Origin of the sequence: Cellulosimicrobium sp. NPDC057862 (assembly GCF_042797035.1) — a bacterium.
Classification (GTDB): domain Bacteria; phylum Actinomycetota; class Actinomycetes; order Actinomycetales; family Cellulomonadaceae; genus Cellulosimicrobium.
Map to the genome: position 1 here is coordinate 38,408 of NZ_JBHVMH010000013.1, position 97,122 is coordinate 135,529.

A 97,122-nucleotide genomic window follows, 5' to 3' on the forward strand; every position below is an offset into this window, starting at 1 on the left:
CACATCCGCGGGGGGCGCGGCGGGCTCACCCCCTCGGACCGGGGGGGGGGGGGGGCCTCGGGCCCCCCCCGCCCCTGATCCGCGACATCGTCCGCGACCCAGACCTCACGCAGCAGGACCGCATGCACCGGGAGCACGAGTGACCACCACAGCCCCACCCACGACGCCGGGCCCCGCGCCGGGCGGCCCGTCCGGCGCCTCGCGCCCGGGCGCCCCGCGCCGTCGTGCGCGGAACACCGACCGCGGCGTGAACCGTGCGTTCCGCTGGACGGCGACCGGCGCCGGGGGGCTCATCCTCGCCGTCCTCGCCGCGGTCGCGATCTTCCTCGTGATCCGCGCGTGGCCCGCGCTCACCGCGGGTGGGGACGTGCTGTCCGAGGAGGTGTCCTGGTTCCCGGAGGGCGCGTCGCTCGTGTCCTTCGTGGGGCCGCTGATCTTCGGCACGCTCCTCGCGGCAGCGCTCTCGCTCCTGCTCGCGACACCTGTCGCCATGGGGATCGCGCTCTTCATCTCGCACTACGCGCCGCGCCGGCTCGCGTCGACCCTCGGGTACGTCGTCGACCTGCTCGCGGCGATCCCCAGCGTCGTCTACGGCTTGTGGGGCTCGCTCGTGCTCCCGCCGATCGTCGTCCCGGTGTGGTCGTGGCTCGCCGACACGTTCGGCTGGTTCCCGCTCTTCGCCGGCCCGGCCTCGCCGACCGGCCGCGTCCTGCTCACCGTCGCGCTCGTGCTCGCCGTGATGATCCTGCCGATCATCACCGCCGTGAGCCGCGAGGTGTTCCTCCAGACGCCGAAGCTCCACGAGGAGGCGGCGCTCGCGCTCGGCGCGACGCGCTGGGAGATGATCCGCACGGCGGTCATCCCGTTCGGCCGCTCGGGCGTCATCTCGGCCGCGATGCTCGGCCTCGGTCGCGCGCTCGGCGAGACGATGGCCGTGCTGATGATCCTCTCGCCCGGGCTCCTCTACTCGTTCAAGATCCTGCAGGCCGGGCAGCAGCAGACGATCGCCGCGAACATCGCGGCCGACTTCCCCGAGGCCAACCCGCTCGGAGTGAGCGCGCTCATCGCGACCGGCCTCGCGCTGTTCCTCATCACCCTGCTCGTCAACATGGGCGCCCGCGCGATCGTCGCGCGGCGCAAGGACTTCTCGGGAGCCAACTGATGAGCGCCCTCAGCACCAGCCCCGCGCGCGGGGCCTCCGCCCCCGACCCGGAGCGCACCGCGTCCGTCCGGGCGCTCCTGCGCGGCGCGGACGCCCGCCGCCGCCGCAAGGACCGCACGATGACGGTCCTCATGTGGAGCGCGTTCGGTCTCGCGATGGTTCCGCTCGTGTCCGTGGCGTGGACCGTCGTCGTGCACGGCATGGAGCGGTTCGACGTCTACTTCCTCACGCACTCCATGCGCGGCGTGTTCGGCGGCATGGACGCGGGCGGCATCTACCACGCGATCCTCGGCACGCTGCTCATCACGCTGGGCGCCGCGGTGATCTCGGTCCCGATCGGCCTGCTCGCCGCGATCTACCTCGTCGAGTACGGGCGCGGGCCCCTGGCCCGTGCGGTGACGTTCTTCGTCGACGTCATGACGGGCATCCCGTCGATCGTCGCCGGCCTCTTCGCGTACGCGCTCTTCGCGGTGATCTTCGGGCCGGGGGTGCGCATGGGCATCGTCGGCTCGGTGGCGCTGTCCGTCCTCATGATCCCGGTCGTCGTCCGCTCGTGCGAGGAGATGCTCCGCCTCGTGCCCAACGAGCTGCGCGAGGCGGCCTACGCGCTCGGCGTGCCCAAGTGGCTCACCGTGGTGCGGGTCGTGCTGCGCACGTCGATCGCGGGCATCACGACGGGCGTCATGCTCGCGGTCGCGCGCGTGATCGGCGAGACCGCGCCGCTCCTCATCACCGTCGGCGTCGTCGACTCCATCAACGGCAACCTCTTCGAGGGCCGCATGATGACGCTGCCCGTGTACGTGTACCGGCAGTACAGCCAGGGCCTGGTGCCCTGCAGCAACGTCACCGACGTCGTGTGCATCCCCGACATCAACTACGACCGGGCCTGGGCGGCCGCCCTGACGCTGATCCTCATCGTCATGCTGCTCAACCTCGTCGGGCGACTCGTCACCCGCTGGTTCGCCCCCAAGACCCTCCGCTAGAACAGGACACTCCGATGGCACAGCGCATCGACGTCAAGGACCTCAACATCTACTACGGCGACTTCCTCGCCGTGCAGGACGTCGGCATGACGATCGACCCCAAGTCCGTGACGGCCTTCATCGGCCCGTCCGGCTGCGGCAAGTCGACGTTCCTGCGGACCCTCAACCGCATGCACGAGGTCATCCCCGGCGCGCGCGTCGAGGGGACGGTCGCGATGGAGGGCGTCGACCTCTACGGGGACGACGTCGACCCGGTCGCCGTCCGTCGTCAGGTCGGCATGGTCTTCCAGCGGCCCAACCCGTTCCCGACGATGTCCATCAAGGAGAACGTCCTCGCCGGGGTGAAGCTCAACAACAAGCGGATCTCGAAGTCCGCGGCGGAGGAGCTCGTCGAGACCTCGCTGCGCGGCGCGAACCTGTGGAACGAGGTGAAGGACCGCCTCGACCGCCCGGGCTCGGGCCTCTCCGGCGGGCAGCAGCAGCGGCTGTGCATCGCGCGCGCCATCGCGGTCAAGCCGCAGGTGCTCCTCATGGACGAGCCCTGCTCGGCGCTCGACCCGATCTCCACGCTCGCGATCGAGGACCTCATCGCGGAGCTGAAGGACGAGTACACGATCGTCATCGTCACGCACAACATGCAGCAGGCCGCGCGCGTGAGCGACCGCACGGCGTTCTTCAACATCGCGGGCACCGGCAAGCCCGGGCGCCTCATCGAGATGGACGACACCGCGACGATGTTCTCCTCGCCCAGCCAGCAGGCCACGGAGGACTACATCTCCGGCCGCTTCGGATGACCTGAGCCCCTCCAGGCGACGGCGCCCCTTCCCGCACGCGGGGGAGGGGCGCCGTCGTCTGGAGGGTGCACTGGTCGTCAGGACGCGGATCCCTGGAGCGAACCCGTCACGTCGGTGCCGTTGGTGTCGATGACGCACTGGACGACCCGGTCGTCGCGGGTGTTCCACCCGTCCTTCACCGGCGTGAAGTACCAGTACACGTGGGCCGACTCCTCGTACGGCAGACCGACGAACGGTTCGAACTCCCCGGCGCAGAACTCCTCGGCGCTCGCCGTGACGGCCTCGTCGCCGGGATAGTCACCCTCAGGGAGCTCGGTCTCGGCGTAGATCTCGAGGTCGTGCGGCTCGGAGCAGGGGACGACGGGGACCGAGTCGATCTCCGTGGCCTGGTCGAGGCGCGAGGAGACGAGGCAGTCTCCGACCTGGATCGAGAACACGTCGGCGTCCGACGACTCGGTCACCTCACCGCTGGGTTCGTCGCGCTGGGCCTCGGAGGGTCCGGAGATCTCGTCGAGGACCGAGCCGCACCCCGACGCGGTCACGGCGAGTGCGACGGCGCTCACGACGAGGAGCTCCGGTCGGCGGGTCGTGCGGGCGGCGTTCATGGAAGCACCTCCACGGATGGTGCCCTGTCGGCGGTCAGGGCGGGATACCGCCGAGGCTAGCGCCGACCGTCGAGGTGCTCCAGGCTTTTGCGGACCTGCGGCGTCACGGCAGCAGGTGCGCGTACTCCTCGAGGGTGCCGTCGAGGACGGGCAGGGACATGGTCTGCTCCTCGCCCGAGGTCACGCTGACCGTCACGGGCAGCACGCCGCCGGGCGCCGCGTCGACGCGGCCGATCTGCGCGTCGAACCCGTCCTCGGTGCCGAGGTAGACGGTCTCGCCGGCGGCGACGGGGATGGTCACGGGGTCGCCGCCCTCGGGCGTCACGTCGAACTCCACGTCCTCGGTCGAGTCGTTCGCGAAGGCTCCGACGAGCGCGCCGGCATCGCCCTCGGCCGCGCTCACGACGAGGAGGTTGAGGCCGCGCAGGTCGTCGGTGAGGTTGACGCGCAGGCCGTCCGACGGCGAGTAGGGGCGGTTCGTCTCGATGGGGGAGCAGGCGGCGGCGACGGCCACGCTCGCGACCACGAGAGGGACGGCCCAGTAGCGCGCGCGGCCGGTCGCTCGGGACGCCGCACGGGTCGCTGCTCGGGGGGTCGGGATGCGGGTCACGTGCACTCCAGGGCTGCGAGAGGGGGGACTGGATTCCGCGCCCAGCCTAGTGCGTCGGGCGAGGCGGGGCGGCCGGAACCGGCGCTGCGGGGCGTGGGCGTGAGCGGTGTCACGCGGCGTCGCGCGGGCGTCGGGAGCGCCCGGCGGCCGCCGACGGGGCCCTGTGGCCCTCCCCGCGAGGTTCGTGAGGCGCGCTGACACGGCGCTGACCTGGGAAAACGTCGTCCGGCGGGGCTTGTCAAGTGGCGCAGGGGCTCGGATTTCCGCCCTTCCGCGTGGTAAGGTGGACCACCGCGAAAGGGGACATCTGCAGATGACGTTCACAGTAGGCGAGACCGTTGTCTACCCGCACCACGGAGCCGCACTGATCGAGGAGATCAAGACGCGCACCATCCGCGGAGAGGACAAGATCTACCTCAAGCTCAAGGTCGCGCAGGGCGACCTGACCATCGAAGTCCCAGCCGAGAACGTCGACCTCGTCGGCGTGCGTGACGTCGTCGGCCAGGAGGGTCTCGACCGCGTTTTCGAGGTGCTTCGTGCACCCTACACCGAGGAGCCGACCAACTGGTCGCGTCGGTACAAGGCGAACCTCGAGAAGCTGGCGTCGGGCGACGTGATCAAGGTCGCGGAGGTCGTGCGCGACCTGTCGCGCCGGGACGCCGACCGTGGCCTGTCGGCGGGGGAGAAGCGCATGCTCTCCAAGGCGCGCCAGATCCTCGTCTCGGAGCTCGCGCTGGCCGAGCACACCGAGGAGGACAAGGCCGAGGCGATCCTCGACGAGGTGCTGGCCTCCTGACGCCCCGGGCGCACGCCCGCGACGATCAGCACGCAGACACCGGGGAGGGTGCCGTCCGCACGGACGGCGCCCTCCCCGTCGTCGTGCCCGGTAGCGTGTGCCCGTGCCGACTCTTGCCGTCCTCACCGCCGCGGGCTCCGGGACCCGTCTGGGGCTCGACCTGCCCAAGGCCCTCGTCGAGCTCGACGGCCTGCCGCTCGTCGTGCAGGCTGCGCGGCGGCTGTGCGCGTCCGGCGCGGTCGACGCGATCGTCGTCACGGCACCGCCCGGCCTGCGGGAGCACGTCGCGACGGTGCTCCGGGACGATCCCGGCGTGAACCGTCCCGTGCGCGTCGTCGAGGGCGCAGGGACGCGCCAGGCCTCCGTCGCCGCGGGACTGCGCGCGGGACTGGTCGAGGGGCCGGACGCAGGGCTGGTCCCAGAGCGGGTCTCGGGGCTGGTCCCAGGGCCGGTCGACGTCGTGCTCGTCCACGACGCGGCGCGGCCGCTCGCGCCGCCCGCCCTCGTCCGCCGCGTCGTCGAGGCCGTGCGTGCGGGCCACGCCGCGGTGGTGCCGGGGCTGCCGGTCACGGACACGATCAAGCGCGTGACGCCCGCGCGGGCCGACGACCCGTCGCGCGCGGAGCCGGTGGCCGAGACCGTGGACCGGGCGGCGCTGCGCGCCGTGCAGACCCCGCAGGGCTTCGACCGGGCGCTCCTCGTCCGGGCGCACGAGGCCGCGGCCCACCGCGCCGACGACGAGCGGTCCGCCGCGACCGACGACGCCGGCCTCGTCGAGGCGCTCGGGCTCCCCGTCCACGTCGTGCCCGGCGACGCCGCGGCGGCCAAGATCACCACTGCCCACGACCTGCGCGCCGCCGCGCTGACCCTCCGGGAGGAACGATGACGAGCCCCGCCGAGGGCGCGCCGCCGCGCGCCGCCGTGCCCCCGTTGCCGCGCACCGGCGTCGGCGTCGACGTGCACGCGTACGCCCCCGAGGGCGAGGCGCGGGAGCTGTGGCTCGGCGGGCTGCTCTGGCCGGGCGAGCGTGGTCTCGCCGGGCACTCGGACGCGGACGTCGCGGCGCACGCCGCCGCGGACGCGCTGTTCTCGGCGACGGGGCTCGGGGACCTGGGATCGAACTTCGGCACGAGCGCACCCGAGTGGGCCGGGGCCAGCGGGTCGCGGCTGCTCGCCGAGGCGGCGCGCCGGGTGCGTGCGGCAGGCTTCGAGATCGGGAACGTGGCCGTCCAGGTCATCGGTAACCGTCCGCGCCTCGGGACCCGCCGGGCGGAGGCCGAGGCGGCCCTCGGGGCCGCCGCAGGGGCCCCGGTGACGCTCACGGCCACGACGACCGACGGGCTGGGCCTCACGGGCCGTGGAGAGGGCGTCGCGGCCGTCGCGACGGCGCTCGTCGTCGCGGTCGGGACGCCCTCCGCGTGACCTCAGCCCGCGGGGGCGATCTGCACGCTCTCGAGGATCGTGCGCGTCTGCGCCGCGTCGTCGGCGTCGCCGTCGGCGTACGAGGCCGTGAGGTCGACGACCCAGTCGTCCGGCGCGTCGCCCGTCCGGACCGCCAGGATCTCCTGCACGACGACCGCCCCGGCCGTCTCGTACGTTCCCGCGACCCGGAAGGCGGGGAGCTCGCCGAGTGTGGTCGTGCCCTGGCCGTCGGCGTCCAGGATCCAACCGGGGATCGCGTCGACGGACGTGGCGGTCCTCGCGCCGACCTGCTCGAGCGTGGACGCGGACTGCGTGCCCGTCACGACGACGTTCGCCCGGAAGTCCTCGGACCCCGACCCGCTCGGCGCGCGCAGGACGAACGCCCCGTCGCGGGTGACGCGCTCCCAGCCCGGGGGAGCGGTGACCCGGACGGGGACCTCGGGGACGTCGTACGTGACCGGCGCGTCGCCGGCCCCGGTGTCCGCGGGACCGCCACAGCCCGCGAGGGCGAGCGCCGCGGTCGCGAGGGTCACGAGGGTCCAGGAGGTGCGAGGGTGGCGCGGTCGGGGCACGGTCGTCCTTCGTCGGGGGCACGGGGCATGACGGGCTCAGCGGGCTCGGCTCGCCATTCTCGCCTCCCGGCGTCCCGGGTGCCAGGCCCACGAGCAGACACTACGATCGCTGGGAGCGCATCGATGTGTTTGACTTTCCCAAGAACGACACATGGGATGAATCGCACATGAACCGAATGTCCGTCGAAGAACGCCGGGCCCAGCTCGTCGACGCAGCGATGACCATCGCCGTCCGCGAGGGCGTCGAGGCCGTCACGATCCGTGGCGTCGCGGCCGAGGCCGGCGTGTCGCTCGGCGTCGTGCACTACTGCTTCGAGGACAAGGACGAGCTCCTCCAGGCGATGGGCAACAGCCTCGCCCTGGTCGCGTCCGAGCCGGTGCGCGCCGCCCTCGACGTCGACGGCGACGTCGTGGAGCTCGCCCACGCGGCGGCTGACGGGCTCTGGAGCGGGCTGACCCCGCGCCGGCACATGCGCCTCCTCACGTTCGAGTTCGCGACGGCGGGCGTGCGCAGCCGCGCGCTGCGGTCCGTCGCGCACACGCACCTGGAGCAGACGTGGGCGATGACCCGCGGCTTCCTCGAGAACGTCGCCGAGCGCGGCAACGTCACGTACTCGATGGACATGGGCTTCCTGTCGCGCATCGTCGCCGGGTACATCGACGGCATCGAGATCGCGTGGCTCGTCGAGCAGGACGACGAGACCGCGGTCCGCAGCTTCCACGCGCTCGCCGAGTACGTGCTGTCGCTCATGGTCCGCCCCGACGGCTCGCCCGTGCGCGAGCACGGCCCGGAGCCCGTCTCCTGACCGACGCGCGCGCGGACCGGACCGGTGTCGGTCAGCCGCGCGCGGCCGCTCCCGGCGCACGCCCGAGCACCCGGTCCGTGTACGCGTTCGCGAACACCCCGTCGGGGTCCGCCGCGTCGCGGACCGCCACGGCGTCGTCGAACCGGGGGTAGAGCTCGCGGAACCGGTCGGCACCGAGCCCGTGCAGCTTGCCCCAGTGGGGACGCCCGCCGACCTCGGCGACGATGCGCTCGACGGCGTCGAAGTACCGGTCGTGCGGCAGGCGCGCGTACTGGTGCACCGCGACGTACGCGGTCTCGCGTCCGTGCGCGGTGGAGAGCCAGACGTCGTCGGGTGCCGCGAACCGGACCTCGACCGGGAAGGGCACGTGCTCGCCGGACCGGTTCAGCCAGTCGTCGATGCTCGCGAGGACGTCCACCAGGCGCTCGCGCGGCACGGCGTACTCCATCTCGCGGAACCGGACGCGGCGCGACGTGACGAAGACCTGGTGCGACGGCGCGACGTACGTCCGCGGCGCGAGCGCCCGTGCCGAGACGGCGTTGAGCCGCGGCGTGACGCGCGGGACCGCCGTGGCGAGCCGGTTGACGAGCTCGAACGCGCCGTTGGACAGCAGCTCCTCGTCGACCCACGTGCGCGCCCGCGCGACCGGCCCGGGCCCGGTGGTCCGCAGGCGCTCGAGCTCCGCCGCCTCCTCGTCGGGAGCGAGCCGGTTGTTGCGCTTGGTCAGCGCGCGGCGCGTGTGGGGGAACCAGTAGAACTCGAAGTGGTCGTTGCCCCCGACGAGCCCGTCCGGGTCGTCCGGCGTGCCGAGACCCTCGAGCACGCGGTCCAGCGGCCACGGCTCCTCCTGCGCGCGGAGCAGGAACGCGGGGACGACCTCGAGCGTGACGGCGGACAGGACGCCCGTGACGCCGAGCCCGAGGCGGCTCACCTCGAACAGGTCACGGTCCTGCGTCGCCGACGCCTCCCGCGCCTCGCCGTCGGGGCCGACGACGCGCACGCCGCGCACCTGCGTGGCGAGCCCGCCGAGGCGCGCGCCGGTCCCGTGCGTGCCCGTCGAGATCGCGCCAGCGATCGACTGCCGGTCGATGTCGCCGAGGTTGCGCATCGCGAGGCCCGCGGCGGCGAGCGCCTCGTTGAGCCGGTGCAGGCGGATGCCCGCCCCGACGGTCACGAGGATCGCGTCGGCGTCGGCCTCACCCGGTGCGCCCGTGCCGCGCGTGATGCGCTCGACGAGGCCGATGCGGTCAAGGTCGAGCAGGAGCCCATCAGTGACGGCCGCGGGGGTGAACGAGTGGCCCGCGCCGACGGCGCGCACCGCCGTCCCGTCCGCGGCGGCACGGGCGACGAGCTCGCCCAGCTCCGCCTCGTCGCGCGGGGAGGCCCGACGGCGCGGGGTCGCGGAGGCCGTGCGGGCCCAGTTGGTCCAGGAGAGGGCGTCGTCGCTGCTCACAGGTCGTACTGTCTCACGCTCCCCGGGTGGCGTACGTTCTCCCCATGACGAGCGACGCGGCACCCGGGACGACGGTGGGGACGGCCGACCGGGCCGCCGACGAGCGCGGCGCGACGCCGTCGCTGCTGGCCCGGCTGACCCGTGCGACCGCGGACCTCGACGGGCCGCTCGCCGTCGTCGACCTCGACCGGTTCGACGCCAACGCCGACGAGCTCCTAGCACGCGCGGGCGGGGTGCCCGTGCGCGTCGCGTCGAAGTCGGTCCGCGTCCGGTCGCTCGTGACCCGGGCAGGGGAGCGCGGCTTCCAGGGCGTCATGGCCTTCTCGGTGCGCGAGGCGCTGTGGCTCGTCGAGACGGGCGCCCGCGACGTCCTCGTGGGCTACCCGTCCGTGGACCGCGGCGCGCTCGCCGCGCTCGCGCGGCACGAGGCCGGGCGGCGCGAGATCACGCTCATGGTCGACGACGCCGCGCACCTCGAGCTCGTCCGGCACGCGCTCGCGGAGGCCGGCACCGGCGACGAGCCGCCCGTGCGCGTGTGCCTCGACGTCGACGCGTCGCTGCGCGTCGGCCTCGGGCTCGTCACGGTCCACCTGGGCACGCGGCGCTCGCCCCTGCACGACCCCCCGGACGTCGCGTCGCTCGCGGCGCGCGTGGTCTCGACGCCCGGCCTCGCGCTGCGCGGCCTCATGTTCTACGAGGCCCAGGTCGCCGGGATGCCCGACTCGAGCCTCGCCGTCCGCGCGGTCAAGCGGCTCTCGGTGCTCGAGCTGGGCGAGCGCCGCGGCGAGGTCGTCGCGGCGGTGCGCGACGTCGTCGGGCACGACCTCGAGCTCGTGAACTCGGGCGGCACGGGCTCGCTCGAGACGTCGTCGGCGGACGACGTGGTCACGGAGGTGACCGCGGGGTCGGGGCTGTACGTCCCCGGGCTCTTCGACGAGTACCGGTCCTTCCGCCCGCGGCCGTCCGCGTTCTTCGGGCTCGACGTGGTGCGCGTGCCCGCCCCGGGGTGGGCGACGGCGTTCGGCGGCGGGTACGTCGCGTCCGGCCCGGCGTCGCGCAGCCGCCTGCCGCGCGTCGCGACGCCCGGCTGGTCGCTCACGGGCCGCGAGGGCGCGGGCGAGGTCCAGACGCCGCTGCACCGGGCCCGGGGCGCCGTGGGCGCTCCCGACCTCGCCGTGGGCGACCGCGTCTGGTTCCGCCACGGCAAGGCGGGCGAGGCGATGGAGCGGTTCGACCAGGTGCACCTCGTGCGGGGCGACGAGGTCGTCGACGTGGTCCCGACGTACCGCGGCGAGGGCAAGAGCTTCGGCTGACGCGGTCGGCCCGGGCGGCGCCGAGACCTCGGTCGGGCGGGCGCGTCCCGCTTCGGTCACGACGGCGCCTCCCCGGTACCCTTGCGGACGTGACTCTTCGCCTGTTCGACACCGCCACGCGGGACGTGCGCGACTTCGTGCCCCTGACTCCGGGCGAGGTCGGCATCTACCTGTGTGGCGCGACCGTCCAGGCGGCCCCCCACATCGGCCACATGCGCTCCGCCGTCGCGTTCGACGTGCTCGTGCGCTGGCTGCGGCGCGGCGGGTCGCGCGTGACGCTCATCCGCAACGTCACCGACATCGACGACAAGATCCTCGTGAAGTCCGCCGACGCCGGCGAGCCGTGGTGGGCCTGGGCCGCGACGTATGAGCGCGCGTTCACCGCCGCGTACGACGCGCTCGGTGTCCTGCCGCCCACGTACGAGCCGCGCGCGACCGGGCACGTGCCGGACATGGTCGAGCTCATGGAGCGGCTCGTGGAGCGTGGGCACGCGTACACGACCGGCCCCGGCGACGTGTGGTTCGACGTGCGGTCCTGGTCCGAGTACGGCTCGCTGACCAACCAGCGCCTCGAGGACCTCAACCCCGTGCCCGACGACGTCCCCGCGGACGCGGAGGAGGCCGCCGCCAAGCGCGACCCGCGCGACTTCGCGCTGTGGAAGGCGCCCAAGGAGGGCGAGCCGGAGACCGCGTCGTGGCCCACGCCGTTCGGCCGCGGCCGTCCCGGCTGGCACCTCGAGTGCTCCGCGATGGCGCGCCGGTACCTCGGCGACACGTTCGACATCCACGGCGGCGGGCTCGACCTGCGCTTCCCGCACCACGAGAACGAGCAGGCGCAGTCCCGCGCCGCGGGCTACGGGTTCGCGCAGCACTGGCTGCACAGCGCGTGGGTCACGCAGGGCGGCGCCAAGATGAGCAAGTCGCTCGGCAACGGTCTGCTCGTGCGCGAGGTCCTCGCGACCACCAGCCCGGCCGTGCTGCGCTACGCCCTCGGGTCCGTGCAGTACCGCTCGATGCTCGAGTGGACGCCCGCGACGGTCACCGAGGCCGAGGCCACGTGGGAGCGGCTCGCCGGGTTCGTCGAGCGCGCCACCGAGCGCGTGGGCGACGTCGGCGACGTGACCGAGGCCGAGCTGCCGACGGCGTTCACCGCGGCGATGGACGACGACCTCAACGTCCCGGCGGCCCTCGCCGTCGTGCACGAGCACCTGCGCGCGGGCAACGCGGCGCTCGCGGACCGCACGACCGCCGCCGACGCCGTCGCGCGGCACCACCTCGTCGCGGTCCGGGCCATGCTCGACGTCCTCGGGCTCGACCCGGGCGACGCGCAGTGGGCCGACCGCGGGGACTCGCGGTACGCGTCGGTGCTCGACGCTGTCGTGGGCGCGGAGCTCGCGGCCCGCGCCGGGGCCCGCGCGGCGCGCGACTTCGCGGCCGCCGACGCGATCCGCGACCGCCTCGCCGCGGCGGGCGTCGCGGTCGAGGACTCGGCCGACGGCGCGCGCTGGACCCTCGCCTGACGACCTCTCCGCGAGGTAGAGCTCTGGTACCGCGAGGTAGAGGCCTGGTACCGCGAGGTAGAGGCGTGGTCGCGACCATGTCTCTACCTCGGTGGACCACGGCTCTACCTCGGCTCGGTGTCTGAGGGACACTGGACTCGGTAGCGCACCTGCGCCCGCTCGCACGAACCGACCGACCTGACCGACCGGACCGGTGCCGATCCACCTGACCGACACCGACCGACCTGACCACGACACGACGGGTACACCCATGGCTGGCAACTCACAACGACGCGGCGCGACCCGCAAGCCCGGAAGCAAGAAGGGCGCGACCGTCGGCTCCGGCGGGCAGCGGCGCAAGGGCCTCGAGGGCCGCGGGCCGACCCCGAAGGCCGAGGACCGCGTCTATCACGCGGCGCACAAGCGCAAGGTCGCGGACGAGAAGCGCGCCACGACGCCGACCGGGCGCGGGAGCGCCACGCGGGGCGGCCCCGCCAAGGGCGGCGCCTCGCGCGGTGGCGGCCCGAAGGGCCGCGGCTCGGTGCAGGAGGTCGTGGCGGGCCGCAACTCCGTGCTCGAGGCGCTGCGGGCACGAATCCCCGTCGAGGTCGTCTACCTCGCGTCGCGCCTCGACGCCGACGACCGCACGCGCGAGATCGTCGACATCGTCGCGGGCCGCGGCTACGACCTCCTCGAGGTCGGCAAGCCGGAGCTCGACCGCCTCACCGACGGTGCCGTGCACCAGGGCGTCGCGATCAAGGTGCCGCCGTACGAGTACGCCGACGTCGACGACCTGCTCGACGCGGCCGAGGCGACGGGTCGTCCGCCGCTGATCGTCGCGCTCGACGGTGTGACGGACCCCCGCAACCTGGGCGCGGTGCTGCGCTCGGCGGGCGCGTTCGGGGCGCACGGCGTGCTCGTCCCCGAGCGGCGCGCCGCGGGCGTCACGGCCTCCGCCTGGAAGGTCTCGGCCGGCGCCGCCGCCCGGGTGCCCGTCGCGCGCGCGACCAACCTGGTCCGCGCTCTCGGCGAGCTCAAGAAGGCGGGCTGCTTCGTCGTCGGGCTCGACGCCGGCGGCGACACCGCGATCGGCGACCTCCAGCTCGCGACCGAGCCGCTCGTCGTCGTCGCCGGGTCCGAGGGCAAGGGTCTCTCGCGCCTCGTGCGCGAGGCGTGCGACGTCGTCGCGTCCATCCCCATCGGGTCGGACACCGAGTCGCTCAACGCCGCCGTCGCGACGGGCATCTCGCTCTACGAGGTCGCGCGCCTGCGCCGCGAGGCCTGAGGCCCTTCGACCTGTCGGCGCCCCGCCGGTCCCCGGACCCGTGGGGCGCTGACACGTCTCCCCGCGAGCGACGTGCCATCGGCGCGGGAGTTCCCAGGTCCGTCGGGCGCCGACAGCGTCCGGGTGCTAGCCGTAGTACTCGGGGTCCTTCTCGCCCGGAGCGAGGCCGAGGATCGCCTTCTCGTCCGGGCGGTGGCGCAGCACGTTCTCGACGTACGACTGCGTCGCCTCCGCCATGGGGACGTCGCGGCCCGCGCGCTCGGAGATGAACCAGCGGTGGTCGAGGATCTCGTGGAAGAGCTGCGCCGGCTCGAGCTTGCGGCGCAGGTTGCGGGGCACGGCCTGGATCGTGGGCTCGAACACGCCGCTCAGCCAGTCGTGCGCGACGAACTCCTCGTCGTCGTTCTGGCGCTCGGCCGCCGCCCGGAACGAGTCGAGGTCGTTGAGCAGGCGGCGGGCCTGGTTCTCCTGCACGTCGAGCCCCGTGAGGCGCAGCAGGCGCCGCGAGTGGTGCCCGGCGTCGACGACCTTGGGCTGGATCTGGACGGTCGTGCCGTCGATGTCGGTCGTGATCGCGAGCTCGTCCACGTCGAACCCGAGGTTGTTGAGGTGCTCGATGCGCGCGGCGACGCGCCACCGCTCGTTCGCGTCGAACGACTCCGACGTGGTCAGCGCCTCCCACAGCTCCTCGTAGCGCGCCACGAGCGCGTCGCCGATCGCGACCTCGTCCACGTCCTCGTCGAGCAACTCGCCCGCGGAGAGGTCCATGAGCTCGCCGATGATGTTGGTGCGCGCGAGGTCGACGTCGTACGAGCGCTGGCCGGGGGAGAGCTCGCGGTGCAGGTCGCCCGTCTCCGCGTCCACGAGGAACGCCGCGAAGGTCTCGGCATCGCGCCGGAACAGGGTGTTCGACAGCGACACGTCGCCCCAGTAGAACCCGACGAGGTGCAGGCGCACGAGCAGCACGGCGAGCGCGTCGATGAGGCGGGTCGCCGTGTCCGGGCGCAGCGCCTGGCTGAACAGCGCGCGGTAGGGGAGCGAGAACTGGAGGTGCTCCGTGATGAGCACCGCCTCCAGCCGCTCGCCGTCCGCGTCCTGGCGCCCGGTGATGACCCCCACCGGGACGACGCTCGGCACCTCGAGCCGACGGAGCTGGCGGAGCAGCTCGTACTCGCGGTACGCGACCGTCTCGCCGATCTCCTTGATGGCGATGACGCGCCCCGAGAGGCGGACGAACCGCACGATGTGCCGGGAGATACCGCGCGGCAGCGCCGCGAGGGTCTCGGCCGGCCACTCCTCGAGCGGGATGTCCCAGGGCAGGTCGAGGAGAGCCGGGTCGGGGGCCGACGCGGTGATCTGCAGGTTGTGCACCGTCACGGGGTCCATTGTCCACGGTCTCCGTCGGGCGGCCGACGCGGGTGCGTCGTCGTCCCTCGGCACGACGACGGCGCCCGCCGACCTCGGGTCGAGGCGGGCGGGCGCCGGGTCCGTGCTCGGGCGGCCCCGGGTGCGGGCCCGTGGGGCCTATGCACCCGGGGGAGCCGTCAGGCGCAGTCGAGCGCGTCGTGCTCGACGTCGAACGTCGAGGTGACGTCCTCACCGTCGATCGTCGCGGTGCCCGTGACGGTCACCGACCCGCTCTCGACCGAGGCCGAGCGCACCGCGAACGACTGGTAGGCGTTCGTGCCCGGGGCGACGTCGGCGAACTCGCGGGTGCCGTAGGCCGTCGCGAGGGTCACGTCGACCGGCGAGCTCTCGCCGTTCGCCGCGCGGACCGCGAGGTACGCCTGGCCGGCGAGGCACCGCGCCTGCACCGTGACGTCGAGGTCGAGCTGCCCGCTCGGCGTGCCGTAGACCTCGAGCTCGTAGAGCGAGAAGCCCCACTGCGTCGCGCGCTCCGTGAGGTAGAGGCGCACGTACCGGCCCGTGGCCGCGACGTCCAGCTCGTCGTAGCCGCCGTCACCGTCGGCGACGGTGTGCACGGTGGTCCAGGTCTCGCCGTCCGGCGAGGTCTGGATCTCATAGCCCGACCCGTATGCGGTCTCCCAGTCGATCACGACCTTGCTGAGGTCGTAGCTCGCGCCGAGGTCCACCGCGATCCACTCCGGGTCGTTCCACGCGCTGCTCCAGCGGGTGCCGGCGTTGCCGTCGACCGCCATCTCGGGCTCGTGACCGGCCTCGTCGATGCTGGAGGCCGTCACCGGGCGGCCCAGGGCGAGCGACTCCTCGTCCTCGCCGCCGCCCCCGCCGTCGGACTCGAAGCAGCGGAGGTAGCGGTAGGACTCCGCGGTGGTCTCGAACGACGGCGCCCAGTCCCACTCGTAGGTGTAGTACTGCACGTACGGCTCGGCCGCGGCGATGATCGCCGGGAGGTCCAGGTCGCCCCGGCCGAGGGCGACCTGCCGCATGTCGCCCGGCGCGTTGACGTTCACGGCGTCCTTGACGTGGAGCAGCTCGATGCGGTCCCCGTGCTCCTCGATCCACGCGGGGACGTCGAGGCCGGCGTCGGCGGCCCACCCGACGTCGAGCTGGAACGTGACGTAGCGCGGGTCGGTGTTCTCCTCGATGACCTCCCAGGCGCTGACCATCTCGCCCGTCACCGGGTCGGGGTACCGCGTGGTGAACTCGCTCTGGTGGTTGTGCAGCACGATCTTGTTCGCGCCGTTCTCGTGCGCGTACTGGCCGAGCTGGTTGACGTAGGCCGCGGTCGCGACCGCCTCGGCGTAGGTGCCGTAGCCACCGCCCATCCCGCCGGTCCCGATGTAGTCCTGACCCAGCGCGACGGCGTACGCGACGGTCTGGGGCCACGAGCCCCAGTCCGTGCTGCCATGGCTGGACGACACCGCGAGGCCGTGCTTGTCGAGGATCGCCTGGTACTCGTCGACGGGCATCGAGTAGGGCTGGTTGTACGGCTCCACGTTGGTGAACCCCGCGTTGGCCACCTCCCCGAGCACGCGGTCGATCGTCTCGGCGGACGGGGTCCCCGAGCCCCCGAGCTCACCGACGTGCGTGTAGAGCTGGATGGAGATCTTGGAGTCGGGAAGCCCGTCTTCCGGGCCGCACGTCTCGGCGGCGGCGAGCGTGGTCGGGGGGTTGGCCGCGACGGACGGGGTCGCGACGGCCGGGGCCGCGGCGAGCGTGACCGCGACGAGCGCGCCGCCCGTCAGTGCCGCGCCGAGGCGCCGAGCGCGGGACGAATGGTGCGATATCTGCATGAGGCTCCAATTGACAGCGTTGTCGATTTGGCTGACGAACATGCGACTTCTGATGTCACGTGTGCAAAAGTAGTCTTGTGGTCGGCCATGACCCTGTCAAGGGCGAGCCACGCTGCCCGCTCCCGGCGCGAGACCCCGCGCAGTGCCGTGCCCAGACGACGAAGGGCGGGTCCTCCCGACCGGGAGGACCCGCCCTGCGGCGGTACGGCGTGTCGGTGTCAGCTGCTGATGCGCTGGCCCGACGCGGCGCCGAAGACGTGCGAGTGACCCGGGCGGATCGTCACGTAGATGCGCTCGCCCTTGGCCGGGACGTTGCGCGGGTCGACGCGGACGATGACCTGGTTGTCGCCGGCGCCCGAGTGGACGTCGGCCTGCGTGGCCAGGTCGCCCTTGAGCGTGCCGTAGACGAACGCGTCGGAGCCGAGCTCCTCGACGATGTTCACCTCGACCGGGAACGCGGCCTCGTTCGCCTGCGACACGACGTCGAGCGACTCGGGGCGGAAGCCGATGGTGACCTTGCCGTTGTCCGCCTCGGTGAGCTTCGCGGCCGTCTCGCGCTCGAGCGTGATGCGGGCCGGGCCCACCTCGGCGACGCCGTTCTTGACCACGAAGGTGCCGATGTTCATGGCCGGCGAGCCGATGAAGCCGGCGACGAAGACGTTGGCCGGCGTGTCGTACATCTCGCGCGGCGTGCCGACCTGCTGGAGCAGGCCGTCCTTGAGGACCGCGATGCGGTCACCCATGGTGAGGGCCTCGGTCTGGTCGTGCGTGACGTAGACCGTCGTGACGCCGAGGCGGCGCTGGAGCGACGCGATCTGCGTACGGGTCTGGACGCGGAGCTTGGCGTCGAGGTTCGACAGCGGCTCGTCCATGAGGAACACCTGCGGCTGGCGCACGATCGCGCGGCCCATGGCGACACGCTGGCGCTGACCACCGGAGAGCGCCTTCGGCTTGCGGTCGAGGTACTCGGTGAGGTCGAGGATCTTCGCGGCCTCCTCGACGCGCTGGCGGATCTCCGCCTTCGGCGTGCCGGCGATCTTCAGCGCGAAGCCCATGTTGTCCGCGACGGACATGTGCGGGTACAGCGCGTAGTTCTGGAACACCATCGCGATGTCGCGGTCCTTCGGCTGGACGTCCGTGACGTCGCGGTCGCCGATGTAGATGTGTCCGCCGTTGACGTCCTCGAGGCCCGCGAGCATGCGGAGCGAGGTCGACTTGCCACAGCCCGAGGGGCCGACGAGGACGAGGAACTCGCCGTCCTCGATGTGCAGGTTGAGCTGGTCCACGGCGGGGCGCTCGGTCCCGGGGTAGATCCGGCTTGCGTGGTCGTAGGTGACCGTAGCCATGACTGGTACATCCCTCCACCGGCAGGTACGTGCCGGACGATCCGTTGTGCAGTGACGTGCCACGTCGACGTAGCTGTTCGCGATGGCGGACGAGCGTGTCTTCGACGACACAGAAGAAGTCGGACCCCCTCTGGTGCGAGCAGGGGACCCGACGTCATCGTGGACCCGATACTACTCCGGCTTCTGAGTGGTTCGTCACAGAGCCGGTCACGATCGGGTAGCGGTTTCGTGGCGACCCGTGACGCGCCCGTCAGCCCTCCGGGCGTCCCAGCAGGTCGGCGAGCAGGTCGAGCGCCGCGGCCAGCCCGTCTGCGTCGGGCACCCGTGCGTTCGCCCGGGTCTCGCCGTCCCCGACCTTCACCCCCAGGTCGCCCGGGCCGAGGACGGCGAACGCGGTCTCGTCCGTGGTGTCGTCCCCGGCGTACAGCACGCGCGTCCGCGAGTCCGGGAGCCCCGCGTCGTGCCCGACGACGTCCCGCAGCCGGTCGACCGCCTCGCCCTTGGAGGTCTCGACGACGGCGACCTCCACCACGTCCTTGCCGTGCATCGCGTGCAGCCCGAGCCGCTCGGCCACGGCGTCCGCGACGTCCTCGGCCGCCCGCGTGTCCGTCGGGGAGGCGAGCCGCGTGTGCAGGACGGCCGCGCTCGGCTTGTCCTGGACCCACGCCCCCTCGCGGCCCGCCACGGCGTCCGCGAGCCCCGCGCGCAGCGCCGCGAGGGCGTCGGCCTGGTCCGCGGTCAGCTCGAGCGGGACGGCCTCGAGGCCCGACGGCGTGACGACGCCGGTCTCGGCGCCGTGGCTGCCCACGAGGAAGGTCCCGGCGGGCGGCACGCTGCGCTCGGCGAGGTCCGCGAGGTGGCGCCCCGAGACCAGGGCGAGGCGCGTCGTCGTCCCCGCGAGCACCTTCCCGAGGCGGTCGACCGCGGCCCGCGCCGAGGGCGCCATGCGCGCCGCGTGCGGGTCGTCGACGAGGGGCGCGAGCGTCCCGTCGAAGTCGAGCGCCACGAGCCGGGCGTGCGGGGAGTCGCTGCCGTCCCCCGCGAACGCGCGGACGGCGTCGGCGACGGGCCGGGGCAGGGACGGAGGCAGCGCGTGACCCGTCCTGGCCGACGTCGTCCGGCCGGCGGTGCGGCACGCGCGACGGCATGGCCGTGAGGACGCCGAGGAACGACTCCGACCACTTCGCGACGTCGTCGCTCAGGACCTTGCGGCGCAGGCGGCGCATGCGCTTGCGCTGCTCGCGGTGGTCCATGTGCGCGGCGGCCACGATGATGTCCTTCATCCCGTCGATGTCGTGCGGGTTGACGAGGAGCGCACCGGAGGAGAGCTCGTCGGCGGCGCCCGTGAACTCCGAGAGCACGAGCACGCCCCGGTCGTCGGAACGCGCGGCGACGTACTCCTTGGCGACGAGGTTCATGCCGTCGCGCAGCGCGGTGACGAGCATGACGTCCGCCGCGAGGTACAGCGCGGCCATCTCTTCCGGAGGGTAGGAGTGGTGCAGGTAGTGGATCGCCGCGTGCCCGATCTCGGCGTACTCCCCGTTGATGCGGCCGACGGCGCCCTCCACGTGCTCGCGCAGCTCCTGGTAGGCGTCGACGTTCTCGCGGCTCGGGCTCGCGACCTGGACGAGCGTCGCGTGCTCGACGTCGAGGCGCCCGTCCTGCAGGAGCTCGCCGTATGCCTTGATGCGGTGCCGGATGCCCTTGGTGTAGTCCAGGCGGTCCACGCCGAGCATCATGATGTCCGGGTCGCCCAGGTCGGCGCGGATCTCCCGCGAGCGCTGCTGCACCTCGGGCGAGCGCGCGAGCTCGTCGAAGCGTCGCGAGTCGATCGAGATGGGGAAGGCCGCGGCGCGCACGTGCCGGTCGCGCCCGTCCTCGCCGGGGACCGTGATGATGGGGCCGCGCGTCGTGTGCGCGCGCAGGCGGCGCACGGCGCGGATGAAGTTCGCGGCGTCGCCCGCGCGCTGGAAGCCGACGAGGTCCGCGCCGAGCAGGCCGTCGAGCACCTGCCGGCGCCAGGGGAGCTGCTGGAACAGCTCGAGGGGCGGGAACGGGATGTGGTTGAAGAACCCGATCCGCACGTCCGGTCGCTGGGCACGGATCATCTGCGGCACGAGCTGGAGCTGGTAGTCGTGCACCCACACGACGCCCCCCGGCGAGACCTGCGCGACGGCGGCGTCCGCGAACCGCTGGTTGACGCGTCGGTACGCCTCCCACCACGTGCGGTGGTACGTGGGCGGGGAGATGACGTCGTGGTACAGCGGCCAGAGCGTGTCGTTGGAGAAGCCCTCGTAGTAGCGCTCGATCTCGTCCGCGGAGAGGGTGACGGGCACGAGGCGCATGTCGTCCGCGTCGAACGGCTCGCTCGCGAGGTCGGGGGCGCCGGACCAGCCGACCCACGCGCCGTCGGACGCCTGCATGACGGGCTCGAGCGCCGTGACGAGACCGCCGGGCGAGCGGTTCCACTCGACGTCGCCGCCGGGACCGACCGTGAAGTCCACGGGCAGCCGGTTGGCCACCACGACGAGATCGAATCCGTCTTTGCCTGTCAATGGACTTCTCCTTGAGCTTCGATGGATCGCGCCTGGGCGGCCCAGGGTAGTCGGCCCGTCCGACGCGCGGACGGGCCGTCCGTCCCGAGCCGACCCGCCCACCAGGCCCGCCGGGCCCGTCCGGAAGGCGATGACCGGCCCGCTGCGGCTACCTTGTCACCATGGAGGAGCCCACGCAGCGCGTCGACGCGCGGACCGCCCCGGGCGGGCGGGCGCACGGGCCTGCACCGGGCAGCGAGGTCGGGGGCTACCTCATCGGCTCACGGCTCGGCTCGGGCGCCATGGGCACCGTCCACAGCGCCCACGACGGCGGCGGGAACCTCGTCGCGATCAAGCTCCTGCACGCGCACGTCGACGTCGACGCCGCGGCCCAGGGGCGCGAGCGGCTGCGTCGCGAGGCGCTCGCCCTCCAGCGCCTCCGGCACCCCGCCGTCGCGCAGATCCTCGACGTCGAGCTCGACGGCCCCGACGCGTTCATCGTCACCGAGCTCGTCGACGGCCCGACCCTCGAGGACGAGGTCGCCGAGGGCGGCCCGCTCGACGCGTGGGACCTCTACGAGCTCGCCGACCAGCTCGCCGCCGCGCTGGAGTCCGTGCACGCGGCCGGCGTGGTGCACCGCGACCTCAAGCCGAGCAACGTCATGGTCTCCTCGCGCGGCCCCGTGCTCATCGACTTCGGCATCGCCCAGGGCCTCGAGGACGCGCGCGTCACGTCGACCGGCCTCGTCATGGGGACGCCCGGCTACCTCGCGCCCGAGCTGCTCGAGGGCGCCGCCCCGAGCGTCGGGAGCGACTGGTGGGGCTGGGCCGCGCTCCTCGCCTACGCCGCGACGGGCCGCGCCCCGTTCGGGGTGCGGCCGACCGACGTCGTCCTGGCCCGCGCGCGGAGCGGGCGACCCGACCTCGCCGGCCTCGGGCCCGTCACCGCGCGCGTCCTCGCCGGGGCACTGCACGCGGACCCCGCACAGCGGCTCGGCCCGACCGAGGTCGTCGCCGCGCTGCGGCACGCCGCCGACACGGGCGACGTCGCCCCCGCGACCCAGGTCGTCGGCCCGCCCACCGGGCCCACGCGGGTCGTGCCCCCCGTCGCCGTCGTGCCGGGCGGTACCGGCGCACAGGCGTGGACCGGCCAGGCGCAGGTCGTGCCGCAGCCCCTGCCCACGTCGCAGTCCCAGGTCAACGACGGCCGCACCATGGCCGTCCCTGCCGGGCAGGACCTCATGGACGACCTCGGCGCGCCGCCCGTGGGGGAGGACGGCGAGCCGCTGTACCTCCGGCCCGTGCCCGCCGCGCGCCGCACCGCGCTGCTCCTCCTCGCGGCCCCGCTCGTCCTGCTCGGCATGCTCCACCCGGGCGTCGCGTTCGTCGTGCTCTCCGTGCTCGTCGTCCTCGCGCGGATCGTCGGCGTGACCACCGAGTCCCTCCACGCGCGCCGCGAACGGCGCGGGGTCTCGCCCCGCGACACCGTGCGGGCCGTCGCGGCGTCGCCCTGGTACGTCGTGCGCGCCGCGGTCGGGGCGCTCCCGTCGTTGCTCGTCGCGGCGTGCGCCGGCGTGCTCGTCGTCGTGGCCGGGTGGTGGCTCCTGGAGTCCGACCGCTGGGTCGTCGTCGAGGGCGCGGACGGCGGCAACTCGCCGGTCGTCACGACCGTGATCCTGGGCCTCGCGTCCCTCGCGGCCGTCGTGCTCGCGTGGGCCGGTCCGCTGACCCACCTCACGCGCTACGGGACGCGGACCGCGCTCGCGCGGCTCGCCCCGGGCCGCACCGGGACACTCGTGCTCGCGGGCGTCGGGCTCGCCCTCACGGTCCTGTGCGTCGTCCTCCTCGCCGGCGACCCCGAGGTGACGTGGTGGCCCTTCCCTGGGCCGCCGTCGTTGCGCTGAGCGGCGGTCCCGGCTCCGGCGACGCCTCGTGGACCCGACCCCGGGCGTTCCCAGCCCGCTACCAGCACGCATGCGTAGGATGGGCGCCGTGCTCCGGACGACGGTGCCGCGCGCGTGGTCGCGCGGCGTGACGCGCACGTCCGTCGTGCCCGTGACCGGCCGGCTCCTCGGCCCCGCCCTCCTGTTCCTCACGCTCCTCGCCGCCCTGGTGACGCAGCTCGCCGACCGCGGGTACGCCGTCGTGCACCAGTGCGTCACGGTGCCGGGCGCGTGGGGCGTCGCCGGGATGCACCTCGCGCTCGTCCACGAGACCCCGGACTGCCCGTCGGGCACCGCGCTCGGCGGCGACCCCGCTGCCATGGTCACCGTGGTCGGCGTGCTCGCGCTCCCGGTCGTCGTCGCGCACGCCGTGGCCGCGGCCGTCGCGTGGGGCGTGTCGGCGTGGGCCCGGCGCGCCCACGACCGCTCCCGGGCGGTCGTGACGGGCGCGGCGCGTGCCCTGCGGGCGGTCGTGCGGGGCGCGGGGCGTCCGGTGGGCGCGCTCGTGGCAGGTGCCCGGCGGGTCGTCCGCCCGGTGCCCGACGCCGTCCCGGTCGCACTGCACCACCTCGCCGACGCGGTGGTGCGCACGCGGCGCGGGCCGCCGCGGCTCGCCCTGGTCTGACGACGCCGTCGGACGCACGGCCCGCGCGACCCCTGTCGGCGCGCACCCCGACACATCCCCAGCTCTCGGAACTCCCTCGGAGGACGACCATGCCCAGCAACGAAGCCCAGACCAAGGCCCAGCGCCGCGAGGCCGCGCGCGCGGAGGCCCTCGCGCTGCGCGAGGCGCAGGCCAAGCGCGACAAGCGGAACCGCCTCATCACGATCGGAGCGCTCGTCGCGGGCGTCCTCGTGCTCGTCGGCGTGTTCCTCGCCGTGTGGATCCCGGCCATGAAGGACCAGAACAAGACGATCGACGCCGTCGCGGCCGGGAACCTCGCCGACGTGACGAGCCCGTCCACGTCGCGCGACGACGGCGGCATCCCGATGGGCGCCGACGGCGCGGCCGGGACGGAGAACGAGGGCGCGGTCGAGGTCGGCGTCTACCTCGACTACATGTGCCCCATCTGCGGCCAGTTCGAGGAGACGAACGGCGCGACGCTCGACCAGCTCCGCGAGTCGGGCGACATCACCGTCGTCCTGCACCCCGTCTCGATCCTCGACCGGATGGCGAACGCGCAGCAGTTCTCGACCCGCTCCGCGGCGGCCGCCGCGTGGATCGCGGACCGCGCTCCGGAGCAGATGAACGCGTTCAACGCGATCATGTTCCAGAACCAGCCCGAGGAGAACGTCTCGACCCTCACCGACGAGCAGATCGCCGACCTCGCGGAGCAGGCCGGCGTCCCGGCCGACGTCGCCGCGGGCATCGCGGACGGGACGGCGACGGAGACGTACGCCGACTGGGCCGCGACCGCGACGAGCCTCGTCACCCAGGACGAGGCGCTCGTGAACCCGCAGTCCGGCGGCTTCGGCACGCCGACGATCACGATCGACGGCGAGCGCTGGGACGGCAACTGGAGCGACCCGACCGCGCTCTCGCAGGCCGTCACGGCCGCGCAGGGCTGACCCGCAGGCCGGCGCCGCGCGCGGCGCCGGCCGCGGTCCCGGGCCGTCGGGCGAGCAGGTAGTCTGTTCGCTCGCCCGGCAGCCCGGGCACGCCGCCTTAGCTCAGCTGGTAGAGCACTCGCCTTGTAAGCGAAAGGTCGTCGGTTCGAACCCGACAGGCGGCTCCACGAACGACGGCACGGGCCTGACGCCGTGCCGTCGGCGACATCCAGGGGTTGACCGTTTCGACGTCGTCTGGCAGCGTCGGCGCTGCCAGCGCTGTCATCCGCGAGCACCGTCGCTCGCCCTCCCCGAAGGACATCGATGTCACTTCACCGAACGCACCCACCCCTGCTCCGGGAGACGGCGGGCCGAGGCATCGCCGCCACCGTCGCGCTGAGCCTGCTGCTCAGCGGGACGGCGCTCGCGGCCGGCTCGGTCACCGCCCAGGCCGCGCCCGCGGCGCAGGCCGCCGCCGGCGACCTCTCGACGTCGTTCGAGCCCGGCGACCAGCCGCTCGACTGGACGAGCACGCCCGAGGAGACGGCGGGCGGCCCGCGGGTCGACGGCGTCGTGGGCACCGCGGTCCTCGAGCGCAGCCCGAGCACACCCAGCGGGGACGACGTGCTGGGCGGCTCGACGGACGAGCTCGGCTGGGAGGGCCCGTTCCAGAACGGGGTGGGCTCTGTGCCCGGGACGCTCGAGGTGACCACCACCCCGGGCGGTGACCCCGCCCAGCGCTGGGCGATGGACGCGAAGGGCGAGACGTGGGTGCAGGTGCCGATGCCCGCGCTCGAGCGCGGCGTGACGATGCGCGCCGAGGCGACCCTGACGGGGTCGGGCAAGGCCTTCCTCAACGTCTACAGCGGGAGCTCCGACGTCGGCGGCACGTACGTGACGCTCTCCGCCGAGCCGCGGACGGTCGTCGTGGACTTCACGCGTCCCTCCTCCGGCGGCGGCACGCCGCAGTTCCAGATCCGCACGCACGACACCGCAGCCGTGGACGCCGTGATCTCGGGGACCTCGGTCCGGCGCCTCGTCCCCGGGGGCGTGGACTTCCCGGGCGACGTGACGGACCGCGTCGCGCACGTCACCGCGAGCGCGGAGAACGCGCCGAACGAGACCGCGGACAAGCTCGCGGACGGCGACGTCGCGACGAAGTGGCTCGCCGGCGCCCGTACCGCCCGGATCACGTACGAGCTCGACGCGGCGACCACGGTCAAGGCGTACGCGCTGTCCTCCGCGAACGACGCGCCGGGCCGCGACCCGCGCGCCTGGACGCTCCAGGGCTCTCCGGACGGCACGAGCTGGACCGCGCTGGACGCGCGGACGAACCAGACCTTCTCGGAGCGGTTCCAGACCCGCGGCTACACGGTCGCGTCGCCCGGCGAGTACCGGTTCTACCGGCTCGACATCACGTCCAACAGCGGGAGCGACGGCACCCAGCTCGCCGAGCTGCAGCTCGCGACCGAGCCGCTCGCCGCGACGGACATGACCGCAGAGGTCGGCTCCGGTCCGAGCAGCGCGTACACCGCGCCGTCGGAGGTCGGATGGACGGGCGTCGCCGCGCTGCACTACGGCGGCAGCCAGACGACGGACGGTCGCGGGTACGCGTACGCGAAGGTGCTCGACGTCGACGTCCCCGTCGGCGAGGACACCGAGCTCTCCTACAAGATCTTCCCCGAGGCGGCGGAGAACGACCTCGCCTACGCGAGCACGTTTGCCGCCGTCGACCTCGCGTTCACCGACGGGACGTACCTCAGCGAGCTCGGTGCCGTCGACCAGCACGGCGGGGGTCTGAGCCCGCAGGGCCAGGGCTCGGCGAAGACCCTCTCCACGAACCAGTGGAACTCGGTCGTCTCTCGGATCGGCGAGGTCGCGGCCGGCCGGACCATCGACCGCGTGCTCGTCGGCTACGACAACCCCGACGGCCCGGGTGACTTCAGCGGCTGGTTCGACGACGTCGCCGTGACCGGCGAGCCCGAGCAGCCGATCGCGGAGCGCCCGTCGGACTACGTCGTCACGACCCGCGGGACCAACGCGAACGGTGACTTCTCGCGCGGGAACACGATCCCCGCGACAGCGGTGCCGCACGGGTTCAACTTCTGGACCCCGGTCACGAACGCCGGCACGAACCGCTGGCTGTACGAGTACCAGAACGGCAACGACGAGCAGAACCGGACGGCGATCCAGGCGTTCTCCCTCAGCCACGAGCCCAGCCCGTGGATGGGCGACCGGCAGACCTTCCAGGTCATGCCGTCCGGGTCTGCCGGGACGCCCACGGCGAACCGGTCCGCGCGCGCCCTGACTTTCAGCCACGACGACGAGGTCGCGCGCGCCCACTACTACGGGGTGACGTTCGACGACGGCCTGCGCACCGAGATCGCGCCGACCGACCACGCGGCCATCTTCCGGTTCACGTTCACGGGTGACGAGTCGCACCTGGTCTTCGACAACGTGACCAGCGCGGGCGGACTGACCCTCGACGCCGAGGACGGCGTCGTCTCCGGCTACACCGACGTGAGCACGCCGGGCAGCTCGGCGGGCATGACGCGCATGTTCGTCTACGGCACGGTCGATCGTCCTGTGACCGGCAGCGGCCCCCTCACGGGCGGGGGCGGCGGCGACGTGACGGGCTACCTGTCGTTCGACACGTCCGACGAGAAGGTCGTGACGCTGCGCCTCGCCACGTCGCTCATGAGCGTGGACCAGGCGAAGCACAACCTGGACCTCGAGATCTCCGACGACACGTTCGACACGGTGAGGGACCGCGCGCAGGAGCTCTGGGACGACACGCTCGGCGTGATCGAGGTCGAGGGCGCGAGCCACGACCAGCTCGTCTCGCTCTACTCGAACCTCTACCGCCTGAGCCTCTACCCGAACTCGGGCCACGAGAACACGGGCACGGCCGAGGACCCGGTCTACCAGCACGTCGTGCAGTCCTCGGCCTCCGGCAACCCCGCGCCCGAGGGCACGACGGCGACCCGGACCGGCGCGCGCATCGTGGACGGCACGGTCTATGTCAACAACGGGTTCTGGGACACCTACCGCACCGCGTGGCCCGCGTACTCGCTGCTGTACCCGAGCAAGGCGGGCGAGCTCGTGAACGGCTTCGTGCAGCAGTACGAGGACGGCGGCTGGATCTCGCGGTGGTCCGCCCCGGGCTACGCCGACAGCATGACGGGCACGAGCTCGGACGTCGCGTTCGCCGACGCCTACCTCAAGGACGTCCCCGGGATCGACGTGCAGGCCGCGTACGACGCCGCGCTCAAGAACGCGTCGACGGTGCCGCCGGACGCGAGCGTGGGTCGCAAGGGCCTCGACCCCGCCACGTTCCTCGGCTACACGCCGACGTCGACGCACGAGAGCGCGTCGTGGTCGCTCGAGGACTACCTCAACGACTACGGCATCGCGACCATGTCGAAGAAGCTCCTCGACACGAGCGGCGACGACGACCCGCGCCACCAGGAGTACGCGGACAACTACGAGTACTACCTGAACCGGGCACTCAACTACTCGACGCTGTTCGACCCCACGACCGGCTTCCTGCGCGGCCGGACCGAGGACGGCTCGTGGGCGCAGTCGGCGGCCGACTTCGACCCCGAGGTCTGGGGCAACGAGTTCACCGAGACCGACGGCTGGAACTTCGCGTTCCACGCCGTGCAGGACGGCCGGGGCCTGGCCAACCTCCTCGGCGGCACCGACGCGCTCGGCGCGAAGCTCGACGAGTTCTTCGCCACGCCGGAGACGGCGTCCAAGCCGGGCTCGTACGGCGGCGTCATCCACGAGATGCGCGAGGCCAAGGCGGTGCGCCAGGGCCAGTGGGGCCTGAGCAACCAGGTCTCGCACCACATCCCGTACATGTACGCCTTCGCGGGCGAGCCGTCGAAGACGGCCGAGGTCGTGCGGACCGCGCTGGCCCGCTCGTTCACCGGCAACGACATGGGCCAGGGCTACCCCGGCGACGAGGACAACGGCGAGATGTCGGCCTGGTGGCTGTTCAGCGCGCTCGGGTTCTACCCGCTGCAGGTCGGCAGCCCGACGTACGCGATCGGCTCGCCCCTGTTCACGCGCGCGACGATCCACCTCGAGAACGGCGAGGACCTCGTCATCGACGCGCCGGACAACAGCGCGCAGAACGTCTACGTGCAGGGCGTGACGGTGAACGGCGTCGAACAGTCCGCGACGTACCTGACGCACGACCAGCTCGCCGACGGCGGCACGATCTTGCTCGACATGGGCCCGACGCCGTCCGCGTGGGGCACCGGCGCGGACGACGCTCCGCCGTCGATCACCCAGGGTGACGACCTTCCCGACCCGCTCGCGGACGTCACGAGCGCCTGGACGGTCACGACCGACGAGGAGGGTGTCGACGGCACCGATCTCGCCGACGACACCGCTGCGGCGGAGGTCGCGTTCGGCTCGGCCACGCCGAGCATGACGTTCGGGGCGACGGGGACGACGGCGCGGGCGGCGATGTACACGCTCACGTCGGCAGGGGGCGACGGGACGGACCCGAGCGCCTGGACGCTCGAGGGATCGACGGACGGGCAGGAGTGGACGGCGCTCGACGAGCGCTCGGGCCAGTCGTTCGCGTCCCGCCTCGAGACGCGGGCCTTCGCGATCGCCGACCCGGGCGTGTACCGCCAGTACCGGCTGCACGTCACGGCCTCGACGGGTGCGACGACGGCGCTCGCGGAGGTCGAGCTCCTCGCGCACACGCCGAAGGTGCGCGAGCTCGCCGCCGCGATCGCTGCGGCGCTCGACGACGGCCGCATCCCGGCGAGCACCGCGGAGCGGCTCGGGGCCGTGGTGGCGGCGGCGCAGGAGGCCGAGGACGCGAAGGACGCGGCCGGGGTGCTGGAGCAGGTCCGCCTGCTGCGTGCCGCCGTCGACACCACCGCGACCGAGCTCCTCGACGACCGGACGCGCGACGAGCTCACCCTGCTCGTCTCGCAGTGGCTCGCGCCGAGCACCGGCCTCGACGAGATCCGCGCCCAGATCGGAGCCCTGCAGCGCAGCGGTGACGTGGACCCCGCGACGGCGCTGGCGCTCGTGAGCCTCGTCGACGACGCGGCCGCGCAGCTCGACGGCGCCCACGCGGCCGGTGTCGCCCAGGCGCTGACCGGGTTGCGGGACGCGATCACGGGCGCGTCCCCCGAGGCGGTGACCGAGGGCGCCCGCGCGGTGCTCCTGCCGCTGGTCGTCGCCCTCATCGAGAACCCGCCCGCCACGCAGCGCGCGGCGAGCGCCGTCCGGACGCTCATGGGCGACTACGACCCGGAGAAGGCGTGGTGGCCGTCGAGCTGGTGGAACTCCGCCGTCGCGACGAACACGGTGATCGACTACATGGAGCGCACGGGCGATCGGAGCTACCTGGCCCAGGTCGACCGTACGTTCGAGCGGAACAAGGCCCCGTTCCCCGCGGGCGAGATGTCGAGCGACGAGATCCTCGGCAACTTCACGAGCCGGGCGATCGACGACGCCGCGTGGTGGGGCCTCACCTGGGCGGCCGCGTACGACCTGACGGGAGACCAGAAGTACCTCGACATGTCGGTCACGATCGCCGAGTACGTGCACGGCTACTGGGACACGGGCACGTGCGACGGCGGCGTGTGGTGGGACGCCGAGAAGACGTACAAGAACGCCGTGACCAACGGGCTGTACGTCCGGCTCGCCGCCGAGCTCCACAACCGCGTCGACGGCGACACGGTGTGGCTGGACCGTGCGCAGACCGGCTGGGACTGGCTCCTCGCCAGCGGGATGATCAACGAGGAGGGCCTCGTCAACGACGGCCTGACTACCGACTGCCGCAACAACGGCGGCACGGTCTGGAGCTACAACCAGGGGCTCGCCGTCGGCGCCGGCCTGGAGCTCCACCGCGCCACGGGCGACGCGCAGCCCCTGGAGACTGCGCAGCGCCTCGCCGACGCCGCGCTGGCCTCGGACGCGCTCGTCGCGGACGGGGTCCTCACCGAGAGCTGCGACGCGCTCGACAGGACCTGCGACGACAACGGCAAGCAGTTCAAGGGCATCTTCATGAGGTACGTCATGGACCTCACCGACACGACGGGCGCCGAGCGGTACCAGGAGTTCGTCGACCGGCAGGCTGCGACGATCTGGTCGCAGGACCGGATCGCGGGCGACAGGCTCGGCGTGCGCTGGGCCGGCGGCGAGTCGGCGCAGCACCCGAACGTGTTCGACTGGCGCACCCAGGCGAGCGCGCTCGGCGCCCTGATCGCCGCGACGCCGCAGGCCCCGCAGGTCGGGATCGAGGCACAGGTCCGCTGCCTCGCCGGCACGGCGTACGTCGCCGTCCGCGCCCACAACGAGGGCGCCGGGCCGCTCGACATCGGTGTCACGACCCCGTTCGGCGAGAAGTCGTTCGCCGCGGTCGCCGGCGGCGCGAACGGCTACCAGTCGTTCTCGGCCCGGTCGAGCGGCCTGGAAGCGGGCAGCGTCACCGTGACGGCCGTCCCGTCCGGCGGTGGCCCGCGCGTCACGCAGGAGGTGGCGTACCCCGCGCGGACCTGCTGACGGCGACGCCCACGACGGCCGGGCCGACGGGTCTCCTCGACCCGTCGGCCCGGCCGCGCTCAGTCCTCCGCGAGCGGGACGGGCAGGAGGTCGGGAGCCTTGGGGAGCCGCCCGTCGCCCGACGACGTCCCCGTGAGGCGACGCTGCGCCCACGGCACGACGTGCGCACGCAGCCACTGCGCGTTCTGGCGCGCGCGGTCGATGGCCGGCGACGGCGGGAGCGGGGTGAGCGGGTCGTCCCACGCCGCGTCGTCGGGAGCGAGTCCCAGTCCGACGAGCGCGGCCTGCGCCACGCGCCGGTGTCCTTCGGGCGTGAGGTGGATGCGGTCCTCGGACCACATGCGCCAGTCCTGCAGCGCGCGCATGCCCCACAGATCGAGCACGTGCGCGCCCTGTCGGCGCGCGATCGACCAGACGTGCGCGTTGTACACCCCCACGCGCGGGCGCGTGAGGCCCACGAGCGGCGAGCTGGAGGCGTCGAAGCCCGTGCCGAGGAGCACGTCGATCCCCGCTGCGCGCAGCCTGGCGACGGCGTGCTCGAGGTTGCGCGCGAGGCGGTCGACGTCGGCCCCCGGCCGCAGGATGTCGTTGCCGCCGCCGATGAGGCTCACGAGGTCGGGCCGCAGCTCGAGCGCCGTCGGGACCTGCTCGGTGAGGATGGAGCGGAGCTTGCGCCCGCGGATCGCCAGGTTGCCGTAGCGCAGCGGATCGGCACCCGCCTCGACCCGCCGGAGGGCGAGATGCTGGGCGAGGAGGTCGGCCCAGCCGCGCTGGTGGTCGTCCTCGCCGGGGTACGGGTCCCACAGCCCTTCGGTGAACGAGTCGCCGATCGCGAGGTAGCTCGTCCACCGGGGCGGTGCGGCGTCGGGGCGGGAGTCGTCGGAGGCGTCACCGGCCAGGGGAGTGGTCGTCGGGTTCTGCGTCACCCGCCCATTCTGCTCCCGCGGTGGCCGTGCACCACCGAGCCAGATCTGTGGTGTGCCGAGCCTCAGGCGTCCGAGGTAGAGCCCTGGTCGCCGAGGTAGAGCCGTGCACCGTGACCCCGCCGCTGTTTCGGGTGACCAGGGCTCTACCTCGACGGTGAGATCACGCGGTCGGGAGGGTCCAGTCGACGGGGGCGGCGCCCTGGGCGACGAGGAGCTCGTTGACGCGGGAGAACGGGCGGGAGCCGAAGAAACCCCTGCGGGCAGAGAGCGGGCTGGGGTGGGCGCTCGCGACGACGGGGGTGTCGCCGAGCATCGGGCGCAGCGTCGCGGCGTCGCGGCCCCACAGGATCGCGACGAGCGGGGCGTCGCGCGCGACGAGCGCCCGGATCGCGGCCTCCGTGACGGCCTCCCACCCCTGGCCGCGGTGGGACCCGGGCTCGCCCGGCCGGACGGTGAGCACCCTGTTGAGCAGCATGACGCCCTGGTCGCTCCACGCGGTGAGGTCGCCGTTCGCGGGCGTCGGGGCGCCGACGTCCTCCGCGAGCTCCGCGAAGATGTTCTGGAGCGATCGCGGCACCGGGCGCACGTGCGGCTGCACGGAGAACGACAGCCCCATCGGGTGCCCCGGCGTCGGGTAGGGGTCCTGCCCGACGACGAGCACGCGCACGTCCGCGAGCGGACGCGAGAAGGCGTTGAGGATCGCCGACGGCGCGGGCAGGTACTCGCGGCCGGCCGCGACCTCCGCGCGCAGGAAGTCCCCCGTCGCGTGGAGCTGGGGCTCGACGGGCGCGAGCGCCTCGGCCCAGTCGGGCGCCATGATGCTCGCGAGCGGGGGGCGGGGGCTCGGCGCCGGATCGGTGACGGCCGGGGTGCTGCCCGGGTCGACGGCGACGGGCTGGACGGGTGCGCTCTCCACGGCCCGAGCCTAACCGGCGCGCGGAGCGCCTCGGCAGGCTCTCGGCAGACCACGGCGAGGACGAATGACACCCGTGTGGTTCGTGCGTACGCTGAGAGGCGTCCGCGCGCACCGCAGTGCGCAGGTCTGGTGACGAGAGAGTGCAGGGAGGGAACGATGAGCGAGGCGGCGTACGTGCTCGACGGACCCGACGCGGTCGGCGACCCGACCGTCCAGGAGGGCTCGGCGTCGGGCCTGAGCGAGCGCGACCAGAAGATCCTGGCGTTCGAGCGGCAGTGGTGGAAGTACTCGGGCGCCAAGGAGCAGGCGGTGCGCGAGCTGTTCGACATGACCGCGACGCGCTACTACCAGGTGCTCAACGCGCTCATCGACTCCCCGGCGGCGCTCGCGCACGACCCGATGCTCGTCAAGCGGCTGCGCCGGATGCGTTCCACCAGGCAGCGGGCTCGCACGGCCCGTCGGCTCGAAGGGCTCTGACGTGCGACGGACCTTCGCCCGTGAAGTCCGGGCGAACTGGGCGTTTAGCCAACGGGCCTGACCGGGCTACCCTGTCGCCGTGACGAAGAGCCGCTACCCCTACGCGCCCGACGAGTTCGACGCGCCCGCGCAGCAGGGCTCCCCCGTGGGGGTGCACCGCACGCCGCGCAGCGGGTGGAGCAAGACGTGGCCGTTCCTGCTGGTCGCCGTCGTCTTCGCCGGCCTCGCGTACGGGGGCGTCGCGCTGCTGTCGGACAACGGCGCGACCGAGAACCCGCCGCAGGCGCAGTCCACGGACCCCGCCGCGGAGGAGACCGAGGCGCCGCCCGCCGAGGAGACGGAAGAGCCCCCCGCGGAGGAAGAGCCGCCGGCGACGGAGGAACCGCCCGTCGAGGAGACGCCCGCGGCTCCGGACCTCGCGACGCTCATGGCCGCTGCCGACCCGAGCGCGTACGTGCGCGTGCTGAACGACGGCGGGCCCGAGGGTGAGTCCCGCGTCGGCAAGGACGCTCTGGAGGCCCAGGGCTTCACGAACGTCGAGTTCGCGGCATACCCCGACGGCGGCTCCGGTCAGGAGGCCAACACCGTCTGGTATGTGCCGAACCGCAACGACACCGCGGCCGCCGTGGCGGCGGCCCTGGGTATCCCGGCCGAGAACGTCGAGGAGGTCCCGTCGCTGCGCGAGGGCGACGTCGTCGTCGTCGTGAAGTCCGCGCTCGCACCGGTCGGCTGACGCCCCGCGCCCCTGTCATCGCAGCCCTGGTCGCGCCGTCGCGCTGACCTGGTGGTTCACTCGTGCGCCACGGGTCGGACACGCGTCCTGTCGACCTTCCGTGCACGCCGTCGGCGGGCTAGGCTCGGGCTACCACGGGGCGGGGGTCGCCTCGCGGGCGACGATGCACGAGGAGACGTAGATGGCTCAGGGCACCGTGAAGTGGTTCAACTCCGAGAAGGGCTACGGGTTCATCACGCCCGCGGCCGGGGGACAGGACCTCTTCGTGCACTTCAGCGCGATCCAGACCGACGGCTACCGCACGCTCGACGAGGGCCAGGAGGTCGAGTTCGAGCTCGGCCAGGGCACCAAGGGCCCGCAGGCCGAGCAGGTGCGGCCGCTCTGACGCCGCTCGCGAGGGTCGCGTGACGGAGAACCTCGACGCCGTCGTCGTCGGTTCGGGCCCCAACGGGCTGGCCGCCGCCGTGACTCTCGCACGTGCCGGCCTCGCCGTGCGCGTCCTCGAGGCGCAGCCGACGATCGGCGGCGGCTCGCGCACGCTCGACCTCGGTCTCGCGGACGGGGTCGTGCACGACGTGTGCTCGGCCGTGCACCCGATGGCGTGGGCGTCGCCGTTCTTCGAGGCGTTCGACCTGGGCGCGCGCGGCGTGGAGCTGCTCGTGCCCGAGGCGTCGTACGCGCAGCCGCTCGACGGCGGTCGCGCGGGCATCGCCTATCACGACCTCGACCGCACGGTGGAGCGTCTCGGCGTCGACGGTGCCGCCTGGCGCGCGCTGCTCGGCCCGCTCGCCGAGGGCTGGCGCGACGTCGTCGCGGTCGCCCTCGGTGACAAGCGGTCGGTGCCGGGGCGCGTGCTGACGCCGAGCGGCGCAGGGGCGGCGGCCCGGTTCGGTGCGGCGGTCCTCGAGCAGGGGAGCGCGGCCTGGGGCCGGCGTTTCCGGACCGAGGAGGCGGGGGCGCTGCTCACGGGCGTCGCGGCGCACGCGATCTCCCGCCTGCCGTCGCTGGCCGCCGCGGGGACGGCGCTCCTGCTCGCCTCGCTCGGCCACGCGCCGGGCGGCTGGCCGCTGCCGAAGGGCGGCTCGGGCACGATCGTCGCGGCTCTCCTGGACGACCTGCGCGCGCACGGCGGCGAGGTCGTCACCGGACACCGGGTCGGTGCCTTCGCCGACCTGCCGCGTGCGCGGGCGTACGTCTTCGACACGACGCCCGGCGTCGTCGCGGACGTGTTCGGCGACCGCCTCTCGCCGCGCGCCGAGTGGGCCCTGCGGCGCTTCCGGCACGGCGACGCGGCCGCGAAGGTCGACCTCGTCCTCTCCGGGCCGGTCCCGTGGGCGGACCCGGAGGTGGGTCGGGCCGGGACTGTGCACGTCGGCGGCACGCGCGCCGAGATGGCGCGTTCGGAGTCGGACGTCGCGGCCGGCCGGCACGCGGTGCGGCCGATGATGCTCGCGAGCGACCCGACCGTCGTCGACCCGGCGCGCGAGGCGGACGGCCTGCGGCCGCTGTGGACGTACGCGCACGTGCCCGCCGGCTCGACGCGCGACGTGACCGAGGACGTCCTCGGCCAGCTCGAACGGTTCGCCCCGGGGGTTCGGGACCTCGTCGTGGCGTCCCGCTGCGTCCCCGCCGCGGAGATGGCCGCGCACGACGAGAGCTACGTCGGCGGGGACATCGCGGGCGGCGCCGTCAGCATGTGGCAGATGGTCGCGCGGCCGACGCCCCGGCTCGACCCGTACGCCGTCGGGCTCGAGGGCGTCTACCTGTGCTCGGCGTCCACACCGCCCGGGCCGGGCGTGCACGGGCTCGGCGGCTGGTACGCGGCGCGGCGCGTGCTGCGCCGAGAGTTCGACGTCCGCGCGGAGCCCGATCTGGCGCCGACGTCGGGAGTGGGCGCCAGGTAGCGCTTCGCGACCACGCCCTCTACCTCACCCGACCACGCCTCTACCTCGCCGGGGCGGCGGTGGTCGTGTCGAGCTCCACGAGCGCGAGCACGACGAGCGCCGAGCTCCACGACAGCGGAGCGACGGCGGCGGGCGAGCCGTCCGCGAGGACCTTCTCCGGGATCGCGCCGGACGCGGTGCGGTGGTCGTCGACCCAGCGGAGCCACTCCTGGGCGTCGGCCCGGTCCTCCGGGTCCGACGACGACGCCGCGGTGAGTGCGTAGAGCGTCGTCTGCGGCGTCCAGGAGATGCCGTCCTCGCGCCAGCCCGCCCCGGGTGCGAGCCCACCGGCGGGGCGCAGCATCTCCGTCACGGACGCGCGCCACGCGACGTCCGCTCCCGCGAGCGGCTCGGGCTGGAACGGGGGCAGGACGAACGCGGTCGATGCGTCCCGCGCGCCGCCGGTCACGTGCCGCGGGTAGCCCTGCGACCCGAACGACCGCTCGACGGCCATGCGCAGCCGGGCGGCAGCGAGCGTCGCGTCGGTCGCCCGGTCGGTCTCGCCCACGGCGGCGTAGACGTCGGCGGCACCCTCGAGCCCGGCGAGCAGGGGTCCGGCGGTGCCGAGGGTCAGGGCCGTCGGCTCGACCTCCCAGTAGTCGCTCGACGGCGGGGGCAGCGGGTCCTCGCCGTCGACGAGCGAGAGCGCGTGGTCGGTCGCGGCGTCGACGAGGGGCCGCAGCTCCGCGGCGGCCCGGCGCCGTTCGGCGGCGGGCGTCTCCTCGAGCACGACGTCGGTCGCCCACAGGACCCAGCCGACGCCGTCGGACTGGTGGCCGCGGTCGTCGGGGACACCCGAGCCGTCGGGCAGGTAGCGGGCGTGGAACGACCCGTCGTCCTCCTGGACGCGGGCGAGGAAGCCGAGGACGTCCCGTGCGTCGTCGACGTGCCCGGTGCGCGCGAACGCCGCCGCGGTGAACGACGCGTCGCGCGGCCACACGTAGCGCCACTTGGGGGAGGCGGCGGCGAGCGCGGCGCCGTCGTCGAGGGTCAGGGCGCGCAGGTCGAGGAGCGCGGCCTCGCCGAGCGCGGCGAACGGGCCGTCCACGCCGGGGACGACGCCGGACGCGAGCCACGTGCGCGACGCGGCGGCGGCGTCCTGCGCCCGTCCGGTGTCGAGGAGCGCCGCCGCGTCGAGCCGGGCCCCGGCGACCTGCGCGAGCCGGTCCGCCTCACCGTCTGCCGGGTCGACTCCTGCGGCGAGCGCGACCGGGTCGAGGGTCGCCGGGTCGAGCACGCGACTGCCGGGAAGGTAGGTCGCCGCGGCACCGGGGGCGAGGCGCAGGAGCGCGGTGCCGCCGCCGGGTGCGGTCGTGACGGCCACGCCGTCCTGGTACAGGTCGATGTGCTCGCCCGTGGGGGCGGCGACGGCGGTCGCGGCGGTGAGGCCGAGGGCAGGGACCAGCACGCAGCCGGCCAGGGCTGCTGCGAGGCGCCACGACGGTGTTGCGCGGATCACACCGCGCATCCTAAGGGGGTCGAGTGGTGCGGCGGGTTTCGCCCGTCGCGATACGGGGACGGGCCGTGACGGGCTGTCTTGCACTCGCCCCCCGCGAGTGCCAATAATGGCGTTAGCACTCTCGTCATGAGAGTGACAGAAGTGACCAGCGCAGGCAGCCGCTCACCGCGGGTGCGGCGCACCACACCAGGTCGACAGGTGAGGCCCGCCCCGGCGGCGTGACATGAACGCCGCCCGTCGCGGGCCGTCCGTCGCGGGCGCCGGCCGACCGCCATACGCCACCAGCGGAGGATCATTCCCCATGGCCAAGATCATCGCCTTCGACGAGGAGGCTCGTCGGAGCATGGAGCGTGGGCTCAACGCCCTCGCCGACACCGTCAAGGTCACCCTCGGCCCCAAGGGCCGCAACGTCGTGCTCGACAAGAAGTGGGGCGCGCCGACCATCACGAACGACGGCGTCTCCATCGCCAAGGAGATCGAGCTCGAGGACCCGTACGAGAAGATCGGTGCGGAGCTCGTCAAGGAGGTCGCCAAGAAGACCGACGACGTCGCGGGTGACGGCACCACCACCGCGACCGTGCTCGCCCAGGCGCTCGTGCGCGAGGGCCTGCGCGTCGTCGCGGCCGGCGCCAACCCGATCGCCGTCAAGCGCGGCATCGAGAAGGCCGTCGACGCGGTGACCGAGCAGCTGCTCAACGCCGCCAAGGAGATCGAGACCAAGGAGGAGATCGCCGCCACGGCCGCCATCTCCGCCGGCGACCCCGCGATCGGCGAGCTCATCGCCGAGGCCCTCGACAAGGTGGGCAAGGAGGGCGTCATCACGGTCGAGGAGTCGAACACGTTCGGCCTCGAGCTCGAGCTCACCGAGGGCATGCGCTTCGACAAGGGCTTCCTCGCGCGCTACTTCGAGACGGACCCCGAGCGCCAGGAGGCTGTGCTCGAGGACCCGTACGTCCTCATCGTCGAGTCCAAGATCTCGAACGTGAAGGACCTGCTCCCGGTCCTCGACCAGGTCATGAAGGCCGGCCGCTCGCTCCTCATCATCGCCGAGGACGTCGAGGGCGAGGCGCTCGCGACCCTGGTGCTCAACAAGATCCGTGGCACGTTCAAGTCCGTCGCCGTCAAGGCCCCGGGCTTCGGCGACCGCCGCAAGGCCATGCTCCAGGACATCGCGATCCTCACCGGCGGCCAGGTCATCACCGAGACGGTGGGCCTCAAGCTCGAGAACGCGACGCTGGACCTGCTCGGCCAGGCGCGCAAGGTCGTCGTCACCAAGGACGAGACCACGATCGTCGAGGGTGCGGGCGACGCCGACCTGATCCAGGGTCGCGTCAACCAGATCCGTGGCGAGATCGAGAAGTCGGACTCCGACTACGACCGCGAGAAGCTCCAGGAGCGCCTCGCGAAGCTCGCCGGCGGCGTGGCCGTCATCAAGGCGGGTGCCGCGACGGAGGTCGAGCTCAAGGAGCGCAAGCACCGCATCGAGGACGCCGTGCGCAACGCGAAGGCGGCCGTCGAGGAGGGCATCGTCGCCGGTGGTGGCGTCGCGCTCATCCAGGCCGGTGCCGTGGCGTTCGAGAAGCTCGAGCTCGAGGGTGACGAGGCGACCGGTGCGCAGATCGTGCGCGCCGCGATCGACGCCCCGCTCAAGCAGATCGCCGTCAACGCGGGCCTCGAGGGCGGCGTCGTCGCGGAGAAGGTGCGCAACCTCCCCGCGGGCCAGGGCCTCAACGCCGCGACCGGCGTGTACGAGGACCTCCTCGCCGCCGGCGTGAACGACCCGGTCAAGGTCACGCGCTCCGCGCTGCAGAACGCCGCCTCCATCGCGGCGCTCTTCCTCACGACCGAGGCCGTCGTCGCCGACAAGCCGGAGAAGGCTCCGGCCATGCCGGGCGGCGACGGTGGCATGGGCGGCATGGACTTCTGATCCACGCCTGACCCTCTCCCGGCCTCGTCCGGGAGGTCGCAGGACATCGAAGGCCGTCGGCCGGGTTCGCCCGGTCGGCGGCCTTCGTCGTGCCCGCGGGAGTCCTCCTCCGGCCACCGGTGGTCCGGGGAAGCAGCGGTACACGCGCGTATAACGCCGTGTATACACGCCGGAAACGAACGCCCGGCAGGATCGCCGCCATGCACCTGACACCCGCGGACACCGAGAAGCTGCTGCTCGCCGTCGCGGGCATGGTCGCGCGCGACCGGCGCGAGCGCGGCGTGCTGCTCAACTACCCGGAGACCGTCGCCCTGCTGACGACGTGGGTGATCGAGCGGGCTCGCGAAGGGGCGGGCGTCGAGGAGCTCATGGTCTCCGGGCGCGCGGTGCTCCGTCGCGACGAGGTGATGGACGGGGTCGCGGAGATGCTGCCCGACGTCCAGGTCGAGGCGACGTTCCCCGACGGGCGCAAGCTCGTCACCATCCACCAGCCCATCGCCTGACCCGGCCCGGTCCGGCGCACGCACGAGGCTCAGCGAGAGCGAGGCGACCCATGGCAGGCATCAGCACGAGCGGACCTGGCGCGATCCGGCTCAAGCGCGGTACCGAGGACGTGCCCGTCGTCCTCAACGCCGACCGCACCGACGACGAGCGCGTGACGCTGGTCGTGACGAACACGGGGGACCGGCCCGTGCAGATCGGCTCCCACCTCCACCTGCCCGACGCCAACGCCGCGCTCTCGTTCGACCGCGCCGCCGCGCACGGGTTCCGGCTCGACGTCCCGTCCGGAACGTCCCGGCGCTTCGAACCGGGCGCGTCCGCCGAGGTCGAGGCCGTCGCGCTCCGCGGCCGCCGGCGCGTGCCCGGCCTCCAGCGCGGCAAGCCCGACGGCGGCGTGCTGGACCGCGCGACCGAGCCTGCCGAACCCGGGAACGCTCCCCAGGATCCGGCGGACGTGGGGACAGACCCCGGGTTCGGCGCGCGGAGCACGACCACTCCTGAGGAGGACTGACGCATGGTCGCGATCTCGCGCGAGCGCTACGTCGCGCTGTACGGCCCGACGACGGGCGACCAGGTGCGCCTCGGCGACACCGACCTGTGGATCGAGGTCGAGGAGGACCGCACGTTCGGCGGCGAGGAGGTCGTCTTCGGCGGCGGCAAGTCGATCCGCGAGTCGATGGCGCAGGGGTCGACGACCCGCGCCGAGGGCGCGCTCGACACGGTGGTCACGAACGCCGTCGTGCTGGACTGGTGGGGGATCGTCAAGGCGGACGTCGGGATCCGGGACGGGCGGATCGTCGCGCTGGGCCGCGCGGGCAACCCCGACGTGGCGGACGGCGTGCACCCGGACCTGCACATCGGACCGTCGACCGACGTCGTCTCCGGCGAGGGCAAGATCCTCACCGCGGGCGGCATCGACTCGCACGTGCACCTCATCTCGCCGTCGCAGGTCGTCGAGGCGCTCGCGACGGGCATCACGACCGTCGCCGGCGGCGGCACCGGGCCGAGCGAGGGCACCAAGGCCACGACCGTCACGCCCGGGGCGTGGCACCTCGAGGCGATCCACCGCTCGCTCGACCGGCTCCCCGTGAACGTCCTGCTGCTCGCTAAGGGCAACACCGTGAGCGCCGAGGGCCTGCGCGAGCAGGCCATGGCGGGCGCGGGCGGCTACAAGGTGCACGAGGACTGGGGCTCGACGCCGGCCGCGATCGACGCCGCGCTGCGCGCCGCCGACGACTGGGGGCTGCAGGTCGCGCTGCACTCCGACTCGCTCAACGAGGCCGGGTTCGTCGAGTCGACGCTGCGCGCGATCGGCGGCCGCTCGATCCACGCGTTCCACGCCGAGGGCGCGGGCGGCGGCCACGCGCCGGACATCCTCACGGTCGCGAGCCACCCGAACGTCATCCCGGGGTCGACCAACCCGACGCTCCCGCACACGGTCAACACCGTCGCCGAGCACCTCGACATGCTCATGGTGTGCCACCACCTCAACCCGCAGGTCGCCGAGGACCTCGCGTTCGCCGAGTCGCGCATCCGTGGCACGACCATCGCCGCCGAGGACGTGCTCCACGACCTCGGCGCCATGTCGATCACGTCGTCCGACGCGCAGGCCATGGGCCGCATCGGCGAGGTCGTCACGCGCACGTGGCAGGTCGCGCACGTCATGAAGGCACGCCGCGGCGCGCACCCGGGCGGCGCGCGCGGGCCGGAGCTGCCGGCGGACAACCTGCGCGCGCGCCGGTACGTCGCCAAGTACACGATCAACCCGGCCGTCGCGCACGGGATCGACGCGTACGTGGGATCGGTCGAGCCGGGCAAGGTCGCGGACCTCGTGCTGTGGGAGCCCAAGCTCTTCGGCGTCCGGCCGAGCGTCGTGATGAAGGGCGGCGCGCTCGTGTGGGGCGCGCTGGGCGACCCGAACGCGTCCATCCCGTCGCCGCAGCCCGTGCTCATGCGGCCGGCGCTCGCCGACGCGATCGGTGCCGACGTGTCGATGTCGTTCGTCTCGCCCGCCGCGCTCGACGACGGCCTGGAGGAGCGGCTCGGACTCGCACGACAGCTCCTCCCGGTGGCGGACACGCGGGGCGTCGGCAAGGCGCAGATGAAGAACAACGACTACCTGCCGCAGATCGACATCGACCCCGAGTCCTTCGCGATCGAGGTCGACGGCGAGCTCGTCGTCCCCGCGCCCGCCGACCGGCTGCCGCTCGCGCAGCTCTACTCGCTGTTCTGAGCCATGAGCGAGATGCGGGAGGTCGACGCGGAGGGGCGCGCGGAGCTCATGCTCGCGCTGCTCGCCGACGCGCGCCTGCCCACCGGCGGGCACACGCAGTCCGCGGGCCTCGAGCCCGCGCTGCGGGCGGGCATGCCCGCGGCGCGCGTGCCCGACTACGTGCGCGCGCGCCTCGCCACGGTCACGCGCGTCGAGGCGGCCACGGCGGTCGTCGCGCGGCACGTGGCGCTCGCGGCCGGTCCCAGGCCCGACGGCGCGGAACCGGCCTCCGCGGATCGCGCGCCGTCCGTCGAAGTGCCCGACGGCGTGGCGTCCGCGGCGCGCGGCCTCGCCGGAACGTGGGTCGCCTGGACGGCCCGGACGCCGTCGCACGCCCTGCGCGAGACGTCGCAGCGGCTCGGCCGCGGCTATCTGCGGCTCCTGCGCCGGCTGTGGGCCGGGCATCCCGCCGTCGTCGCGCTGGACGAGGCGGCGGCGCTCGTCGCCGACGCGCGGCGCGCCGACGGGGTGCCCGACGCGGGCGCGGGCGCTCCGTCGGCCGAGCGGGCGCCGTCGGGCACCGGGCCCGGTCCGGGGGGTCGGGCGGCGGCCGGCCGCAGGGCGCCGCAGCCCCCGCGACCGGTGGTGCTCGGCGTGACCGCCGCGTGCGCGGGGCTGTCCGCGCTCCAGGTCGCGCGCCTCGTCGGGTACGAGGACGTGCAGACCGTCGCGGCCGCGACGCTCAAGCTCGAGCCCGTCGACCCGGTCGTCGCGACGGGCTGGGTCGTCGCCGCCCAGCCCGCGATCGACGCGCTCGCCCACGACGTCGCCCACCTGACCGACCCCCGCGCGATCCCTGCGCACGGCGCACCGCTCGTCGAGCAGTGGGCCGAGCTCCACGCCCGCACCACCGAGAGGCTGTTCAGTGCCTGATCAGACGACCCCCGCCAGTACTCGTTCCCTGCGCCTCGGCGTCGCCGGCCCTGTCGGCACGGGCAAGAGCTCGCTCATCGCGCTCCTGTGCCGCGAGCTGTCCGGCGTGCTGCAGCTCGGCGTCATCACGAACGACATCTACACCGACGAGGACGCGCGCTTCCTGCGCTCCGCGGGCGTGCTCGACCCCGAGCGCATCCGCGCCGTCGAGACCGGCGCGTGCCCGCACACCGCCATCCGCGACGACGTGACCGCCAACCTGCTCGCCGTCGAGGACCTCGAGGAGGACTTCGCGCCGCTCGACGTCGTGCTCGTCGAGTCCGGTGGGGACAACCTCACCGCCACGTTCTCGCCCGCGCTCGTGGACGCGCAGATCTTCGTGCTCGACGTCGCGGGCGGCGGGGACGTCGCACGCAAGGGCGGGCCGGGGATCGCCCGGGCGGACCTGCTCGTCGTCAACAAGACGGACCTCGCGCCCTACGTGGGCGTCGACGTGCCACGCATGGTCCTCGACGCGACGGCCGCGCGCGACGGCGCCCCGGTGCTCGCCCTCTCGCGCCTCGACCGCGAGTCGATCGACGCGCTCACGACGTGGGTGCAGACGCTGCTCGCCGCGCACCGAGCGGGCGCCCACGTGCCGCAGGACCCGGGCCCGATGGCGCCGCACTTCCACGCGGACGAGGAGGGCAACGGCTTCCTCCACACGCACGAGGAGGGCGACGCGTCGCACGCCCACGGGCACGACCACCCCCACGCCGACGAGCACGGCGACGCGGCCGCGGAGCCGGTGGCCGCCGTCGGGCGCGACTGAGGCGCGGGGCGACGAGGCGCTGATGGACGACGTGACGCGCGTCGGCGCGTACCGGGAGGCGGGCCGCGTGCGGTGCGACCTGCGCCCGGGCGCGCTGAGCCCGCGCGTCCTGTCCACCGGTCCCGGCGTGGCCCGGGTCGCGCTCGTCGCGACGCGCGCGCTGCTCCTCGGGGGCGACCGCGTGCGGATCGAGGTGCACGTGGGCGAGGGCGTCGAGCTCGAGCTCGTCGAGGTGTCGGGGACCGTCGCCTACGCCGGGCGCGGCCGGTCGGCCTCGTGGGACGTGGACGTGCGGGTCGACGCCGGCGGGCTCCTCGTGTGGGACGCCCTGCCGTTCGTCGTGGCGGACGGGGCCGACGTCGAGCGCACCACGCGGGTGTCGCTCGCCGACGGCGGAGCGCCGCGTGAGCGGGGTGTCGCGCTGCTGCGCGAGACGCTCGTCCTGGGCCGCTCGGGAGAGGTGGGCGGGCGGCTGCGGTCGCGCACGCACGTCGACCTGTCGACACTCGTCGCCGCCCGGACGCCCGGCGGTGTGGGCGCGACCGGTGAGTCCGCGGCACCGGACGGGTCGAGACCTGCATGGCGGAGCGACCCTGCTCGACCGGAGCACGTGCGCGAGCTCTTCGTCGAGCACCTCGACCTCGACGACGACCGCGCCCTGCCCGGGATCCTCGGCGACGCGCGCGTCGTCGACTCGGTGCTGTGCCTCGGCACGCGGCCGCCGGCCCCGCTCGTCGGTCCGGAGGTGGACCGGCTCGCAGGCAGGACGCCCGCACCGCCCGGACCGCTGCGGCTCGACCTCGACGGCCCCGGCGCGATCGGCCGCCACCTCGGCCCGTGCACCCACGACGCCGGGATCGACGCCGTCGTGGCCGCCTGGACGACGGCGGTGCGCGCTGCCCGGGCCGCCGACCTGCCCGGTTCCGCGCCGCCGCCCGACCCTGCTGCGCCGTCGGACACCGACGTTCCCGAACCCCGCACGACACTGCTGACGACAGGAGCCTGACATGCACGTCCCCGACCACTTCCTCAACGACCCCACGTCGGCGACGACCGCCGTCGTGTCCCTCGCCGCCGTCGGCTACGCGGCGTACCGGGCGCGCGAGGACCTCACTCCGCGCCGCGTCGCGCTCACGGCCGCGACGACCGGCTTCGTCTTCGCCGTCCAGATGCTCAACTACCCCGTCGCGGCCGGGACGAGCGGGCACCTCATGGGCGGGGCGCTCGCGGCCGCGCTCGTCGGGCCGTGGCTCGGTGTGCTGTCCGTGACGCTCGTGCTGCTCGTGCAGGCCCTCGTCTTCGCAGACGGCGGGCTCACCGCGCTGGGCACGAACGTGCTGCTCATGGCGGTGGTCGGGACGCTCGTCGGCTGGGCGGCGACGCGCGGGGTGCTGCGTCTGACGCGCGGCCGGGGCGCGGCCGGCGCCGCCGGCGTCGGGGCGCTCGTGAGCGTGCCCGTCTCGGCCGCGGTGTTCGCCGGGCTCTTCGCCGTCGGCGGGACGGTCCCGGTCCCGGTGGGCGAGCTCGTCGGCCAGATGCTCTCCGTGCACGCGGTCATCGGGCTCGGCGAGGCGCTGATCACCGCGGGCGTCGTCGGGCTCGTGCTCGCCGTCGCTCCGGGCGTCGCGGCGGTCGAGGGGGTGGCGCGCTCCGCCGCGAGCCACGCCGTCGTGCCGGACGCCGTGCGGTCGGCTGCTTCGTCGACCGGAGTCGGAGCCCCGACCGCGACGGCACCGGCCGGTGCGGTGCGACGCGCCGTCCTCGCGCTCGGGTCGGGCGCGCTGCTCGCCGCCGTCGTCGTCTCGTCGTTCGCGGCGGCCACGCCCGACGGGCTCGAGGCGACCGCCGAGTCGGTCGGTTTCGCGGGCGCGGCGCGCGACCACGCGTTCGCGGGGATGCCGCTCGCCGACTACGGCGAGGCCGGCGGGATCTTCGTCGGCGTCGCGGGCCTCGTCGGCGTGGCCCTCGTCGTCGCCCTCGCCGCGGCGCTGACGATCGCGCTCCTGCGTACCCGGGGAAGGGCAGCCACCGCGACCGTCCGACCGTGACCGGCGCGTGACCCGCGGCGCCTACGCTGGCGCCCGTGCACGACGACGTCGCCCCTCGCCGGCCCTGGTACGCCGCGGTAGCGGTCGCGGTCCTCCTCGCGACGGGGTTCGGCGTCGCCGCCGGGCTCGGCGACGTCCTCGCCGTCGAGGCGGAGCAGGCGGTCGCGGCGCCCGAGGACCCGGTCGCCGCGCCGCGGACACCCGCGACGGAGACGCCCCCGGTGTCGGTCGTCGCGCTGCCCGACGACAGCCTCAGGCTGTCGCTCGCGGCCGACGCGCTCGTCGCCGCGCTCGCCGGCCGTGGGCGCGACGCCGAGGCACGGCCCCGCGACGGGGGAGCGGGCGACGGTGGCACGGCGGCCGGCGAGCTGCGCGTCGTGACCGGCGTCGACCTCGGCTCCGCCGACCCCGAGGCGTACCGCGTGAGGGTCGTCGCGGACGGCTGGCTCCTCGAGGCGGCCGATCCCGCAGGTGCCGCGCACGGCCTGTACGAGGTCGCGGACCGCGTGCGCACGGGCCGGGCGGCGCTCCCCGCCGGTGCCGGGGACCCGCAGGACGGCGCGGTGCGGGAGCCCGCGCTCGGCATGCGGCTCGTCGACAAGGGGGCGACCGGCATCGAGCCGGACGCGCAGGGGTGGCGCGAGGGCGATCCTTACTCGCACAACGGGGGGTCGTTCGCCGACGCGATCCTCTCGGAGGCCCCCTACGTGGACGACACCGCGCTCGCCGACGACGCGACGGACCTCCGGGGCTACGTGGCGACCCAGCTCGCGCAGGGGTTCAACGGGGTCGTCGTCCCGGGGTTCCTGGAGTACGTCACGTTCGACGGGGTGGGCGACGGGCACGACGTCTACGCGGTCGGCGACGAGCACCTCGACCGCGCGCTCGCGATGCGCGAGGGGTTCGGCCCGCTGTGGGAGGACACGGACGAGGCGGGCATGGACGTCTACCTCCAGACCGACATGCTCATGCTCAGCACGCCGCTGCGGGACTACCTCGACGGACGCGGGCTGGACGTGCACGACCCCGCGCTCTGGGACGTGTACGCCGCCGGTCTCGACGAGCTGTTCACCGCGATGCCCGCGGTCGACGGGATCATGGTCCGCATCGGGGAGGCCGGCCGGATCTACGACCTGCCCGGCTGGGACTACTGGTCCGAGCTCGCGGTCACGGACGAGGGGGCGGTCCGGGCCATGCTCGGGGCGTTCACGCGTGTGGCCGAGGAGCACGGCAAGGACGTCATCTTCCGGTCGTGGTCGGTCGGTGTCGGCGCCGTCGGCGACCTGCACACGAACCCTGAGTCGTACGAGAGCGTGCTCGCCGGGATCGACTCGCCGTCGCTCGTCGTGTCCACGAAGCACGTCGCCGGCGACTTCTACTCGTGGCTGCCGCTCAACCCGACGCTGGAGGTCGGGACGCAGCGCCGCATCGTCGAGCTCCAGTCGCGGCGCGAGTTCGAGGGATTCGGCGCGCTGCCCAACGACCTCGCGCCCGCCTATGCCGCGGCGCTCGACCACTACCTCGCCGCGAACCCGGGCGTCGAGGGCGTGTGGGCGTGGGCGCAGGACGGCGGTCCCTGGAAGGCCGGGCCCATGAGCCTGTACCGCAAGTCCGGGTTCTGGCAGCTCTACGACCTCAACACGTACGCCGCGGCCCGCCTGGCCGTCGACCCGGGCGCGGATCCCGGGGAGATCACCGCCTCCTGGGCGCGGGCGACGTTCTCCGACGACCCGGCGACCGTCGCGGCGGTCGGGGAGGCGATGGCCCGCTCGCGCGACGCCGTGCGGCAGGGGCTGTACATCGAGCCGTTCGCGGAGAACCGTGTGCGGGCGCTCGGACTCGAGCCCCCGCCGATGATGTGGATCTTCGAGTGGGACATCGTCTCCGGCGACGCCGCGGCGCTCGACTCGATCTCGTCGATCGTGGGCACCGACCCGGAAGACGTCGAGGCGGCCGTCGCCGAGGGGCGCGGCGCGGTGGAGACCGTCGAGGAGATGCGCGCGCTGGTCGACGGCACGGACCCGGCGACGTGGCGCGACGACGGGCTGCGGACACAGCTCCTCGCCGCGATCGACTACGAGGCCGACCTGTTCACCGTGCTCGCCGACTACCGCGAGGTCGTGCTCCAGCACGGGCGGTGGCTCGCGACCGGCGACGGCGCGGCCCGCGGCGCGTGGGACCACGCCCGGGTCCGCTTCGAGGCGTCCCGGTCCGCGCACGTCGAGCAGTACGGGGACGACCTCTACCTGCCCGCGTACACGTTCACCGCCGCCGACCTCGGCCTGGAGCGCGCCGGGCGGGACCTGCCCGCCGCGTGGGCAGCACGGGCGCTCGGCGTCCTGCTCGTCGCCGCGCTGCTCCTGGGCACCGCACCCGGGCAGCGCCTCCTCGCGCGGCTCGGCCGTCGCCGGCCGTCCGGTGACCCAGGCCCGGCCGGGCCGGCCGCCGGCGGTCTCGCCCTGCGCGCGCTGTGGCTCGGCGCGACCCGCCCGTGGCGCGTCGCCGCCGCCGTGACCGGCGCCGGACGAGCCGACCGCGTCGTCCTGCTGGTGCTGCCCGTGGTGGCCGTCGTGCTCAGCCGCGTCGTATACACCTGGGCGCTCTCCTGGGTGCACCTCGCGCTCGTGCTCGGGGCGTGGGCGCTGTTCGTCGGCGTCCTGCGGCTGGTCGCCGGGAGGCGCGGCTCCCTCGCGCTCGCCGGCGCGGTCGGCGGCGCGGCGGTCCTGCGCACGGTCCTGCTGCTCGGGGCGCTCGTGCCGACGGGCCCCGGTGGGTACTGGTACGGGCTCTGGGCGGAGCCCGGTGCGCGGACGGCGTACGTGACGCTCGCGACGGCGGCGTTCGGGTGGGTCCTCGTCGCGGCGTGGTTCGCGCTGCGCTCGCTCGGCGCCGGGGTCCTGGCCGCGACGGGCCGAGTCCTCGTGGCGGTCGCGGCGCCGCTCGTCGTCGGTGGTGCGGTGGTGGCCTGGGTCGGGCTGGAGCACACGCTGACGGCCTGGAACGACCAGATGATGATCCTGCCGTGGGGGCTGTCGAGGATCCTCGGCCTCACCGTCCACCTGGGCATCCCCGCGGACCTCCCGGTCCTGGTCGCCGCGGCGGGCCTGGTGGTCGGCGGCGTCGGGGCACTGGCCTGGTGGCTCGGCCGTCGGGTGCCCGACGCCGCGTGACCGAATCGTGACCCCGTGACACGCGCCGTTAACAGCACGGGCAGATCGGGCGAAACACGGCGTCACTAGCGTCGACATCAGTGGGCACCCCCACGGGCACATGAACGTATACATGCCTGTACCCGGTGCTCGCGGCGAGCGACCGCCTGCCCGGCGGCCGCCGGCCTCCTGCTGAGAAACCTGCGGAGAACTCCGCTGTGCGAACCTCGCTGAAAGGACTCTCGTGACACCTTCACGCGCCACGACCCGTCTCGCCCCGGCCGCCGCTCTCGTCGTCCTCGCGCTCACGCTCACCGCGTGCGGCGCGAAGACGGAGACCGGTGACGGCGCGGGCGCCGCGACCAGCGCCGCAGAGAGCTGCGTCGACACCTCCGGCGACACCGTCAAGATCGGCTTCCTCAACTCGCTCTCCGGCACCATGGCGATCTCCGAGCAGACCGTCGCCGACTCGCTCGCCCTCGCGGCGGAGGAGATCAACGCCGACGGCGGCGTGCTCGGCAAGCAGCTCGAGATCGTCCAGGAGGACGGCCAGTCCGAGCCTACGGTCTTCGCGGAGAAGGCGGAGAAGCTCATCACGAGCGACTGCGTCGCCGCGGTGTTCGGCGGCTGGACGTCCGCGTCGCGCAAGGCGATGCTCCCCGTCTTCGAGGCGCAGGACTCGCTGCTCTTCTACCCGGTCCAGTACGAGGGCCTGGAGTCGTCGCCGAACATCTTCTACACCGGCGCGACGACCAACCAGCAGATCGTCCCCGCGCTCGACTACCTCAAGGAGCAGGGTGTCGAGTCGATCTTCCTCGTCGGCTCCGACTACGTCTTCCCGCGCACCGCGAACAAGATCATCAACGCCTACGCGGAGGCCAACGGCATCGAGGTCCTCGGCGAGGAGTACGCACCCCTCGGCCACACCGACTTCTCCACGATCGTCAACAAGGTGAAGTCCGCCGGGGCCGACGCCGTGTTCAACACGCTCAACGGCGACTCCAACGTCGCGTTCTTCAAGGAGTACAAGAACGCCGGCCTCGGCCCGGACACGATGCCCGTCGTGTCCGTGTCGATCGCCGAGGAGGAGGTCGGCGGCGTCGGCGTCGAGAACGTCGAGGGCCAGCTCACCGCCTGGAACTACTACCAGACCATCGACAGCCCCGAGAACACCACGTTCGTCGAGGCGTTCCAGGCGAAGTACGGCGCCGACCGCGTGACCTCCGACCCCATGGAGGCGGCGTACACGTCGCTCTACCTGTGGAAGGGCATGGTCGAGAAGGCGGAGTCGTTCGACGTCGCCGACGTCCAGGAGGCCGCCGACGGCGTCACGTTCGACGCCCCCGAGGGCTCCGTCACCGTGAACGGCGACAACCACCACATCGCCAAGACCGCGCTCATCGGCAAGATCGGCCCCGACGGCCTCATCTACACCGAGTGGAGCTCGGGCGAGCCGATCGAGCCCGACCCGTACCTCGAGGGCTACGACTGGGCCGAGGGCCTCTCCTGACCCCCTGAGTGCTGGGTATCTGTCGTCGCCGCACGGCCGGGACGACAGATGCCCAGCACTCAGCGGGCTCCTGTTCGCACCCACCGGAAGGCACGACGCCCATGGATGTGCTGTTCTCGCAGCTCTTCGCGGGGCTGAGCCTCGGCTCGGTCCTGCTCCTCGCCGCCCTCGGGCTGGCGCTCACGTTCGGTCAGATGGGCGTCATCAACATGGCGCACGGCGAGTTCATGATGGCGGGCGCCTACACGGCGTTCGTCGTGCAGGGGGTCGTCGGGAACGCCGGCGTCTCGCTGCTCGTGTCGCTGCCGCTCGGGTTCCTCGTCGGCGGTCTGCTCGGCCTGCTGCTCGAGGCGACGCTCATCCACCGCATGTACAAGCGGCCGCTCGACACGCTCCTCGTCACGTGGGGCGTCGCGCTCGTGCTGCAGCAGGTGGCGCGCGACGTGTTCGGCGCCCCGAACGTCGACGTCCGCGCCCCCGCCTGGCTGAGCGGCGCCGTCGACCTGTTCGGCCTCGCCGTCCCGAAGACGCGGGTGTTCATCCTCGCGCTCGCCGTGGTCGCGGTCGTCGCGCTCGCGGTCGTGCTCAAGGTGACGCCGCTCGGGCGCCGGATCCGTGCCGTCGTGCAGAACCGCGACCTCGCCGAGGCGAGCGGCGTCTCCACGCGGACGACGGACCGCCTGACGTTCTTCATCGGCTCGGGCCTCGCCGGGATCGCGGGCGTCGCGCTCACGCTCCTCGGGTCCATCGGCCCGACGCTCGGCACGAGCTACATCGTCGACGCGTTCCTCGTCGTCGTCGCGGGCGGCATCGGCCAGATCAAGGGCACGGTCATCGCGGCGTTCGCGCTCGGGCTGCTCCAGGCGACCTTCGAGTACTCCACGACGGCGAGCATCGCCAAGGTGCTCGTGTTCGTCGTCATCGTCGTCTTCCTCCAGGTGCGACCCCAGGGCCTCGTGTCGGTCCGGACGAGGAGCCTCGCATGAGCGCCGTCACGACCGGGAGCACGTCCCGGCTCTCCGCGCTGTACCGCTCGTCGCGCGCTCGCGTGATCGTCGGGTTCGCCGTCGCGGCGGTCCTGCTGTTCGCGGTCGCCCCCGCGACGCTCTCCACGTTCCGCCTCGGCCTGCTCGGCAAGTTCCTCTGCCTGGCGATGGTCGCCGTCGGCATCGGCCTCGCGTGGGGCCGCGGCGGGATGCTCACGCTCGGCCAGGGTGTGTTCTTCGGCCTCGGCGCCTACATCATGGCGATGCACCTCAAGCTCGCGGACGCCGGACCGGACGGGGTGCCGGACTTCATGATGCTCTACGGCTCGGGCGAGGTGCCGGGCTGGTGGGAGCCGTTCCGGTCGCCCGTCCTGACGATCCTCGCCATCGCGATCGTGCCCGCCGGTGTCGCGGCGCTGCTCGGCTTCGCCGTCTTCACGCGGCGCGTGCGCGGCGCCTACTTCGCGATCCTCTCCCAGGCGCTCGCGGCGGCGTTCGCGATCCTGCTCATCGGGCAGCAGGCGACGACGGGCGGCACCAACGGCCTCAACGGGTTCCGGTCGTTCTTCGGGTACGACCTCGCCGACCCGGTGAACAAGCGCATGCTCTTCTTCATCGCCGCCGGGGCCCTGCTCGTCATGGTCGCCATCGCGCGCCAGCTCATGGTGTCGAGGTTCGGCGAGCTGCTCGTCGCCGTGCGCGACCAGGAGAACCGCGTGCGGTTCCTCGGCTACGACCCCGCGAAGGTCAAGGTCGTCGCGTACGCCGTCGCGGCGTTCATGGCCGCGGTGGGCGGCGCGCTGTTCGTGCCGATCGTCGGGATCATCTCGCCCGCCGACGTCGGCGTCGTCCCGTCGATCGGCTTCCTCATCGGCGTCGCGATCGGTGGCCGGGCGACGCTCCTCGGCCCGGTGCTCGGGTCGATCGCCGTGAGCTGGGCGCAGACGAGCCTGTCCGAGGCGTTCCCGTCCGGCTGGATCTACGCGCAGGGCGCGCTCTTCATCCTCGTCGTCGCGTTCCTGCCCGGCGGGCTCGCCGAGCTGTTCACGCGGTGGCGCCGCTCGCGCCGCGGCTCCGTGCCCGACGGCGGTGCACCCGTCCCGGTGGGCGGCGGCGCCTCGGACGGGGGCCGCCCGGGCGAGCCGGACCCGGGCGACCCGACGGCCGAGGCGCCGACCGCCGTCGACCACGACCCCGCCACCTCCGGGAGGACCGCATGACCACGCAACCCACCGGACCGGCGTCGGGCACGGCGCCGGCGCCCGAGGCGGTCGCCGCCGTCCTCGAGACCGGCGTCGCGGGCGACGGGCTCGACCTCGAGGCCGCGCAGTCCGTCCTCGGCGTCGACGACTCGCGCTTCCGGCACGACTACCTCGAGGTGCGCGGGCTGCGCGTCGAGTTCGACGGGTTCGTCGCCGTCCAGGGCGTCGACCTCACCGTCACGGCGGGGGACCTGCGGTTCCTCATCGGGCCCAACGGTGCGGGCAAGACGACGATCGTGGACGCGATCACCGGTCTCGCCAAGGCGTCGGGGTCCGTGCAGTTCGGCGGGGCCGACCTGCTCGGCAGGAAGACGCACCGCATCGCGCGGGCCGGCGTCGGGCGCACGTTCCAGACCGCGAGCGTGTTCGAGGAGCTCAGCGTGCTGCAGAACCTCGACATCGCGGCGGGTGCCGGACGCGGCCCGCTCACGCTCCTGCGGCGTCGCACGTCGACGCCCGAGGCCGTCGAGCAGGCGCTCGAGACCGTCGGGCTCGCGCACCTGCGCGACGTCCAGGCCGGCATCCTCGCGCACGGGCAGAAGCAGTGGCTCGAGATCGGGATGCTGCTCGTCCAGGACGCCCGGCTGCTGCTGCTCGACGAGCCCGTCGCGGGCATGAGCCAGGCCGAGCGCGAGCAGACGGGCGAGCTGCTCCAGCGCATCGGCGCGCAGCGGACGGTCGTGGTCGTCGAGCACGACATGGAGTTCCTCCGGGCCTTCGCGAGCTCCGTGACCGTGCTGCACCTGGGCCAGGTGCTCGCCGAGGGCACGTACGCCGAGGTCCAGGCCGACCCGCGCGTGCAGGAGGTCTACCTCGGCAGCGCCGGCGCGACGCGCGGCGCCCGCCGCCGCACCCCGGGACGTGCCACGGGAGGTGACGCGGCGAGCGATCCCGCGGCGTCGGGCACGGGGGAGCGCGCGACGAGCCCGGCGACCACCACGAACGACGACGAGGAGGCATGATGCTCGAGCTCACGGGACTGCACGCGGGCTACGGCCGGACCATGGTGCTCCACGGCGTCGACCTCACGGTGCCCGCGGGCGGCGTCGCCGCCGTGCTGGGGCACAACGGCGCCGGCAAGACGACGCTCCTGCGGACCGCGCTCGGGCTGCTCAAGGCCCGGTCAGGGAGCGTCGTGCTCGACGGCGAGGACGTCACCCGGCTGCCGACGCACCAGCGCGTGCGGCGCGGCCTCGCGTACGTGCCGCAGGGGCAGCAGTCGTTCGGCGACCTCACGGCGCGCGAGAACCTGCAGCTCGTCGCGGACACGTCGCGCGAGGGTCCACGACGCCTCGACGAGGCGCTCGACCTCTTCCCGGCGCTGCGCGGGCTGCTCGGCCGGCGCGCCGGTCTGCTGTCCGGCGGCCAGCGCCAGCAGCTCGCCATCGCGCGCGCCCTCATCACCGGCCCGCGCGTGCTCGTGCTCGACGAGCCGACCGAGGGCATCCAGCCGTCGGTCGTCACCGAGATCGAGGACGCGATCCTCGCGCTCACCGACGCGGGCGGGCTGTCGGTCCTGCTCGTCGAGCAGCACGTGGGGTTCGCGCTCGGCGCGGCGCGCGACTACGTCGTGCTCCAGTCCGGCCGCGTGACGAGCCGGGGCTCGGGCGGCGAGGCGGCCGAGGAGAGCGTCCGTGCGGCGATGGCGGTCTAGTCGACGTGGCGTCGACCCTCGCGTCGTGCCCGGCGTCACCGCCGCCGGTTCGCCGTGCGAGATGATGGCAGGGCAGGACCACGACGCACGGGCCGGACGAGCAGGAGACCCCGCATGGACATCGTGACCGCGCCGGAACCCGCCGCGACCTCGTTGCGCGACGCCGTCTACACGCGGTTGCGCGCCGAGATCCTCAACGGCCGGGTCGACCCGCGCGAGCGGCTCACCGAGCCCAAGCTGAGCCGGAGGTTCGAGGTGTCGCGCACCCCCGTGCGCGAGGCCCTGTCCCGGCTCCTGTCCGACGGTCTCATCCAGCGCACCGACTTCGGGTACGCCGTCGTCGTGCCGAGCCTCGCCGAGCTGCGCGACCTCTACGAGCTGCGCGTGACGCTCGAGCTGCGCGGTGTCGAGCGCATCATCGAGAACACCGAGCTGCACTACGACACCGACGCGCTGCGCGACGAGCTCGGCCGTTGGGTCGAGCTCCGCGCCGCGCCGCCCGAGCCTGACCCGAGCTTCGTGCTCCTCGACGAGCGCTTCCACACCGTGCTGTCCCGCGCCGCGGGCAACGACCGCCTCACCGAGGCGCTCGTCGAGGTGAACGAGAAGGTGCGCGCCGTGCGCATGTACGACTTCGTCGAGCCCGAACGCATCCGCATCACCATCGACGAGCACATCGAGATCCTCGAGCTCGCGCTCGCCGACCGCCTCCCCGAGGCCCGCACGGCGCTCCACCTGCACGTCGGCGAGTCGCTCGCCGTCGTCTTGGAACGCGCGGCACGCGCGCTCTCCCGCATGGCGCTCGCCGTCTGACGCACCGACTGCTCGGCCCGCCGGGGCGGTACGGACGGGAACTAGGCTGGGGCCGTTCTGTCCGACGGCGAGGCGTGGCCTCGCGCCCCTACCCCGGGGAGGGCGATGGCCGCCACGCTGCTCGTCGCGAACCGCGGCGAGATCGCCTGCCGCGTGCTGCGCAGCGCCCGGGAGCTCGGGCTGCGTACGGTCGCCGTGCACTCCGACGCGGACCGTGGGGCGCGGCACGTCCGGCTCGCGGACGACGCGGTGCGGATCGGTCCGGCACCCGTCATCGAGTCGTACGACGACGGGCGGCGGCTCCTCGACGCGGCGCTCGGCTCGGGCGCGGACGTCCTGCACCCGGGCTACGGCTTCCGCTCGGAGGACGCGGGCTTCGCCGCGGCCGTCGAGGCGGCGGGGGTGACGTTCGCGGGCCCGACACCCGAGCAGCTCCGCGTCCTCGGTGACAAGGCCCGTGCCCGCGCGCTCGCGCAGGAGTGCGGTCTGCGGGTGCTGCCGGGGTCGCCGGTGCTCGGCGGCCTCGAGGACGCGCTCGGGTGGGCGGAGGAGATCGGCTTCCCGCTCGTGCTCAAGGACGCCGGTGGCGGGGGCGGGACGGGCGTGCACGTGTGCCGCGACGCGGCGGGGCTCGCCGCGGCGTGGCGGCGGGAGTCGTCGCGCCCGGGCTCGTCCGGGCGGTTGTTCGTCGAGCGCCACGTCGACCGGGCACGCCACCTCGAGGTGCAGCTCTTCGGTGACGGGGCGGGCCGGGTCGTCTCGCTCGGCGACCGTGACTGCTCGCTCCAGCGCCGCCACCAGAAGGTCGTCGAGGTCGCGCCTGCGCCCGGCCTCGACCCCGGCGTGCGCAGCGCCCTGCACGACGGCGCCCGTCGCCTCGCGGCGCGGGTCGGGCTGCGCTCGGCCGCGACGCTGGAGGCGCTGCTCGACGTCGGCTCCGGCGAGGTCACGTTCCTCGAGGTGAACCCGCGGATCCAGGTCGAGCACACCGTGACCGAGGAGGTCACCGGCGTCGACCTGGTGGCCTGGATGCTGCGCCTCGCCCTGGGCGACACGACCGTGCTCGACGACGTGCCGCTGTCAGGTCCCGCCGTCCGGGGGGTGGCGGCGCAGGCGCGCGTCTACGCCGAGGACGTTCGCCACGGGCGACCCGTCGCGGGCACGCTCGCGCGGCTCGACCTCCCGGACGTGCGCGTCGAGACGGGCGCGAGCGTCGGTGACGTGCTCGGCCCCGACGCCGACCCCCTGCTCGCGAAGGTCGTCGTGCGTGCGGCGTCGCACGCGCTCGCGGTCGCCGGGCTGCGCTCCGCGCTCGCGGACTTCCGCGTGGACGGCCTCCCCACGAACGTCTCGCTGCTGCGCGCCGCGCTCGCCGACCCCGCCGTCGCCGAGGGGTCGGCGACCACGACCACGCTCGCGACCGTGCGCGACCCGGAGCCCTGGGTGGACGTGCTCGACCCGGGCGTCCTCACGACGGTGCAGGACTGGCCGGGACGCTCCGGATACTGGGGCGTGGGCATCCCGCCCTCGGGCCCGATGGACGACCTGTCGTTCCGCACCGGCAACCGCGCGCTCGGCAACCCCGAGGGCGCGGCGGGGCTCGAGTGCACCCTCGCCGGCCCGACCCTGCGGTTCTCCCACGAGGCGACGGTGTGCGTCACCGGGGCGCCGGCGCCCGTGACGGTCGACGGCGAGCACGTGCGGCAGTGGGAGCCCGTCGTCGTCCCGGCGGGCGGCGTGCTCGCCGTGGGCGCGCCGCACGCCGTGGGGCTGCGGACGTACGTGCTCGTCGCGGGCGGTCTGGACGTCCCGGAGTACCTCGGGTCGGCGGCGACCTTCGTCCTCGGTGCCGTCGGCGGCCCGGCCGGGCGCGCGCTCGTCGCGGGCGACGCGCTGCACCCTCGCGCCCCCGGTCGCGAGACGGCCGGTCGGCCGGGCGAGGCGGTGGCGAACGCTCCCGGGCTCGGCGCGCCGGGCGCGGTGCCGCCCGACGCCCGCCCCCGGATGGGGCACTCGTGGGAGCTCGCCGTGACGACGGGACCCCAGTCCGCGGCGCTCACCGCCGCCGCGCTCGGACGGCTGCGGACGTCGTGGTGGCGGGTCCTGCCGCACGCGGACCGGACGGGCGTGCGGCTCGCCGGGCCGCCGCTGACGTGGGTGCGGCCCGACGGCGGGGACGCGGGGCTCCACCCGTCCAACGTGCTCGACAACCCGTACTCGGTGGGTGCGCTGAACATCAGCGGGGACACGCCCATCCTGCTCGGCCCGGACGGACCGAGCCTCGGCGGCTTCGTGTGCGCGCTCACCGTCGTCGTGGGCTCCCGGTGGAAGCTCGGACAGATGCGGCCGGGCGACGTCGTGCGGTTCGTGACCGTCCACGACGACGGCGCCGACCGGCTGCGTCGCGACGACGCGGCCCGGGCGGCGGCGCGCGTCCCGACGGCGGCGCGCGCAGTCCGGGGCCGGGACGCCGGGGCCTTCGTCGGCGACGACGTCCGCCTCACGGGCGGGCCGACGTCGCGCGCCGACCGGCGACCCGCGGTCCGCTACCTGCGCGGCGCCGACGACGCGCTCCTCGTCGAGTACGACGGCGGAGCGGGGCTCGACCTGCACGACCGGCTGCGCGTCCACGCCCTGGCGAGCGGTCTCGAGGCGGCCGCCCCGCGGGGCGTGCTCGACGTGACGCCCGGTGTCCGCACGCTCCACCTGCACGTCGACCCGGAGACCCTGCCCGTGGCCCGGCTCGTCGGGCTGCTGCGCGAGCTGGAGGAGGACCTGCCGCCCAGCGACGAGATCGAGGTGCCGAGCCGCGTGCTCCGCCTGCCGCTGAGCTGGGACGACCCCGCGATCCGGGACGCCGTCGAGCGGTACGCGGCCGGGGTCCGGTCCGACGCGCCGTGGCTGCCGTCCAACGTCGACTTCGTCCGGAGGGCCAACGGGCTCGCGAGCGTCGAGGACGTGCGGCGCACCGTCCTGGACGCCGAGTACCTCGTGCTCGGGCTCGGGGACGTGTACCTGGGCGCGCCGCTCGCCGTGCCGGTCGACCCGCGGCACCGCCTGCTCACCACGAAGTACACCCCGGCGCGCACCTGGACCCCGTCCGACGCCGTCGGTCTCGGGGGCGCGTTCCTGTGCGTGTACGGCATGGCGAGCCCCGGGGGCTACCAGCTCGTGGGCCGGACCGTCCCTGTCTGGTCGGCACACGCGCAGCGCCCGCCGTTCCGCCCGGGCGTCCCGTGGCTGTTCCGGCACTTCGACCGGATCGCATGGGATCCGGTCGACCCGGACGAGCTCGCCGAGCGTCGCGCGGCGGCCCGCGCGGGAGTCCTGGAGGTCCCGGTCGAGGACGGCGTCTTCTCCGGCAGGGAGCACGCCGCGCTCCTCGCCCGCGACGCCGACGACATCGCCGCGGTCGGGGCGGCGCGTCGCGCGGCGTTCGGACGCGAGGCCTCGGCCTGGGCGGAGGCGGGGGAGCTCGTCGGGTCCGCCGCGCGCGCGACCGCGCGCGGCGGACCCGACCTGGCGTCGGCCGGCACGCGCGACACCGGGCTCGCCTCCGCCGACCTCGACGACCCGGCGCGCGTCGTGCTGCGCGCGCCGCTGGGCGGGGTGGTGTGGCGGGTGGAGGCGCCGCCGGGGCGGCGCGTCGCTGAGGGCACGCCCGTCGTCGTGCTCGAGGCGATGAAGCTCGAGCTGCCCGTCCTGGCGCCGTCCGACGGCGTCGTCGTCGACGTCCGCGTGCGCCCGGGCGACCACGTGCGCGCCGGCGACCGGCTCGCGGTCGTGCACCTCGACGCCTGACGCGCCGAGCGCCGTCCTCGCGGGGGCCTACCGCGTGGCGAACAGCCGCGCGGCCTGGGACTCGGCGTCGGCGTAGGTCTGGGCGGCCGCGCCGAGCGCCGCCGTGATGTCGTCGAGCGCGAGCTCGACCTGGTTCTGCGTGGTCTGCCACTGCGTCATCACACCCGTGAAGGACGTCGCCGCGCCGCCGCGCCACGACGCCTGCAGGTCGGTGAGGTGGCGCATCATGGCCCCGACCTCCGCCCGGATCGCCGTGACCGACCCGTTCACCGCCGCGCTCGCCTGGGCGACCCGTGCGCTGTCGACCTCGTACCGGCTCATGTCGTCCTCCGTCGTCTCGTCGGCCCGCGGGCCGTCCCGCACGCGGCGGGCGCCGGTGCGACGACGACGCTAGCCACGGGACCCGGGCGCCGCGGGGCGCGGCGACGTCCTGTGGACGACGGTTCAGGAAGCGGGGCCTGTGGACGGCGCCGACGACTCTGCCAGCTTGAGCTGCTCCTTGCGCAGCCGCTGGAGCTCCGCGTCGAGGTTCTGCCGCGCGGGCTCCTCCCAGGCCGCGCCGAGCGGGCTCGAGAAGAGCGACCGGCGGTCGAGCAGCTTGGTGAGGATCGCGATGCGGGCCCGCACGTAGTCGGGCTTCGGGATGTGCGCGTACTCGTCGCGCACGTCCTTGAGGTACTCCTTGTAGCGCTGCGGCTCCGCGGCGAGCATCGCGAGGTCGGCGTCGCACAGCACCGCGCAGTCGAAGTCCGACGCGTCCGGCGCGTGCCGCACGAGCGCGTTCACGAGGTACGCGACGCGACGGACCGCCTGCTCCGGGACCCCCAGGCTCGTGAGCTCGGCGCTCGCCAGCGCGGCGCTCGCCGACTCGTCCTCGCCGCCCTTGTTCGCGTAGGTCGCACGGCCCTTCGCGTCGAAGATCGCGCCGTGGTACCAGGCGGCGAGGCGCACCAGGTCGGGGTCGTGCGTCTCCTGGGAGAGCTCGTCGACCCGGCCGAGCACGTCGGCGAGGTGGCGCAGGTTGTGGAAGTGGCGGTCCGGCTGGTCCCAGCGGTCGAGCAGCCCCTGCCCGACGGCGCGGACCTCGTCGTCCGGGGCGGTCGCCCCGGCGCCACGGGCGCTGCGGACGAACGAGGAGAGGAACCACTGCGGTGCGTCGGCGCTGTTGACGCCCATGGACTTTCGCCTTCTTCTACGGACACTTCGACGGACACCTCGACGAACACGAGGAGATGACGGAGACGGTCGTCGCCAGGCACGGTGCCTGGTGCGGAGGCCCCCGGGTCGTCGCGCGGCCTCTCCACCAGCCTAGGTCTCGCGGGACGACCCGCCATCGTAGCCGCACTCGGAGGTGTCTCGGGACCGTGGAGGCCGCTTCCGCGCGGCGCGTCGGGCGCGCCCGAGCAGATCCGCAGGTGGGGTGGGGTGTGCGCCCGTCAGGAGGCGAGCGGGAGGTCCACGCGGACGGTGAGTCCTCCGCCCGTCGTCTCGTGCACCGACACCCGACCCCGGTGCGCGCCCGCGATCGCGGCGACGATCGCCAGGCCCAGCCCGGAGCCGCCCGAGGCGCGGTTGCGCGAGGAGTCCGCGCGGTAGAACCGCTCGAACACCCGGCCGCGCTGCTCGCTGGGGACGCCCGGTCCGTGGTCGCGGACCTCGAGCACGGCGACCGTGCCGGGGGAGCCGCCCTGCGCGTCGTCGGGCGGCGTCGCGGGGCGCACGGCGCCCAGCGCGATCTCGACCGGGGTCCCCGCGGGCGTGTGGCGCGCGACGTTGCCGACGAGGTTCGCGAGCACCTGCCGCAGCCGGTCCTCGTCGCCGACGACGCGCAGCGCCCCGGGTGCCTGCGCACCGGTGCCCAGGCCCACGAGCCGGACGTCCCGGGTCGGGTCGAGCGCGTGCAGGTCCTGCGCGGAGTCGCGCGCGAGCGAGACGAGGTCCACGGGCTCGTGCCGCAGCGGCCGGCCCTCGTCGAGGCGGGCGAGCGCGAGCAGGTCGTTGACGAGCGTCCCCATGCGGGTCGCCGAGTCCTCGATGCGCCCCATCGTGTCGTCGACCTTGTCGGGCGTGTCGAGCGCCCCCATCCGGTACAGCTCGCCGTAGCCGCGGATCGTCGCGAGCGGGGTGCGCAGCTCGTGGCTCGCGTCGGACACGAACCGCCGCATCCGCTCCTCGGACGCCTCCTGGACCGCGAACGCCTCCTCGATCTGCGAGAGCATCGCGTTGAGCGACGCGGCCAGCGAACCCACCTCGGTCGTCGGCGGGGCGGGGCGCACGCGTCGTGACAGGTCGCCCGCCGCGATGTCCGCCGCCGTCTCCTCGATCTCGCGGAGCGGGCGCAATGCGCGGTGCACGGCGAGGTAGGCCACGGCGCCGCCGACGAGCGCGATCCCCAGCGCCGAGAGCGCGAGCGCGCGGCCCAGCACCTTGACCGTCTCGTGGATGCCCGTGAGCGGGAGGGCGACGAACGCCGTGCCGCCGAGCTCGCCGCTGAACTTGTCGTAGAAGAAGAACGTCGTGACACGCCACTCGGCAGGGTCGGTCCCGCCGACGGAGTCCACGGTGAACGGCTCGTTCTGGCTCGCCTCGACCTCGGGGTCGGACATCGCGGGGATGTCCGGGACGCCGTAGAGGTTCACCGTCTGCGGCCACCGGAGCGGGATCTCCTCGCCGCCCTTCGGCCGGACGAGCACGTAGTAGTCGCTGGGCAGCTGCGAGCCGCTGCCGACCCGGTCGTTCAGCGTGATGTTCGCGACCGCCGCCGCGGACCGCTCGAGCTGCACGTCGACCTGCCGCACGAGATAGCTCGAGACGACCGTCGTCGTCACCGCCGACGCCAGCCCGAGACCGGCTGCCAGGAGGAGGACCGTGATCGCGACGAGCCGGGCGCGCAGCGGCACGCGCGCGAACCAGCCCCACCCCTCGGTGGGGACGGGACGGCCGAAGGGTCGCTCCGCCGTCGGATCGCTCTCGCCCTGCGAGGCGGCGGCTCCCGCCCCGGGGGCGTCGCCCGTGCCCGACGGCGCGGGGTCGGCGGGGGGCGTGCCCGAGCCGGGGGGCGGGGGAGGGGGCGGTGGGACCGGTCGGGAACCCGTCGTCGTGCGGTCGGGGCCGGACGTCATGAGGTCGTCGGCGGCTGGCGCAGCAGGTAGCCCACTCCGCGCTTGGTGTGGATGAGCGGCGGGAGCGCGACGGGCTCGCCGTCGGGACCGGGCACCGTGAGGTTGTCGATCTTGCGGCGCAGGTAGGAGATGTAGGACTCGACGATGTTCGCGTCGCCGCCCCAGTCGTACTGCCACACGTGGTCGAGGATCTGCGCCTTCGACAGCACGCGTCCCGCGTTGAGCATGAGGTACCGCAGGAGCTTGAACTCCGTGGGGGAGAGGTCGACGTCGATGCCCGCGCGGCGGACCTCGTGCGAGTCCTCGTCCATCTCGAGGTCGGCGAAGCGCAGCACCGCGTCCTCGACGGGCTCGGCGTGCGTGCGGCGCAGCACCGCGCGGATGCGCGCCACGACCTCCTCCAGGCTGAACGGCTTCGTCACGTAGTCGTCGCCGCCGACGGTGAGGCCGGTGATCTTGTCGCGCGTGTCGTCCTTCGCCGTGAGGAAGACGACGGGCGTGTGCTGCCCCTTCTCCCGCAGGCGGCGCGTGACGGTGAACCCGTCCATGTCGGGGAGCATCACGTCGAGCACGACGAGGTCGGGCTCGACGTCGCGCACGAGCCGCAGGGCGCTCTGCCCGTCCGCGGCGGCGTGGACCTCGAACCCGGCGAAGCGCAGGGACGTGGCCAGCAGCTCGCGGATGTTCGGCTCGTCGTCGACGACGACGAGGCGTGCCTCAGGGGTGGTGCTCATGCCTCCAGTGTCCTCCCGCGGTCTGGGAGTCGCCTGGGAACGGGCTCCACCGCGAGCCGCTCCTGAGGTGGCCCCCGCGCGGTGGGCGTGGGCGGCGTCGGGCAGGATGGCGGGCGTGCGGATCACGGTGGACCAGAGGCGACGGCGGCTCGTCGCGCAACAGCTCGCGCTCGCGACGGACCTGCCCGGACGCCCGGCGGCCCGCACCCCGGAGGACGTCGTGGACAGGCTGCTCGCCCTGCACGCCACCGACGCCCCGAGCGTCTACCTCTCCGTCCTCGCGCGGGTCCCCGGCCTCGTGCTCGACGACGTCCGGGACGCCGTGTTCCGGCGCCGCACCCTGGTCAAGGTGCTCGCCATGCGCCGCACGATGTTCGTCGTGCCGCGCGAGACCGTGCCCGTCGTGCACGCGGCCGCCGCGCTCGCGGTGGCCCGGCGGCTGCGCGCTCGCCTGCTCAAGGAGCTCGCGACGCTGCCGACGGACCCGCCGGTCGACGACGCGGCGACCTTCCTCGCCGCCGTCGAGGCCCAGGTGCACGGCGCGCTCGCGGAGCACGGGCCGATGGACGGCGCGAGCCTGTCGAAGGCCGCGCCGCTCCTGCGCACCGCGTTCCTGCCCACCACCGACAAGTCGTGGGACGTGCGCCGCACGATGACGTCCCAGCTCATGTCGCTGCTCTCCGCGGAGGGCGCGGTCGTGCGCGGCGAGCCGCGCGGGTCGTGGTCGTCCAACCGGCACGTCTGGTCGCCCGTCGAGGACTGGTTCCCGGGCGGCATCCCCGGGATGGAGGAGGCGGCCGCGCGCACGGCGCTGGCCCGCTCCTGGCTCGAGGTGTTCGGGCCGGCGACGGTCAAGGACCTGACGTGGTGGACCGGCTGGAACCAGCGGGACACGCGCGCCGCGCTCGCGCCGCTCGACGTCGTCGAGGTGGAGGTCGAGACCGGGACGCACGACGACCCGGCCCCGCAGGCCGGCGTGATGCTGCGCGGGACCGACGTGCCCGGCCCCGACGACGTCTCGCTCGCGGGGCACGTCGCGCTCCTGCCGTCGCTCGACCCGACGACGATGGGCTGGGCCGCGCGCGACTGGTACCTCGGCCCGCACAAGGCCGCGATCTTCGACACGATCGGCAACGCCGGCGCGACCGTCTGGTGGGAGGGCCGGATCGTCGGCGCGTGGGCCGTCCGCCCGGGCGGGGAGCCGGCGTTCCGCCTGCTCGAGGACGTGGGGTCGGACGCCGAGCGCGCCGTCGCCGCGGAGGCCGAGCGCATCGCGGCGCTCCTGGGCGGCGACGGCGTGACGGCCTCGTTCCCCACGCCCCTGTACCGCGAGCTCCACGCCTGACAGCGAGGCCCTGGCCCGGTCAGAGGTAGCGCAGCGGGTCGAACTCCTCGAGCGGGATGATGCGCACGCGCGGCAGGACGGTCGTGAACGCCCCCGCGTGGTCCTCGAGGTCGAACACCTCGAGCCCGCGCCCGGTGAGCTCCGTGAGCCGCACGTTGACGAACTCGCGGAACGCGAGGACGCCCACCCGGCGGTCCGGGTCGTCGAGCAGCGTCTCGACCTGCGGCAGGAAGTCCCCGTCGTGGCTCGCGAGCAGCACGTCGCCCGGCTGGTCGACGATCGCGTCGAGCATCCGCTGGATACCGATGTCCACGACCTTCTCGCTGCCCGAGCCGGCGAGCGGGATCGGCCGGTAGCCCATCGCGAGGAGCGCCTGCACGAACGACATCGGCATCTGGCCCGACGACGCGTTGAGGAAGAACAGCGGCGTGACGTCCTGGCCCCAGGCCTGGCGCGCGAACTCCACGATGCGGTCCCACCGTGGCCGCTCCTCCGGCGCGGGACGGTGCCCGAGGACGTTCATGCCGAGCGTCGCGTCGATGTTCTCGCCGTCGACGACGAGGTAGGTGCGGCGCGGCGTCGTCAGTGCTCGGCCGTCGGAGGTCTGGAGGTCGGACATGCTGGTCAGCCTATCCGCGCGACGGTCCCCTGCCATGTCCACGACGTGGGTGTTTGCGTCGAGGTACCCCGGAGTGGGTACCGTCGGACCTCGTGACCACGTACGACACCGACGCCACGGCCGCAACCGGAACCGTCCGGCTCACGGTCGTCCAGAACTCTCCGGACGTCACGCTCGACGCCTACGCCGACCAGCTCGCCGCCGACCTGCGGGTCGTGCGCCCGTACGACGGCGACACCATCCCTGCGGCCGACGAGGTCGGCGACGGCCTCGTCGTCCTCGGCGGGCACATGTCCGCGTACGACGACGACCGCGCCCCCTGGCTTCCCGCGCTGCGCGAGACCCTGCTCGCCGCCGCGACGACCGGCGTCCCCGCGCTCGGCATCTGCCTCGGGGCCCAGCTCCTCGCGGTCGCCGGCGGTGGGCAGGTCCAGGTCGCCGCGCCTCCCGGGCGCGAGGTCGGCGCGACCCGCGTGTTCTGGCGCGCCGACGCCGAGGCCGACCCCGTGCTCTCTGCGCTCGCGGTGCCCGCGGCGGGCGACGCGCCGGTCCGGTACGTGACGAGCATGCACGCCGACGCCGTCGTCGACCTCCCCTCCGGCGCCGTCTGGCTCGGGTCGTCCAACATGTACCCCTACCAGGCGTTCCGCCTCGGCTCGGCGCTCGGTGTGCAGTTCCACCCCGAGGCGACGCGTGCGGGCTTCGAGGTGTGGTGCGACGCGTTCGACGACGTCGACACCGCCGCCGCGCTGGCCGGTTTCGACGAGCACGCGCCGGAGATCCTCGACGGCGGCCGTCGTCTCGCCGAGGCCTTCGTGGCCGAGGTCCGCGCGACCGTCGCGCAGCGCGTCCCGGCCTGACCCGACACCGCGACCCTCCGCGAGGCACGACCCTGGTCGGCCGAGGTAGACCGTGGCCGCGCGACGGAGACCTGTGGTCAGGTCTACCGCGCGCGAACCCGGGTCTCCCGCGCCGGGCCTCACCAGTCGGAGGTCGGGGCGTCCTGGGTGGTGGTGCCGGACTCGATCGCGGGCGTGACCTGGGTGGGCGACACCTGCGGGGCGGAGGACGAGCCCTGCTTGAGGGCCGCGAGCCGGGCCTCGATCTCGACGGCCTCGCCGGACGTCTCCAGCTCGGCGAACTGGGAGTCGATGCTCGACGCCGCGACCTCGGCCTGGCCGATCGCCTGCGCCTCCTCGCGGCGGACGATCTCCTCGTAGCGCGAGATCTCGCTCGTGGGGTCGAGCACGTTGATCGAGCTGATCGCGCCCTGGACGGTCTGCTGCGCCTGCGCGCTCTTCTGCCGGGCGACGAGCGAGTCGCGCTTGGACTTCAGCTCGCCGAGCTTGTCCTTCATCATCGCGAGGCCCGACTTGAGCTTCTCGACCGACTCGCGCTGCGAGGCGATGAGGGGCTCGGCCTGACGGACCTCGCCCTCGGCGGAGATCTGCTTGCCGAGCGCGAGCTTGGCGAGGTTGTCGAACTTGTCGGCGTTGGCGGTGTCGCCCTGCTGCCGGTAGCGGTCGGCCTGCGCGGAGGCGGCGACGGCCTTCTGGCCCCACTCCTGCACGGCGGCGACGTCCTCGTTGTAGTCCTGCTCCGCGAGCCGGAGGTTCCCGATGGTCTGCGCGACGGCCTGCTCGGCGTCGGCGATGTTGTTCGTGTAGTCCCGCACGAGCTGGTCCAGCATCTTCTGCGGGTCCTCCGCGTTGTCCAGGAGCGCGTTGATGTTCGCGCGGGCGAGCTGCGCGATCCGTCCGAAGATGCTCTGCTTCTCCGCCATGGTCGTCCCTCTCTGGTGAGCCGGTCTCGTGCTGGTCGGTGCTGCGTGCTGGTCTCGTTCGTGTCTCGTCCGGTCTGGTCGCGGGGGCGCACGGTCCTCGTCAGAAGCGCCCGCCGCGGCCCGAGCGTCCGCCCGAGGACCGGCCGCCGGAGCGTCCGCCCGAGCGGCCGCCGCCGAAGCCGCCGCCCCCGGAACCGCCGCCGAAGCTCCCGCCCCCGAAGCCGCCCGACCGGCCGCCCCCGCCGCCGCGCAGGATCGAGTCGAGCAGGATGCCGCCGAGCACCATGCCCCCCACGTTGCTGCCGCCGCCCCCGCCTCCGCCGAACATCCCCCCGCCCTGCGACGACTGCCAGCTCGCCGCGTCCTGCTGGGCACGCTGTGCGGCGGACTGCGCCTGCGCGTCGGCCTGCTGCGCGCGGTCGAGTGCGGCGACGGGGTCGGTCGGCTGGAGGGCGCGGGCCTCGCCGAGCAGGCGGATCGCCTCCGAGAGCCGGGTGCGCGCCTCGGGGCCGACGGCGCCGCGCCGGGTCTCGATGAAGTCGTTCGTCGCGCGGACCTGCGAGTCGACGCGCGCGAGCGTGTCGCGCAGGAGCGCGTTCGCGCGCGCGGCCTGCTCGGCCCGCTCGCGGAACGGCGTGAGCGCGGTGTCGAGCGCGGCCTCCGCCGCGGTGAGGCGCCGCAGCGCGGCGAGGGGGTCGCCGCCGTCGCGCGCGGCGCTTGCCGTCGTCGCGGCCGCCTGCGCCTCCGCGAGGGCAGGTGCCACGGCGGGGTCCGCGGGGGCGAGCCGTCCGGCGTCGGCGATGTCCGAGGTGATCGAGGCCAGCCCCCTGTCGAGGCGCGGGCCCGACTCGGCGAGGTCCGCGCCCGCCCGGTCGACGGCGTCGAGCAGCGTGACCGCCTGCCCGACGGCGTTCTGCGCGGCACGCGCGAGCGCGACCGCCGTCGCGCGGTCCTTGCCGGCCAGCGCCTCGCGACCCCGCGCGACCGAGTCCCGGGCGTTCGCGACGAGCGCCTGCGCCTGGTCGGGGTTCTGCGCGACGGACGCGAGCGACGTCGGCGGGTACGTGCGGGCGAGGCCCTCGAGGGTCGCGCGCGCGGGCTCGACGCGGGCGAGGACCTCGCTCGCGCGCTGGTCGGTCTCGTCGAGCACCTGCGGGGCGCGCGCCTGGAGGTCCCGCAGCTCGTCGAAGGTGCGCGACTGGGCGTCGAGGGACTCGGCGACGTCGTCGCACAGCGCGACGATGCGGGCCATCGCGTCCCGGGCCTGCGGCTCGGTCTCGGGGCGGTCGTCGTCGAGCTGCTGGCGGAGCGCGAACGCCTCCGAGACCTTCCGCTTGCCGTCGGCGAGCGCGGCGGCGAACTGCTGCGTCGCCTCGAGGCCGAACTGCGCCTGCGCGAAGCCGAGCTCCTGCTCCGAGGTCTTCACGGCGTCGTCGATCGCGACGAGGGCGGCGCTCGCGCGCCGGTTCAGCTCGTCCGTCGGCAGGCTCCCCAGCTCGTCCCCGCCCGCGGACGTCCCGGCCGGGTGGGCGCGGCGTCGCTTCGCGACGGCGCGCACGACCAGCACGACCACGAGGACGAGCACGCCGAGCCCGAGCAGGACCCAGAACCAGGACACGCCCCCGGAGCCCTGGCTCGCGCCGCGCGCGACCTCGGCCGCGGCGATCGCGGCACCGGCCCAGTCGTCGTCCCGCAGCTCGTCCTCCACGGCCGCGGAGACCCGGTCGAGCTCGGCGTCGGTGAGGGACACGTTGTTGTCGTAGGACAGCCCGTAGCGCCGGTCCTCGGTCGCGACGGCGAGGAGCAGGTCGTCCACCCCGAGCCCCGACGTGTTGGCCGTGGCGTTCGCCCAGTCGACGCCGTCCATGCCGTCGAAGCTCGCGACGTACACGACGAAGAGCTGGAGGTCGGTGTCCTGCGCGAGGCGGTCGAGCGCGTCCTGGACCGCGTCGGTCTGGTCGCCGAGCACGCCGTCGGGGTCGGTGATCTCGCCCGCGACGTCCACCGGGGGCACGGCGTGCGCGGTCCCGGCGGGGGCGAGCAGCGCGAGCCCGGTGAGCAGCGCGACGGCCGTCAGGGCGAGGCGGGTCGCGACGTGGGCGTGGAGCGCGCGGGCGCCACGGCCCGCGGCGCCGCGGGGGAGCGAGGGACGGTGGGCCGTGCTCACGCGCCGATCCTTTCCCAGCCACCGGGGTCCCGCAATCGGTACCGGACGCGCCCGCGGCCCGCCTCCCGGGGGAGACGGGCCGCGGGCGCTCAGCGGTGCCGCGTCATCCGCACGCGACGGGGTCGTACGCCGCCGTGACGTCGTACGTGCCCTGGTCGCCGCCCGTGACGCGCGCCGTCGCCTCGCCCGCGGCGACGGACGACGCGCGGGTCGCGAAGGACTGGTACGCGTTCGCGCCCGGGGCGACGCTCGCGACGGTGCGCGACCCGAACGGCGTCGAGAGCGTCACCGCGAGCGGCGCCTCGCCGCCGTTGGTCGCCCGGACCGCGACGTACGCCTTGCCCGCGAGGCAGCGCGTCGTGGCCTCGACCGTGACGTCCGCCTCCGCGGGGAGGTCGGTCGGGTACGCGACGACCTGGGGGGAGGCGAACGAGCCGACGGCGGGAGCGCCCGTGTCGTTGATGACGTGGTCGATGCCGCCCGACCCGTTGAGGAAGACGCTCGTCATCGACCGGAACGTCACGCCCGCGCGGACCGGCGTCTGGATGCCGCTCGCGACGCGCACGTCGACGCCCTGGTTGAAGAACGAGTACACGCCCAGCCCGAGGGCGTCGTGCCGCTGGACGTGGTCGCCCACCCGGTACGACGCGTACCCCTTGCGGTCGCCGTCCATGAACGCGGCCTGGCTCGGCACGTCGTAGGGGATCTCGCTCTGGTAGAACACCGTGCGGCCGCGCTCGCCGTTCCAGATCGTCTGGTTCTTCTGGTAGTGCTCGACGAACAGGCCCGTGGCCGTCACGTCGTCGCCGTTCACGACGACGCCGTGGTCGCCCGTGTTCTGGTCCCAGCCGATGCCGGCGCCGTGGTCCCCGCGCCAGGCCCAGATGTGGTCCATGAGCACGTGGTCGCTGTTGACCTCGATGCTCGTCGTCGCCTTGCCGACCCACGGCCCGCCGACGCGGACGAAGACGTCGGTGAGCGTCGTCGGGTCGGTGGCTTCCGCCACGTGCGCGTCCGCCGGACCGACGCGCACGAGGACGTCCGACTCGACCGGGCCGGCGTCGACCGTGATGCCGGCGACCTTCACGCCCGCGACGTCGCCGATCTCCAGGGCCGCGGTGCCCGACGTCGGCGCGAGCGACGCGTAGCCGAGGCCGAGCACGACCGTGTCGGGGTTCTCGACCCGGATCGCCTCGTCGAGGTGGTAGACGCCGGGCGTCAGCAGGAGGTTCTTGCCGGTCGAGAGGGCCGCGTTGATCTCCGCCGCCGAGTCGCCCTCGTGGGCGACGAAGAACGTGTCGAGGGAGAGCTTCTGGCCCGCGTCCGCGTCGATCGACCAGTCGACGCCGCGCGTCTCGGTCCGCGCGTCCGGCACGAACACGGCGAGGTCCTCGCCGTCGCGGAAGAGGAACGGCGCCTCCCGGCTCAGCGGGGTCGTGTCGAGCGTCGTCTTGTTCCCGGCGGTGCCGTCGGGCTGGGGTCCGAAGTCCGTGGCCGGGGCGCCCTCGACGCCGGAGAAGACCATGTTCCACACGCCGCCGTCCCAGGTGCCGACCTCGGAGTTGCGCGTGTACCACTGCTGCTGCGAGCCGGTCACGAGGCGGCCGGAGACGCGCGAGTTGGCGAGGTAGCCGCCGCTCGCGTACTCGCCGAAGCGGCCGAACACGGTGAGGTCGCCCTGGATGTCGACCCGGCGCAGCGGCGCGGCCTGCGAGACCGCGAAGCGGAGCTGGTGCGGGTCCGTGATCCCGGCCGGGAACGGGCGGTTCACGTCCTCGTCGACCGGGCGCTGGATGGGGTTGATCGCCACGTTGCTCAGCGAGCGCCAGAAGCGCGTCAGCGAGCCCGGGTCCTGGCAGCTCCACGGGTTGTTCGGGCAGCTCACGACCGGCTGCACGCTCAGCGCGCCGTTGATGAGCACGTCGTCGGGCTGCGCGCCCAGGCCGGCGATCGCGGTGTAGTAGCCGACCTCGGCGTTGACGATGCCCGTCGCCGTCGCCGGGTCGTTCGCGCCGGACGCGTCGCCGTAGACGCCGGGCTCGAAGAACACGGCGTGGCGGTCCTGGCTGAACTCCGCCTCGTCGTTGATCGACGCGAGGTAGGTGTTGATCTGGTCCACCGACCACGAGTCGTCGATGAAGACGACGTTCGGTCCGAGGTCGGGGTCGGTGGCCGGGGCGGCCGTCGCGGGCGCGCCGAGCGCCACGCCCGTCGCGGCCACGGCGAGCGCCGCCACGCCCGCGCCGGCGGCACGGGCTCGGCGGGCCGTTCTGCCCGCGCCGGGGATGGTCGTCGAGAGGGTCACGGTGGGTGTTCTCCTTCGAACGGGGAGCCGGCGCACGCGCCGACGCCGACGCGTCGTCGCGCCGACGCGGGAAGCCTAGGGCACGACTGACTGTCTTGTCAGTAACTTCCTGGGAGCGCTCTCACATCGTGGGACGACCCCGTGAGTGCATGAAAAATGTCGCCCCGAATCGGTTCGAGACGACAGATTTCATGCACTCAACGGGGAGCGGTCACTGCACGACGCCCAGGTCCTCGTGTTCTCGGTCGGACTGGGCGTCGTTCCGTGCCGGGCGGGTACCTTGCTTCGCTGCGGTCCCACCCGTCACTGCACGACGCCCAGGTCCTCGTGTTCTCGGTCGGACTGGGCGTCGTTCCGTGCCGGGCGGGTGCCGCGCTCCTGCGTCGCGGGGCCCCCACCCGTCACTGCACGACGCCCAGGTCCTCGGCGTCGACGATGCGGTAGGCGTAACCCTGCTCCGCCAGGAACCGCTGGCGGTGGGCCGCGAAGTCCTGGTCGACCGTGTCGCGCGCGACGACGGCGTAGAAGTGCGCGGTGCGCCCGTCGGACTTGGGGCGCATGACGCGGCCGAGGCGCTGCGCCTCCTCCTGGCGGGACCCGAACGACCCCGACACCTGGATCGCGACCGACGCCTCCGGCAGGTCGATGGAGAAGTTCGCGACCTTCGACACGACGAGCCGCGAGATCTCGCCCGAGCGGAACGCGTCGAACAGGCGCTGGCGCTCGCGGACCGTCGTCGCGCCCGTGATGAGCGGCGCGTCGAGGTGGTTGCTCAGCTCCTCGAGCTGGTCGAGGTACTGGCCGATCACGAGCACCTGGTCGTCCGGGTGCTGCGCGACGATCTGCTCCACCACGCGGTTCTTGCCCGCGGCGGTCGCGGCGAGCCGGTACTTGTCCTCCGGCTCCGCGACGGCGTACGTCATGCGGTCGGACTCGGGCAGCGTGAGGCGCACCTCGACGCAGTCCGCGGGCGCGATGTACCCCTGCGCCTCGATGTCCTTCCACGGGGCGTCGTAGCGCTTGGGCCCGATGAGCGAGAACACCTCGTCCTCCCGGCCGTCCTCGCGCACGAGCGTCGCGGTGAGCCCGAGGCGGCGACGCGCCTGCAGGTCCGCCGTCATGCGGAAGATCGGCGCGGGCAGCAGGTGGACCTCGTCGTAGACCACGAGGCCCCAGTCGCGCGCGTCGAGCAGCTCGAGGTGCGTGTACACGCCCTTCCGCTTGGTCGTCAGCACCTGGTAGGTCGCGATCGTGACGGGCTTGATCTCCTTGCGTGCGCCGGAGTACTCGCCGATCTCGTCCTCGGTGAGGGTCGTGCGCCGCACGAGCTCGTCGCGCCACTGCCGCGCGCTGACCGTGTTCGTCACGAGGATGAGCGTCGTCGTCCCGGACTTCGCCATGGCGCCCGCCCCGACGATCGTCTTGCCGGCGCCGCACGGCAGCACGACGACGCCGCTCCCGCCGTGCCAGAACCCGTCCACCGCCTGCGCCTGGTAGGGGCGCATCTCCCACGGCTTCGGCGCCTCGCCCTCGACGCGCGGGGGCGTCGTCGGGCTGAGCGCGATGGCGTGCTTCTCGCCGTCGACGTACCCCGCGAGGTCCTCGGCGGGCCAGCCGAGCTTCACGAGCACCTGCTTGAGGTGGCCGCGCTCGGACGGGTGCACGACGACGGTCGTGTCGTCGATGCGGTCGCCCACCAGGCCGGCGGTGCGCTTGGACTTGAGGACCTCGGCGAGCACGGCGCGGTCGGTCGCCTCGAGCACGAGGCCGTGCGTCGGGTGCTGCGCGAGCGTGAGCCGCCCGTAGCGCGACATGGTCTCCGCGACGTCCACGAGCAGCGCGTGCGGCACCGGGTAGCGCGAGTACTCGATGAGCGTGTTGACGACCTGCTCCGCGTCGTGGCCGGCTGCGCGCGCGTTCCACAGCCCGAGCGGCGTCAGCCGGTAGGTGTGGACGTGCTCGGGGGCGCGCTCGAGCTCGGCGAACGGCGCGATCGCGCGGCGCGCGTCGTCGGCGCGCGGGTGGTCGACCTCGAGCAGCAGCGACTTGTCGCTCTGGACGATGAGGGGGCCGTCGTTCATGCGTTCTCCTTGCCGTGCGGGCCGCTGGGCGTGGGCGCGGGCGGGGCGTCGGGGGCGACGGAGGCGATGCGGTGGACCGCGACCGTGAGCTCCGCGTCGCGCGCCGGGTCCTGCGCGCGCAGCCGCCCCGCCTCGAGGGTGAGGGGTCGCACGCGGCGCCGGTCCTGCGAGCCCGTCGGCCCGATCACCTCGAGCCAGACCATCGCCCCGTCCGCGATCGCCTCGCGCAGCAGACCCAACGCGGCCACCGGGTCGGATGTTCCCTCCTCGAGGTCGTCCCCGCGGGACCCGGTGCGCCCGTTCGTGCCCGACGAGGTCCGGTCGCCCCTGCCCGACCCGTCGCGCTCCCCGGCCACCCGGTCCGCACGACCGTCGGGCTGCGCGGCGGCGCGCGAGTCGGCGGCTCGCAGCCGCGCCACGAGGTCGGCGAACCGCGCGTCGCTCCGGTCGGCGCCGGAGCCCGGCTCCTCGACGCGCGCACCGGACCCCGGGACGACCCCCGTCCGCGCGCGACCGCGCCGGCCGGCGGCGGCGAGCCGTCCGCGCGAGGGCGGTGCGACGCCGTCGGGCCCGCCCCGCCGCCCGGCCCGGTCCGCGACCAGCACGCGCCCGTCCGGGCCCTCGACGACGGCCGGCACGCCCCGGGCGCGCAGCGCCTCCTGGAGCTCCCCGGCGGGCGCTGCGGACGCGAGCACGGTCGGGGCGAGGAGCACCAGACCGAGCCCGCGCAGCGCGGGATCCTCGGCGATCCCGGCGAGCAGCACCGGGTCCTCGGCGCGCACGTACGACGACGCCGTCCCCACGCGGACCCGGCCGTGGCGGCGGGCGGTGTCGCGCACCAGGTACTCGAGCGGCTGGGGCACGGGCGTGCGCGAGTGCGCCGCGAGCTCGGCGAGCAGCTCGTCGGCCGTCGCGCCGCGGTCGAGGGCGCGCAGGACGGAGTCAGGGGTGAAGCGGACCGTCGTCGCGGCGCCGCGGGACTCGACGTCGGCCGCGACCTCCACGAGCCGCTCGAGCGTCCGCGACGGCCGACCCGGCACGATGCCCGTGAGGTCACCCTGGAGCAGCAGGTCGTCGACCTCGGCCGGGAGCACCGCCTCGAAGGCGGCGCCGGGATCGGTCGGGCCGGTCCCGGGCGACGACGCCGCGTCGTCGGACCGGAGGAGGACACGGCCCGGGGGAGCGAGCGCGCCCGCACCGGTGACCCCCAACAACGCGGCCTCGCGCAGCAGCCCCGCGACGGCCTGCTCCGGCGGCACCGCCCGCGGCGTGCGCCACCGCAGCACCGCGACGACGTCGGCCGCCGCGAGCGGGCGCCCGGGGGCGAGGTCGAGGACGTCCAGGACCGACCGCCGCAGCCGGGGCACCCACGGGCGCCACAGCTCCGGGTCGAGCGCGGCACGCAGGGCCCCCTTCTCGTCGCGGCTGCCCACGAGCCAGGGGGTGCGGCGCGAGCGCCACCAGCCGCGGGCGAGCGTCGCCCAGCGGTCGCCCAGGTCGTCGTCGAGCCAGTCCTCCGCGGCGAGGGTCGGTGCGAACGTGGGCGGGTCGTCGCCGTCGTCGGCCACGAGCCCCGCCGCCGCGGCCAGCTCGACGACCGCGGCCGCCGTCGGGTCGTCCACCTCGAGTGCGAGCGCCGCGCGCCGCAGGTCGCGCACGCCGAGTCCTCCGGCGCGCAGCACGCCCGGCGGGTGCTCGGTCCAGTGCGTCACGAGCCGCGCGACGAGCCGGACGGCCTCCAGCCCGGCGCTCGCGGACTCGGCGTCGATCGTCGCCGCCGGGAGCTCGCGGACCTCCGGGACGGGCGGCGCGGTCCGGACGTCGCGGTGCGTGCGACCGCCGCGCAGGGCGAGCCCGACCTCGCGCGGCAGCACGACGTGCCGCTCGTCCGTCGCGCGCAGGTAGCCGTGCTCGACGAGCCAGCCCGTCGCGCGCCGGGCCGACGCGTCCGCGCGGGGCGCGACCCCGACGGGCGGCCCCCACGTCAGCGCGTCGAGGATCGCCCGGGCGCCCGGTGGGGCGTCGTCGGGCAGGTCGCCCGGCGGCGTCGCGGGCCGGCTCCCGTCGCCGGCGACGGGAGCCGCGACGGGGCCGAGGCCGGCGGGGTGGGGGCCGAGGACCTCCGCGACACCCGGCGCCGGGCGGAACCCGGCCGACCGGGTGCCGGGGCTCCAGACGAGCGCGAGCTCGTCGAGGAGGGCGAGCGCGGCGGTGACGCGCGCCCGCTCGACGCCCGTCGCCCGGGCGACCGCTGCCGCCGTCGCGGACGACCCCACGGAGTCGAGGACCAGAACCGACTCCAGGACGTGGAGCGTCAGCTCGTCCAGCCCCGCGAGCGCGCGCTCCAGGCTCGTCCGGTTCATCGCGCGCGCGGCGAGCGAGAGCAGGGTCGAGGGCGACGGCGTCGCGAGGTCGGGCCGTCGTCCGAGCAGCGCGACCAGGGCGGCGTCGTCGCGCTGGCGCAGCGACTCGCTGTACGTCGGAGCCCGCTCGGGCCGGGAGGTGGCCATCCGTTCGATGTTACGCGCCGGGCGGCCGCGTCCCGCGGACGGTCCGGCCGCTCAGGCGCGGGCCGTGCGCCGGCAGACCTCGTCCCAGGGCGTCGGCTCGATCCCGAAGCGGGTGCGCGCCGCGGTGTCGTCGTGGACGTAGGGGCGCTCCCACTGGTAGGCGAGGTCGCGCAGCTCGCGCAGCAGCGGGGAGAAGAGGCCGGCGGCAGCGAGGCCCGCGCCGCGCAGGGAGCGGACGCGGACGGGCCGGTGCCCGACGCTCGCGAGGACGTCGGTGAGCGCCTCGCGCTGGGTGCGCGGCGGGTTGCTCGGCGTGTGCCACGTGCGGCCGTGCGCGCCGGGGTCGGCGGCGGCTGCGACGAGCGTGCGTGCGGCGTCCTGGACGTCGGTGAACGAGTGCGGCAGGTCGGTGCGCCCGATCATCGTCACGGCCCGCCCGCGCAGGGCGGCCGGGACGACGCGCGAGACGTGCCCGTTGCCCCCGACCCCGGGCCCGACGAAGTCGGAGCTGCGGACCTCGACGACGCGCGCGCGGCCGGCGCGGTGCGCGGCGAGCGCGTCGGCCCAGAGCCGGGCGCGCAGGACGCCCTTGTGGTCGGTCGCGACGTCGGGCAGGTCCTCGGTCATCGGCCCGTCGACGGGACCGTACGGGTAGAGGTTGCCGGTGATCGCGTAGACGGCGCCGGTGCGCTCGACGGCGGTGAGCAGCGCGGTCGCGAGCGGCGGCCAAGCGCGCTCCCACTGCGTGTAGTCGCCGGGGTTGGCGCAGTTGTAGAGCACGTCGGCGCCCTCGGTGACGCGGGCGAGGGCGTCCGCGTCGGAGGCGTCGAGGGCGAGGTGGGTGACGCCCGCGACCCCGGTGTCCCGGCCGCTGCGGGTGACGACGGTGACGTGCGACCCGCGGGCGGCGAGCTCCGCGGCGACGTGCCGGCCGACGGGGCCGGCTCCGACGACGACGTGCCGGTCGGAGGAGGACGGTGCGCTGGACATGAGGTCTCCTTTCCGAGAGCAGTGCTCTCGCTTTGTCGAGGAGCATGGCACGCGGCAGCGGCCGCGCGCAAGAGCGGTGCTCTTGTTTGTGGGCGGCGCTCTCGTCTGCCACGCTGGCGGGATGACGGCACCCCGGACCGCGCGCGCCCTGGCGCGCGAGACCCTCACGCGCGACATCCTCGACGCCGCCCGCGCCCGGCTCGTCGCCGACGGCCCCGCCGCGCTCTCGCTGCGCGCCGTCGCGCGTGACGTCGGCATGGTGTCGTCGGCCGTCTACCGGTACTTCCCGAGCCGCGACGCGCTGCTCACCGCGCTCCTCGTCGAGTGCTACGACGAGCTCGGCGCAGCCGTCGAGGCCGCCGAGGCCGCCGTCGCGCGCGACGACCTGACCGGTCGGTGGCTCGCCGCGTGCCGGGCGCTGCGGTCGTGGTGCGTCCAGCGCCCCGGCGACTTCGCGCTGCTCTACGGCACGCCCGTGCCGGGGTACGCCGCTCCGCAGGACACCGTCGAGCCCGCGACGCGCGTCGTGCGGGCCCTCGTGGGGATCGTCGCCGACTCCTGGGACGGCGGCGAGGGCCCCGTCCCTGGCCCGCGGGACGGTGGCGACGCGGCCGCGCTGGTCGCCCCCGCCGTCGCGTACGTGAGCGCGCGGGGCCTCGTCGCGCCCGACGCCCCGCCGGAGGCCGTCGTGCGCACGCTCATGGCCTGGACCGCCCTGTTCGGCACCGTGTCCTTCGAGCTGTTCGGCCATCTCCACCGTACGGTGGCCGACTATGCCGGCTGGTTCGACGCCGTCGCCCTGCGGGTGGGGGCGGACGCGGGCGTGGTCCCGCGGTCCGCGACGCGCTGACCGGCCCGCCGCCGCGCCGCGCGGACCGGGGTGCGAGGCGCACGCGCGGTACGGATGCGGCTTTGCCGCCGCGTGGCCGGTAGCCTGGGGGTTCTGGTTCCTACGAGCACGAACGAGGTCCACGTGCCCACCGGCAAGGTCAAGTGGTTCGACACCGAACGCGGGTTCGGCTTCATCGCCAACGACGACGGCGGCGAGGTCTTCCTGCACGCCTCCGCGCTGCCCGCGGACGCCCCGGCGCCCAAGCCGGGCGCACGCGTCGACTTCGGCGTCGCGGACGGGCGACGCGGCCCGCAGGCGCTCGCGGTCAAGCTCCTCGACCCGGCCCCGTCCGTGGTCAAGGCGAAGCGCCGCTCGGCGGACGAGATGGCGGTCATCGTCGAGGACCTCATCAAGGAGCTCGACCGGATCCGTGACGGGCTCGGCAAGGGCCGCTACCCGGAGAAGGGCAAGGCCACGATGGTCGCCAAGGTCCTGCGCGTGGTCGCCGACGAGATCGAGGGCTGACATGGTCGCCGTGGCTGCCGCCGAGGAGCGTTCGCGAGGAGTGTCCGCGCGCGCCGCGCGGGACGCCGTGCTCACGGGCGCGGTCGAGCTCGCGCGCGCCGCGGCCCAGGAGGTCGCCGAGAGCCCCGAGGACGTCGGGGAGCACCTCGGCACGTACGCGGAGGCGGACCGCCTCATCTCCCACCGGTTCGCGTGCACGATGCGCGGCTACCGCGGCTGGCACTGGACCGTCACCCTCGCGCGCGTGCCGCGCGGCCGGACGGCCACGGTGTGCGAGGTCGAGCTGCTGCCGGGTGACGGCGCGCTGCTCGCGCCGTCGTGGCTGCCGTGGTCCGAGCGCCTGCGCCCGGGCGACGTGGGGCCGGGCGACGTGCTCCCGTTCCGCGCCGACGACCCGCGCCTCGAGCCCGGCTACGTCTCGACGGGCGACGAGGAGCAGGACGCCGTCGCGATCGACGAGCTCGCCCTCGCGCGCGCCCGTGTCCTGTCCCCGCGGGGCCGGGACGAGGCGGCCGAGCGCTGGTACCGCGGCTCGCGCGGCCCGACGGCGCGCGGCGCCGTCGCGTCGGCCGCCGAGTGCGGGTCGTGCGGCTTCCTCGTCACCCTCCAGGGCAGCCTGGGCCAGGTGTTCGGGGTGTGCGCGAACGAGTGGTCGCCCGACGACGGCAAGGTCGTGAGCCTCGACCACGGCTGCGGCGCGCACTCGGAGACCGACGTCGAGCCGCAGCGGAGCGACTGGCCGGACGCCGACCCCCTCGTCGACGAGCTGCACGTCGAGATCGTCTCGCTGCTCGAGTCGGTCGCCCCGACGGCGGAGCCCGCGACCGAGGCGGAGGGGCTGGCGGACGCCGACCCCGAGCCTGTGCTCGACGGCCCGGAGCCCGGGCTCGCTGCCGAGCCGGACGACGACGCGCCGGGTGAGCCGGCACCGGTCGACGAGGCCCCGGTCGACGCTCAGCCGGACCCTCAGCACGACGCAGTGCCGGCGGCGGACGAGCCGCAGGAGTGACGGACGACGTCTTCGGGACGGCCGCGCTGCGCCGTGCGGTCCTGGAGGCGTGGCGGTCGTCGCCGACGCGTCTGCGCGAGGACGCGAACACCGAGGAGGACCACGCCCACGGGTCCTACCGGGGGCGGGTCGTCGTCGAGCTCGCGCAGAACGCCGCGGACGCCGCGGCCCGTGCGGGGGTCCCGGGGCGGCTGCGCCTGAGCCTGCACGCGCCGTCGGGGCCGCACGGGCCCTGGGTGCTGCGTGCGGCGAACACCGGCGAGCCGCTGGACGCGCCGGGCGTCGCGTCGCTCGTGGCGCTGCGCGCGTCCGCGACGGGGCGGGGTGCGCGCGACGCCGACGGCCGGACGTCCACGGTCGGCCGGTTCGGGGTCGGCTTCGCGGCCGTCCGCTCGGTCTCCGACCAGGTGCGGGTCGGGGCGGGGGAGCGGGCCGTCGAGCTCTCGCTCGTCCGCACGCGCGCCGCGCTCGACGACGTGGTCGCCGACCGCCCTGACCTCGCCGCCGAGGTGGCGCGGCGCGGCGACCGGCTCCCGGTGCTGCGGCTCCCGTTCCCGACCCGCGTCGAGGTGCCGTCGGGCTACGACACGGTCGTCGAGGTCGAGCTGCGCGACGCCGACGCGCTCGCCGCCGTCCGCGCGGAGCTCGCCGACGTGGGGGACCCGCTGCTGCTCGCGCTCCCCGCGCTCACCGAGATCGTCGTGGCCGGGGACGGCGTCCAGGAGCGCCGGGTCGCCGACGTCGCCGACCGGTGGACCGTCCTGCGCCGGGAGGGGGCGATCGACCCGGCCCTGCTCGCGGACCGCCCGGTCGAGGAGCGCGCGACGACGCGGTGGGCGGTCGTGTGGGCGCTGGCCGACGGCGGTGCGCGCACCGACGTCCTGCACGCCCCGACCCCCACCGACGAGCGCCTCACGTTCCCCGCGCTCCTCCTGGCGACCTTCCCGCTGGACCCGGCGCGCCGGCATGTCCCGCCCGGTCCGGTCACCGCGCACGTCGCGCGCGCGGCGGGGCGGGCGTACGCGGAGCTGCTCGGGGGGCTCGCGCGGTCGCGCGGCGCCGACGTGCTCGCCCTCGTCCCGACCGGGCTGCCGGCGAGCGCGGTCGACGCGGAGGTTCGGGCCTCGGCCGAGGCGGAGCTCGCCCGGACCCCGCTCCTCCCGCTCGACGCGCCGCCCACGCGGGGCGCCGAGGAGTCCCCCGGGACGGCCGACGACGACGCGGTCGACGCGGGCCGGCACTCCCTGGTCGCACCCGCCGAGGCGCGCGTCCTCGCGGGCGACGTGGGCGACGCGCGGGTGCGGGCCGAGCTCGGGGTGGCGCACCTGGTGGACGTCCCGGGTCCGCTCCGCGCGGTCGCGCGGGCGCTCGGGGCGCAGGTCGTGGACCTCGCGGACGTGGTGGACGACCTCCCGCTCGTCGCCGACCCGGCGCGCTGGCGGGCGCTGTACGACGCCCTCGCGCCGCACGCCGCCGACCGGTCGGTGCTCGAGGCGCTGGGCGCGCTCCCGGTGCCGCTGCTCGGCGGGCAGGTCGTGCGCGGCGCCCGCGGCCTCCTCCTCCTGGACGCCGGGTCGGGCGATCCCGCGGACGCCGGCGACGGGGTGCTGGACGCTCACGACGCGGCCGACCTCGGGCTGCGTGTCGTCGACCCGCGCGCGGCGCACCCGCTGCTGGAACGCCTCGGGGCGCGCGCGACGGGCCTGCGGACCGTGCTCTCCGACGGGGCCGTCCGTGAGCGCGTCCTCGCGGCGTCGGACGCGGCCGAGGCGGGCGACGACCCGTCCTCGGACGTCGAGCGGCTGCTCGCGCTGGTCGCGGCGGCGGTGCGAGACGTGCCGGACCCGGCGCGGGCGGGGCTGCCGTTCTGGTGGGGCGAGCTGCCCGTCCCGACGGCCGACGGCGACCGCGCGCCCGTGCGGGGCTGCGCGCTGCCCGGGACCTGGGCCGCGGACGCGCTCGGCACGCTCGACCTCGTCGATCCCGCGGTCGTCGACCGCTGGGGCGAGCCGGTGCTGCGCGCGGTGGGGGCGGCCGTCGGGCTCGGCGTGCTGCGCGTGCGCGACGTGCTCACGCCCGCGTCGGCCGACAACGAGCCGGCCCTGGACCCGCACGCGCCGGAGGGGTGGCTGTCCGACTGGGGCGGGTACCTCGCGTACCTCGCGACGACGCTCGGCCCCGAGGCGTACGTGGGTGACGTCGTCGCGGTCGCCGACCTGGACGCCGTCGCCGACGACGCGTGGCCCGACGCCCTCGCGCGCCTCGCCGCGGACCCTGCCGCGCGCGAGGCGCTGCTCGCCCCCGTGCGGGCCGAGGGCGGCCGGACGGCCGCGGCGCGCTCGTACACCGGGTGGTGGCTGCGCGAGGAGCTCGGTGGGGCGTTCGCGCTCGGGACCGGCCCCCGGCGGGTACCGTTCCTGCGCCCGGCACCGCCGGAGGTGGACGGACTCGACGACGAGGCGCTGGTCGCGCTGGGCGGCGTGCGGGACCTCGCGGAGCTCGAGCCGGACGAGTGGGTCGAGCTGCTGGACGACCTGCCCGACGTCGGGCAGGCCGTCGACGCGCAGGCCGCGCTGACGCTCTGGCGTGCGCTCGGCGTCCTCGCGGACCGGGGCGAGCGGCTGGACCCGCCGCCGGACCGGGTGCCCGCGCTGCGCGGCGGCGCAGTGCTCGTGGTCGGCGCGGACGACGTCGCCGTCGCGCCCGACCCGATGTGGTCGCCCGTCCGTGCGGTCCTCCCTGCGCCGCCGGGCCTCGTCGCCGAGGTCGCGGACCTCCTGGACGTCGCGACCGTCCCGCGCGACGCCCCCGCCCCCGACGCCGCCGGTCGTCGTGCGGACGTCCCCGAGGCGGTGCACGCGGTCCTCGACGGACCGGTGCCGCGCACCTGGGAGCGCCACGACGACCTCCGGGTGGGCGGGGTCGCGGTCTCGTGGTGGGTGGAGCGCGACGGGGGCGCGGACGCCGTCGTGCACGCGAGCGGGCCTGCCGGGCTCGCCGCGGGGCTCGCGGTCGTGGCCGGGCGCTACGGCACGCGGCGCGTGCTCGAGGAGGTGCTCCGCGACCCGGACGCGGTGCAGGGCGCGCTGGCGCGGACTGCCTGGGACGACCCTCAGTCGTCCGACGACGCGCGGTAGCGCGTGCGGTTCCGACGCTCCCACGCGAGGCCGAGGACGCCGAGGACGAGGCCCGCCCCGCACGTCGCGACCGCGCGCGGGCCGAGCGTGCCGGTCGCGAGGAGGACCACGCAGACGACGAGCGCGGCGGTCCACAAGGCCATGCCCGCGAGGATCACGGCGCGCAGGTCGACCCGCCAGGGCGCCGGGTCGGGGCGTCGGCGGTCGGGGTGCAGCAGCAGCGTGACGAACGAGGGCACAGGGGCATCGTAGCCACGGCGCGGTTTTCACCCGTACCCGGATGTCACAGCCGTGACCTGCGCCACATCTCCTTCTGGTGTGAGCACACGTCGGGAGCACTCGCAACGGCACGCTAGGATGCATGCGCCGCGCTACGGCCTCCACGTGTGGTCACCTGTCCAGGTGGATCTGGTCGGCGCCGGGCCGAGCATCGCTTCGGGACCTTCGTCCGATGTATCCGGACCTTCGACAGAACGTAGAACCTGGACACCCGTCCAATCTCATTCTTCGAGCGGCTAGCGCAGCGTCAGATCCGCAGGATCCCGCCCCTCAGGACGACTCCGACCGAGACCGTGCGGAACGTCTTCTCACCCGGGTGAAACCCCCTGACAACTCTCGTTCCCGCAGTTTCTGAACCCTAGGATGAGTCGCCATGCAGGGTGTGGAACCGACCGGAGGTGGACGCATGTCCCACAGCGTCACCGAGGACGCCAGGCGGAGCCTGCGCACCCTTCTCGCCACGACTCCCGCAGCCCGGATCCGCGCCGCGCGCGCCGCGTTCGCCGCGCAGGGCTGGGAGGTCGCCTACCGGCGCCGGCTCCTGCTCACCGACACCGCCGTGATCGTCGTCGCCGTGCTCGTCGCGTACTTCCTGCGCTGGGACCAGTTCATCGACGAGCCCGTCCGTGAGGCCCGGGTCCCGTACGTGGTCCTCAGCCTCCTCGTCGGTGTCGCCTGGTCCGTCTCGCTCGTCGCGAGCCGGACCCGCGACCCGCGGGTCATGGGGAGCGGCCCCACCGAGTACCACCGGGTCTTCGACGCGTCGTGGCGGCTCTTCGCCATCCTCGCGGTGCTCGCGTTCCTGCTCCGCTTCCCGGAGGCGCGCGGGTACCTCGCGTTCGCCTTCCCCATCGGGCTCGGCGGGTTGCTCCTCGGGCGGTACGCGTGGCGCCAGTGGCTGCACGGCCAGCGGGCGCACGGGCGCATGCGCTCGGCCGTGCTGGCGATCGGGCACCGCGACCAGGCCGAGCGGCTCATCCGCGACCTGAACGGCCGCGACGAGTCGGGGTACCGCGTCGTCGGTGTGTGCGTCCCGTCGGGTGGCTTCGGTGCGGGCGAGGAGATCCGGGGCGTCCCCGTCCTCGGCGAGCTGCGGAACGCGGGCGAGGTCGCGACGCGGGTCGGCGCGGACGTCGTCGCCGTGTCGGGGTCGGACGCCATCACGGCCGAGGTCGTGCGACGCCTGGGCTGGGAGCTCGAGCCGTACGGCGTCGACCTCATGCTCACGGCCGAGCTCGCGGACGTCGCCGGACCGCGCATCACCATCACGCCCGCGGAGAGCGTCTCGCTCCTGCACGTGGACGCGCCGCGGTTCACGGGCCCCAAGTTCGCCGTGAAGTCGGTCATCGACTGGGCGGGTGCTGCGCTCATCACGCTGGCCGCGCTGCCGGTGCTCGTGATGGTCGCGCTCGCGGTCCGGCTCACGAGCCGCGGTCCGGTGCTCTTCCGTCAGGAGCGCGTCGGTCGCAACGGGCGGACGTTCCCCATGTTCAAGTTCCGGTCGATGCGCGCCGGTGCCGACCGCGAGGTCCAGCACCTCGAGGAGCAGAACGACGGCGCCGGCCCCCTGTTCAAGATGCGCGACGATCCGCGCGTCACGAGCGTCGGCCGCGTGCTGCGCCGCTACTCGCTGGACGAGCTCCCGCAGCTGTTCAACGTCCTGCGCGGCGACATGAGCCTCGTCGGGCCGCGGCCGCCGCTGCCGCGCGAGGTCCAGAAGTACGAGAAGAAGGTGCGTCGTCGGCTCCTGGTCAAGCCCGGCCTCACCGGTCTGTGGCAGGTCGGCGGCAGGTCGGACCTGTCGTGGGAGGAGAGCGTCCGCCTCGACGTCTACTACGTCGAGAACTGGACGATGTTCGGCGACTTCCTCATCCTCGCGCGCACGGCGCGCGCGGTGTTCTCCGGCTCCGGGGCCTACTGAGGCCGGCGGGGTGCAGGGTCGGGCGCGGGAGGTGCGTCGTGCGGGTCTCGGTCTCGGGATGCGGTCGCCGCGGCGTCCTGCACGCGGCCTGCCTCGCGGCGGCGGGCCACGAGGTCGTGCTCCACGACACGGATCCCCGCGCGCTCGACGCGCTCCGGACGGGACCGGTCCGCGCCGCTGAGCCCCGTCTCCACCGGCTCCTCGCGCTCGGCCTCGTGAGCGGTCGGCTGCGCCCGACATCGGACCGCACCGCGGTCGCCGGTGCGCGCGTGCACGTCCTGTGCGTCGGCGCGGGCCCCGACCCCGACCCCGACGGCGTCTCCCGCGTGGTGGCGCTCCGCGACGCGCTCGACGACCTCGCCCCGCACCTCGGCCCGGGGGACCTGGTCGTCGGGCGCGCCCGGGTCCCGGCCGGCACGGCCGAGTGGCTCGCGGCCACCCTCCTCGCCGACGGCGTCAAGGCGACCGTCGCGTGGGTGCCCGACGAGCACCGACCGGGCCACGCCGTCGTCGACCTGTTGCGCCCGGCGCGGCTCGTGCACGGGGTTCCCGACGGACCGGCCGGCGAGCGGGCGGCCGCGATCCTCGACGCGCTCCACGCGGTGCAGCTCGCGACCGACGCTCCCCGGACCGTCACCGACCTCAGGACGGCGGAGGGGCTCGGGCACGGCGCGGGCACGCCGCGCCTCGCGGCCCTCGACGGTCTCCGCGGGGGCGGGAACGACGACGCCGACGTGGCGTCGAGCACACCCGTCGCGGCGCTCGCCGCGGTCGGCGCCGCCTGACGTGCACGGACACCTCCCGGGGGCGATGCCAGACCGTGTCCCGCGTGTTACCGCGCGGTCACAGGGTTCTGGCAGCATTCTCACCATGTCCACACCCACCTCCGTCCGCGAGGACGAGAAGGCGCCGCCCCCTGCGTCCGGCGCGATCGACCGCTTCTTCAAGATCACCGAGCGCGGCTCGACGATCGGCACCGAGATCCGTGGTGGTCTCGTCACGTTCTTCGCGATGGCCTACATCATCGTGCTGAACCCGCTGATCATCGGGACGGTCCAGGACGGCACGGGCCAGTTCCTCGGCGGCGGCAACGCGCCCGACTTCGGCAAGATCGCCGCGGCGACCGCGCTCGTCGCGGGCGTCATGACGATCGCCATGGGCGTCTTCGCGAACTTCCCCCTCGGTCTCGCGGCCGGGCTGGGCCTCAACGCGGTCGTGGCGTACTCGATCGCGTCGCTGCCGGGGGTGACGTGGGCGGACGCGATGGGCCTCGTCGTCATCGAGGGCCTCATCATCCTCGTCCTCGTGCTCACCGGGTTCCGTGAGGCGGTCTTCCGCGCGGTCCCGGTCGAGCTGAAGACCGCCATCAGCGTGGGCATCGGCCTCTTCATCGCGCTCATCGGCCTCGTCAACGCGGGCTTCGTCACCGCCGGCAGCGGCACGCTCCTCGCGCTCGGCAACCTCGGCACGTGGCCGATCCTCGTGTTCGTCGTCGGGCTCGTGCTGACGATCGTGCTGTGGGTCCGCAAGGTCAAGGGCGCCCTGCTCGTCGCGATCCTCACGGCGACCGCGCTCGCCGTCGTGCTGGAGAACACCCTGCACATCGGCGCGAAGGCGCCCGACGGCTCGAACCCGAACGGCTTCAACCTCAACGCGCCCACGTTCGACGGCGTCGCGCAGGTCCCCGACTTCGGCCTCCTCGGCCAGTTCTCGCTCCTGGGCTCGTTCCAGAACATCGCGACCGTCACCGTCATCCTGCTGGTGTTCTCGCTCCTGCTCGCCGACTTCTTCGACACGATGGGCACGATGGTCGCGGTCGGCGCCGAGGCGCGCCTGCTCGACGAGGACGGCACCCCGCCGCGCTCGCGCGCGATCCTCGTCGTCGACTCGCTCGCCGCGGCCGCGGGCGGCGCAGGCTCCGTGTCGTCGAACACGAGCTTCGTCGAGTCCACGACCGGCGCCGGCGAGGGCGCGCGCACCGGCCTCGCGTCCGTCGTCACGGGCGTCGCGTTCCTGCTCGCGACGTTCCTGTCGCCGCTCGTCGCGCTCGTGCCCTACGAGGCGGCCGCGCCCGCGCTGGTCTTCGTCGGGTTCCTCATGATGACGCAGATCGCCGGCATCTCCTGGAAGAACGTCGAGATCGCGATCCCGGCCTTCCTCACGATCATCGTCATGCCGTTCACCTACTCGATCGCGGACGGCATCGGCGCGGGCTTCCTCGCGTTCGTCGTCATCAAGCTCGCGCTCGGCAAGGTCCGCGCGATCCACCCGCTCATGTGGGTCGCGTCGGCGATGTTCCTCGTGTACTTCCTGCTCGGCCCGATCCGTGAGGCGTTGGGCCTCTAGGCTCGGCCTATGACGAGCGCGGCGGACGAGCGGTCGGGGAAGGCGTCGGTCGACGCCCTCCCCGCCGCTCGTCCGCCCGCGTTCTACCGGCTGGAGAACACCGTCCAGCCGTACGACTGGGGCTCGACGTCGGCCATCCAGGACCTCCTGGGGGTGGAGACGGACGGTCGCCCGGCGGCCGAGCTGTGGATGGGCGCGCACCCGCTCGCCCCGTCACGCGTCGTGCCCGACGGCGCGGGGCGCCCGGGCGAGCGACCGCGCCCGGGCGGGGCGGCGGCGTCGGGCACGACGCTCGTGGACCTGGTGCGTTCCGACCCGGTGGGGGCGCTGGGCCAGCGCGTGCTCGACCAGTACGGTCCCCGACTGCCGTTCCTCCTCAAGGTGCTCGCCGCCGAGCGCGCGCTGTCGTTGCAGGTCCACCCGCACCCGCACCGGGCCCGCGCCGGGTTCAACCGCGAGAACCGGGAGGGCGTGGCGCGCGACTCGCCGCTGCGCAGCTTCCACGACGACCAGCACAAACCTGAGATGGTCGTGGCGGTGTCGCGCTTCGAGGGCCTCTCCGGATTCCGACGGCCCGCGCGCATCCTCGAGCTCCTCGACGGACTCGACGGCGACCTCGTCGCCCGCATGCGGGCCGCGCTCGTCGCCCGGCCGACCGAGGCCGGCGTCCGCGAGGCGTTCACGCTCGCGCTCCATGCCCGGTCCGAGCCCGACGTCGCGGCGGACCTCGCGCGGACCGTCGCCTCGGTGCGGGGCCGGGCCGAGCGGGGTGCCGTCCCGGCGCCCGGAAGTCCGCGACGCACGTCACGGCGCGCCGACGCCACGGTGCTGTCGCTCGCCGAGCAGCACCCGGGCGACCCGGGTGCCGTCGTCTCGCTCATGCTCAACCGGGTCACGCTCGCGCCAGGGGAGTCGATGTTCGTCCCGTCAGGGCACGTGCACGCCTACCTGTCCGGCTGCGCGGTCGAGATCATGGCGAGCTCCGACAACGTCCTGCGCGCCGGCCTCACGAGCAAGCTCGTCGACGTCGACGCGCTGCTCGAGTGCGCCACGTGCACGCCCGGGCCCGCCGCGCGCCCGCGCCTGGTCGACGACGGGTCCGGACTCGTTACCTATCGCCCGCCCGTCGCGGAGTTCGCGCTCCGTGCGGGCCGGGTCACCGGTGCGGTGTCCCTGCCCGACGCCGGTCCGCGCGTCGTGCTGTGCCTCGACGGTGCCGTGACGCTCGCCGAGGGCGTCGGCGCGGGAGCCGTCGAGACGCGCGTGGCGCGCGGCGAGTCGGTCTTCGTACCCCACGCGAGCGGCGCGGTCGTCGCACGTGGCGACGGGCGCGTCGCCGTCGCCTACGTGCCCTGATCAGGACACGTACCTTCCCTCCACCGTCGCCCGGGGGTGACGTGCGCCTCTTTATTTACCCTAGGTAATGAGTTAAGGTAACTATCATGCCTGCTGCGGACCCCACTGCCCCCTCCCGGAGCCAGTGCCGGCCCGCCACCCTCGGCGGCGAGCTCCGCGTGGCGCTGACCCGCATCTCGCGTCGGCTGCGCGCACAGCGCGGCGAGGCCGACCTGCCCGAGGGCCGGTTCGGCGTGCTCACTGTGCTGCACAAGCACGGCGCGATGTCGCCGAGCGAGCTCGCCGACCACGAGCGCGTCAGGCCGCCGTCGATGACGCGTGCCGTCAACGCCCTCGTCGAGATGGGGCTCGTCGAGAAGGGCGAGCACCCGAGCGACCGGCGTCAGGTCGTCGTGCGGCTCACCGACGCCGGGGTGCGCGAGGTCAAGGAGACCCGCCGCCGCCGGGACGCGTGGCTCACGCAGCAGCTGTCCTCCCTCACGCCCGACGAAAGAGAGACCTTGGCCCGCGCCAGTGAGCTGTTGACCCGGATCGCCGCCCGATGAGCGCGACGTTCACCTCCCTGAAGTACTACAACTACCGCGTCTGGTTCGGCGCCGCGCTCGTCGCGAACGTCGGCACCTGGATGCAGCGCGTCGCGCAGGACTGGCTCGTCCTCACCGACCTCACCGACAACTCGGGCATCGCCGTCGGCGTCGTGACGGCGCTGCAGTTCGCGCCCGTGCTCGCGCTGTCCGCGTGGGCGGGCCTGCTCGCCGACCGGCTGCCGCGCCGCCGGCTCCTCATGGCCACCCAGGGCGCGATGGGAGTCCTCGCGCTCGGCCTGGGCGCGCTCGTGCTGTCCGGGCACGTCCAGCTCTGGCACGTCTACGTGTTCGCCGGCCTGCTCGGCGTCGTCACCGCGTTCGACAACCCCGTGCGCCAGACGTTCGTCGCGGAGATGGTGCCCGCCGACAAGCTGTCCAACGCCGTCGGGCTCAACAGCGCGTCGTTCAACGCCGCGCGCCTCGTGGGGCCGGGCGTCGCCGGGCTGCTCATCGCGGCCGTCGGCTCGGGCTGGCTGTTCATCATCAACGGCGTGACGTTCGGGGCGACGATCCTCGCGCTCCTGTACATGCGCACGCGCGAGCTCCACGTGCTGCCGAGCGCACCGCGCGAGAAGGGCCAGATCCGCGAGGGCATCCGGTACGTGCGCAAGCGGACGGACATCATCGTCATCATGGTCGTCGTCGGCGTCGTGTCGACGTTCGGGCTCAACTTCCAGCTCACGTCCGCGATGATGGCCAAGGTCGAGTTCGGCAAGGGCCCGGGGGAGTACGGGATCCTCGGCTCGATCCTCGCGATCGGGTCGCTGACCGGCGCGCTGCTCGCCGCGCGGCGCGAGCGACCGCGCGTCCGGCTCGTCATCGGGTCCGCGTTCGGGTTCGCCGTCGCGACGGGCGTCATGGCCCTCATGCCGACGTACCCGAGCTACGCGATCGCGTGCATCCCGGTGGGCCTCGCGTCGCTCACGATGATGACCGCCGCGAACTCCACGATCCAGATGTCCGTCGACCCCGTGATGCGCGGGCGCGTCATGTCGCTCTACATGATCGTGTTCCTCGGCGCGACGCCGGTCGGGTCGCCCCTCGTCGGCTGGATCGCCGAGGCGTGGGGCCCGCGCTGGGCCATCGGCGTCGGGTCGATCACCGCCGGCCTCGTCGCCGTGGGCGCCGCCGTCTGGGCCGTGCGCAACTGGCACCTCGAGGTCCGCTACCGCGTCCTCCAGCGCCCGCACCTCGTGGTGCGCTACCTCGACGCGGGCACCCCGGCGGACCGGTCCGCCCGGGCCGAGACCCGCCGTCGCCTGGGCGTCGAGGACGCGGAGGAGGCGGCGCGCGCCGCATGAGGCACGGGCCCACGGGGCCGGGTTGGGTGGCGGTCGGGGCGCTCGCGCCGGGTCTACCGTCCGCGGCTCGTCCCTCGCCGCTCCCGCCAGACCCGCCACGGCCCGGCGCGAGCGCCCCGACCGCCCTTGTCGTGTCACCTCGTGCGGGCGCCCCGGTCGTGCACGACGGGGGACGTCAGGCGAGGTGGCTGACCACGTGGTCGACGCAGGCCGTGAGCGCGCGGACGTCGTCGGGCTCGATCGCCGGGAACATCGCGACGCGGAGCTGGTTGCGGCCCAGCTTGCGGTACGGGAAGACGTCGAGGATCCCGTTCGCGCGGAGCGCGGCCACGACGGCGGTCGCGTCGATCGCGTCGTCGAGGTCGATCGTGCCGACGACGGTGGACCGCTGCGCGGGGTCGGTGACGAACGGCGTCGCCCACTCGCGGGCCTCGGCCCAGCCGTACAGGTGGGCGGCGGACTCGGCCGACCGGGCCGCGGCCCACGGGAGCCCGCCGTTGCCGAGGATCCACTCGACCTGCTCCGCGAGCATGACGAGCGTCGCGATCGCGGGCGTGTTGAGCGTCTGGTCCAGGCGCGAGTTGGCCGCCGCCGTGCGCAGCGACAACGACTCCGGCACCCACCGGGTGCTGCTCGACTCGACCTCCTCCGCGCGCGCGAGCGCGTCGGGCGAGCACAGCGCGAGCCAGAGGCCGCCGTCGGACCCGAAGACCTTCTGCGGGGCGAAGTAGTAGACGTCGGTCTCGGCGACGTCCACCGGGAGCGCGCCGGCGCCCGAGGTGGCGTCGACGAGCGTGAGCGCGCCGCGCTCGCGCGAGCCCGGGACGCGGCGGACCGACGCCATGGCGCCGGTCGAGGTCTCGTTGTGGGGCCACGCGTGCACGTCGACGTCGTCGGCGGGCGCGGGCAGCGCGACGGACCCGGCGGGGGCCGAGATCACCTGCGACGTCTCGAGGAACGGCGCGGCCGTCGTCGCCGCGGCGAACTTCGCGCCGAACTCGCCGAACGCGGCGTGCTGCGCCTTGGTGCGCACGAGGCAGGCCGTGGCGACGTCCCAGAACGTCGTGGAGCCACCGTTGCCGAGCACGACCTCGTAGCCCTCGGGCAGCGCGAAGAGCTCGGCGAGCCCCTTGCGCGTCCGCCGCACGACCGAGCGGACCGGCGCCTGGCGGTGGGACGTCCCGAGCAGGGACGCGCCGGCGTCGGACAGCGCGCGGACCTGCGCGGCGCGGACCTTGCTCGGCCCGGAGCCGAAGCGGCCGTCGGCCGGCAGGAGGTCCGAGGGAATCGTGATCGGGGTGGTGGCGGGATCAGGCACGTCGTCACCCTACGCGCGTGCCACGTCGGCCGGGAGCGGCGTCCGCGGACGCGCGCGAGGGTGGTCGACGGTTCGTCGACGGGTGCCGGACCCTCCGGTCGGGGTCGGCACCACGTGTTCTCCCGCGCGGCCCCCGGGCCGGGTCACGGGCTCGCCATAGACTGTCCCCAGCGGCCCGCCGGTGCGGGCAGGCGCCCCGCGGCGACGACGACCGGGCGCCCCGAGCCGACGAGCGACTGGGAGCGTGACGTGACCGATCTGATCGATACCACCGAGATGTATCTGAAGACGATCTACGAGCTCGTGGAAGAGGGCATCGTCCCGCTGCGCGCGCGCATCGCGGAGCGCCTCGGGCACTCGGGGCCCACGGTGTCGCAGACGGTCGCGCGCATGGAGCGCGACGGTCTCGTGGTCGTCACGGGCGACCGCCACCTGGAGCTCACTTCCGCCGGCCACGACAAGGCGACGCGCGTCATGCGCAAGCACCGGCTCGCAGAGCGGCTGCTCACCGACGTGATCAAGCTCGACTGGGAGTACGTGCACACCGAGGCGTGCCGCTGGGAGCACGTCATGAGCGAGCTCGTCGAGGAACGCCTCATCGGGCTGCTCGACCACCCGCACTTCGACCCGTACGGGAACCCGATCCCGGGGCTGCCGGAGCTGGGGGAGCAGTTCGAGGAGGTCGACTTCCTCGACGGCGTCGTCTCGCTCCCGGTGTTCCTCGCGGAGCACGGTCGGGACGGCGCGGAGGCGCGCGTCGTGCTCCAGCGGATCGCCGAGCCGATCCAGGTCGACGTCGAGCTGCTCTCCCGGCTCGCGGAGGCCGAGGTGCTGCCTCGCCGGACCCTCGTCGTGCGGTCGGCGGGCGACGGCGGAGTGACCGTGCAGGGGGAGGGCGCGGAGGTCGTGCTGGACCTGCCCGACGACGTCGCGCGTCACCTCTTCGTCGCCCGGGGATAGCCCTCCGTTCACGCGCAAATGCGCGCTGACCTGCGGCGACGTGATCGTCCGCATCGATTCGTAATGGGAACGTGACTTTTGCCGGAGCGTCCTGTACGGTCGGTGCTGCTCCATCGGAATACCCATTCGACGGAGTCCTCGCGCGGAACGCCTAACCCTGTCACCGCATGAGGCCAACGACGACCCGATGACAGGGACGGGGGACCCACTTCCGGGTGCTGGAGACAGCGCCCTTGGGGTGAAGCCCGACGGACTCCGGTCCGCCGGGCCGGGTGACTCTTCCACCCGAACCCGACAGCTGACCTCGCAGGCGTCTTGGAGAGGCACAAAGTGACCGTGAGCACGACTCGCGCCCGCCACCGCGCGGCGCGGCGTCCCGTGACGCCACTCAGCTCTATCGCCCAGGCCGCGTCGGACCAGATGTCGACCGTCGGTCGCCGCACCGCCGTCGTCGCCGCGTCCTCGGGCCTCATCGTCTCGATGATCGGTGCCGCCGCCCCCGCGACCGCGGCCCCCGTCGACAACGAGTCCGGCAAGCTCAACGCCGTCGACCTCAGCGCCCTCACCGCGCAGGCGCGCCAGGCGCTCGAGGCCGCCCCCGCAGTGACCGTCGCGGCTGACGCGGCGTTCACGATCGAGCAGGCTGCCGCCCCCGTCACCGTGACCCCGGCTCCCGAGCCGGAGCCTGAGCCGGAGCCCGTCCGCACCACGCAGACGAGCCGCACGCAGGAGCGTCAGTCCACCCAGTCCGAGGCTCCTGCCCAGCAGGAGGCGGCCGTCGAGGTCCCGGCCTCGGCCTACGGCTCGACCATCGTCTCGATCGCCGCGCGCTACGTGGGCGTCCCCTACGTCTACGGCGGCACGACCCCCGACGGGTTCGACTGCTCGGGCTTCACCAGCTACGTCTACGCGCAGGTCGGCATCAGCCTGCCGCGCACGTCGAGCGCCCAGGGCTCCGTCGGCACCAAGGTGTCGCGCGACCAGGCGCAGCCGGGCGACCTCATCTGGACGCCGGGCCACATCGCGATCTACGCGGGCGACAACATGATGATCGACGCTCCGCGTCCCGGGAAGACCGTCCAGTTCCGTCAGATCTGGCAGTCGAACCCCACGTTCATCCGCGTGGCCTGATCTCCCACGCCTCAGGACCCCTGCGGTCACTGGCCTGACGAACCCCGTCACCTCGCGCATCGTCGCGAGGAGGCGGGGTTCGTGGCATTCTTGACGTGTTCGTGACTCGTGGCAGACGGACGGGCGCGCTGGTCTCGGCTAGGTTGGTCGTCCGATGGCACCGGGCCGTCGAGAGGAGAGTCGCTCATGACCCGCACGGAATCCGTCCTCGTCGGCGTCGACGGCTCGGCGCCGAGCCTGCACGCCCTGGACTGGGCCGCGGCGTACGCGCTGCAGGTGGGCTGGCCGCTCCACATCGTCTGCACCTACTCGCTGCCGTCGTTCACCGCTGCCTCGCTGGACGGCGGCTACGCGGCGCTCGACGACTCGGCCATCCAGGAGGGTGCGCGCGCGGTCCTCGAGGAGGCTCGCGCGCGGTCCGAGGCGGCCGGCGTCCGGACCACGGCCACGGTGACGACGGGTGACGCGGCGGGCGTGCTCGTCGAGATGTCGCGCGAGCACTCGCTCGTCGTCGTCGGCACGCGGGGCCGGGGCGGATTCACCGAGCGCCTGCTCGGCACCGTGTCCTCGGCGCTGCCCGCGCACGCCCACTGCCCGACCGTCGTCGTGCCGTTCCGCTCCGGGGCCAAGGGCGAGGAGGGCGCGGCTCAGGAGGTCCCCGCCGTCAAGCCGCTGCGGCGCATCGTCGTCGGCGTCGACGGGTCGCCCTCGGCGGAGATCGCCCTGCGCCACGCCATCCGTCAGGCCCAGGCCTGGGACGCGGAGCTCGTCGCGGTCGCCGGCGTCCCGGTCGGCGCCGGCGCAGGACTCCTCGCGTGGCTGCCCGCGTCGATCGACCACGAGCAGGTCCTCGCGGACATCACCGAGGGCCTGAACGTCATCATCGACCGTCACGAGGCGGAGCACCCGGGACTCACGATCAAGCGCATCGTCCTCGACGGCACGGGCGCGGAGCTGCTCACCGAGTTCTCGACGGCCTCCGACCTCATCGTCGTGGGTTCGCGCGGCCGCGGCGGGTTCCGCGGGCTCCTGCTCGGCTCCACGAGCCAGGCGGTCCTGCACCACTCGGCGTGCCCGGTCATGGTCGTGACGAAGAAGTGCGAGGACGACGCCCCGGCGGCCGAGGACGGCTGAGTCGCGCGGCGACCACGAGGAGCGCTCCGGCCAGGGCGCCGACGATCATCGGCGACGGCACGAGGACGACCGCGCCCAGCGCGAACCACGCGACGAGACCCCAGCCCACCGCTTCGGGCGGCACGAGGCTCCTCGACGCGAGCCACCAGACCAGCCCGCCCAGCACGACGAGCGGCACGGCGAAGCTCCCGACCCCGCTCCAGAACGCCACCTGGTCGTTCAGCGTCGCGGTGCTCGGCCGTGCGCCCGGGAAGAGCGGGACGGCCGCCCAGAGCCCCGTGTCCACCCACGCGGCAAGGCGGTCGCGCCCCACCACCGACACGATCACCAGGTGACCGGTGCCCAGCGTGACGAGTGTTCCTGCCGCGACGCGCGTCGCCTTCAGGGCGCTCGACGATGCCTCGATCATGGACGACCTCCGATGTATACGGGTCCGTACGGTTCATCCGTACGGTACCGTATGCATCGGTCGCCCACGACCGCCACGACCGAGAGGACGCGACGCATGCCCGCCCGTACCCGCACTCCTCAGCACCGCTGGGTCGACGCCGGCCTCGACGCGCTCGCCGAGGGCGGACCGGACGCCGTCCGGATCGAGGTCCTCGCCGCCCGTCTCGGCGTCACGAAGGGGGGCTTCTACGGGCACTTCGCCGACCGCCCGGCTCTCCTGGAGGCGATGCTCGACGCGTGGGAGCGGCGCTGCACGGACGCCGTGCTCGCGGAGGCGGAGGCCGAGGGCGGCGACGCGGTCGAGCGGCTCCGGCGCGCCGGGCAGCTCTCGCACGTCGCGGACCAGCACCGCCTCGACCTCGCGGTGCGCGAGTGGGCACGACGTGACGACGCCGTCGCCGAGCGTCTGCGGCGCGTCGACGACCGGCGCATGGACTACCTGCGCGGGCTCTTCGCGACCTTCGTGGACGACCCCGACGAGGTTGAGGCTCGCAGCACGTTGATGTTCTCCCTCGCCGTGGCGCGGCACTTCATGGTCGCGCACCACCCGGGGCGCTCGACCCGCGAGGCCGTGAGCCTCGCGGGCGAGCACCTGTTGCGCAAGGACGTCGGCCGATGACCGGTCAGCTGCGGTTGCGGTAGAGCCGCATCGTGATCGGGGCGAGGATCGCGGTGAGGACGACCGACGCGACGAGGACCCACACGATCCCCTCTGTCGCCGGCTCGCCCGCCATGAGGCCGCGGACCGCGGTCACGAGGTGCGTGACGGGGTTGACGTCGACGAACCGCTGCAGCACGACGGGCATCGTCGACGGGTCCACGAAGATGTTGGACGCGAACGTCAGCGGCATGAGCACGAGCATCGAGGTGCCCATGACGGCGTTGGGGGAGCGCAGCACCAGCCCGAGCGCGGTGAACACCCAGCTCAGGGCGAACGCGAACACGAGCAGCAGCACGATCCCGAGGACCACCCCCACGACCCCGCCCGGCGGGCGGAAGCCCAGGACGAGGCCGAGGGCCAGCGTCACGACCGACGCGATCGTGTAGCGGACGGTGTCGCCGAGCAGCGCGCCCACGATCGGTGCGGGCCGCCACACCGGCAGCGACCGGAACCGGTCGAACACGCCCTTGCTGATGTCCGTGTTCATCGTGTAGCCGGTGTAGATCGTCGTGAAGAGCACCGCCTGCACGAGGATGCCCGGCAGGAGGAACTGCAGGTAGCTCTGCACGTCCCCGGCGAGGGCGCCGCCGAACAGGTACGTGAACATGAGCGTGAAGATGATCGGCGAGACCGTGACGTCGAAGAGCTGCTCCGGCACGTGCTTGATCTTGAGCAGCGCGCGCCACGTGTAGGTGAGGGTCGCGGACACGGGCGAGGGGCGCGAGGGCCGCCGCTCGAGCGCGACCGCGGCCCGCAGCGCGTTCGCCTCCGGCGCGCGCATCTCCGCGGCGGTGATGGTGGGGTCGACGGCCATCAGGCCACCTCCTCGATCGTCTCGTCGTCCTCCATGGGCTGGCCCGTCAGCGCGAGGAACACCTCGTCGAGGCTCGGCTGGCCGAGCGTGAACTCGGGGACGACGATGCCCTCGTCCCCGAGCGCGGGCAGGATGCGCGCGACGTCGGCCGCGCCGTCGTCGGGCACGCGCGCCGTGAACGCGTACGGGTCGTTCGCGAGCGTGATCTCCGTGCCGAGCAGCGCGCCCACGACCTCCGCCGCGCGACCCCGCTGGGTCGAGTCCGCGAGCCGCACGTGGACGGCGCCCTCGCCCACGGAGCGCTTGAGCTCCGTCGCGGTGCCCTCCGCGATGACCTTGCCGTGGTCGATCACGGCGATCCGGTCGGCGAGCTGGTCCGCCTCCTCCAGGTACTGCGTGGTCAGCAGGACCGTCGCGCCGTCCGCGACGAGCACGCGCACGATGTCCCACACCTGGTTGCGGCTGCGCGGGTCGAGGCCCGTCGTCGGCTCGTCGAGGAAGATGACGCGCGGGCTCATGACGAGGCTCGCCGCGAGGTCGATGCGGCGCCGCATGCCGCCCGAGTACGTCTTGACCTGGCGGTCGCCCGCGTCCCCGAGGCCGAACGCCTCCAGGAGCTCGGCCGAGCGACCTCGCGCCGTGCCCCCGAGGAACCCGTAGAGCCGCGCGAGCATCACGAGGTTCTCCGTCCCCGTGAGGTCCTCGTCCACCGACGCGTACTGCCCGGTGAGCCCGACGGCGGAGCGGACCTTGTCGGCGTCGTGCACCACGTCGTGGCCCAGCACGCGCGCCGTCCCCGCGTCCGGTCGCAGGAGCGTCGCGAGCATGCGCACGGCGGTCGTCTTGCCCGCGCCGTTCGGCCCGAGCACACCGAACACCGTGCCCTCGGGGATGAGCAGGTCGATGCCGTCGACCGCCTTGGTCACGGACTTCCCGGTCGTGAAGTGCTTGACGAGGCCGCGTGCCTCGACGGCGAGGTCGCCGCGTGCAGTGTCGGTCATGTCCCCTCCGCGGGATGGTCGTTCGCCGCTGCCGACGAGCCGCCCGGCTCTCCGGGCCACCCACCCACCGACCGTCGGGGCCGGCAGAACTCATCGGTCGCGCACGCCTTCCATCCTGCGCCGCGCGGGCGCCTGAGGACCAGTGCGATTCGTCAGGAGCAGAGAGGGATGCGCGAGGTAGAGCCTCCGGCCGCGAGGTAGAACCCGTGGGGTTCTACCT

At 74.2% G+C, this 97,122-nt stretch carries 77 protein-coding genes, 1 tRNA gene, 1 pseudogene and 1 riboswitch; of the genes and pseudogenes, 51 read left to right on the top strand and 28 right to left on the bottom strand.

Features of this window, described 5'->3' with window-relative positions; genetic code table 11:
- Positions 1 to 139 precede the first annotated feature (139 nt).
- The 3 genes from pstC to pstB are packed head-to-tail and all read left to right on the top strand — an operon-like array spanning position 140 to position 2,939.
- Positions 140 to 1,162, top strand: coding sequence for a phosphate ABC transporter permease subunit PstC (gene pstC / locus ACFVN3_RS15425; protein WP_378233788.1), 1,023 nt, complete (start codon positions 140 to 142; stop codon positions 1,160 to 1,162).
- Entirely contained in the window at positions 1,162 to 2,145 is a 984-nt protein-coding gene (pstA, locus tag ACFVN3_RS15430; protein WP_378233789.1) for a phosphate ABC transporter permease PstA, read from the top strand. The genes pstC and pstA overlap by 1 nt, the downstream gene beginning before the upstream one ends.
- 14 nt (positions 2,146 to 2,159) lie before the next feature.
- On the top strand, positions 2,160 to 2,939 hold the full coding sequence (gene pstB / locus ACFVN3_RS15435; protein ID WP_378233790.1) for a phosphate ABC transporter ATP-binding protein PstB: 780 nt from the start codon (positions 2,160 to 2,162) through the stop codon (positions 2,937 to 2,939).
- 77 nt (positions 2,940 to 3,016) lie between these two features.
- Here the strand turns inward: pstB and ACFVN3_RS15440 are convergent, their stop codons facing one another.
- Positions 3,017 to 3,544, bottom strand: a complete 528-nt coding sequence (locus ACFVN3_RS15440; RefSeq protein ID WP_378233791.1) for a septum formation family protein — start codon at positions 3,542 to 3,544, stop codon at positions 3,017 to 3,019.
- A 103-nt stretch (positions 3,545 to 3,647) separates the two neighbouring features.
- Positions 3,648 to 4,154, bottom strand: coding sequence for a hypothetical protein (locus tag ACFVN3_RS15445; RefSeq protein ID WP_378233793.1), 507 nt, complete (start codon positions 4,152 to 4,154; stop codon positions 3,648 to 3,650).
- 313 nt (positions 4,155 to 4,467) lie between these two features.
- On the opposite strand from ACFVN3_RS15445, the gene ACFVN3_RS15450 reads away from it, so the two are divergent.
- The 3 genes from ACFVN3_RS15450 to ispF all read left to right on the top strand — a co-directional run bounded on the left by ACFVN3_RS15450 (position 4,468) and on the right by ispF (position 6,372).
- Positions 4,468 to 4,950, top strand: a complete 483-nt coding sequence (locus ACFVN3_RS15450) for a CarD family transcriptional regulator (RefSeq protein WP_031315710.1) — start codon at positions 4,468 to 4,470, stop codon at positions 4,948 to 4,950.
- A 103-nt stretch (positions 4,951 to 5,053) separates the two neighbouring features.
- A complete protein-coding gene (locus ACFVN3_RS15455) occupies positions 5,054 to 5,836 on the top strand; it encodes a 2-C-methyl-D-erythritol 4-phosphate cytidylyltransferase (RefSeq protein WP_378233794.1) in 783 nt (260 codons plus the stop codon).
- Entirely contained in the window at positions 5,833 to 6,372 is a 540-nt protein-coding gene (ispF, locus tag ACFVN3_RS15460; protein ID WP_378233795.1) for a 2-C-methyl-D-erythritol 2,4-cyclodiphosphate synthase, read from the top strand. The genes ACFVN3_RS15455 and ispF overlap by 4 nt, the downstream gene beginning before the upstream one ends.
- Positions 6,373 to 6,374: 2 nt before the next feature.
- On the opposite strand, the gene ACFVN3_RS15465 is transcribed toward ispF, so the two are convergent.
- The gene (locus ACFVN3_RS15465; RefSeq protein WP_378233796.1) at positions 6,375 to 6,905 is read right to left on the bottom strand and encodes a hypothetical protein; all 531 of its coding nucleotides are present in this window, start codon (positions 6,903 to 6,905) and stop codon (positions 6,375 to 6,377) included.
- 206 nt (positions 6,906 to 7,111) lie between these two features.
- On the opposite strand from ACFVN3_RS15465, the gene ACFVN3_RS15470 reads away from it, so the two are divergent.
- The gene (locus tag ACFVN3_RS15470; protein WP_087469838.1) at positions 7,112 to 7,750 is read left to right on the top strand and encodes a TetR/AcrR family transcriptional regulator; all 639 of its coding nucleotides are present in this window, start codon (positions 7,112 to 7,114) and stop codon (positions 7,748 to 7,750) included.
- A gap of 31 nt (positions 7,751 to 7,781) precedes the next feature.
- Here the strand turns inward: ACFVN3_RS15470 and ACFVN3_RS15475 are convergent, their stop codons facing one another.
- On the bottom strand, positions 7,782 to 9,203 hold the full coding sequence (locus tag ACFVN3_RS15475) for a D-arabinono-1,4-lactone oxidase (RefSeq protein ID WP_378233797.1): 1,422 nt from the start codon (positions 9,201 to 9,203) through the stop codon (positions 7,782 to 7,784).
- A 44-nt stretch (positions 9,204 to 9,247) separates the two neighbouring features.
- Between ACFVN3_RS15475 and ACFVN3_RS15480 the strand changes: the two genes are divergently transcribed.
- The 3 genes from ACFVN3_RS15480 to rlmB all read left to right on the top strand — a co-directional run bounded on the left by ACFVN3_RS15480 (position 9,248) and on the right by rlmB (position 13,300).
- The gene (locus tag ACFVN3_RS15480; protein WP_378233798.1) at positions 9,248 to 10,516 is read left to right on the top strand and encodes an alanine racemase; all 1,269 of its coding nucleotides are present in this window, start codon (positions 9,248 to 9,250) and stop codon (positions 10,514 to 10,516) included.
- Positions 10,517 to 10,605: 89 nt separating this feature from the next.
- Positions 10,606 to 12,036, top strand: a complete 1,431-nt coding sequence (gene cysS / locus ACFVN3_RS15485) for a cysteine--tRNA ligase (protein ID WP_378233799.1) — start codon at positions 10,606 to 10,608, stop codon at positions 12,034 to 12,036.
- Positions 12,037 to 12,286: 250 nt separating this feature from the next.
- Positions 12,287 to 13,300, top strand: coding sequence for a 23S rRNA (guanosine(2251)-2'-O)-methyltransferase RlmB (gene rlmB, locus ACFVN3_RS15490; RefSeq protein ID WP_378233800.1), 1,014 nt, complete (start codon positions 12,287 to 12,289; stop codon positions 13,298 to 13,300).
- Positions 13,301 to 13,426: 126 nt separating this feature from the next.
- On the opposite strand, the gene ACFVN3_RS15495 is transcribed toward rlmB, so the two are convergent.
- The 5 genes and pseudogenes from ACFVN3_RS15495 to ACFVN3_RS15515 form a co-directional block, all read right to left on the bottom strand.
- Positions 13,427 to 14,686 carry a DUF4032 domain-containing protein gene (locus ACFVN3_RS15495; protein WP_378233802.1) on the bottom strand — a complete coding sequence of 420 codons (1,260 nt, stop codon included), beginning with the start codon at positions 14,684 to 14,686 and terminating at the stop codon, positions 13,427 to 13,429.
- Positions 14,687 to 14,844: 158 nt separating this feature from the next.
- Positions 14,845 to 16,515, bottom strand: a complete 1,671-nt coding sequence (locus tag ACFVN3_RS15500) for a discoidin domain-containing protein (RefSeq protein WP_378233803.1) — start codon at positions 16,513 to 16,515, stop codon at positions 14,845 to 14,847.
- Between the two features lie 218 nt (positions 16,516 to 16,733).
- Positions 16,734 to 17,861, bottom strand: coding sequence for an ABC transporter ATP-binding protein (locus tag ACFVN3_RS15505; protein WP_378233804.1), 1,128 nt, complete (start codon positions 17,859 to 17,861; stop codon positions 16,734 to 16,736).
- Between the two features lie 250 nt (positions 17,862 to 18,111).
- A complete protein-coding gene (gene otsB / locus ACFVN3_RS15510) occupies positions 18,112 to 18,867 on the bottom strand; it encodes a trehalose-phosphatase (protein ID WP_378233805.1) in 756 nt (251 codons plus the stop codon).
- Positions 18,868 to 18,988: 121 nt separating this feature from the next.
- Positions 18,989 to 20,443: pseudogene (locus tag ACFVN3_RS15515) on the bottom strand (trehalose-6-phosphate synthase); the annotation flags it as partial.
- A 134-nt stretch (positions 20,444 to 20,577) separates the two neighbouring features.
- Between ACFVN3_RS15515 and ACFVN3_RS15520 the strand changes: the two are divergent.
- The 5 genes from ACFVN3_RS15520 to ACFVN3_RS15540 all read left to right on the top strand — a co-directional run bounded on the left by ACFVN3_RS15520 (position 20,578) and on the right by ACFVN3_RS15540 (position 30,423).
- On the top strand, positions 20,578 to 22,299 hold the full coding sequence (locus ACFVN3_RS15520; protein ID WP_378233806.1) for a protein kinase: 1,722 nt from the start codon (positions 20,578 to 20,580) through the stop codon (positions 22,297 to 22,299).
- Between the two features lie 88 nt (positions 22,300 to 22,387).
- On the top strand, positions 22,388 to 22,963 hold the full coding sequence (locus ACFVN3_RS15525) for a hypothetical protein (RefSeq protein WP_378233808.1): 576 nt from the start codon (positions 22,388 to 22,390) through the stop codon (positions 22,961 to 22,963).
- An 89-nt stretch (positions 22,964 to 23,052) separates the two neighbouring features.
- Positions 23,053 to 23,907 carry a DsbA family protein gene (locus ACFVN3_RS15530; protein ID WP_378233809.1) on the top strand — a complete coding sequence of 285 codons (855 nt, stop codon included), beginning with the start codon at positions 23,053 to 23,055 and terminating at the stop codon, positions 23,905 to 23,907.
- Positions 23,908 to 23,998: 91 nt separating this feature from the next.
- A tRNA-Thr gene (locus ACFVN3_RS15535) sits at positions 23,999 to 24,074 on the top strand.
- Between the two features lie 136 nt (positions 24,075 to 24,210).
- Positions 24,211 to 30,423 (top strand): GH92 family glycosyl hydrolase, encoded by a 6,213-nt coding sequence (locus ACFVN3_RS15540; protein ID WP_378233810.1) that lies wholly within the window; start codon positions 24,211 to 24,213, stop codon positions 30,421 to 30,423.
- A 59-nt stretch (positions 30,424 to 30,482) separates the two neighbouring features.
- Here ACFVN3_RS15540 and ACFVN3_RS15545 read toward each other — a convergent pair whose 3' ends face one another.
- Both ACFVN3_RS15545 and ACFVN3_RS15550 read right to left on the bottom strand, forming a co-directional pair.
- Positions 30,483 to 31,349 (bottom strand): SGNH/GDSL hydrolase family protein, encoded by an 867-nt coding sequence (locus ACFVN3_RS15545; protein WP_378233811.1) that lies wholly within the window; start codon positions 31,347 to 31,349, stop codon positions 30,483 to 30,485.
- Positions 31,350 to 31,509: 160 nt separating this feature from the next.
- Positions 31,510 to 32,169, bottom strand: coding sequence for a uracil-DNA glycosylase (locus tag ACFVN3_RS15550; protein ID WP_378233873.1), 660 nt, complete (start codon positions 32,167 to 32,169; stop codon positions 31,510 to 31,512).
- 252 nt (positions 32,170 to 32,421) lie between these two features.
- On the opposite strand from ACFVN3_RS15550, the gene ACFVN3_RS15555 reads away from it, so the two are divergent.
- The 4 genes from ACFVN3_RS15555 (at position 32,422) to ACFVN3_RS15570 (ending at position 35,379) form a co-directional block, all read left to right on the top strand.
- Positions 32,422 to 32,742, top strand: coding sequence for a DUF3263 domain-containing protein (locus tag ACFVN3_RS15555; RefSeq protein WP_378233812.1), 321 nt, complete (start codon positions 32,422 to 32,424; stop codon positions 32,740 to 32,742).
- A 79-nt stretch (positions 32,743 to 32,821) separates the two neighbouring features.
- Positions 32,822 to 33,475 carry a LytR C-terminal domain-containing protein gene (locus ACFVN3_RS15560; RefSeq protein WP_378233813.1) on the top strand — a complete coding sequence of 218 codons (654 nt, stop codon included), beginning with the start codon at positions 32,822 to 32,824 and terminating at the stop codon, positions 33,473 to 33,475.
- Between the two features lie 181 nt (positions 33,476 to 33,656).
- Positions 33,657 to 33,860 carry a cold-shock protein gene (locus ACFVN3_RS15565; protein ID WP_047232397.1) on the top strand — a complete coding sequence of 68 codons (204 nt, stop codon included), beginning with the start codon at positions 33,657 to 33,659 and terminating at the stop codon, positions 33,858 to 33,860.
- A gap of 19 nt (positions 33,861 to 33,879) precedes the next feature.
- Positions 33,880 to 35,379, top strand: coding sequence for a phytoene desaturase family protein (locus ACFVN3_RS15570; protein ID WP_378233814.1), 1,500 nt, complete (start codon positions 33,880 to 33,882; stop codon positions 35,377 to 35,379).
- A gap of 40 nt (positions 35,380 to 35,419) precedes the next feature.
- Here the strand turns inward: ACFVN3_RS15570 and ACFVN3_RS15575 are convergent, their stop codons facing one another.
- On the bottom strand, positions 35,420 to 36,886 hold the full coding sequence (locus ACFVN3_RS15575; protein ID WP_378233815.1) for a glycoside hydrolase family 15: 1,467 nt from the start codon (positions 36,884 to 36,886) through the stop codon (positions 35,420 to 35,422).
- A gap of 292 nt (positions 36,887 to 37,178) precedes the next feature.
- Between ACFVN3_RS15575 and groL the strand changes: the two genes are divergently transcribed.
- The 16 genes from groL (at position 37,179) to uca (ending at position 58,484) form a co-directional block, all read left to right on the top strand.
- Positions 37,179 to 38,804, top strand: a complete 1,626-nt coding sequence (gene groL / locus ACFVN3_RS15580; RefSeq protein WP_378233816.1) for a chaperonin GroEL — start codon at positions 37,179 to 37,181, stop codon at positions 38,802 to 38,804.
- A gap of 200 nt (positions 38,805 to 39,004) precedes the next feature.
- A complete protein-coding gene (locus ACFVN3_RS15585; RefSeq protein WP_378233817.1) occupies positions 39,005 to 39,307 on the top strand; it encodes an urease subunit gamma in 303 nt (100 codons plus the stop codon).
- 50 nt (positions 39,308 to 39,357) lie between these two features.
- A complete protein-coding gene (ureB, locus tag ACFVN3_RS15590) occupies positions 39,358 to 39,816 on the top strand; it encodes an urease subunit beta (protein WP_378233818.1) in 459 nt (152 codons plus the stop codon).
- 3 nt (positions 39,817 to 39,819) lie between these two features.
- Positions 39,820 to 41,538: an urease subunit alpha gene (locus ACFVN3_RS15595; protein ID WP_240201357.1), complete on the top strand. Its 1,719-nt coding sequence runs from the start codon at positions 39,820 to 39,822 to the stop codon at positions 41,536 to 41,538.
- A 3-nt stretch (positions 41,539 to 41,541) separates the two neighbouring features.
- Positions 41,542 to 42,450: an urease accessory UreF family protein gene (locus ACFVN3_RS15600; RefSeq protein WP_378233819.1), complete on the top strand. Its 909-nt coding sequence runs from the start codon at positions 41,542 to 41,544 to the stop codon at positions 42,448 to 42,450.
- On the top strand, positions 42,443 to 43,261 hold the full coding sequence (gene ureG, locus ACFVN3_RS15605) for an urease accessory protein UreG (RefSeq protein ID WP_378233820.1): 819 nt from the start codon (positions 42,443 to 42,445) through the stop codon (positions 43,259 to 43,261). Before ACFVN3_RS15600 ends, ureG begins: the two co-directional genes overlap by 8 nt.
- Before the next feature lie 22 nt (positions 43,262 to 43,283).
- A complete protein-coding gene (locus ACFVN3_RS15610) occupies positions 43,284 to 44,267 on the top strand; it encodes an urease accessory protein UreD (RefSeq protein WP_378233821.1) in 984 nt (327 codons plus the stop codon).
- A 1-nt stretch (position 44,268) separates the two neighbouring features.
- Complete coding sequence (locus ACFVN3_RS15615) at positions 44,269 to 45,309, top strand: energy-coupling factor ABC transporter permease (RefSeq protein WP_378233822.1); 1,041 nt, start codon at positions 44,269 to 44,271, stop codon at positions 45,307 to 45,309.
- A 35-nt stretch (positions 45,310 to 45,344) separates the two neighbouring features.
- A complete protein-coding gene (locus ACFVN3_RS15620; protein WP_378233823.1) occupies positions 45,345 to 48,479 on the top strand; it encodes a hypothetical protein in 3,135 nt (1,044 codons plus the stop codon).
- Positions 48,480 to 48,702: 223 nt separating this feature from the next.
- Positions 48,703 to 49,968 carry an urea ABC transporter substrate-binding protein gene (urtA, locus tag ACFVN3_RS15625; RefSeq protein WP_378233824.1) on the top strand — a complete coding sequence of 422 codons (1,266 nt, stop codon included), beginning with the start codon at positions 48,703 to 48,705 and terminating at the stop codon, positions 49,966 to 49,968.
- 101 nt (positions 49,969 to 50,069) lie between these two features.
- Positions 50,070 to 50,954: an urea ABC transporter permease subunit UrtB gene (gene urtB, locus ACFVN3_RS15630; RefSeq protein ID WP_141390001.1), complete on the top strand. Its 885-nt coding sequence runs from the start codon at positions 50,070 to 50,072 to the stop codon at positions 50,952 to 50,954.
- Entirely contained in the window at positions 50,951 to 52,174 is a 1,224-nt protein-coding gene (gene urtC, locus ACFVN3_RS15635; protein ID WP_378233825.1) for an urea ABC transporter permease subunit UrtC, read from the top strand. Before urtB ends, urtC begins: the two co-directional genes overlap by 4 nt.
- A complete protein-coding gene (gene urtD, locus ACFVN3_RS15640) occupies positions 52,171 to 53,178 on the top strand; it encodes an urea ABC transporter ATP-binding protein UrtD (RefSeq protein WP_378233826.1) in 1,008 nt (335 codons plus the stop codon). The genes urtC and urtD overlap by 4 nt, the downstream gene beginning before the upstream one ends.
- Positions 53,175 to 53,870, top strand: coding sequence for an urea ABC transporter ATP-binding subunit UrtE (urtE, locus tag ACFVN3_RS15645; protein ID WP_378233827.1), 696 nt, complete (start codon positions 53,175 to 53,177; stop codon positions 53,868 to 53,870). Before urtD ends, urtE begins: the two co-directional genes overlap by 4 nt.
- A gap of 114 nt (positions 53,871 to 53,984) precedes the next feature.
- The gene (locus ACFVN3_RS15650; RefSeq protein WP_378233829.1) at positions 53,985 to 54,683 is read left to right on the top strand and encodes a GntR family transcriptional regulator; all 699 of its coding nucleotides are present in this window, start codon (positions 53,985 to 53,987) and stop codon (positions 54,681 to 54,683) included.
- Between the two features lie 105 nt (positions 54,684 to 54,788).
- Entirely contained in the window at positions 54,789 to 58,484 is a 3,696-nt protein-coding gene (gene uca / locus ACFVN3_RS15655; RefSeq protein WP_378233830.1) for an urea carboxylase, read from the top strand.
- A gap of 27 nt (positions 58,485 to 58,511) precedes the next feature.
- Here the strand turns inward: uca and ACFVN3_RS15660 are convergent, their stop codons facing one another.
- The 4 genes from ACFVN3_RS15660 to ACFVN3_RS15675 all read right to left on the bottom strand — a co-directional run bounded on the left by ACFVN3_RS15660 (position 58,512) and on the right by ACFVN3_RS15675 (position 62,340).
- The gene (locus ACFVN3_RS15660; RefSeq protein WP_378233831.1) at positions 58,512 to 58,805 is read right to left on the bottom strand and encodes a WXG100 family type VII secretion target; all 294 of its coding nucleotides are present in this window, start codon (positions 58,803 to 58,805) and stop codon (positions 58,512 to 58,514) included.
- 123 nt (positions 58,806 to 58,928) lie between these two features.
- Positions 58,929 to 59,660 (bottom strand): hypothetical protein, encoded by a 732-nt coding sequence (locus ACFVN3_RS15665; RefSeq protein WP_378233832.1) that lies wholly within the window; start codon positions 59,658 to 59,660, stop codon positions 58,929 to 58,931.
- A 260-nt stretch (positions 59,661 to 59,920) separates the two neighbouring features.
- Positions 59,921 to 61,606: a sensor histidine kinase gene (locus ACFVN3_RS15670; RefSeq protein ID WP_378233833.1), complete on the bottom strand. Its 1,686-nt coding sequence runs from the start codon at positions 61,604 to 61,606 to the stop codon at positions 59,921 to 59,923.
- Entirely contained in the window at positions 61,603 to 62,340 is a 738-nt protein-coding gene (locus ACFVN3_RS15675; protein ID WP_378216568.1) for a response regulator transcription factor, read from the bottom strand. The genes ACFVN3_RS15670 and ACFVN3_RS15675 overlap by 4 nt, the downstream gene beginning before the upstream one ends.
- A 115-nt stretch (positions 62,341 to 62,455) precedes the next feature.
- On the opposite strand from ACFVN3_RS15675, the gene ACFVN3_RS15680 reads away from it, so the two are divergent.
- Positions 62,456 to 63,685: a winged helix DNA-binding domain-containing protein gene (locus ACFVN3_RS15680; protein ID WP_378233834.1), complete on the top strand. Its 1,230-nt coding sequence runs from the start codon at positions 62,456 to 62,458 to the stop codon at positions 63,683 to 63,685.
- Positions 63,686 to 63,704: 19 nt separating this feature from the next.
- On the opposite strand, the gene ACFVN3_RS15685 is transcribed toward ACFVN3_RS15680, so the two are convergent.
- A complete protein-coding gene (locus ACFVN3_RS15685; RefSeq protein WP_205206933.1) occupies positions 63,705 to 64,304 on the bottom strand; it encodes an NYN domain-containing protein in 600 nt (199 codons plus the stop codon).
- Between the two features lie 92 nt (positions 64,305 to 64,396).
- Here ACFVN3_RS15685 and ACFVN3_RS15690 point away from each other — a divergent pair, with 92 nt between their 5' ends.
- Entirely contained in the window at positions 64,397 to 65,164 is a 768-nt protein-coding gene (locus ACFVN3_RS15690) for a type 1 glutamine amidotransferase (RefSeq protein WP_378233835.1), read from the top strand.
- 119 nt (positions 65,165 to 65,283) lie between these two features.
- Here the strand turns inward: ACFVN3_RS15690 and ACFVN3_RS15695 are convergent, their stop codons facing one another.
- From ACFVN3_RS15695 to ACFVN3_RS15720, 6 genes are all read right to left on the bottom strand, one after another.
- Complete coding sequence (locus tag ACFVN3_RS15695) at positions 65,284 to 66,087, bottom strand: PspA/IM30 family protein (protein WP_378233836.1); 804 nt, start codon at positions 66,085 to 66,087, stop codon at positions 65,284 to 65,286.
- Between the two features lie 100 nt (positions 66,088 to 66,187).
- On the bottom strand, positions 66,188 to 68,254 hold the full coding sequence (locus ACFVN3_RS15700) for a TPM domain-containing protein (protein WP_378233837.1): 2,067 nt from the start codon (positions 68,252 to 68,254) through the stop codon (positions 66,188 to 66,190).
- 103 nt (positions 68,255 to 68,357) lie between these two features.
- Positions 68,358 to 70,559 (bottom strand): adenylyl cyclase, encoded by a 2,202-nt coding sequence (locus ACFVN3_RS15705; RefSeq protein ID WP_378233838.1) that lies wholly within the window; start codon positions 70,557 to 70,559, stop codon positions 68,358 to 68,360.
- Between the two features lie 401 nt (positions 70,560 to 70,960).
- Positions 70,961 to 72,640, bottom strand: coding sequence for a DNA repair helicase XPB (locus ACFVN3_RS15710; protein WP_378233839.1), 1,680 nt, complete (start codon positions 72,638 to 72,640; stop codon positions 70,961 to 70,963).
- Positions 72,637 to 75,150 (bottom strand): helicase-associated domain-containing protein, encoded by a 2,514-nt coding sequence (locus tag ACFVN3_RS15715; RefSeq protein ID WP_378233841.1) that lies wholly within the window; start codon positions 75,148 to 75,150, stop codon positions 72,637 to 72,639. The genes ACFVN3_RS15710 and ACFVN3_RS15715 overlap by 4 nt, the downstream gene beginning before the upstream one ends.
- Positions 75,151 to 75,201: 51 nt before the next feature.
- Positions 75,202 to 76,140, bottom strand: coding sequence for an NAD-dependent epimerase/dehydratase family protein (locus tag ACFVN3_RS15720; RefSeq protein ID WP_378233842.1), 939 nt, complete (start codon positions 76,138 to 76,140; stop codon positions 75,202 to 75,204).
- Between the two features lie 121 nt (positions 76,141 to 76,261).
- Here ACFVN3_RS15720 and ACFVN3_RS15725 point away from each other — a divergent pair, with 121 nt between their 5' ends.
- The 4 genes from ACFVN3_RS15725 to ACFVN3_RS15740 all read left to right on the top strand — a co-directional run bounded on the left by ACFVN3_RS15725 (position 76,262) and on the right by ACFVN3_RS15740 (position 81,643).
- Entirely contained in the window at positions 76,262 to 76,990 is a 729-nt protein-coding gene (locus ACFVN3_RS15725) for a TetR/AcrR family transcriptional regulator (RefSeq protein WP_378233843.1), read from the top strand.
- Positions 76,991 to 77,113: 123 nt separating this feature from the next.
- The gene (locus ACFVN3_RS15730) at positions 77,114 to 77,497 is read left to right on the top strand and encodes a cold-shock protein (protein ID WP_047232420.1); all 384 of its coding nucleotides are present in this window, start codon (positions 77,114 to 77,116) and stop codon (positions 77,495 to 77,497) included.
- Between the two features lies 1 nt (position 77,498).
- Positions 77,499 to 78,506: a DUF3027 domain-containing protein gene (locus ACFVN3_RS15735; protein ID WP_378233844.1), complete on the top strand. Its 1,008-nt coding sequence runs from the start codon at positions 77,499 to 77,501 to the stop codon at positions 78,504 to 78,506.
- Positions 78,503 to 81,643, top strand: coding sequence for a sacsin N-terminal ATP-binding-like domain-containing protein (locus tag ACFVN3_RS15740; protein ID WP_378233846.1), 3,141 nt, complete (start codon positions 78,503 to 78,505; stop codon positions 81,641 to 81,643). Before ACFVN3_RS15735 ends, ACFVN3_RS15740 begins: the two co-directional genes overlap by 4 nt.
- Here the strand turns inward: ACFVN3_RS15740 and ACFVN3_RS15745 are convergent.
- Positions 81,619 to 81,882, bottom strand: a complete 264-nt coding sequence (locus ACFVN3_RS15745; RefSeq protein WP_378233847.1) for a DUF2530 domain-containing protein — start codon at positions 81,880 to 81,882, stop codon at positions 81,619 to 81,621. The two genes, ACFVN3_RS15740 and ACFVN3_RS15745, sit on opposite strands and share 25 nt — an antisense overlap.
- 446 nt (positions 81,883 to 82,328) lie before the next feature.
- On the opposite strand from ACFVN3_RS15745, the gene ACFVN3_RS15750 reads away from it, so the two are divergent.
- The 6 genes from ACFVN3_RS15750 (at position 82,329) to ACFVN3_RS15775 (ending at position 89,433) form a co-directional block, all read left to right on the top strand.
- The gene (locus ACFVN3_RS15750) at positions 82,329 to 83,843 is read left to right on the top strand and encodes a sugar transferase (RefSeq protein WP_378233848.1); all 1,515 of its coding nucleotides are present in this window, start codon (positions 82,329 to 82,331) and stop codon (positions 83,841 to 83,843) included.
- A gap of 38 nt (positions 83,844 to 83,881) precedes the next feature.
- On the top strand, positions 83,882 to 84,628 hold the full coding sequence (locus tag ACFVN3_RS15755; protein ID WP_378233850.1) for a hypothetical protein: 747 nt from the start codon (positions 83,882 to 83,884) through the stop codon (positions 84,626 to 84,628).
- Positions 84,629 to 84,713: 85 nt separating this feature from the next.
- Positions 84,714 to 86,189, top strand: a complete 1,476-nt coding sequence (locus ACFVN3_RS15760; protein WP_378233851.1) for an NCS2 family permease — start codon at positions 84,714 to 84,716, stop codon at positions 86,187 to 86,189.
- A gap of 9 nt (positions 86,190 to 86,198) precedes the next feature.
- On the top strand, positions 86,199 to 87,545 hold the full coding sequence (gene manA / locus ACFVN3_RS15765; RefSeq protein WP_378233853.1) for a mannose-6-phosphate isomerase, class I: 1,347 nt from the start codon (positions 86,199 to 86,201) through the stop codon (positions 87,543 to 87,545).
- 86 nt (positions 87,546 to 87,631) lie between these two features.
- Positions 87,632 to 88,090 carry a MarR family winged helix-turn-helix transcriptional regulator gene (locus ACFVN3_RS15770; RefSeq protein WP_378233854.1) on the top strand — a complete coding sequence of 153 codons (459 nt, stop codon included), beginning with the start codon at positions 87,632 to 87,634 and terminating at the stop codon, positions 88,088 to 88,090.
- Positions 88,087 to 89,433, top strand: coding sequence for an MFS transporter (locus ACFVN3_RS15775; protein WP_378233856.1), 1,347 nt, complete (start codon positions 88,087 to 88,089; stop codon positions 89,431 to 89,433). The genes ACFVN3_RS15770 and ACFVN3_RS15775 overlap by 4 nt, the downstream gene beginning before the upstream one ends.
- Positions 89,434 to 89,608: 175 nt before the next feature.
- Here the strand turns inward: ACFVN3_RS15775 and serC are convergent, their stop codons facing one another.
- Positions 89,609 to 90,751, bottom strand: a complete 1,143-nt coding sequence (gene serC / locus ACFVN3_RS15780; protein WP_378233857.1) for a phosphoserine transaminase — start codon at positions 90,749 to 90,751, stop codon at positions 89,609 to 89,611.
- Between the two features lie 249 nt (positions 90,752 to 91,000).
- On the opposite strand from serC, the gene ACFVN3_RS15785 reads away from it, so the two are divergent.
- From ACFVN3_RS15785 to ACFVN3_RS15795, 3 genes are all read left to right on the top strand, one after another.
- On the top strand, positions 91,001 to 91,711 hold the full coding sequence (locus tag ACFVN3_RS15785) for a metal-dependent transcriptional regulator (RefSeq protein ID WP_378233858.1): 711 nt from the start codon (positions 91,001 to 91,003) through the stop codon (positions 91,709 to 91,711).
- Between the two features lie 167 nt (positions 91,712 to 91,878).
- A riboswitch (cyclic di-AMP (ydaO/yuaA leader) is annotated at positions 91,879 to 92,039 on the top strand.
- A gap of 2 nt (positions 92,040 to 92,041) precedes the next feature.
- Positions 92,042 to 92,842, top strand: coding sequence for a C40 family peptidase (locus tag ACFVN3_RS15790; protein WP_253052723.1), 801 nt, complete (start codon positions 92,042 to 92,044; stop codon positions 92,840 to 92,842).
- A 186-nt stretch (positions 92,843 to 93,028) separates the two neighbouring features.
- The gene (locus tag ACFVN3_RS15795) at positions 93,029 to 93,976 is read left to right on the top strand and encodes a universal stress protein (protein ID WP_378233860.1); all 948 of its coding nucleotides are present in this window, start codon (positions 93,029 to 93,031) and stop codon (positions 93,974 to 93,976) included.
- Here the strand turns inward: ACFVN3_RS15795 and ACFVN3_RS15800 are convergent.
- Complete coding sequence (locus ACFVN3_RS15800) at positions 93,921 to 94,385, bottom strand: DUF6463 family protein (protein WP_378233861.1); 465 nt, start codon at positions 94,383 to 94,385, stop codon at positions 93,921 to 93,923. The genes ACFVN3_RS15795 and ACFVN3_RS15800 overlap by 56 nt on opposite strands.
- 96 nt (positions 94,386 to 94,481) lie before the next feature.
- Here ACFVN3_RS15800 and ACFVN3_RS15805 point away from each other — a divergent pair, with 96 nt between their 5' ends.
- Positions 94,482 to 95,045, top strand: a complete 564-nt coding sequence (locus ACFVN3_RS15805; RefSeq protein ID WP_378233862.1) for a TetR/AcrR family transcriptional regulator — start codon at positions 94,482 to 94,484, stop codon at positions 95,043 to 95,045.
- A gap of 4 nt (positions 95,046 to 95,049) precedes the next feature.
- Here ACFVN3_RS15805 and ACFVN3_RS15810 read toward each other — a convergent pair whose 3' ends face one another.
- The gene (locus ACFVN3_RS15810) at positions 95,050 to 95,901 is read right to left on the bottom strand and encodes an ABC transporter permease (protein WP_378233863.1); all 852 of its coding nucleotides are present in this window, start codon (positions 95,899 to 95,901) and stop codon (positions 95,050 to 95,052) included.
- On the bottom strand, positions 95,901 to 96,902 hold the full coding sequence (locus ACFVN3_RS15815) for an ATP-binding cassette domain-containing protein (RefSeq protein ID WP_378233865.1): 1,002 nt from the start codon (positions 96,900 to 96,902) through the stop codon (positions 95,901 to 95,903). The genes ACFVN3_RS15810 and ACFVN3_RS15815 overlap by 1 nt, the downstream gene beginning before the upstream one ends.
- Positions 96,903 to 97,122 lie beyond the last annotated feature (220 nt).

Bases quoted from the DNA above. Each gene is read 5' to 3' on its own strand.
- groL (WP_378233816.1), top strand. From the start codon at position 37,179: ATGGCCAAGATCATCGCCTTCGACGAGGAGGCTCGTCGGAGCATGGAG.
- ureB (WP_378233818.1), top strand. From the start codon at position 39,358: ATGGCAGGCATCAGCACGAGCGGACCTGGCGCGATCCGGCTCAAGCGC.
- ACFVN3_RS15775 (WP_378233856.1), top strand. From the start codon at position 88,087: ATGAGCGCGACGTTCACCTCCCTGAAGTACTACAACTACCGCGTCTGG.
- ACFVN3_RS15685 (WP_205206933.1), bottom strand. From the start codon at position 64,304: ATGTCCGACCTCCAGACCTCCGACGGCCGAGCACTGACGACGCCGCGC.
- ACFVN3_RS15530 (WP_378233809.1), top strand. From the start codon at position 23,053: ATGCCCAGCAACGAAGCCCAGACCAAGGCCCAGCGCCGCGAGGCCGCG.
- urtB (WP_141390001.1), top strand. From the start codon at position 50,070: ATGGATGTGCTGTTCTCGCAGCTCTTCGCGGGGCTGAGCCTCGGCTCG.
- ACFVN3_RS15500 (WP_378233803.1), bottom strand. From the start codon at position 16,515: ATGCAGATATCGCACCATTCGTCCCGCGCTCGGCGCCTCGGCGCGGCA.
- ACFVN3_RS15800 (WP_378233861.1), bottom strand. From the start codon at position 94,385: ATGATCGAGGCATCGTCGAGCGCCCTGAAGGCGACGCGCGTCGCGGCA.
- ACFVN3_RS15520 (WP_378233806.1), top strand. From the start codon at position 20,578: ATGGAGGAGCCCACGCAGCGCGTCGACGCGCGGACCGCCCCGGGCGGG.
- ACFVN3_RS15575 (WP_378233815.1), bottom strand. From the start codon at position 36,886: ATGCGCGGTGTGATCCGCGCAACACCGTCGTGGCGCCTCGCAGCAGCC.
- ACFVN3_RS15450 (WP_031315710.1), top strand. From the start codon at position 4,468: ATGACGTTCACAGTAGGCGAGACCGTTGTCTACCCGCACCACGGAGCC.
- ACFVN3_RS15795 (WP_378233860.1), top strand. From the start codon at position 93,029: ATGACCCGCACGGAATCCGTCCTCGTCGGCGTCGACGGCTCGGCGCCG.
- ACFVN3_RS15735 (WP_378233844.1), top strand. From the start codon at position 77,499: ATGGTCGCCGTGGCTGCCGCCGAGGAGCGTTCGCGAGGAGTGTCCGCG.
- ACFVN3_RS15715 (WP_378233841.1), bottom strand. From the start codon at position 75,150: ATGGCCACCTCCCGGCCCGAGCGGGCTCCGACGTACAGCGAGTCGCTG.
- ACFVN3_RS15720 (WP_378233842.1), bottom strand. From the start codon at position 76,140: ATGTCCAGCGCACCGTCCTCCTCCGACCGGCACGTCGTCGTCGGAGCC.
- rlmB (WP_378233800.1), top strand. From the start codon at position 12,287: ATGGCTGGCAACTCACAACGACGCGGCGCGACCCGCAAGCCCGGAAGC.
- ACFVN3_RS15670 (WP_378233833.1), bottom strand. From the start codon at position 61,606: ATGACGTCCGGCCCCGACCGCACGACGACGGGTTCCCGACCGGTCCCA.
- ACFVN3_RS15600 (WP_378233819.1), top strand. From the start codon at position 41,542: ATGAGCGAGATGCGGGAGGTCGACGCGGAGGGGCGCGCGGAGCTCATG.
- ACFVN3_RS15555 (WP_378233812.1), top strand. From the start codon at position 32,422: ATGAGCGAGGCGGCGTACGTGCTCGACGGACCCGACGCGGTCGGCGAC.
- ACFVN3_RS15815 (WP_378233865.1), bottom strand. From the start codon at position 96,902: ATGACCGACACTGCACGCGGCGACCTCGCCGTCGAGGCACGCGGCCTC.
- ACFVN3_RS15725 (WP_378233843.1), top strand. From the start codon at position 76,262: ATGACGGCACCCCGGACCGCGCGCGCCCTGGCGCGCGAGACCCTCACG.
- urtD (WP_378233826.1), top strand. From the start codon at position 52,171: ATGACCACGCAACCCACCGGACCGGCGTCGGGCACGGCGCCGGCGCCC.
- ACFVN3_RS15710 (WP_378233839.1), bottom strand. From the start codon at position 72,640: ATGAACGACGGCCCCCTCATCGTCCAGAGCGACAAGTCGCTGCTGCTC.
- ACFVN3_RS15540 (WP_378233810.1), top strand. From the start codon at position 24,211: ATGTCACTTCACCGAACGCACCCACCCCTGCTCCGGGAGACGGCGGGC.
- ACFVN3_RS15760 (WP_378233851.1), top strand. From the start codon at position 84,714: ATGTCCACACCCACCTCCGTCCGCGAGGACGAGAAGGCGCCGCCCCCT.
- ACFVN3_RS15615 (WP_378233822.1), top strand. From the start codon at position 44,269: ATGCACGTCCCCGACCACTTCCTCAACGACCCCACGTCGGCGACGACC.
- ACFVN3_RS15470 (WP_087469838.1), top strand. From the start codon at position 7,112: ATGAACCGAATGTCCGTCGAAGAACGCCGGGCCCAGCTCGTCGACGCA.
- ACFVN3_RS15750 (WP_378233848.1), top strand. From the start codon at position 82,329: ATGTCCCACAGCGTCACCGAGGACGCCAGGCGGAGCCTGCGCACCCTT.
- ACFVN3_RS15665 (WP_378233832.1), bottom strand. From the start codon at position 59,660: ATGGGCGTCAACAGCGCCGACGCACCGCAGTGGTTCCTCTCCTCGTTC.
- urtE (WP_378233827.1), top strand. From the start codon at position 53,175: ATGATGCTCGAGCTCACGGGACTGCACGCGGGCTACGGCCGGACCATG.
- pstB (WP_378233790.1), top strand. From the start codon at position 2,160: ATGGCACAGCGCATCGACGTCAAGGACCTCAACATCTACTACGGCGAC.
- ACFVN3_RS15480 (WP_378233798.1), top strand. From the start codon at position 9,248: ATGACGAGCGACGCGGCACCCGGGACGACGGTGGGGACGGCCGACCGG.
- ACFVN3_RS15770 (WP_378233854.1), top strand. From the start codon at position 87,632: ATGCCTGCTGCGGACCCCACTGCCCCCTCCCGGAGCCAGTGCCGGCCC.
- ACFVN3_RS15660 (WP_378233831.1), bottom strand. From the start codon at position 58,805: ATGAGCCGGTACGAGGTCGACAGCGCACGGGTCGCCCAGGCGAGCGCG.
- pstA (WP_378233789.1), top strand. From the start codon at position 1,162: ATGAGCGCCCTCAGCACCAGCCCCGCGCGCGGGGCCTCCGCCCCCGAC.
- ACFVN3_RS15585 (WP_378233817.1), top strand. From the start codon at position 39,005: ATGCACCTGACACCCGCGGACACCGAGAAGCTGCTGCTCGCCGTCGCG.
- ispF (WP_378233795.1), top strand. From the start codon at position 5,833: ATGACGAGCCCCGCCGAGGGCGCGCCGCCGCGCGCCGCCGTGCCCCCG.
- ACFVN3_RS15595 (WP_240201357.1), top strand. From the start codon at position 39,820: ATGGTCGCGATCTCGCGCGAGCGCTACGTCGCGCTGTACGGCCCGACG.
- ACFVN3_RS15495 (WP_378233802.1), bottom strand. From the start codon at position 14,686: ATGGACCCCGTGACGGTGCACAACCTGCAGATCACCGCGTCGGCCCCC.
- ACFVN3_RS15675 (WP_378216568.1), bottom strand. From the start codon at position 62,340: ATGAGCACCACCCCTGAGGCACGCCTCGTCGTCGTCGACGACGAGCCG.
- urtC (WP_378233825.1), top strand. From the start codon at position 50,951: ATGAGCGCCGTCACGACCGGGAGCACGTCCCGGCTCTCCGCGCTGTAC.
- ACFVN3_RS15650 (WP_378233829.1), top strand. From the start codon at position 53,985: ATGGACATCGTGACCGCGCCGGAACCCGCCGCGACCTCGTTGCGCGAC.
- ACFVN3_RS15805 (WP_378233862.1), top strand. From the start codon at position 94,482: ATGCCCGCCCGTACCCGCACTCCTCAGCACCGCTGGGTCGACGCCGGC.
- ACFVN3_RS15440 (WP_378233791.1), bottom strand. From the start codon at position 3,544: ATGAACGCCGCCCGCACGACCCGCCGACCGGAGCTCCTCGTCGTGAGC.
- uca (WP_378233830.1), top strand. From the start codon at position 54,789: ATGGCCGCCACGCTGCTCGTCGCGAACCGCGGCGAGATCGCCTGCCGC.
- ACFVN3_RS15695 (WP_378233836.1), bottom strand. From the start codon at position 66,087: ATGGCGGAGAAGCAGAGCATCTTCGGACGGATCGCGCAGCTCGCCCGC.
- ACFVN3_RS15565 (WP_047232397.1), top strand. From the start codon at position 33,657: ATGGCTCAGGGCACCGTGAAGTGGTTCAACTCCGAGAAGGGCTACGGG.
- ACFVN3_RS15505 (WP_378233804.1), bottom strand. From the start codon at position 17,861: ATGGCTACGGTCACCTACGACCACGCAAGCCGGATCTACCCCGGGACC.
- ACFVN3_RS15810 (WP_378233863.1), bottom strand. From the start codon at position 95,901: ATGGCCGTCGACCCCACCATCACCGCCGCGGAGATGCGCGCGCCGGAG.
- manA (WP_378233853.1), top strand. From the start codon at position 86,199: ATGACGAGCGCGGCGGACGAGCGGTCGGGGAAGGCGTCGGTCGACGCC.
- ACFVN3_RS15610 (WP_378233821.1), top strand. From the start codon at position 43,284: ATGGACGACGTGACGCGCGTCGGCGCGTACCGGGAGGCGGGCCGCGTG.